Genomic DNA, 115343 nt, shown 5'->3' with positions numbered 1-115343 from the left:
TAACCGATCTTAACCAATGGACGGTACTGTACGTTCTCGCCAGCAGAGAACAAGTGTTGGTAACCCGCTGCAACCCATAAATGATCGGTAATGTTAAATGACTGCTCACCACCCACAGTGATTGCTGGTGTTGTGTTACCCGCGCCACCGTTTTCTGTTTCCAGTTTACCCAGCTGAATACCATCAAACTCGGTGTAAACCGTAAAGCCACCAAATTGGTTATCAAAAGTATGACCAGCTTCCAGTGTAGACGTAACGTCCGAACCATGGATTCGACCATCATCGTGGAATTGAACGTTACCTGTTACGTAAGAAGAACCAGCAAAAGCGCTAGAAGCGAAAGCGAGAGAAAGAGCACTCAGTGCAAAAATGTTTTTCATAATTACTGCCTTTATTTATTCACGTTATGCGACGGTTTTAAAGGGCTTCTCTTCCCTTTTATCGCAAACTTTGGAATGTGCCTCCTTGGCGATCGCAATATTGCTCCAATTAATTCGCGATGGAAAATAAAACATTTTAAAAAGTGATCTTGTTCAAACCGACGCTCAACAACCCTGATAAAAGTATGGCAAATACAGGCACTTACCGTATTTTTCTATAATGATTCAAAAAATAGAAGTGTGATCATAAACAGGTAATTTATTGACATTTAGCAAATTAAGTCGATCCAGTTCACAATAACCCTGACCATTACAAGCTAAAACTTATTTATCAATGAAAAATAATCAGACATTGGTCACACTTAATTTTCCATGAAAATAAAGAAACCCTCAACATGACATTGAGGGTTTGCTTAAATTTAGCTGAGAAGATTAAGGTTATTTCACGCTAGTTACGCGGCTTGCTCTTTCCCCTGTCGCCGATACAGAGCGGATAAACACTTCTCCTTTCACACTTGGACGAGCATTGTCTGCGTAAGTCAGCCAGTTTTGACCGTCTAATGAGTATTGCAGTTCAACGCCAGGGAACTGAACGTTCATAGCTAGCTTGCCGTTTTCTACTTTCGCACCAGGAATTGGAAGGCGGTAGTCGATACCAGATTTTTCTAGCTTAGCCAGTTCACGTTGGCCAAGCACGTTCGCAAAGCGGTTGTAGTCTTGGTTTAGCGATGCTTTATCAACTAGGTTAGAGTTTTGCGAGTACTCAACACCGACTTTGTAGTCATTCTCCCAAACTGCGCGGTGCCATGCACGCTCAGCGGCTGCGAGTACGCGAGGGAATACCATGTACTCGTATTGCTCATCGTTACGTACTGTCTCAGACCAAAGCTGTGCTGATAGACCGTAGAAAGGTTTCGCTTCGATTTCACCTTTACCAGTAAAGCCGTTGCCATCGCGGTCTACAGAGGTTTCTGCGTTCTGAGGCATGTTCTCTGGTGCAAAGCCAAACATCTTACGCGTATCGGTTGCACGTGTTGCCCAGTAGTAACCACGCTCTTTCGGATCAACTTCGTATGGCATGTCCATGTACACATAGTCAGGGTTAGAAACGATCACGTCGTAACCTTTCTCAGACCACTCGTACACTGATGATGTACCACCCCAGTAAAGAACGTCCCAGAAGTTAACACGCGTATTTTCTGTTGCGAATGCTTTCTCACCTTCGCTGTATTTCAAACCATCTTGCCATGCTTGGAAGTTTGGAATGCCTTTCTCAGCAACTAATTTTGATACTTCTTGCGCAAAATGACTCGGTAGGTGAGCAAAATCGCTCACTGTGCCGTCTGCGATTAACGCCTGACATTGTGGAGATTGCGCAAATGGCTTGTCTTGTTTCGACAGATCAATCGTTCCCTTCCAGCTTACTTTGTCTTCTGCGTTAACGTCTTGGAAACCAGCGCCAAGCTTGATGTTCTTCGCTTCATCGCCACCAAAGTGCCATGTCGTTAGCGGTGCCCCAGCTTCAGCGTGCATTGCTGCCACTTCTGAAATCACTTTATCTACAAAGCGAGTGGAAGATTCCATACACGGGTTGATAAAGCTTTGCTTATCGTAGAACTGAACCGTAGTGACATTAGAAGCATCTTGAGGATCCATCAGGCGGTATTCGTTCGCTTCAGCTTCCTTACCTTCTTCCATCAGGCGGTCGTAACGTGCTTCCATTGATACTACCGCTGCACGCGCGTGTGCTGGCATATCGATTTCGGGAATGACTTCAATGTTACGCGCTTTCGCGTATTTCAAGATTTCCACGTAGTCTGTTTTACTGAAGTAGCCAGAGCCAAAGTTGTCTGTCGTTGGACCGGAACCAAGCTGAGGCAGTACGCAGCTTTTCTCTTGTGTATCGAAACAACGATTAGCGCCAACCTCTGTCAACTCAGGTAGGCCTGGGATTTCTAAACGCCAGCCTTCATCATCGGTTAGGTGAAGGTGAAGTTTGTTCATCTTGTACGCTGCCATTTGGTCTAGCGTTGCAAGAATGGCGTCTTTAGAGTGGAAGTTACGAGCTACATCCACCATCACACCACGGTAATCAAAGCGAGGTGCATCTTGAATAGACAGTTGTGGTAGAGAATCAGCATTTTGGCTATCTACCAGGCCAAAGATAGATTGCACTGCGTAGAAAGCACCTGCTTGGTCAAACGCTTTAATCGCAATACCATCGCCTTTGATGCTCATCTCGTAAGCACCAGATTTTGCCAGTTCACCGGTGAAGTCTGCAGGAACAACAGTGATGCTTACAGGAAGATCACCACGAACGTCCACACCTACCACTTCTGCACGATCTTGAATTGCTGCGTATTGAGTCGCATCGAATGCGTCTTTAGGCAGCGCAATACCCGCCGCGATATCTACTGTACCTTTGCCTGCTTCAACAGACATTGGCGTTGGTAGTAACGTGGTTGATACGTCTTGTTTTGCTAGGTCTTCGTTCTTCTCGAAACGAGACACAGCGTTTGCAAATACGTTGTTGTCATCTGGCGTACGTTTTAGGTTGTTACCTTCAAGGCCAGTCACGAAAGATGCAACGTCTTCTGTGTTAAGAGAAGCGATCATCTTAGGTTCTGCGTTTGGTGCAGCCACGAAAGCGCCTGGCATAAAGTCGGTTTCAAATAACTGCCAGTATTCGCCAATTAGTGGAAGTACCACTTCTTCGCCCGCCGCAAAGCCATCAAACTTATCTGTTGGTTCCAGTTTGTGTAGGTCACCCGTTACACGAGAAATTTTGAACTGATCATTATCTACATCCAAAATCAGACGAATGCTGTGGAAGTAGATAGCCCAATCTTTAGAGTTAACCGCTTCACCTTGGTTAACTAGCGTCATGTTCACCTTGTTACAAGAAGCCCACTCAGCTCCTAAATCCTGACAAGCAAGACCTTCGTTTGCACCGTGGTTAGTCAACACTTGGTATTGAATATCAAGGTTATTAGCCAGTGAATTTACAGCTTGTTGCTCAGAGCTTTGCAGAGCAGAGCAACCTGCTAATGTGGTGATAACAGAAACAGCAATCAGACTAGGTTTAAACATCTTACTTCCCCAAAAAAGTCAGTGGTTCAAAACGACAATGATAAAAATCGCGGCTCCTCAAATGCGAGGGGCCTAACAGTTGCATTCAACATACAACCAGTTATTTCTAAGCGTAAAATAAATAGAAATAGGAAGTGATCTAGTTCAAAAAATGATACTCAGCAAAAACCATAAAAACTTAACTTTCATGAAGTTACAAGCCACGTTAAAATCGAATAACTTGTTTTGACGAGTTTGCTGCGATCTAGGTCACTCATATTCATGAGTTACGACTGATTTTGTAAGATTTGGATCACGCCTAATTATTTTGTGAACCATTAGTAAGCGAATTACCTATTTATCTTTCGTGAAGTGACTCTCATTTATTCGTCGTCAAAACTCGTCAATATTTTTAGAAATGACGATTTTGTCGAATATCCCCACTAGAGAAATTGCACTTAACCTCAAGTATTTTTGCGTATAAAGTTTAAAGGTATCTTACCTGAGGACCATTCTATGTTTCGTCTCTTGACACTCATATCATCCCTACTTGTTGCCTTTGCTCCCTTTTCCTCTTATGCAGAACCGCAACATTGGTTAGCAAAAAAAGGGGAAACCGAGCTGATGATCATTGGCTCTGTGCATGTGGGCGATAAAACGATGTACCCACTCCCTAAAACTATTACTCAGCACTTAAGCCAAAGCGCTGGATTGATTATCGAAGCTGATGTCAGAAACTCTGAAGGCTTGGTTTACCCACAAACAACCATCCTTTCTAAAGATGTTTTAGACAAGGCTCAACGTCGCCACTTAGTCGAGATAGCACAAGATTTAGGGTTGCCTGAAACTCAACTTTTAAATTCTCCACCATGGACGGCTGCATTAACCATCCAACTCGCTTTAGTCAACAAACTGGGGTATGTCTCTGATAAAGGGGTCGACATGCACTTAATAGGACTCGCTGATAAAAAACAAATCCCGGTCATTCCACTGGAGTCCGTGCAATTCCAAATCGATTTAATAGCAGGTCAATCAGAAGGCGGTAAAGAGATGCTCCTCTCGTCAATTGAAGAATATGACGGTGGGGAAGAATTGGTTCAGTGTTTGATAGAAAGCTGGAAGAGCGGTGATGGTAGTATGTTGGTCGAGGCATCATTAACCGATCAAGCAACAGAAGATTTTAATCAGGCTTTCTTATATGAGCGCAATCGAGATTGGGCAAAAAAACTTGATACTGGCAGTGTCCTACCTCAACGTTCGGGTCGCTATACCGTTGTTGTCGGCAGTTTGCATCTAGTTGGTAAAGATAATCTGATTGAGCTGCTTAAAAAAAGGGGCTTTGACATAAAACCACTCGGTAAAACCCGCCAAGCTAGGTGCCATATTTAGAAATTTATTTGAAGGCAGCCAGCCTCATCAATGATGAATAGCAAGGCATCACGCTAACACGATCACTGACAATGGTTTACTCCTCTGCTAAAACGACTCTAACCTATGTGGATACATAATAACTCATATGAAATTTAAAGCTTTATTCCTATGCGTGAGCAGTATGATGCTCACTTCATCGCTTGCTTATGCTAAACCGTCATGTAACGTAGAAAATTTTCAAGCTATTGATATAACCCCGGAAGCAAAAGGCGGGCTATTAAATAAAGAGAGTGGCCAGTTTCTTATTACCGAAAAACCAATGATGCGTTGTGCGAACATCACTTTTTCCACTAACCATACCCGAAATCGCGTCGCACATATGATGAATCAAGGCTTTGAAGCTGTTTACTTTGATGGAAGCTCGAGCAAATCTCACTCTGTCACGTTTGATGAAGACGAACTAAAAGCAGGTTACATCAAAGTTGGTCCAAACCATCCAAAGACCGCTTATGTTTGCTTCACAACTTCTGAAACCCCTATCAGCACTATCTCGTGTGACATCAAGTAATAAATTTACTCGCTCTAAAAAATGAAAAGGCCCTACATCTCTGTAGAGCCTTCCTCTCAATACGTGTCGGTGAAGTGCCATATTCTAACGTCAGGTGAACCCATTTGGCTCGATACTATTGAAGTCTAAAATTACTAGCGCTAAAAACGACGAAAGCCTGCTCATTGAGCAGGCTTTCTAAAAGTGGTCGGTGAAGTAGGGATTCGATTGGACTGGCATTCCATCGGACTGGCGCACCAGACCCCGACCCTCTGGCTCCAAATAAATATCACCAAATACGAAAAAGGCTCTACATTTCTGTAGAGCCTTTTTCTCAATATGGTCGGTGAAGAGGGATTCGAACCCCCGACCCTCTGGTCCCAAACCAGATGCGCTACCAAACTGCGCTATTCACCGAGATGTTTAACTGAGGACTTGTCCCCGTCAACGAATGCGTATATTACGGATTCTGAACTGTGACGCAAGTGCTTTTTACAAAAAAACCTTAGGTCTTAATTCGTTTGATGAATAACTGAACACTAGCACGTAAAATGTGACTGATAACTCACAACAAAATACAGTTTATTAACCTTAGCAACATAATTGATCCAGATCAGTGTGCAACAAGGCACTGCCATTTAGTTTTATGCCTGTCGGGAACATCTTGGAGGAAACGTATGGACTTTTGGCTTGATCTCCTATTTGGTAATGCAGTGGGTCTATCGTCAATGATAGTAATCTTTGGGGCAATTGGTCTGATGTTATTTTACGGCGGTTTCTTCATATACAAGATCATGAACGACAAATCTCCTCACTAGATCTCGCTTAGCTCTAGAAACGCTTTGCACCGGAGTCGGTTACTTGCCTACTCCGGTTTTTTATTTGATCTCAATGCACCACTCATTGATATAATCCTATTATTCCTCCCTGTTCTTAATGAGATTACTACTATGTCTCACGATGACGATTTTGATCTGTTCCAACAGATGATGGGCGATGTAAAGCCGATCACTCAAGACACCGCCGAACACAAAAAAGTACACCAAGTAACCGAAGCACAGCTCGCCAAGAGAGAAGCGGCAATCTGGCTAACAGAAGATGACCCAGAATACCTGTCACTTGATCACGCAGAGATGCTAAAACCAGAGGACTTTGTTGAGTTTAAACGTGATGGCGTACAAGACGGGGTTTACCGCAAGCTTCGTCTTGGCAAATATCCAATCCAAGCACGCCTAGATCTGCATCGTAAAACATTGAAAGAAGCTCGTGATGAAGTCGTAAAGTTTTTAAAACAGTGCCTATCAATGGACATACGAACGGTCGTTATTGTCCACGGCCGAGGAGAACGCTCAAATCCACCAGCACTAATGAAAAGCTTTGTTAGCAGCTGGCTACAACAAATCAGAGAAGTTCAGTGCGTGCATAGTGCGCAACGCTTTCACGGTGGAACCGGAGCCGTTTACGTTCTACTGAGAAAAAGTGCGGAAAAGAAATTAGAAACTCGCGAACGTCACCAAAAACGGTTGGGCTAAATTTCACCCTAATGCTAGAATGCCCGCCCTTATTCTTCCTTCCCTTTCACGGGAAGGAAACTTCATTCGCCGTTGTGAAACGTTAGGAGACAAAAATGTCACAAGACAACGCTAAACGATTAAATAAATTCATCAGTGAAACTGGCTTTTGTTCACGCCGTGAGGCAGACAGACTGATTGAACAAGGTCGTGTCACCATTAATGGAAACAAGCCTGAAATGGGAACAAAAGTACTACCTGGTGATGATGTTTGTGTGGATGGTAAGCCAGTTGCAGCAAAAGAGAAGCCGATTTATATCGCTCTCAATAAACCAACAGGCATCACCTGTACAACAGAACGAGATGTACCCGGGAACATCGTTGATTTTATCGGTCACAAAAAACGTATCTTTCCGATCGGCCGCTTGGATAAACCCTCTGATGGTCTGATTTTTTTGACCAACGATGGCGATATCGTCAACAAAATCCTCCGTGCTGGCAACAGCCACGAAAAAGAGTACGTTGTGCGCGTGGACAAACCGATTACAGGTGAGTTTCTCAAACAGATGTCGAGCGGCGTTAAGATTCTCGATACCGTCACTCTACCTTGTAAGGTAACGAAAGAGACTAAGTTCTCTTTCCGTATTGTGCTCACTCAAGGACTTAACCGCCAAATCCGTCGTATGTGTGAAGCACTAGGTTACGAAGTCTTTAAGCTTCGTCGTGTTCGAATCATGAATATCTCTCTTGACGGTATTCCGAACGGAAAATGGCGTTACTTAACTGACGATGAAGTCGCTGAGATTCTTGCTATGTGCGATGGTTCGGTGGGTACAGAAGAGGCATCTCGTGTTGACTCAAAAGGCCGCAATATTCGTAAAGCGACCGACGCGAAGTTATATGACAGCCGTGAAGAAAACCAAGACTCGGTATCTCGACGAAATCAAAAGCCACGTACCTACCGCGGAAATAACGCAGACGATTTTCGTCATGCTCCAAACTCGAAAAAAGGTCAACAAAAGCGTCGTCAGCGTGACGATGAAGGCGGACGTCCAGCTAAAGAACATTACAAAGCGAAACCACAAGGTGAACGTAGCAGACCGCAAGGCGAGCATGGAAAATCACACCGTAAACCAGATGCATCGAGCAATACGCACTCAGCAAACAAGCCTCAATCACCGAGTAAGCCTAAGCAGCATTACATGAACCCAAATGCCGCGAAGCCAAGCAAACCAGCTAAACGCACCGGTGGTACATTGAGTCTGAAGAAGTAAGTAACGCTTCTCTGACAGGCAAGATCAAAAAAGGACGCTCATGAGCGTCCTTTTTATTTGTCATGAGTTTACAAACAAAGAGGTGCAAACTGACCACGAGTTAATCCAAGCAAATCTTTCGGGGCTAACTCGATTTCTAAACCACGTTTACCTGCACTCACACAGATGGTGTCTTGCTCTGCTGCGCTTTCGTGCAAAAAAGTAGGTAAGGCTTTTTTCTGCCCCAGTGGGCTAATCCCACCAACAACATAACCTGTGGTCTTTTGCGCGATTTCCGGATCAGCCATATCGGCCTTTTTGCCCTTCGCTGCTTTCGCTGCGAGTTTTAGGTTCAGCTTTTGATCAACAGGGATAATCGCAACCGCAAGGTTCTTTGGCTCGCCGTTCAAGCAGAACAGCAAGGTTTTAAATACTGTTTTCGGATCCTGCCCCAGTACTTCAGCAGCCTCCAAGCCATAGCTATCGGCTCTAGGGTCGTGCTCATACTGATGAATCGTGTGTGGAATTTTTTTCTTTTTCGCAAGATTAATGGCCGGAGTCATCAAGATTCTCCTCATAAAAACAAAAAGCGCAGATTGAATTGGATCTGCGCTTTTAGTTAATGATATCAGCGAGTTTGAGTCAATCGCTTTTTCTCTGTTGGGTTACTGATCAATCGCCGTATCAACTAAATACGTGATTTCACCTGAAGGGGCATACTCATTAACATCAATAGGGCTGTGTGTTTCTAAATAATCCTTCAAAACCTCAGCATCGGTAAAACCTGTATTTACATACCCTGGATGATCGTCGATTTTAGGGTAACCATCACCACCAGCGGCATTATAGCTTGGTACGGTAAAGCGGTAATTATCATCTAAGCGAAGTTGCTTATTACCAATGAACACATTGGTTACCTCACCATTATTGATACTCATCGCAATACCCGCAAACTGCGCGTAAGCTCCAGAGTCGACAGGCTTAGTTGCAACAACATTTAGGTAATCCAATACTTCTTTGCCCGTCATATCAACGTAAGAGACCATATTGCCGAATGGCTGAACAGTCAGCACATCTTTGTAGGTAATGTCACCTGCTGCAATCGAATCGCGAACGCCGCCAGAATTCATTACGGCAAAATCTGCTTTTGCCCGTTCCATATGAGCCGTTGCAATTAATCGACCTAAGTTTGTTTGCTGGTAACGAACCACACTGCGGTCACCCTCAAGCTTACCGTTAGATTCTGCAATCTTCACGTTTAGCTTGCCCTGACCTTTTTCTTGATAAGGACGAAGAAACTCAAGCATCATTTCGTCTTGTTTAATCTCTTCTTGGATAGAGACTCGTTGCGACAGACCATCAACTTTAACTTTCTTTTTCAAGTTTACAGGGATCAGATCGTAGCTCACCATCGAGAGTTCGCCATTACGAAACTCGTAATCGGCGCGTCCCACATATTTCCCCCACTCATGTGCCTGAACAATAAAGGTACCATTTTGTTTATCGGGCTGACATTCATCACCTGGTTTAAAGTTCTTTTTGATAACGTTTGGCCCTTCCATGCACACAGGTTCTTGTGAGTGTCCTCCAACGATCATGTCGAGATCGCCGTCATTCAAATAACGAGCTAACGCCACATCGCCAGGAGCATTGATGCCTCTATTACCATTTTCATAGTGTCCCATATGCGTGACAGCAAAAATCAGATCTGGATACTCTGTCTCTTTCAGTTCTGCAATCAGCTTCTTGGCTTCTTCTTTTGGGTCACGGAAGTCAATTTGTTCAATGAATTCAGGGTTGCCAAGTTTCGCTGTGTCTTCGGTTGTAAGACCAATGACCGCAATTTTAATGCCCTGCTTTTTAAACATCGCGTATGGTTGGAATAAACGCTTGCCAGTACTTTTATCGTAAATGTTGGCAGACAACATCGGAAAGTTTGCCCACTCTTGCTGCTTGAATAGCACGTCCAATGGATTATCAAACTCATGATTACCCAGAGCCATCGCATCGTAACCAATTTTGCTCATGCCTTTAAAATCTGGCTCGGCATCTTGTAAATCAGACTCAGGTACTCCAGTGTTGATGTCACCACCAGAAAGCAGTAACACACAGCCCCCCTCTGCTTGTATTTCTTCACGCAAATCATCTATTAACGTTTTACGTGCCGCCATACCGTACTCGCCGTATCGATTTTGCCAAAAACGACCGTGATGATCGTTAGTGTGTAGCACGGTCAATTTATAGGTTGTATCTGCATTCCATTCTGGTGCAGGTTGCGTAGCACACCCAGCTAACGAGGCCAAAATAGCGGCACTCAACGCAGTTTTAATAATCAGACGCTGCTTCATTTATTTACCTTTTTTCTTATTGGGAGTCACTGATGCACATTCCCAGCGGCCTAGAGCCTTTACAGCAAGAAGCTGAGAATGATGCGCCATCTGATAAAAAAATAGCCAACACGAGGTTGGCTATTGCATTTGATCACCAGCCATCTGGCGTTTACTTGATATCGATATCTGCAAAGCTCTTGATCAGATCATCAAGAGATTTCATTTGCGCTAGGAACGGTTCTAACTTGTCTAGCGGCAGTGCAGATGGGCCATCACAGCGTGCTTGGTCTGGGTTTGGATGCGCCTCGATAAATAGACCTGCGATGCCTGTTGCTAGACCCGCTTTCGCAAGTTCAACTGTCTGCTCACGACGACCGCCAGACGCCGCACCTGACGGGTCACGCATCTGTAGTGAGTGCGTCACGTCAAAGATGATTGGGCTGCCTTTCGACGCATTTTTCATCACACCAAAGCCAAGCATGTCTACGACTAGGTTATCGTAACCGTGGCAAGAGCCGCGCTCACATAGGATGATCTTGTCGTTACCGCATTCCGCGAACTTCTCAACGATGTTACCCACTTGACCTGGGCTCATAAATTGAGGTTTCTTCACGTTGATAACCGCACCTGTTTTTGCCATTGCTTCAACAAGGTCAGTTTGACGAGCTAGGAATGCAGGAAGCTGAATAACGTCTACCACGTCAGCGACAGGTTGAGCTTGCGCTTCAATGTGAACGTCAGTGATGATCTTCACACCAAATGTGTCTTTTAGCTCTTGGAAGATTTTCATACCTTCTTCAAGGCCTGGGCCACGGTATGAATGAACAGAACTGCGGTTTGCTTTGTCAAACGACGCCTTAAATACGTAAGGAATGCCAAGTTTTTCCGTTACTTTTACGTAGTGCTCACAGATCTGCATCGCAAGATCACGAGACTCAAGAACGTTCATGCCTGCAAATAGGGTGAATGGCTTGTCGTTAGCAACCTGAATGTCGCCGATATTAACGATTTTCTGTTCCATTTTGATTCTCTTTTTCTGTCCACGATACGCCACAGTTCGGCACATCGATAAAATTAGTGAAGTGTGACGTGCGTTTCACTCATCACATTAACTTGTGATTTTAGTAGCTCAGAAGCCGGATCGTCAGGGCATTGGTCAATAAAGTACTGAAAATCTGACACCGCTACTTGAGGGCACTCTAGCTGTTGGAAAATAAAACCACGGTCACGAATCTCGTATGGGTCATCTGGCACAAAGGTTAACGCAAGGTTCGTACAACGCAACGCCAGCGTGTAGTGCTCTTCACGTAACATCGCGCTTTTGATCAACGCTAACCAGCGACCAATAATGGTTGGATTGTCAGCTTCTTCAAAGTGTTCTGGCTTTAACTGAGCCAACGGTCCTTCTTGCCCAATAAGCCAAGCTTGGAGAATTCTTTCCCCCACATACTCACCATTAAATGGGTTAATGTAGTCTGGCTTTTTATGCATCCAATCGACTTTTAGCAGAAACTGAGTAGGGAAAGTGACTCCCTTCAACGGGAAACCCAGCTTTTTGCCTAGATATAATAAAATCGAACCTAAACTAACCGGAATACCTTTTCGGCGCTCCAACACTTTATCGATAAAGCTGTTGTCCGAAATAAAGTATTCCTGCTCGTCGCCTTTGAATCCCCACTCATGGAAAAACAGTCGTAGGAATGCATCAAATCGCTGCTCTTCATCCGTTTCATGAACAAGCGTGGCTTCCGCATCTTTGTAAAGACGCTCTAACTCTTGTTTCGCCCAATGTACTTTGGTTTCAGGGTTAATCGCTTTGTTTAGCTCAAGCGCACCTTCCACCAACGGTATATTGTCAAAATCTTCGTCAAAAAACTCTAACATGACGTCTTATCCAAATAACGTAGGGCTCTTAGACACAGCAATGTTTGCAGCCATGACCAACCAACCTAATGCGCCGAAAAAGCCAAATATCTTCAGTAGGTTGTTTTTCGCAAGCTTCAACGAGAAGAAACCGAGTGCAATGTACGCCAGTACGCAGGTGATTTTGTTTGTTAACCACGGTGCGGCATCAGTAAACGGGATGAAACCAGTAATGAAAATAAGCGCGATACCTGACACTAGCAATGCAGTATCAACGATGTGAGGAAACACTTTCAAAAAGCGATTATTTCGCTTCGGTGAGTTCATCATCATTAACACGAATCGGATCGATAATAGTGTCGCGCTGAGCGCAATCGTCACTAAGTGTATGTGTTTTAGAGCTACGTACATTCTTCTTCTCTTTTTAGTTAGTGTTTGCTGACTTCCATGATTAACTGGCCAGGCAACCAAGTGTTACTCGATCGTTACCGCCGTAATCTTTTTCCGTAGCGACCTGTTGGTAACCAAAACCACGCATTATCTCACGCACCGCCTCACCTTGATCATAACCATGTTCGAATGCCAGCCAACCGCCTACTTCAAGATACTGACGAGCAAGATCCGAGATATGGCGGATATCGGCTAAACCATTCTCCTTAGCAACTAATGCAGATTTTGGCTCAAAGCGCACATCACCTTGGGATAAATGTGGATCTTTTTCATCAATATACGGCGGATTGGAGACAATTAAAGCAAACTTCGTACCCTCTGCAATAGGCTCGAACCAACTGCCTTGAGCAAAGGTCACATTTTTGATGTTTAGCTGCTCAGCATTGTACTCTGCAAGTGCTTTCGCTTCTTGCTTGAGATCTACGCCCATCACTTGACGTTTTGGCATTTCAGATGCGAGTGCGATAGCAATTGCCCCCGTCCCCGTTCCAAGATCTAAAATAGGTCCTGTTTGCTCATAGGTCTTATCGAGTGCAACTTCGACCAAACGTTCTGTATCCGGTCTTGGGATCAAGGTAGAGGGAGAAACTTTGAACGGTAGAGACCAAAACTCTCGCTCACCAATAATATAAGCGACGGGTTCACCAGCTAAACGTCGTTCAAGTAGAGCGTCGAATTTTGCTTGTTGCTCTGCTTCTAATGCTTTTTCTGGCCAGGTCAGTAGATAAGTTCGTGGTTTGCCAAGGACATGGCAGAGGAGTACAGCTGCATCGAGAGAAGGCGACTCTTTGCCGCCTTCTGCCAGTTTCACCGTCGCACTTTTCAGTGCTTGCTCAATTGATTGAACTTGGCTCATCGATTAGCCGTTCTCTGCGAGCGCCGCAAGTTGGTCTGCTTGGTGCTCTTGAATCACAGGATCAATCAAGCTCTGCAGGTCACCTTCCATCACTTCGTTCAAACGATAGATGGTTAGGTTGATGCGGTGATCAGACACACGACCTTGTGGGTAGTTGTAGGTACGAATACGGTCACTACGGTCACCAGAACCTAAAAGGTTACGACGTGTATCAGACACTTCTGCAGCACGACGCTCTTCTTCCGCTTGAACGATACGAGCAGCAAGAACCGCCATCGCTTTCGCTTTATTCTTGTGCTGTGAACGCTCGTCCTGACACTCTACTACCGTACCCGTTGGTAAGTGGGTAATACGGATTGCAGAATCCGTGGTGTTAACGTGCTGACCACCCGCGCCAGACGCACGGAACGTATCGATTTTCAGGTCTGCTGCTTTGATTTCTGGCAGATCCGCCTCTGGGATTTCCGCCATCACCGCTACGGTACATGCAGAAGTATGCACACGGCCTTGGGATTCAGTTGCAGGAACACGCTGTACACGGTGACCGCCAGACTCAAACTTCAGTACGCCGTACGCACCGTCGCCGCTCACTTTTGCGATCATCTCTTTGTAACCACCGTGTTCAGCTTCGTTTGAAGACATCACTTCGATGCGCCAGCCACGCTTTTCTGCGTACTTGCTGTACATACGGAATAAGTCACCCGCGAAAATACCCGCTTCGTCGCCACCCGCACCTGCGCGAATTTCTAGGAAACAGTTACGATCATCGTTCGGATCTTTTGGCAGAAGAAGAATCTGTAGCTCATCAGTAAGACGCTCAATCGTCGCTTTCGCTTCTTTGATTTCTTCTTGCGCCATTTCACGCATTTCTTCGTCGTCTTCGTTTGCCATCTCTTCAGCGGCGACAAGATCTTCTTGCGCTTGTTGATAAGCTTGGAAGCACTTTGTTACTTCTTCTAGCTGAGAGTACTCTCTTGATAGAGCACGGAATTTGTCCTGATCTCCAATAACATCAGGATCACCAAGAAGATGTTGAACTTCTTCGTAACGTTCTACTAGCGTTTCTAGCTTAGTCAGAATAGAGGCTTTCATAGTGTCGTTTTCTTAATAAAAAGCGTGAGTTATAGATCATCCAAGCCGAGTGTCTGGCGGATAATCGTTAATTTTGCTGGTTCGCCTTGCTCTGCCGCACTTTGCAATGCGCGAGTTGGAGCGTGAATCAGTTTGTTGGTGAGTTTATTACTCAGCTCGCGCAGCACTTTCTCTGGATCTGCGCCCGCCGCTAAAGATTGCAAACTTTTGCTCAGTAACTCTTCACGAATTTCGTTGGCTGATTTGCGATAGTCGCGAATACTATCGACGGCTTGCAGTGAACGCAACCATGTCATAAACGCAGCGCTTTCTTCACTGACAATCGCTTCGGCTTGAATCGCTTCGACTTTACGCTGCTCAATGTTGCTGTCGATGATAGATTGCAAGTCATCAACCGAATACAAATATGCGTCGTTCAATTCACCGACTTCCGACTCGACATCTCGCGGCACCGCAATATCGACTAACAAGATAGGTTGATGTCGGCGCTGCTTCAGAGCCGTTTCGACCATACCTTTGCCAATAATAGGCAATGGGCTCGCCGTTGAGCTAATCACGATATCCGCTTTCGCCAAATGTTCAGGAATTTCGTTCAAACTGATCACTTCTGCGCCAAATTGATCCGCTAAGCCTTGCGCACGCTCTTTAGTGCGGTTCGCGACAATCATTTTTGTGCAGCCGTTGGATGCTAAATGCTTCGCGACCAGTTCAATCGTCTCTCCCGCACCAACCAAAAGCACGGTTGAATCAGATAACGACTCAAAAATATGTTTTGCCAATGTACATGCGGCATAAGCCACGGACACAGCATTACCGCCGATATCTGTTTCTGTTCTCACACGCTTGGCGACTGAGAACGTCTTTTGAAACAGTTTATCAATTGAAGCATCGACAGCTTGATGATCTCGCGAGTCAGAAAATGCTTGTTTTACCTGCCCCAAAATTTGAGGCTCACCCAACACCAGAGAATCTAGCCCGCATGATACGCGCATCAAATGCTTAATTGCGGCTTGTTCTTCATGCACATACAAACTCGGCATTAAATCTTCGCGGCTCACTTGATGAAACTGAGCAAGCCAATCGATTAACTTATTTCGCGCTCCTTGCTTAACATCGCAGTACAACTCAGTTCGGTTACAGGTTGAAACAATCACACTGCCGTTAACCGCTTCGTGCTCTCTAAGTTGCTCGAGTGCAGGGCCGAGTTTATCCGGACCAAACGCCACCTTCTCTCGCAAGTCGACAGACGCTGTATTGTGATTGATTCCAATAGCAAGCAAGGACATCTAACGTGGTATCTCTGGGATAGGTTATAAAATAGGTCCAGAATTTTACTGTAAGCACGCATTTATTGAAAGGGTAAGCCGGATTTGTTTTCCTAACTGCGACTTTTCAATGCTATAGTTGTGAGCGATTCCCGACGAAACTGATTAATAAGCCATCAAACATGACGTTACGCTCCTTTATTCTTTTTTTCTTGTCGAGCTTACTGCTCGCTGGTTGTTCCTCCGTTCCTGAAAGTGTTACCAGCGTTGAATGGCAAGCTCATGAGCAACGACTCGAGACCATCCAAGATTTTCAAGCAACGGGAAAACTTGGTTATATTGGCCCAGACCAAAGACAAAATTTAAATTTCTACTGGAAACATTCTTCAGCACTCAGTCAACTACGTTTAACAACGATTCTTGGTCAAACGGCATTAAAGCTCACCATCACACCACAAGGTGCCACAGTAGAAACTTACGATGACCAGGTCCTTTCCTCTCGCAGTGCAAACCAGCTAATTTACCGTCTTACGGGGTTAATGATGCCCGTTGAACACATGCCTGACTGGCTATTAGGCCTACCGACCGATGCCGACAAATTCCAATTGTCCCCAACCAATACACTGCAAGCGTTAAACAAACAAATTGGTTTAAATGATTGGAGTATTGTTTATCAACGGTATGGCGACGTTCAATGGCATGAGCAGTCTCTACCACTGCCAAATAAGCTGAAACTCACCACTGCTGACGTCAAAATAAATCTAGTGATCACAAAATGGAACATCACCCAATGATCGAACTTTCAACCCGCTGGCCATCACCAGCGAAATTGAATCTCTTTCTATACATCAACGGTCGCACAGAAAACGGCTACCACGAGTTACAAACCTTATTCCAATTCGTCGATCACGGCGATGAGCTCACCATTCAAGCAAACCATTCTGGTGATATTACGATTTCTCCAGATATAGAAGGTGTGCCTCTTCAAGACAATTTAATTTGGAAAGCAGCAACCGCACTTCAAGCATACTCAGAGTGCCCTTTTGGCGCACATATTGAGCTACAGAAAGTGCTACCTATGGGTGGGGGCATTGGTGGGGGCTCATCGAACGCGGCTACAGCATTAGTGGCACTGAACTACTTATGGCAACTGAATCTAACTGACGATGAACTGGCTGAAATTGGTTTAAAACTGGGCGCAGACGTGCCCGTGTTTGTGCGCGGATTTGCAGCTTTTGCTGAAGGTGTTGGCGAGAAACTCTCCCCCGCTTATCCCGAAGAAAAGTGGTATTTAGTCGTCAGACCGAATGTTTCTATCGCAACCGTCGACGTTTTTTGTCATCCAGATCTAACGCGAAACACCCCAAAACGAGATCTAGAAACACTTTTAAATACACCAAGCGTAAACGATTGCGAAAAAATTGTACGAATGCTCTACCCAGAGGTTGATAAGCAACTTTCTTGGCTGCTACAATACGCGCCGTCAAGATTGACGGGGACAGGATCTTGCGTTTTTGCTGAATTTTCGAGCAAATCTGAAGCAGAAACTATCCTTGCACAACTCTCTGATAAAGTCTCGGCATTTGTCGCTCAAGGGCGCAATATTTCGCCATTAAAAGAGACTTTGGCTGAATACCAATCAGCCTCACACCGACCTATTTAAACTGGACGCAAACCCGAGGTTTCCACCGTGCCTGATATGAAGCTATTTGCTGGTAACGCAACACCTGAACTAGCCCAACGTATTGCTGATCGTCTTTACATCTCTCTTGGTGATGCATCTGTTTCTCGCTTTTCTGATGGCGAAGTTGCAGTTCAAATCAATGAGAATGTTCGTGGTAGCGATGTTTTCATCATTCAATCCACTTGTGCACCGACTAACGACAACCTAATGGAATTGGTTGTTATGATTGATGCAATGCGCCGTGCTTCAGCAGGCCGTATCACTGCAGTTATCCCTTACTTCGGCTACGCTCGCCAAGACCGTCGTGTACGTTCTGCGCGTGTGCCAATTACTGCAAAAGTTGTTGCTGATTTCCTATCTAACGTTGGCGTAGACCGCGTTCTAACTATCGACCTACATGCTGAGCAAATTCAAGGCTTCTTCGATGTACCTGTAGACAACATCTTCGGCACGCCAGTGCTACTTGAAGATATGCAGGCTCGCGGTCTAGATAACCCTGTTGTGGTATCTCCTGACCTAGGTGGCGTTGTTCGTGCTCGCGCAACAGCAAAAGCACTAGGCGACATCGACATCGCAATCGTAGATAAGCGTCGTCCACGTGCAAACGTTTCTGAAGTAATGAACCTAATCGGTGATGTTGAAGGTCGTGATTGTGTGATCGTTGATGACATGATCGACACAGGTGGCACACTATGTAAAGCAGCTGAAGCACTAAAAGAGCGCGGTGCTAAGCGTGTATTCGCTTACGCTACTCACGCTGTATTCTCAGGCAACGCTGCGGACAACATCAAGAACTCAGTTCTTGACCAAGTTATCGTAACTGACTCTATCTCTCTATCTAAAGAGATGGCTGCAACAGGCAAAGTGACAACACTAAGCCTATCTCGCATGCTAGCTGAAGCGATTCGTCGTATCAGTAACGAAGAGTCAATCTCTGCAATGTTCAACTAATCCGAACATTTCAGTTACACTGATTTCAAAAGCACCCCTCTTTGGGGTGTTTTTTATTTGTACTGATAACCAGAAAATCCCTTGGTCGCCCACTGCGAGAATTCTGTGCTATCATACTGCGCTTTTTGAGATTCCAGAGAGATCCTAACCTTGAGTCAACAAATCAAACTTCTTGTTGGTCTTGCTAATCCAGGACCAGAATACGCCAGAACTCGTCACAATGCGGGCGCTTGGGTTGTAGAAGAATTAGCACGCGTTCACAACGTTACACTGAAGAACGAGCCAAAGTTTTTTGGTCTAACAGGACGCATTATGGTCAATGGCCAGGATCTCCGTTTGCTTATCCCAACCACCTTCATGAATCTATCAGGTAAATCGATCGCAGCGCTTGCGAAATTTTATCAAATTAAACCTGAAGAGATCATGGTTGCTCATGACGAGCTAGACTTACCGCCAGGTGTCGCTAAGTTTAAAAAAGGTGGGGGTCACGGTGGACACAACGGTCTGCGTGACACCATTAGCAAACTGGGCAATAACAAAGATTTTTATCGTCTTCGCATTGGCATTGGTCATCCGGGACACAAAGATAAAGTGGCGGGTTTTGTATTAGGTAAAGCGCCAGCTAAAGAGCAAGAGCTTTTAGATGCAGCAGCTGATGAGGCTGTTCGTTGTCTAGATATCCTGATTAAGGATGGCCTATCTAAAGCACAAAATCGCCTCCACACGTTCAAAGCTGAATAAGGTTACTATCATGGGTTTTAAATGTGGCATCGTTGGTCTACCTAACGTAGGTAAATCAACTCTGTTCAACGCACTAACTAAAGCGGGTATCGAAGCAGCAAACTTCCCGTTCTGTACCATTGAACCAAACACTGGTGTGGTTCCTGTGCCAGATCTACGTCTAGACGCACTAGCTAAGATCGTTAACCCACAGAGAGTTCTTCCAACGACGATGGAGTTCGTGGACATCGCTGGTCTTGTTGCTGGTGCATCACGTGGTGAAGGTTTAGGTAACAAATTCCTAGCTAATATCCGTGAAACAGACGCGATTGGCCACGTTGTACGTTGTTTTGAAAACGAAAACATTGTTCATGTTTCAGGTAAAGTTTCACCTATCGAAGATATCGAAGTGATCAACCTTGAACTTGCAATGGCTGACCTTGATTCTTGTGAGCGCGCGATTCAACGTAACGCGAAGAAGGCAAAAGGCGGCGATAAAGACGCAAAATTTGAACTAACAGTACTAGAAAAACTGTTACCAGTACTAACTGAAGGCGGCATGGCACGCACAGTTGAGCTATCTAAAGAAGAGTTAGCAGCAATCGGCTACCTAAACTTCCTTACACTGAAGCCAACTATGTACATTGCAAACGTAAACGAAGATGGTTTCGAAAATAACCCATATCTAGATGCGGTTCGCGAGTTCGCAGAAAAAGAAAACAACGTCGTTGTACCTGTATGTGCAGCTATCGAATCTGAACTATCTGAACTAGAAGATGAAGATCGCGAAGAATTCCTAGCGGATATGGGGATCGAAGAACCGGGACTGAACCGTGTAATTCGCTCTGGTTACGAGCTACTAACTCTACACACCTACTTCACGGCAGGTGTTAAAGAAGTACGTGCGTGGACAATCCCTGTTGGTGCAACTGCGCCTCAGGCGGCAGGTAAGATCCACACTGACTTCGAGAAAGGCTTTATTCGTGCAGAAGTAGTCGGTTACGACGATTTCATCCAATTCAATGGTGAAAATGGCGCAAAAGACGCAGGTAAATGGCGTCTAGAAGGTAAAGACTACATCGTAAAAGATGGTGATGTTGTACACTTCCGCTTCAATGTTTAATTAAATGAATGAATTTTAAACACTTCATTTACACTAAAAGCCAGCTGCTCAGCTGGCTTTTTTAATACCTTAAGTAAATGAGCAAAAATAAATTACCTAACTGCGAGCTAATTTATTTCCAGTTTTAGATCATAAACACGCCTCTTTGTTTAAAAAGGAAGCGAACGAGGTTTTTTCCGAAATTTATTAAAAAAAACTGTTGACGGATCTCACTCAACTTCGCATAATGCGCGCCGTTCCCAACGACAAGGCAACAAAGCGTTGAGAGCAAAAAATATGGTTTTGGCTACGTAGCTCAGCTGGTTAGAGCACATCACTCATAATGATGGGGTCACAGGTTCGAATCCCGTCGTAGCCACCATTCCTAAGTGTTCTTTTTATCAGAGCAATTAGGAATAGATGCGGAAGTGGCGGAATTGGTAGACGCACCAGATTTAGGTTCTGGCGCCGCAAGGTGTGAGAGTTCAAGTCTCTCCTTCCGCACCATATTTTAAATAGTCATTGTGACTATTACCTGCAGGTCTATCGCCAAGCGGTAAGGCAGCGGCTTTTGATGCCGCCATTCCCTGGTTCGAATCCAGGTAGACCTGCCATTATTCAAGTGAGATTCCTTTATAAAAGGGGTTGTCACTGAGAGCGTGAAGGTTTATATTGTCTCGCTCCAAAAGATGGCTACGTAGCTCAGCTGGTTAGAGCACATCACTCATAATGATGGGGTCACAGGTTCGAATCCCGTCGTAGCCACCATGAACAACGTTATTTAGGTTTTTACCAATTACCTTGATAACTACAGAATAAGTTGCGGAAGTGGCGGAATTGGTAGACGCACCAGATTTAGGTTCTGGCGCCGCAAGGTGTGAGAGTTCAAGTCTCTCCTTCCGCACCATTATTGAAGTCTCTTTTATTAGAGCAATGTAGGGCTATCGCCAAGCGGTAAGGCAGCGGCTTTTGATGCCGCCATTCCCTGGTTCGAATCCAGGTAGCCCTGCCACATACAATGATATTAAGATTTTACCAATTATCTTGATATCTACAGATCAAGTTGCGGAAGTGGCGGAATTGGTAGACGCACCAGATTTAGGTTCTGGCGCCGCAAGGTGTGAGAGTTCAAGTCTCTCCTTCCGCACCATTATTGAAGTCTCTTGTATTAGAGCAATGTAGGGCTATCGCCAAGCGGTAAGGCAGCGGCTTTTGATGCCGCCATTCCCTGGTTCGAATCCAGGTAGCCCTGCCATTATTTTCCTTGAAATAGAGGAACGATATTGAGATTTTACCAATTATCTTGATATCTACAGTATAAGTTGCGGAAGTGGCGGAATTGGTAGACGCACCAGATTTAGGTTCTGGCGCCGCAAGGTGTGAGAGTTCAAGTCTCTCCTTCCGCACCATTATTAAAGCCTCTTTTATTAGAGCAATGTAGGGCTATCGCCAAGCGGTAAGGCAGCGGCTTTTGATGCCGCCATTCCCTGGTTCGAATCCAGGTAGCCCTGCCATATACAACGATATTGAGATTTTACCAATTATCTTGATATCTACAGATCAAGTTGCGGAAGTGGCGGAATTGGTAGACGCACCAGATTTAGGTTCTGGCGCCGCAAGGTGTGAGAGTTCAAGTCTCTCCTTCCGCACCATTCTTGATCAAAAGTTTAAAATGGCTACGTAGCTCAGCTGGTTAGAGCACATCACTCATAATGATGGGGTCACAGGTTCGAATCCCGTCGTAGCCACCATAAACAACGTTATTTAGGTTTTTACCAATTACCTTGATAACTACAGAATAAGTTGCGGAAGTGGCGGAATTGGTAGACGCACCAGATTTAGGTTCTGGCGCCGCAAGGTGTGAGAGTTCAAGTCTCTCCTTCCGCACCATTATTAAAGCCTCTTTTATTAGAGCAAAGTAGGGCTATCGCCAAGCGGTAAGGCAGCGGCTTTTGATGCCGCCATTCCCTGGTTCGAATCCAGGTAGCCCTGCCATATACAACGATATTGAGATTTTACCAATTATCTTGATATCTACAGATCAAGTTGCGGAAGTGGCGGAATTGGTAGACGCACCAGATTTAGGTTCTGGCGCCGCAAGGTGTGAGAGTTCAAGTCTCTCCTTCCGCACCATTCTTGATCAAAAGTTTAAAATGGCTACGTAGCTCAGCTGGTTAGAGCACATCACTCATAATGATGGGGTCACAGGTTCGAATCCCGTCGTAGCCACCATTGATTGGATTGTTAGCATAAGCTATCAGTCACGTAGATTTAAGATGCGGAAGTGGCGGAATTGGTAGACGCACCAGATTTAGGTTCTGGCGCCGCAAGGTGTGAGAGTTCAAGTCTCTCCTTCCGCACCATCTTAAATTAATCTACACTATCAGAATACGCGGAAGTGGCGGAATTGGTAGACGCACCAGATTTAGGTTCTGGCGCCGTAAGGTGTGAGAGTTCAAGTCTCTCCTTCCGCACCATTCTTTCTCTCGGTAAGAGAGGTTAAGTAGTCTTTGACTATTTACGCTGTAGGGCTATCGCCAAGCGGTAAGGCAGCGGCTTTTGATGCCGCCATTCCCTGGTTCGAATCCAGGTAGCCCTGCCATATACAACGATATTGAGATTTTACCAATTATCTTGGTATCTACAGATCAAGTTGCGGAAGTGGCGGAATTGGTAGACGCACCAGATTTAGGTTCTGGCGCCGCAAGGTGTGAGAGTTCAAGTCTCTCCTTCCGCACCATTATCGGAAAACCCAGCATGATTTTGCTGGGTTTTTTCTTTTTTTGGTTCTGGACTCGGGAAATCATTAGATTTGCCGAATTAAAAAAGCGAGCTCATGGCTCGCTTTTTTTCTATCTGTGGATTGAGTAACTTACTACATACCTAACGCATATTTCAGTACTTGAGCCTTGATCGGTCCTGAGTTTTCAGCAAACTTCAATGCAGCATTACGTACAAACTTCAATGGCCCAAGATCGTTGCTAAAACCTTTATAGAAAAAGTCCATGCCTGTCTGCATGAGTAAGTTGTCAGGTCGACGTGCACGTTCGTATTTCGCGAGTAAGGCATCTTCCAGCTGTTCTTTGTGTTCTGTTACCGAAAGGAGAACGTCTACATCTTTGAAGCCTAAGTTTACCCCTTGCCCTGCAAGCGGATTGATCGTATGAGCAGAGTCACCCACTAATACGCAATTTTTGCTTGAGTAGCCTTGCGCATGACGACGAGTGAGTGGGAATGAGCCAAACTGTAAAACTTCAATATCGCCCAATTCAGCAGGGAAATGACGTAAGATTTCTTCCCTTAGTTGAGGTTTACCCATCGCACACAGTTGTTTAATGCGTTTTGGCGAGTCATACCAAACCAACGAACCTTGGCCTACTTCTTGACCGTCTTCATTAGTCAAAGAGCACAAAGGTAAAAATGAACGCGGGCCTGAAGGAGTAAATTGTTGCCAAGTGATATCTTGCTGTGGCAATTCTGTTTTCACGTTAATCAACATGCAGTGTTGTCGGTAATCCCACGCAGTCACACCAATTCCAGCCAATTGACGAACTTTAGAGTTTGCACCATCAGCACCAATTACCCAGTTAGCTTCAAACTGCACCCCACTTTCTAGTGTCACAAGGTTTACATCTGCAAACTCAATGTCTTTTAATCGCTCGGGACACATCACGGTTAGATTGTCATACTGAGAGAAGACTTGCCAAAGACCTAATTGGATTAGGCGGTTTTCAACGATATAACCTAGCTGCTCCAATGACAGTTCATCAGAGTGAAAACGAGTACGGCACTCCGGGTGCTCCCAAGTTTCTAAACGCCGATAAGGGCAAACTCGCATACTTTTAATTTCTGACCATGCGCCGAGTGAATCAAGTAACTCCACCGACTGGTGCGAAATCGCAGATACGCGAATATCCATCACCTGAGCGGCATCAAAAGCTTTGGGTTTTGCACCTTCAACCAAGACAACGCTTCTGCCCTGCTTGGCAAATCCAACAGCGACGGCTGCCCCAACCATACCGCCACCGATCACGGCGATGTCATACTTGTTCATTTTTCACTCTTCATCGTGCTGATTAATTGGCGTTTTTTATTGTACTTTCCATGGCTATTTTTACAAAATTGTTTAACAAAAAACCTTGTTCTGCATAGGGCGAAAAACTAGATTTCATCAGGCTTTGCAGAGAATTAGCCAGATCACTAGTCAGGTGCTTTTTAAAGCAGTACAATACGCCGCTTACCGCCGTGATGGCGGCTATAATTTGAGCAATAGCTCTCCAATTTAAGTACAACTGAACGAGCGAAAGTGAGATGAGTAAGAAACTGCTAATTAAAACCTGGGGCTGCCAGATGAACGAATACGATTCATCAAAAATGGCCGACCTGCTTAATGCTGCAAACGGCTACGAGCTGACGGAAGAGCCAGAGGAAGCAGACGTACTTCTACTTAACACCTGTTCGATCCGTGAAAAAGCGCAAGAGAAAGTTTTCCACCAGCTTGGCCGCTGGAAAACACTAAAAGATAAAAAACCTGGCGTAGTTATCGGTGTAGGTGGTTGTGTAGCAACGCAAGAAGGTGACCATATTCGTGAACGTGCACCATACGTCGACGTTATTTTTGGCCCACAAACTCTGCACCGCCTACCTGAGATGATCAAACAATCTCAGTCGGATGACGCACCAGTTATGGACATTTCGTTCCCAGAGATCGAAAAGTTCGACCGCCTACCAGAGCCTCGTGCAGAAGGCGCGACAGCATTCGTTTCTATTATGGAAGGCTGCTCGAAGTACTGTACTTACTGTGTCGTACCGTACACTCGTGGTGAAGAAGTAAGCCGTCCAATGGATGACGTGCTGTTCGAAATCGCACAGCTTGCTGAACAAGGCGTACGTGAAGTAAACCTACTGGGTCAAAACGTAAACGCGTACCGCGGTCCAACACACGACGGTGAAATCTGTTCATTTGCAGAACTGCTTCGTTTGGTTGCGTCTATCGATGGTATCGACCGTATTCGTTTCACAACGAGCCACCCGCTAGAATTCACTGACGACATCATCGCGGTTTACGAAGATACGCCTGAGCTTGTGAGCTTCCTGCACTTACCTGTGCAAAGTGGTAGTGACCGTATCCTAACTATGATGAAACGCCCTCACACCGCTATCGAGTACAAGTCGATCATCCGTAAACTACGTAAAGCTCGTCCTGATATTCAAATCAGTTCAGACTTTATTGTTGGTTTCCCTGGTGAGACAGACAAAGACTTCCAAGACACAATGAAGCTAATCAAAGATGTAGACTTTGACATGAGCTTCAGCTTCATCTTCTCTCCACGTCCAGGTACGCCAGCAGCGGATTACCCTTGTGATGTATCAGAACAAGTGAAGAAAGAGCGCCTTTACGAACTACAGCAAACTATCAATGCTCAAGCGATGCGTTACTCTCGCTTAATGCTTGGCACAGAACAACGTGTTCTAGTTGAAGGTCCTTCGAAGAAAAACCTAATGGAACTGCGCGCTCGTACAGAAAACAACCGTGTAGTAAACTTTGAAGGTAGTGCAGACCTAATTGGTCAGTTCGTTGATGTGAAGATCGTAGACGTATTTGCGAACTCACTGCGTGGTGAGCTAGTACGTACTGAAAAAGACATGGATCTTCGTAGTGTGATTTCCCCAACGCAGATGATGGCGAAAACACGTCGCGAAGATGAGCTGGGTGTAGCTACTTTTACGCCATAAGCTCGTATAAATAGCCATGGAGAGCCTGGTCGTTATCAGGCTCTCATTAAGTGGCAAAAAATGAGAGGCAACATTGAGTAATAAAATCGTAACTCTAGAAATTAACCTAGAACCTTCCGACAACCGCCGACTTGCTAGCCTGTGCGGTCCATTCGATGACAACATCAAGCATTTAGAACGTCGTCTAGGCGTTGAAATTAACCACCGTAGTGACCATTTTACAATTGTCGGTAAACCTCATACCGCATCAGCTGCGCTGGATATCCTGAAAACTCTGTATGTTGATACCGCACCTGTACGAGGTGAGATCCCAGACATTGAGCCTGAACAGATCCATTTAGCGATTAAAGAGTCTGGTGTTCTTGAGCAGAATACTGAGTCTAATATAGAGCATGGTAAAGAAGTCTTCGTCAAAACCAAGAAAGGCGTGATCAAACCACGTACGCCAAACCAAGCTCAGTACTTGGTTAATATGGTCACGCATGATATTTCTTTTGGTATTGGCCCGGCTGGTACAGGTAAAACTTATCTTGCTGTTGCAGCAGCAGTTGACGCACTAGAGCGCCAAGAGATCCGTCGTATTCTATTGACGCGCCCTGCGGTTGAAGCCGGTGAGAAACTGGGCTTCCTACCTGGTGACTTAAGCCAGAAAGTCGACCCATACCTACGTCCGCTATACGATGCCCTATTTGAAATGTTGGGCTTTGAGCGCGTAGAGAAGCTGATTGAACGTAACGTGATTGAGGTAGCCCCTCTTGCTTACATGCGTGGTCGTACTCTAAACGACGCTTTCATCATTCTTGATGAGAGTCAGAACACCACGGTTGAGCAGATGAAGATGTTCCTAACGCGTATTGGTTTTAACTCTCGCGCAGTTATCACTGGTGACGTCACGCAAATCGACTTACCTCGTGGTGCAAAATCAGGTCTTCGTCATGCTATTGAAGTATTAAGCGAAGTCGACGACATCAGCTTTAACTTCTTCTTAGCAGACGACGTTGTACGTCACCCAGTGGTTGCTCGTATCGTTAACGCGTATGAGAAGTGGGAAGCACAAGACCAGAAAGAGCGTAAAGAGTTCGAGAAGCGTCGTCGTGAAGAACGCGATGCGAAGTTACTAGAAGCAGCAAAAGCTGAACTGAATGCACAAGTTGCTTCCACTAAGGAATAATCATGGCGATTGAACTTGATCTGCAACTGGCAGTCGAAAATGAAGAAGGGCTGCCTTCGCAGCAAGATTTCCAATTGTGGCTAAATAAGACGATTCCTCTCTTCCAACCACAAGCCGAAGTCACCATTCGCATTGTTGATGAACAAGAAAGTCACACGCTTAACCATGAGTATCGTGGTAAAGATAAACCGACCAATGTGTTGTCTTTTCCATTTGAAGCCCCTCCAGGTATGGAGATAGATTTACTTGGCGACTTAATTATTTGCCGCCAAGTCGTTGAAAAAGAGGCAATTGAACAGAACAAGCCTCTGTTAGCACATTGGGCGCATATGGTTGTACATGGCAGCTTGCATCTGCTAGGTTATGATCATATCGAGGATGACGAAGCCGAAGAGATGGAGTCCCTCGAAACCGAAATCATGCAAGGTATGGGCTATGAAGACCCTTACATTGCTGAAAAAGAGTAGCCATTGGCTATTCAGCAGGGAAAGGCGAACCACCAAAATGATTCTCGTGTTCGCCTCTCTATGTGTGCTATCACACTTCTGATAGCGTTACTTAATTGAGAAACAATGAACGAAGATAATTCTCCCTCTTCTAACGAAGATAAGAAAGAAAAGGCAGAAGGTCCGAGTAGAAAGTCCTTCTTTGAACGTCTAGGTCAATTATTTCAGGGCGAACCAAAAGATCGCCAAGAGCTTGTGGATGTTATCCGTGACTCTGAAGTCAATGACCTGATTGACCATGACACCCGCGATATGCTTGAAGGTGTTATGGAAATCTCCGAAATGCGCGTGCGTGACATTATGATCCCGCGTTCGCAAATGGTTACGGTTGAGCGTACTCACGACCTTGATACCTTGGTTGCCTTGATTACCGATGCTCAACACTCTCGCTACCCTGTGATCAGCGAAGATAAAGACCATGTGGAAGGCATTCTTCTTGCGAAGGACTTACTTAAATACTTAGGCTCAGGCAGTAATCCATTTGATATCGAAGAAGTTATTCGACCAGCCGTTGTGGTACCGGAAAGTAAACGCGTTGATCGACTGCTGAAAGAGTTCCGTGAAGAACGTTATCATATGGCCATTGTTGTCGATGAATTCGGTGGTGTTTCTGGTCTTGTGACCATTGAAGATATCCTTGAAGAAATCGTCGGGGATATCGAAGATGAATTCGATGAAAGCGAAGAGACAGACATTCGTAAGCTTAGCAAGCATACGTTTGCTGTCAGAGCGCTGACAACCATCGAAGAGTTTAATGAGACATTTGGAACTAACTTCAGCGATGAGGAAGTAGATACCGTTGGTGGCATGGTCATGACTGCCTTTGGTCACTTACCTTCTCGTGGTGAACTGGTTGAAATTGAAGGTTACAACTTCAAAGTCACCGCTGCCGATAACCGTCGTGTCATTCAACTCCAAGTGACGATCCCAGACGAAGAAACCCTGGTTGAAGCCACTCAAGAGTAACGCGATACCCATTGGGAATCTCAGAAAATTATAATGATGAATGAACTCTTTCATCGCCTCAAGCGGCCCTTAGTGGCCGCTTTTGTTGGCGCCTCTACTACGCTCGCTTTTGCACCTTACCAGTTGTGGCCTGTTGCCATTCTTAGCCCAGCTATTCTACTGATTCTTCTTGCTAACCAAACTCCGAAACGTGCACTGTGGATTGGCTATGCTTGGGGGTTGGGTCAATTTGCAACTGGCGTTAGCTGGGTTTACGTCAGTATCTCCGGCTTTGGTGGCATGCCACTGATTGCCAATTTATTTTTAATGGGCTTGCTTGTCGCCTACTTGGCTGTTTATTCAGGCTTATTTGCTTGGCTTAACAACAAGCTATTTCCTCAATTCACACTCACAAAAGCGCTTCTCGCTGCGCCCGCTTTATGGCTAATCAGTGATTGGTTGCGTGGTTGGGTGATGACCGGCTTCCCGTGGCTATGGCTAGGCTACAGCCAGATTGATGCTCCACTAGCAAGCTTTGCGCCTATCGGTGGCGTGGAACTGCTCACTCTGTTTATCCTTATTAGTGCGGGGGCATTAGCCTATGCTTGGGTTCATAAACAGTGGCTGATGGTGATTATTCCTGCGGTACTACTCAGCACAGGCTTTGGGATTCGTAACTACGATTGGGTAACACCTCGGCCAGAAGACACGACTAAGCTCGCGCTGATTCAAGGTAACGTTGACCAAAACCTTAAGTGGCTGCCAAGCCAACGTTGGCCAACCATCATGAAATACGCCGATCTCACTCGTGAAAACTGGGACGCTGATATTATCGTCTGGCCAGAAGCTGCAATTCCTGCTTTTGAAATTGAAGTGCCTTCATTTTTGAGCAATATCGACAGTGCAGCAAAAATGAATAACAGCGCAATCATCACTGGTGTCGTCAACCAAGCTGAAGATCGACAGTTCTACAACAGTATCCTGTCCCTTGGCATCACACCATACGGTGACTACAGTTTCGACTTGAGCGAACGCTACCATAAGCATCACCTATTACCGTTTGGTGAGTTTGTACCATTTGAAGATATTTTGCGCCCATTAGCGCCATTCTTTAACTTACCGATGTCGTCGTTTAGCCGTGGGGCTTTTGTGCAGCCCAACATCATTGCGAATGGCATGCACATGGCACCAGCGCTTTGCTATGAGATCATCTTTAATGAGCAAGTGCGTCAAAATGTGACTGACGAAACAGACTTCATTCTAACGCTATCGAACGACGCATGGTTTGGTCACTCTATCGGCCCTCTTCAGCATATGGAGATCGCCCGTATGCGTGCCTTAGAATTAGGTAAACCGCTCATCCGCTCGACTAACAACGGATTAACAGCGGTAACCGATCACAAGGGTAAAATCGTTGAGCAAGTACCGCAGTTTGAAACTGCAGTACTGCGCGCAGAGCTCACCCCAACCGATGGGAAAACGCCATATCGAATCGTTGGTACTTGGCCATTGTATATTTGGGTTGGATTAAGTTTAGCGCTGGCTTTCGGTTTAAGAAGAAAACAGAGTTATACCAATCACAGTAAATAAGTGATCAGAAATTGCGTAGGAAAAATGCTTGAGAACAAGGCAAAAATTTTCGATAAGTAGTTATTCTACAATCAAAATTTTTAACGCAGTTATCGAGTATTTTAACAAGCTAGAATGACCAGTTATTTACTACGATTGGTATTAAGAGCAGCTTGAAAGTAGAAAAGACAAAAAAGAGGCGACCAAGCCTCTTTTTTATTCATTGCATTATACAGTCGTTACGCGCCATTTATGGCTTTAATGACTGGCGAGTAAAGCCTTTGTGACCACATTTAATACACGGAATGATTACAGTTGGGTGGTTATACGTTGTCTTGTGACCACACTCATCACAGACCAAAGTACCTAAGCCTATCACCTCTCCTGCTTCATATAGCCCTTGATGCTCTAAGTCATCGAACAACTCAACCCACTCAACTTTAGTTCGGTCTGTAATCTCTAACAACCCTTGCCATATCGAGTCCGCAATCGTTAAGTAAAACGGGCCGCTTTTGCTATCCTCGTAACTCTCTGAAAACTCTTTTAAGTCTGCTTTAAGGTATGCTTTGATTAAAGCTAATTCATCTTTGGTCAAGTCATTAGCAGCATCCACCACTTTGCCCGACGTCTCAATCGCTTTGTTAACTTCTTCCGGACTGTGCTTCAAGGTTTCAATCACATCCTCGAGCATTTCCTCATAACCTGTTTTACGTTTAGGCATAACTGACCTCCATCTTTCTCCTACCTGCGTCACTTAAGGGCGCATGGGTACAGATTGGCTATTGTTGTGATCCCTAGCTTTAGGTATTCTATGACGATCTATTTAAGTCTGTTCTAACCGAACTCACAAATTCCAAGATAACGGATACCATCGATGCAAGAACAATACAACCCACAAGATATTGAACAAAAAGTTCAAAAGCACTGGGATGACAACAAAACCTTTGTTGTAAGTGAAGACCCAAATAAAGAAAAATTCTACTGTCTATCCATGTTCCCATACCCAAGTGGTCGACTGCACATGGGTCACGTGCGCAACTACACTATCGGTGATGTAGTATCTCGTTTCCAACGCCTACAAGGCAAAAACGTGATGCAACCAATCGGTTGGGACGCATTCGGTCTACCAGCAGAAAACGCAGCAGTAAAAAACAAAACTGCGCCAGCACCTTGGACTTACGAAAACATCGAATACATGAAGAACCAACTTAAGCTTCTAGGCTTTGGTTACGATTGGAACCGTGAATTCGCAACTTGTACACCGGAGTACTACCGCTGGGAGCAAGAGTTCTTCACTAAGCTTTACGAGAAAGGTTTAGTTTACAAGAAGACTTCTTCTGTTAACTGGTGTCCTAACGACCAAACTGTTCTTGCAAACGAGCAGGTTGAAGACGGTTGTTGCTGGCGTTGTGATACGCCTGTAGAGCAAAAAGAAATCCCTCAATGGTTCATCAAAATCACTGAGTACGCTCAAGAGCTACTAGACGACCTAGACAAGCTTGAAGGCTGGCCTGAAATGGTGAAAACCATGCAGCGCAACTGGATTGGCCGCTCTGAAGGCGTTGAGCTGAAGTTTGAAGTTAAGGGTCAACAAGACCTAGAAGTTTACACAACACGTCCAGATACGCTAATGGGTGTGACTTACGTGGGCATCGCAGCCGGCCACCCTCTTGCAGCTCTTGCTGCAGAGAACAACCCAGAGCTTGCAGCGTTTATCGACGAATGTAAGAACAACAAGGTTGCAGAAGCTGAGCTAGCGACAATGGAGAAGAAAGGTATGGCTACTGGCCTTACTGCTATTCATCCATTGAACGGACGTGAAGTACCAGTATACGTAGCAAACTTCGTATTGATGGACTACGGTACAGGCGCGGTAATGGCAGTACCTGCACACGACCAACGTGACTACGAGTTCGCAACGAAGTACGGTCTAGACATCGTGCCAGTTATCAAGCCTGCTGATGGCAGCGAGCTAGACATCTCTGAAGCGGCATACACAGAGAAAGGTGTACTGTTCGATTCAGGTGAATTCGACGGCCTAGAATTCCAAGCGGCGTTCGATGCAATTGCAGCGAAACTAGAAGCAGAAGGCAAAGGCACTAAGACTGTAAACTTCCGTCTACGCGACTGGGGTGTATCTCGTCAACGTTACTGGGGCGCACCAATCCCAATGGTAACGACTGAAGACGGTGAAGTTCACCCAGTACCTGCTGACCAACTACCAGTGATTCTTCCAGAAGACGTGGTAATGGACGGCGTAACCAGCCCAATCAAAGCAGATAAAGAATGGGCGAAGACCACATTCAACGGCGAACCGGCTCTACGTGAGACAGATACGTTCGATACGTTCATGGAATCTTCTTGGTACTACGCGCGTTACTGTTCACCGCAAGCAGACGACATCCTAGATCCAGAAAAAGCAAACTACTGGCTACCAGTAGACCAGTACATCGGCGGTATCGAGCACGCTTGTATGCACCTACTGTACTCACGCTTCTTCCACAAGTTGCTACGTGACGCGGGCTACGTAACGTCTGACGAACCGTTCAAGCAGCTACTGTGTCAAGGCATGGTACTGGCAGACGCGTTCTACTTCGAGAACGAGAAAGGCGGTAAAGAATGGGTTGCTCCAACAGACGTAGCTGTTGAACGTGATGGTAAAGGCCGCATTACTTCTGCTAAAGACACTGAAGGTCGCGATGTAACGCACTCAGGCATGATCAAGATGTCTAAGTCTAAGAACAATGGTATCGACCCTCAAGAAATGGTAGACAAGTACGGCGCTGACACAGTACGTCTATTCATGATGTTCGCGTCTCCAGCGGACATGACACTTGAATGGCAAGAGTCTGGCGTAGAAGGTGCGAACCGCTTCCTAAAACGTGTTTGGAAACTAGTGAAAGAGCACACAGCGAAAGGCGCAGCAGAAGCAGTAGATACCGCAGCACTTTCTGGTGATCAAAAAGCACTTCGCCGTGACGTTCACAAAACTATCGCGAAAGTGACGGACGATATCGCTCGTCGTCAAACATTCAACACCGCGATCGCAGCGATCATGGAGCTGATGAACAAACTAGCGAAAGCGCCTCAAGAATCTGCGCAAGATCGTGCAATCCTTGACGAAGCACTGAAAGCTATCGTTGTCATGCTTTACCCTATCACTCCTCATATCTCATACGAGCTATGGGCAGCACTAGGTGAAACAGACATTGATAACGCGGCATGGCCGACGTTTGACGAAAAAGCGCTAGTTGAAGACGAAAAAACTATCGTTGTTCAAGTTAACGGTAAGCTACGTGCGAAGCTAACAGTTCCAGCGGATATCTCTAAAGACGACATCGAACAACTTGGTCTAAACGACGAAAACGTGGTTAAGTTCACTGATGGCCTGACTATTCGTAAAGTCATTTACGTTCCAGGTAAACTGCTGAACATCGTTGCAAACTAATCACAGCTTGCAATTTGTCTCTGTTTAGCGAACTTATTTGTTAACCAAGAGTCATTAAACAGGGTAGTTTTCTACCCTGTTTATTTACCTCAAACCATTCACATGAGTGGTTTAAGGTAAATAACCCCTTCAATTTAGGATGAATACAATCAATGCGCTTTTTCTCTTTGATTAAACTACCAGTGGTATTGGTATTAGCGGGGCTTCTTTCTGCCTGTGGTTTTCACCTTCGCGGCGAGTATTCCGTACCGGAAGAGCTGCACACCATGTCTTTCTCCAGCTACGATGAATACAGTGAATTAACTCGCTATGTACGCTCTCAACTCGAACTGAACAAAGTTGAACTTGTTCAACCATCATCGACTGTACCCAACCTTCATTTGACGGAAGCGACAATCGATGAGCGTACACTATCACTTTATCAAAATAGCCGTGCAGCAGAAAAAGAGCTGACATACGTAGTAAAATACCGTGTGACGATTCCTGGCTATGGTTCTAAAAACTTTACGACAACAGTAAACCGCAACTACCTAGACAACCCGTTAACGGCACTTGCAAAATCTGTTGAACGTGACGTAATTGAAGACGAGATGCGCTTGCAAGCTGCAAAACAGATGATGCGCCAGTTGGGCCGTATTCGTGCCGAATATGAAGCAGGACAAATCTCTGAGCCAGCGAACACAAACTCTTAATCACTATGCGAATTTATGCCGATAAATTAACGGATCATTTAACTAAACACGTTAAACAAGTTTACCTAATCTTTGGTAATGAGCCGTTACTGATTCAAGAGAGCCGCCAAGCAATCCAAAAGGCAGCGTTTCAACAAGGTTTTGAGGAAAAACACCGTTTTGCGGTAGACGCAAGCATCGACTGGAATCAAGTTTACGATTGCTTCCAAGCGATGAGCCTGTTCTCAAACCGTCAATTGATCGAGCTTGAAATTCCAGAGAGTGGCGTGACAACCGCCGTCAGCAAAGAGCTGCAAACACTGTGTGATATGCTGCATGATGACATCATGCTCGTCATTGTTGGTAGCAAACTGACCAAAGCCCAAGAAAATGCGAAATGGTTCAAAGCATTAAGCTCAAAAGGCGACTGGGTAAGCTGTTTGTCGCCAGATCTACAACGCTTACCTATGTTCATTCAGGCACGTTGCCGCGCGTTGGGCCTAAAACCCGATCAACAATCACTGCAAATGTTGGCTCAATGGCATGAAGGCAACCTGTTTGCATTGTCACAAAGCTTAGAGAAATTGGCCCTACTCTACCCGGATGGTGAGCTGACCATCATACGTTTAGAGGAAGCCCTAAGTCGCCATAATCACTTTACTACGTTTAACTGGATAGACGCCTTACTGGCAGGTAAAGCAAACCGTGCACAACGTATTCTTCGCCAACTTGAGGCGGAAGGGGTCGAGACCGTGATCTTGATTCGAAGTGTACAAAAAGAGTTGAGCCAACTTTTAAATATGCATCAAGACTTAACTCAAATGGGAATGAACCAGGTATTTGAGAAATATCGAGTTTGGCAAAACAAGCGTCCACTCTATAACGCAGCACTGACCCGCTTGTCGGCGAGTCGTATTTGTGCATTGCTCTCCTTGTTGGCTCAAGCAGAGATAAAAGCCAAAACTCAATATGACGAGTCTGTATGGCCAACTATTCATCAGTTGAGCTTAGAAACCTGCTCTCCTGATATTAAGCTGGCAATTTAAAAATCAAAGCGTGATATAGTGCGCGACCTGTTTTGCAAGCAAGAATGTAAAACACTGTAGAGATAAGAGACAAACCGAGGAAAACCGAGTGCTTCGCGAAGAACTGAAAGACTTTTTAGCTGACAAAGCCGACGACATGAAAGCGGAAGACATTATCGTCCTAAACGTGGAAGATAAATCAAGCGTGACAGATTACATGATCATCTGTACTGGCACATCCAAACGCCACGTTTCATCCATCGCTGACCACGTTGCAACAGAAGTGAAAAAAGCCGGTCTTGAGCCACTAGGAATGGAAGGTGAAAACGAAGGTGAATGGGTAGTCCTAGATATGGGCGACGCCATGCTTCACGTGATGCAAGAAGAGCACCGCGAACTCTACCAGCTAGAAAAACTCTGGGGTTAATCTTTTGAAAATTCAACTAATTGCTGTTGGCACAAAAATGCCAAAATGGGTTGAGGAAGGCTTTCAAGAATATCGTCGCCGTTTCCCACATGATATGCCATTGGAGTTGATTGAAATCTCTGCTGGCAAACGTGGAAAAAATGCCGATATCGCTCGTATCCTGCAAAAAGAAGGGGAAGCGATGCTCGCTGCGGTACCAAAAGGCAACCGTATCGTCACGTTAGATATCCCAGGTAAAAAATGGGACACTCCTCAACTCGCTGAGCAGTTAGAAGCTTGGAAATTAGATGGCCGTGATGTATCAATCTTAATCGGCGGTCCTGAAGGACTCGCTCCTGCATGCAAAGCTGCAGCAGACCAAAGCTGGTCATTGTCTGCCTTAACGCTACCCCACCCTTTAGTGCGTATCGTCATGGCAGAAAGCTTGTACCGAGCGTGGAGCATCACCGCGAACCATCCTTACCACCGCGAATAATTGTTGTTTAACTTTAGAGCCAAGCGTTAATGATTCGTAAGCGCCGCAGTCAAATCCGAGATTATCAAGCCGAAGCGCGTCTGTTTGCCAGCCGCGCTATTGTCGCTTTTATCGGCATTGTTCTCTTGATGGGAGCTCTGGTCGCCAATATGTACAACATTCAGGTGAACCAGTTTCAAGATTATCAAACCCGCTCGAACGATAACCGTATCAAAGTGGTTCCTATCGCGCCTAACCGAGGTCTGATTTATGACCGAAATGGTGTTTTACTGGCAGAGAACCGTCCCGTCTTTAACTTAGAACTGACTCCAGAAAAAATTAAAGACATTGATGCAACCATCCAAGAACTACAAACCATTCTGGAAATTACCCCAGATCAGATTGAACGTTTCCACCAAGAGCGTAAACGGACTCGTCGATTTAAGTCGGTCCCACTGCTTACCCAACTGAACGAAAAACAAGTAGCGGTATTCTCCGTCAATCAGTACCGCTTTCCTGGTGTAGAAATAAGTGCGACCTTAAAGCGCTACTACCCTTTCAGCGAAGTATTAACCCACGTGATTGGTTACGTTTCTCGAATCAATGATCGCGACATGCAGCGCCTGATCCGAGAAGAAAAAGACGCAAACTATCAAGCCACTCGCGATATTGGTAAGCTGGGTATCGAAAAATACTACGAAGACCTCTTACACGGTACGGCCGGATATCAAGAAGTCGAGGTAAACAGTCGCGGCAGAGTAATTCGTACGTTAAAGTACGTTCCACCTGTACCCGGAAAAGACATCGTTTTAAACCTTGATATCAACTTGCAGCTGTACGTACACCAATTATTGGATGGCCGTCGAGGCAGTGCTGTAGTGATCGATCCTAGAGACAACGGCGTACTGGCTATGGTTTCAAGCCCTAGCTACGACCCTAACTCGTTCGTGCACGGAATCTCAGGGAAAGACTATCGCGCCCTTTTGAACGATAAAAACCGTCCTTTGGTCAACCGTACCACACTTGGCATTTACCCACCTGCGTCTACCATCAAACCATTTATGGCGGTAGCCGCGCTGCAAGAAGGTGTCGTCACACCTAACACCACGCGAAATGATCCTGGTTATTGGCGCATACCAAACTCCAACACTCGCCCATTCCGTGACTGGTTGCGTTGGGGGCACGGACGCGTCGATATCATTAAGTCGATCGAAGAGTCTGTTGATACCTTCTACTATCAAATCGCTTATGACATGGGTATTGACCGCATTTCGAATTGGATGATGATGTTCGGTTTTGGTGATTACACTGGCATCGATATCTACGAAGAAAGTAAGGCGAATATGCCGACTCGTGACTGGAAAATGTCTCGCCATAAAACCCCATGGTATAAAGGTGATACGATCCCTGTGGGTATCGGCCAAGGTTATTGGACAGCAACACCAATGCAAATCGCCAAAGCGACCTCCGTATTAGTAAATGAGGGAGAAGTGATCGCACCTCACTTACTAAAAGCGACGATAGAGAACGGCAACGACTTCGAAGAACAACAAACAACAGAATACGTGACTTACCCGCCAATCAAGAATGTACCGAAAAAGTACTGGGATATGGCGAAAGAAGGTATGCGTCGTGTAAACCATGGCACGCGCGGAACAGCTCGACGCTCATTCTACAAAATGAGTTATCAAACAGCGGGTAAATCAGGTACTGCACAGGTCTTCGGTCTGGGTGAAAACGAAGAGTACAACGCAGATGAGATCGCCGAACACTTACGTGACCATGCGTTATTTACTGGCTTTGCACCATTTGATGATCCAAAAGTGGTCGTCACTGTAGTACTAGAAAACGCCGGCGGTGGTTCTAGCAACGGTGCCCCAGTAGTAAGGAAAATTTTTGACCGAGTCGTTCTAGGCCCAGAAGAAATTGAGCCTGAAAACAATGCGAAGAAAGAGGTAAAACAGTAATGAAGATGGATCCCTCTACAGGTAAAAATCGCGCCCTGTTTGAACGCTTCCATATCGACTTACCACTCCTACTTGGCATATTGGCCCTGATGGGGTTTGGCCTAGTGATCATGTACAGCGCCAGTGGCCAAAGTTTACTGATGATGGATCGCCAAGCTATGCGGATGGTGCTTTCACTCGTTGTGATGATCGTTCTTGCGCAGCTTTCTCCACGAACCTACGAGAGCCTGGCACCTTTGATGTTCGTCGGCGGCGTCATACTGCTCTTTGGCGTGCTGTTTTTCGGTGAAGCCTCGAAAGGCGCACAGCGTTGGCTTAACCTCGGTTTTGTGCGCTTTCAACCTTCCGAGTTATTGAAGCTCGCGGTGCCATTAATGGTGGCACGCTATGTTGGTCGACAGCCCCTTCCGCCAACGCTAAAAACACTCATCGTTGCACTGATTATGGTCTGCTTGCCAACCATCCTCATTGCAAAACAGCCTGACTTAGGGACCTCTATTCTAATCGCCGCTTCCGGTATTTTTGTTATCTTCCTCGCGGGCATTAGTTGGAAAATCATCGCTGGTGCTGCAATTGCACTGGGTGGTTTCATTCCGATTTTGTGGTTTTTCTTGATGCGTGAGTATCAAAAAGTACGAGTTCGTACTCTGTTTAATCCAGAGTCAGATCCGCTTGGTGCGGGCTACCACATTATTCAGAGTAAAATTGCGATTGGCTCCGGTGGTATTTCCGGTAAAGGCTGGTTGCAAGGTACTCAGTCACAACTGGAATTTCTTCCTGAACGACACACTGACTTTATCTTTGCAGTAATTGCTGAAGAATGGGGTATGATTGGCTTCCTTTGCCTTTTAGCCATCTATCTATTTATTATTGGACGAGGTTTATACCTCGCCAGCCAAGCGCAAACCGCATTTGGACGAATGATGGCAGGCAGTATTGTACTCAGCTTCTTCGTGTATATTTTTGTAAATATTGGCATGGTAAGTGGCATCCTACCTGTAGTAGGTGTACCGTTGCCACTCATTAGTTATGGCGGCACATCAATGGTAACCTTGATGGCTGGCTTTGGTATTCTGATGTCAATTCATACGCACCGAAAAGCATTCTCTAAGGCGACCTAGACATGCAAAAACGCGCTTTATATTCCTTGGTTTTCTCTGCTCTTATTTTGGCAGGCTGTTCATCAACTAGCCAAAAAGAACAAGAAGGCCGTTACGAACTCGAATCCGATGTTGCACCGGATACACCGCTTTCAGTCGAACACATCGAGGATGCGCACCCTAAATATGAACCTTACAGCTTAGGTGGCAACAAGGATTACCACTTGCGCGGAAAAGACTACAAGATAGTTCGCGATGCCAAAGGCTTTAAAGAAAAAGGCCGCGCATCTTGGTATGGGAAGAAGTTCCAAGGTCATTTGACTTCTAATGGCGAAATCTATGACATGTACTCAATGACGGCTGCGCATAAAACGCTACCGTTACCAAGTTACGTAAAAGTCACCAACACTGACAACGGCAAAACTGCCGTAGTACGAGTTAATGACCGAGGTCCGTTTCACGATGGCCGTATTATCGATTTAAGCTATGCCGCAGCACATAAGTTAGATGTGATAAAAACAGGTACAGCGAACGTGGAAATTGAAGTAATCAGTATCAATCAGCCCACGGATAAAAAATCATTAGAAGCGCACCCTAAGTACGTTATTCAGGTGGCATCATCAAAAAATGAAGAACGCGCACGAACTTTAGGGACAGAGCTTGGTCAAAAACTGGATACAGAAACTTTCCTAGAAAATGCGAAAGAGTCTTATCGCTTGTTGTTAGGGCCATTTACTGACTATTCCCTGACGCAAGCCACTCTAGATAAAGTAAAGTTGCTCGGCTATTCGTCTGCATTTATTAAAAAACACAACACTGCCAAATGACCTAGTGTCATGAATTTCTCCTCGATCCCCTCTTACATAGCTGGGGATTCTGATAAGATGTCCGCAGTTAACCCAAAAATTTGAATTACCATGAATAAAAATAAGTTTGTGAAATCTATTCTCGTTTCTTCGGTTGCCCTTTCTGCAACTTTCGCTCAATCTGCTCTTGCATCACCTATCGTTGTTCCAGATGCCCCTCAAATCGCGGCGAAGGGCTACGTACTGATGGATTACCATTCAGGTAAAGTACTGGCAGAGAAAGAGATGAACACAAAATTGTCTCCAGCTAGTCTGACTAAGATGATGACCAGCTACGTAATCGGCCAAGAACTAGCGCGTGGTAATATCTCAGAAGATGACGATGTCACCATCAGTAAAAATGCATGGGCGAAAAACTTCCCTGAATCATCAAAAATGTTCATTGAAGTAGGCACAACTGTAAAAGTACGTGACCTAAACCGCGGTATCATTGTCCAGTCTGGTAACGATGCCTGTGTAGCGATGGCTGAACACATTGCAGGCTCAGAAGATGCGTTTGTTGACCTAATGAACGCTTGGGCCAACACACTAGGTATGACGAACTCGCACTTTGCCAACGTTCATGGTCTAGATAACGCCGAGCTGTACTCGACACCATACGACATGGCATTGCTAGGTAAAGCCCTGATCCGTGACGTACCAAATGAGTACCGCGTGTACTCAGAGAAGAAATTCACTTACAACGGCATCACCCAATACAACCGTAACGGTCTACTTTGGGATAAGAGCATGAACGTTGACGGCATCAAAACGGGTCACACAAGCAATGCGGGTTACAGCCTAGTAAGTTCAGCAACTGAAGGCCAAATGCGTTTGGTTGCGGTCGTTATGGGCACGAAAGATGCCAATGCTCGTAAGTCAGAAAGCAAAAAGCTACTAAGCTACGGCTTCCGTTTCTTCGAAACAGTAGCACCGCACAAAGCAGGTGAAACGTTCGTTGAAGAAAAAGTGTGGATGGGTAACAAAGACACTGTAGCGTTGGGCCTTGACCAAGATACTTACGTAACACTACCACGTGGTGAAGCGAAAAACCTAAAAGCCAGCTTCGTCCTTGAAAAAGAGCTAGAAGCCCCAATTAATAAAGGTGATGTAGTTGGTAAGCTATACTATCAGATCGATGGTGAAGATATTGCCGAATACCCACTAATGGCACTAGAAACCGTAGAGCAAGGTAGTCTATTTAGCCGCATGTGGGATTACATCGTATTGTTATTCAAGAGCTTCTTCTAAGAAGAACGTTAGAGTAGCAAACTTATTCGCAAAGCCGCCTGAAAGGGCGGCTTTTTAAGTTTGAGATCCTCGTCTTGAGTTCCCCCTAATTTGACTGTACTATTTCGCACCGCAACGAATATCTACTGGAGTTATCGATATGCTAACCATCAACTCTGATGCAAAATTAAAAGACCTGCTTGAGTTCCCTTGTTCATTTACTTACAAGGTAATGGGTCATGCAAAGCCTGAACTTCCAGAGCTTGTTCTTGAAGTTATTCAGCGCCATGCTCCAGGTGACTACAGCCCGACCGTTAAACCAAGTGCTAAGGGCAACTACCACTCGGTATCAATCAACATCACTGCGACGTCTATCGAGCAAGTTGAGACGCTATACAAAGAGTTAGGTGAAATTGACATCGTGCGCATGGTTCTATAATTTTTTGATAGATTAAATTTTTTTTGATAGATTAAATTTTTTTTGATAGATTAAATTTTTTTTGAAAGCAGCTTCGGCTGCTTTCTTTTTATTTATCAACCAGATAACAAAACTTTACATCGCTTTCAGTTAAAAATCTGTTACTCAGCGGTAGAGCATCAGGGTTATCCGGTTTATAATCCAAAAACTTTATATATTAGCAACAGGAATTCCCATGCAACACCAACTTGTTGTAAAACGACTTGGCCGCCAAGACTATGAGCCTGTATGGAAGGCGATGCATGAGTTCACCGACCAACGCACAGAAGAAACCCCTGATGAAGTCTGGTTGGTAGAACATAACCCAGTATTTACGCAAGGTCAGGCAGGTAAAGCTGAGCACCTTATTAACACTGGTGACATTCCTGTTGTACAAAGTGATCGCGGAGGCCAGGTTACGTATCATGGCCCTGGTCAGTTGGTCGCCTATTTCTTGCTCAACTTACGCCGCAAAAAATTAGGTGTACGAGATCTCGTTACCACTATCGAGAACCTCGTGATCAACACGCTAAAAGCATACAATATCGATTCGGCCGCGCGACCTGACGCACCAGGCGTTTACGTTGAGGGTAAAAAAATATGCTCTCTCGGTTTACGCATTCGTAAAGGATGCTCGTTTCATGGCTTAGCCTTGAACGTAAATATGGATTTAACACCGTTTCTGCGTATTAACCCTTGTGGTTATGAAGGTATGGAAATGGTTCAGGTCAGCCAATTTGGCGGCCCAGACAATGTAGAAGCCGTAGAAAAACAATTAATAGAAGAACTCGTTACTTTGCTCGACTATGAGCAAGTAGAATTCAGCACAGAAGCACCTTCTCAAGGTAATAAAGCATGAGCAAACCAATCCAGATGGAAAAAGGCGTTAAATATCGTGACGCCGATAAAATGGCATTGATTCCCGTAAAGAACATGCCTACAGAGCAGAAAGAAGTGCTACGTAAGCCTGATTGGATGAAGATCAAGCTACCAGCCGACAGCCAACGAATTCAAGACATCAAGGCGGCGATGCGCAAGAATAAACTTCACTCCGTATGTGAAGAAGCATCTTGCCCTAACCTAGCGGAATGTTTTAACCACGGTACAGCTACCTTCATGATCCTAGGTGCTATTTGTACTCGTCGTTGTCCTTTCTGTGACGTTGCTCATGGCCGCCCATTACCACCGGAAGCAGAAGAGCCTCAAAAACTGGCGAAAACCATCGCCGATATGAAGCTGAAATACGTAGTAATCACCTCTGTAGACCGTGACGATCTGCGTGATGGTGGTGCACAGCACTTTGCCGACTGTAACCGCGAGATCCGTGCGTTGAACCCGCATATTAAGATTGAAACTCTGGTTCCTGACTTCCGTGGTCGTATGGACGTAGCGCTTGATCTAATGAAAGATAACCCGCCAGATGTCTTCAACCACAACCTAGAAACAGCGCCACGTCTTTACCGTAAAGCTCGCCCAGGTGCAAACTACAAGTGGTCGCTGGAGCTTCTTAAGAAGTTCAAAGAGCAGCATCCAGATGTACCGACCAAATCTGGTTTGATGATGGGTCTTGGTGAAACCAAAGAAGAAATCATCGAAGTACTGAAAGATCTACGCGCACACGGCGTAACGATGCTGACTCTAGGTCAGTACTTAGCGCCAAGCCGTCACCACTTGCCAGTAGAGCGTTACGTTCCGCCATCAGAGTTTGACGAGCTAAAAGAAGTTGCACTAGAGCTTGGCTTCACGCATGCAGCGTGTGGCCCATTTGTTCGCTCTTCATACCACGCCGATATGCAGGCTCAAGGTATCGAGATTAAATAAGCACTCGCTTATTTTGAAGAGAAGGTTGGCTCAGTGCCAACCTTTTTTGTATCTGTCAAATGATGATAAAAAGCCATTCTACCTCCGTCATTCTGAACAGCGAGGAACGAGCGTGATTGAGAATCAGTTTCCAACGTACTGATGATTTTTTGGGAAACGCTGAGTAAAAGAGTGTGCCTCAACAAGATTCCTGCTCTCGCCTAGGCTCGTCGGAATGACGCGGTTTGGATATATTGAAAGGGACAGTGTTGGTAGCCATCTCCTTATCACACACTCTTCGCTATATCTCATTCCAAACGCCAGACAAACAAAAAGGCCCTCAATTGAGGACCTTTAGTATATCAATGTTCAAAATAGATGAGTCGAGTTCTAGGAGAACACACGGAGTTTGCGCGAGCAAGTGAGTATGTTCGACACCGAAATTGACTCATTCTATGAAGAATAGTTAGGCGTAAACCGGTAGACGCTTACAAATTTCGAGCACTTTCTGTTTAGTCGCTTCGATAACTTCTTCGTTGCCGATGTTATCTAGAACGTCACACATCCAGTTTGCTAGCTCTTTTGCGTCTTCTTCAGTGAAGCCACGACGAGTGATCGCTGGCGTACCTACACGAATACCAGACGTTACGAATGGGCTGCGTGGGTCATTTGGTACCGAGTTTTTGTTCACTGTGATGTTTGCTGCACCTAGTGCCGCGTCTGCATCTTTACCAGTGATGTCTTTGTCGATCAGGTCCACAAGGAACAAGTGGTTTTCTGTGCCGTTAGATACGATTTTGTAGCCACGCTCTTGGAATTGACCAACCATTGCTTTTGCGTTTTTCACTACGCGAGCTTGGTAAGCTTTGAACTCTGGCTCCATCGCTTCTTTGAACGCTACTGCTTTACCAGCGATAACGTGCATTAGAGGGCCACCTTGACCACCAGGGAACACTGCTGAGTTCAATTTCTTGTACATATCTTCGCCAGCATTTGACAAGATAAGACCACCGCGAGGACCTGCTAGTGTTTTGTGCGTCGTTGTTGTTACCACGTGAGCGTGTGGAACAGGTGTTGGGTATTCGCCTGCTGCGATAAGACCCGCTACGTGCGCCATATCAACGAAAAGGTAAGCATCTACTTTGTCAGCGATTTCACGCATGCGCTTCCAATCAACGATTTGCGAGTAAGCAGAGAAACCACCGATGATCATCTTAGGCTTGTGCTCAAGCGCTAGCTGTTCCATCTCGTCATAGTTGATTTGACCCGCTTCATCGATACCGTAAGGGATAACGTTGTAGTGCTTACCAGAGAAGTTAACTGGAGAACCGTGAGTCAGGTGACCACCGTGCGCTAGGCTCATGCCTAGAACTGTATCGCCTGGGTTAAGAAGCGCCATGTAAACCGCGCTGTTTGCTTGAGAACCTGAGTGAGGCTGTACGTTCGCGTATTCACAACCGAACAGTTTACATGCACGGTCGATAGCAAGTTGTTCCGCTTTATCTACGTACTCACAACCGCCGTAGTAACGCTTGCCTGGGTAGCCTTCAGCGTATTTGTTCGTTAGCTGAGAACCTTGCGCCTCCATTACACGTGGGCTTGTGTAGTTTTCAGAAGCGATAAGTTCAATGTGTTCTTCCTGGCGAAGAGTTTCTTCCTGGATAGCTGCGAACAGTTCCGCATCGTAATCTGCGATGTTCATATCACGCTTAAGCATCTGTATCTCCTGACTCAGATTAGTACTGAAAGTTGCAAAAAAACTGTTGAATGACCCTACGCAAACGTTTTCGTCACCCTAATGGCGCGCATTCTACATAATTTGATCTGGGTCATAAAGAGAAATTTATAATTTTTCTCATGCAGTTTTTTCATGATGGCAAGCAATCTGTATCACGCCCGCATTGCAATTGCATAACGACGATCTATTGCCTGTCAATTTTGTGCTTTACACCCTGTAAAACAGCAATTACATAGGTTTACCGTAAATTTTACCCTCTAGCTACCGAAAAGATCATCTTTTTACTACTATGCACGCCTTATTTATCACTAATGACTGCAACATTGATGGAAAAACACTCATTAAAAGAAGACTGGATAGCGATTCTCACGGGTACCTTTTTGGTAGCTCAAGGCGTTTTCTTTCTCCAATCCGCAAACCTCCTAACAGGGGGTACGACAGGATTGGCTCTGCTTATTAGCCAATTTACACCTTTTACGTTTGGTGTGCTGTACTTTTTAGCAAACAGTCCCTTTTACTTGCTAGCATGGAAACGCTTCGGCCGTCATTTCGCCATTAATAGTGCCATTTCTGGCGCTTTGGTTTCTATCTTTGCCGATCATCTTTATTTGCTAATCTCGCTCGAATCGGTAAATGAAGTTTATTGTGCCGTCGCAGGTGGGCTTTTAATGGGACTCGGTATGCTGATCTTGTTCCGACATCGCTCCAGCTTAGGTGGCTTTAACGTGCTGTGTTTATTTATTCAGGACAAATTTGGCATTTCAGTTGGCAAAAGCCAAATGGCAATCGATGCGTGCATCCTGTTTGCGTCATTCTTCTTTGTCACTCCAGAAGTAATTGGTCTTTCGATTTTGGGCGCGTTTGCACTGAATGTCGTGTTAGCGATGAACCACAAGCCTCATCGCTACTCCGTGACCTACGGCTCATAAACTTTTGATGATAATTGGAGCGCAATTTATAAGATTTCGCGCTCCAATCGCTATATAATATTTCGCCATTTCCAAATAACGCGGTGCGGTATGCGCGATTTTTTGCAACAAGCCAAACAAACTCACAGTTGTATTACGATTGGCGAGTTGGTCTATAATCCGAAGACACAAACTCTTCATCAAGACACTGTCGCGATTGATCTCGAACCTCGTACCATTGAGTTATTAGAGCTGCTGCTAACCAGCGTGGGACATCCGCTTTCTGCCGATACCATTATCAAAACTATTTGGCAGAGCAAATTCATCTCTAAGAATGTACTCACTAACCGCATTAGCACCTTACGTGCGCTGCTACAACAGCATCTCCCCGAGTACGATGCGACTAAGCTCTTGGTCACTTATCCTCGCAAAGGTTACTTTCTAAACCCAGCGAATATCCGTTTAGTGCCACCAGCGAAAAACCATCGACGCGTTATCACAGCTCAAGTTACGAACCGTAAGAACATCAAGCTGATTTTTGCTTATAGCTTATGTGCCGTACTTACGGTTTGTAGCGTGACGCTCGCAAGCTTGTTATGGCAACGCCAAGAGATTTCAACGCAACAAACACGTCATCAGTTACTTATCCCCAAAGTCGAACTGCTGCTCAACCGTGTCGATGCGATTGGCTCCCAAGCAAGAAAGTATCGCATACTGGTCAAAGCCATCTTGCTGCAACAACAGGTCGAATATCCATACACCGACATCGCCAACCAAGACGCTCCCAGTTACTTTCTTGATCCTATCGGTCATACGCCGTATTTCCCTGGCGCGCGAAACATGCAGACCAGTGATTACGAACTCAACATAGAGTTAAAAGACGGCGCAGAGCAAGGCACCTTGAAAGCTCAGATGAACCTTATTTATCCTGCGACAGGGAAACTGGCGTTTCGCAACGAATACACACTGCGCTTATCCGACCTACAATCGGATATCTTCCAAATTCACTCAGATGTCGCGCAGTACTTCAACTTGCCTGCACCTTCAGCCAGTACATGGCAACTGTCAGACGTTCACCAAAAAATGCTGTTTGAGAATGTCTTTTCTAACCAGCCTCTCCAACAAGCTGATGAGTTTGCAGCTATCACAACCGCAAGGCATCTCGCTTTGTACGAGCAAGAACCTCAAAAGCTGGAGGCGTTTTTGACGCAAGTGCAGTCGTCGTTCGATGTTTTGCCAGATGAGCTAAGCCTCTGGTTAGGCGTATTGCATTTCAAACTAGGTAACCTAGACCGAGCAAAAGTTCTGCTGACCACTCCAGATGGCGACTCACGTATTCAAAACGCGCTGATTTATACGTTTGTGTCTCACATCGCTTATAAACAAAACAAACTCGAACAGTTCCGTCTCAACTACATGGAATCACTGGTGGCACTGCTGCGCGTTTTGCCTTCCGAGACATTGTTTGAACGTCTTTCTCAATCTGAATCGAAAGAGACTTGCCTTCAACCATGGAAAACGTTGCATGTCAGTTTGACCGATCAAGAAATTATCAGCCGATGGAAAGCGCTCATCAACGAGTATTGCACCAACGTAGCTAACGAAATAAGACCAAATAAAACAAAGACCTAAATATAAAATTAAGCTTTCGTTAAGCCCTATTAGCTTTTGTTTTTTGCCCTTTTTAGCTCATTAAACTTAGCATGCTCGCATTCAAGCAACGGCCCAACATGAAGCGGCCTAATCAATCAGGAATGTAAACCATGCTAAACAAAATGACGCTTATCGCAGCAGCAACTCTGGCTCTTTACGGCTGTGGCGGTGGTTCATCTTCTGGCAGTGCTAATCCAAACAAAGTGCCTCAAGAAAGTTTCGACATCGCGATTCAAAACTCAATCTTCGCTCCCACGCCAAGCACACAACTAAACTACGCGTTTAGCCTGGATGGCCAACCTGAAGGCGAGATGAAACTGAGTTTCCAAGCGATGGATAACGAGCAATTGTTGGCAGCATTGGCACAAATCCCAAACAGCGAAGCAATGGTCCAGTTGGTTAATGACTTGGTGAACTACGGCGCCAAACAGTTCTACTATTCTGACGAACAGTACAACGACGATGAAGAGGGCAATACGCTTTATTTTGCAGGCTCTGATGGCGCACTTCATGAAGTCACCGACGCTTATTCCATTAACCAGCAGTTTGTTGCCATGCTGATGCACAGCAGCCCTATTTTCCGTCTCAACGGTGACGACGTAAAAGAGAAAAGCCCGAACATTGATATCGGTGAAGAGACCATATCTCTGCAAACCACTCTAACAGGCTACGCAGTTCACAACCTACTAGACAGTTTTGAAGATCATGAGTGGGTGCAAAACCTGCCAATGACAGCATCTTGCCAAGTGGTTTGGCAGCAGCAAATCCGAGAGACTGGCGTACGTAAAACGTTCTCAATTTCAAGCAAGAAAATTGAAGCGGCGTACCTGACGGAAGAGAATACTTACAACCTAAACTGCGATGATATGGACTCAATGGAGTTCGCCACTTCGGCAGAACGTTGGTTTAACCCGAGCTTAGGTCTGATTGAGCAAATCGAACTGCTAAAAGTACAACAAGTACAAGTCAATGAAGAGAAAGTGCTGCTAACAGCAATTGAAACAAAATAAGCCTGTACTCCACAAGTATCTCGCATCTCAATAAAAAAGGCTTTGGGGAGCACACCAAAGCCTTTATCTCGAACATCAATCTTAGGGGGTGACACCCGAGTTTATTCTTCTATCAATAAAATACGAGTTTCGTAAGGTCGTAATACTTGATGGTTTGACGCGACTGCACTCGCTGAGTTTTGATAGTTGGATAGCAAGTTTTTCGCTTTACTCATATCAAAACGCTCTGGCAGAACGCATTCCACCTCTTCAGCGTAGTAGTTGTTGATACACAGCAGCGTTTGTTTGTCGTTCTGGCGAGCGTAAGCAAAAATGCGTTGATGATCTGGCAATAAATCTTCATAACGGCCATCGGTGATCGCCGAAACCTGTTTACGTAGCTCAATTAAACGTTTGTAGAAATAGAACACCGAGTTTAAATCAGCAACCGCAGCTTCTGCGTTGATTTCAGAGTAGTTCTGCGCCACTTCAAGCCACGGTGTGCCTTCGGTAAAACCGGCGTGCTTTTGGCTGTTCCATTGCATTGGCGTACGTGAGTTATCACGCGACTTCTGCGCCAAAATCGCCATCATCTCCTCGTGTGATACACCATCGCGGTTAACCATGATGTCGTACATGTTGGTGCTTTCTACGTCGCGGTACTGGCTGATCTCAGTGTAACCTGGGTTGGTCATGCCAATCTCTTCCCCTTGGTAAACATAAGGTGTGCCTTGCATCATGTGTACAGACGCCGCCAGCATCTTGGCAGATTCGACGCGGTATTGTTTATCATCGCCTAAGCGGCTTACCACACGAGGTTGATCGTGGTTACACCAGAACAGCGCGCCCCACCCTTTGCCATTTAAGCCCGTTTGCCAATGGTTGAAGATCTGCTTTAACTGAATGAAATCAAATGGCGCTTTGGTCCATTTTTCACCATTCGGATAATCGACTTTCAGATGATGAAAGTTGAACACCATGGATAGCTCTTTGCCGTCTAGCGAAGAGTATTGCTGGCAGTGCTCTAGCGTGGTGGAAGACATTTCACCCACCGTCACGCTGCCGTACTTTTGGAACACGGCTTCGCTGATTTCTTGCAGATATTCGTGCACGCGAGGACCATCAGTATAGAAACGACGGCCATCGCCAATATCATCGCTTGGGAAATCTTGTTGTTTAGAAATCAGGTTGATGACATCAAGACGGAAACCATCCACGCCTTTGTCTGCCCAGAAGCTGATGACTTCTTTGACTTCTTCGCGCACCACTGGGTTTTCCCAGTTCAAATCCGCCTGCTCTTTAGCAAAAAGGTGCAAGTAGTACTGCCCTGTCGCTTCATCCAATTCCCAAGCATTGCCTCCAAACTTCGATTGCCAGTTGTTGGGCTCTACGCCATCAACCGGATCTTTCCAGATGTAGTAATCACGGTATGGGCTGTTTTTGTCCCCTAACGCGGATTGGAACCAATGATGCTCAGTCGAAGTATGGTTGACCACGATGTCCATGATGATTCGAATGCCCAGCTGATGAGCCTCTGCCAACAGGGTATCGAAATCTTGCATCGTGCCGAACTCGGGGTTGATCGAGTAGTAATCGGAGATGTCATAACCGTTATCAACCATTGGAGACTGATACACTGGCGTCAGCCAAATCGCATCCACACCGAGATGTTTTAGATAATCCAGTTTAGAAATGATCCCTTTAATATCGCCCGTGCCTTTACTGCCGCTGTCACAAAAGCTTTTTGGGTAAATTTGATAGATGGTTGCGGTTTTCCACCAGCTCTCATCATGCTTGGTCATAGCCATTTCTAACACTCACTTACCAGTAATCGGAAACTTAAAATTTGAAAAGAAAAACAGGAGGAGGCAGCCAAGTCACTGCCTCAAATTGAATTACGCGTTTGCCGCTTCAAGCTCACCTTTGGCTTGTGCACGCTTATAAAGAAGTAACGTTAATGCAGCGGGTACCACCATCGCGACCAACATCGCCAAAGCAAAGATGCCCCAGAACTGCGGCTGGATAGATAAGATGCCCGGCAAGCCGCCCACACCGATACCGTTCGCCATGACGCCCGCACTACCACAGATAGCAGCAGCACATGCACTACCGATCATCGCACTCAACATTGGGAACTTGTATTTCAAGTTGATGCCGTACATCGCCGGCTCTGTTACGCCAAGGTAGGCAGAAATCGCTGCTGGCACTGAGATTTCACGCTCATCCTGCTTTTTACTGATGATAATGATGCCAACCACTGCCGATGCTTGAGCAATGTTCGATAGTGCAATCAAAGGCCAAATCGGCGTGCCACCCAATTCTTGCATCAACTGCAAGTCAACGGCGTTGGTTGTGTGGTGGATACCTGTTATCACAAGTGGCGCGTATAAGAAGCCGAAGATGGTTGAACCAATCATCGCGAAGTCACCCGTCATGGCTGCTTTTGCTGCGAAAGCAACGCCGTCACCCAACATACGACCGAATGGGCCAATGATAGAGTGCGCAAGAATCACAGACACAATGATAGAAACAAACGGTACTACTACTAGGTAAAGGTAAGACGGAATGATGCGTTTTAAGCGTGTTTCGATAAACGCTAGTGCGATACCTGCTAACATCGCGGGAATCACCTGCGCTTGGTAACCGACTTTCTCAATCGCAAACAACCCAAAGTCCCACACTTCAGGTACTTGCTTACCAATCAGGTAGGCGTTCATTAACTGCGGCGAAACCAAAGTTACACCAAGCGTGATACCCAGAATCGGTGTACCACCGAGCTTTTTCACGGTCGACCAACACACACCAACGGGTAGGAAGAAGAAAATCGCTTCACCAATTAACCATAGGAATGAGTGAACAGTCGCCCAAAACTGACTGATTTCCGTTAGGGTTTGACCATCAAACATTTTGATGTCGCCAATCACATTACGGAAACCAAGAATCAAACCACCAGTAATGATCGCAGGCAACAGTGGTACAAAGATTTCTGCAAGGTGGGAAATACCACGCTCAACGATATTCATGTTTTGGCGAGCAGCATTCTTGGATTCGTCTTTGCTCGCTTCACTTTTACCGCTAAGCTCGATCAGTACTTTGTAAACCTCATCAACTTCAGTGCCGATGACGACTTGGAATTGACCTGCGTTGGTAAAGCAGCCCTTCACCATCGGTAATGCTTCTAACTGTTTCGTGTCTGCTTTGTCCGTATCGTTTAGAACAAAACGCAAGCGAGTTAAACAATGGCTTACACTGGCAATATTGTCCGGCCCCCCGACCAGCTCAATAAGACGCTCCACGTCTTTACGCGCAATCTTACTCATAACTTTGTCCACCCTGTATTGGATACATTCGATTCATCATTTTATTTTTATAAATGGGAACATTCCCATTTCTTAATTTTAATATTGCCATTCAAAGACAAAAAACAAAATGGGAACAGTCCCATTAATTGAGAATGATCACAGTATAATTTTAGAGCAAACCGTTGTAGTGTGGATTAGCGGCAAATAGGTTGTTGAGTGAAGTGAACGACTTCTTCATCGCCATTCAATTGATTAATCAGCATTTTAGCGGACTTTTCACCCGCAAGGGTATAACCAGGATCGACACTAAATACTTTAGGGAAAAGGAAAGACAGCAACTCGTTACCACCCACGCCTGTCACGACCACGTCTTCACGACCTAACTCTTGAAGACGCTTGATTACGCCCAATGCAATGGTATCGCTGGCACACACAATGGCTTGCGTGTCTGCATTGAGAACGTGGTCCACCAGCTGATAAGCACTTTCATGGCTAAGCTTACCGGTTTGGAAGCAAGGCGTAAGTTGCTTGCGCTGACACCAAGCTTTGTAAGCATTTAAACGAGCCAAGCCTGTGGTTTTATCTTCGGGATCAACACCAATATAAGCAATGCGAGATAAAGATTGCTGCTCAAGGTGAGACAAAGCCATGTCTATCACGCCTTGGTTATCATAATTGATGGAAGAGACGTTATCGGTATCCATCGCAATCACCACAATGCGATTGCCCCACTCAGCTAAGGCTTGCTCATCGCATCCAGTAAAGCCAAATACAATCACGCCATCCACATTGCGACGCTTAAGCACACTCAAGTGCTCATTGGTTTTGTCTCGGTCAAACTGACTCTCCATGATCACCGCATCATAACCAGCGGAATACAATGCATTGAGCATTGTACCAACGGCGCGATTTTCTGATGGTGAGTCCAGACGGGAGATGATAACACCAATGACTTTTTGGCTACCGCCACGCATTGATTGCGCAGATTTGGACGGTACATAACCAGATTCACGAATGATTTGCTCTACTTTCTCTCGCGTTTGAGGTTTCACTTTTGGATCGTTGGTAAGCACACGGCTTACTGTTGATTTGCCAACGCCTGCCAATTTCGCGATATCAAGAATGGTGAGTTTTTTGCTCATAAGTGATCAAAATAGAGTGGATGAATGCTTAGGTGACTGAACTTTAACAGTAATAAGAGAAAAGGGAAGCAAACGCTTCCCTTAAATATGCGAATTGTGCAGATTATTTCTTTAGATATGCAGGCACGTCAGCAACACTATCAAGCACAACCGTTGCTAATGCTTCGCCTTGCTCAGTAACAGGCTTACCTGTGCGCACCAAAATCTTGGTACCAACGCCCGCGGCTTCTGCTGCCATCATGTCTTCGGCTTTATCACCAATCATCACAGATTTTTCCATGTCGATTTTCAAGAAGTCGCGAGCAGAGATAAACATACCAGGTTTAGGCTTGCGGCAATCACAATCCTGCTTGTAATCGCCAATGCCATGTTCAGGGTGATGTGGACAGTAGTAGATACCATCAAACTCAACACCATGATCAACAAAGTTCCAGTCCATCCATTGAGTCAGAGACAAGAAACGGTCTTCACTGAATTTACCACGTGCGATGCCCGATTGATTCGTCACTAGCACTAAGAGGTAACCTTGATCTTTCAGCGCTTTCGTCGCTTCAAATACACCATCAATGTACTCAAAATCATGTTCGTCATGAACGTAGCCGTGGTCAACGTTTATCACGCCATCACGATCGATAAAAACAGCAGGTTTTGCCAAAACATATTTCTCTATTAACTCGGTTTAATCAGATTATTACATACCTTATAAACTTCAACACTATCTAATTCGTTCTAGGCCTCGACAAAACAGTTGATTTGTTGGGCAAGAATCGGTAATTCTGAGTGGGCTCTCCACTTATCTTCTCCTCGTAACTTACTCCTCATTCTCTTCAAAACAGAACATCCATACATTTAGACGTCTAGACGTAAAAATATCTATTGACTTCATTCTGGTTAACCCATAGCATCAACTGAGAAGTGAGATAAAGCTCAACATTAAGTTCTGTCAAAGGCCGTTTTTGACAGCGAAGTTCCCCGTATCTTTGGGCAGGTTGAAACATGATAGAAATAAAAAACGTCAATAAAGTGTTCTACCAAGGCAGTAAGGAAATCCTTGCCCTGAAAGACATTAACCTACACATCGCCAAGGGCACCATCTTCGGTGTTATCGGTTCATCTGGTGCTGGTAAAAGTACGCTGATCCGCTGCGTAAACATGTTAGAAGCACCAACATCTGGCTCCATCATCGTTGATGGCATTGATTTAACAAAACTCAGCAAAAAGCAGTTGGTCGAAACGCGCCGTAACATCGGCATGATCTTCCAGCATTTTAATCTGCTCTCGTCTCGTACTGTGTTTGATAACGTGGCGCTACCACTGGAACTGGCAGGCAAAGACAAATCGCAAATCACAACAAAAGTCACTGAGTTACTAAAACTTGTTGGCTTAGCCGACAAACACGAGAGCTACCCATCGAACTTAAGTGGCGGCCAAAAACAACGTGTGGCGATTGCTCGCGCATTGGCATCCGATCCAAGCGTACTACTGTGTGACGAAGCCACTAGCGCACTGGATCCTGCAACGACTCAATCTATCCTTGAGCTATTGAAAGAGATCAACCGCAAACTCAACATCACGATTCTACTGATTACCCACGAAATGGAAGTGGTAAAAAGCATCTGTCACGAAGTGGCGATCATCGGTGGTGGTGAGTTGGTGGAGAAAGGCACCGTTGGCGATATTTTCGCGCACCCTAAAACGGAGCTGGCGCACCAATTCATTCGCTCAACGCTGGATCTATCCATTCCTGAAGATTACCAAGCACGTCTGCAAGCAGAGCGTGTTGATGGCAGCTACCCGTTGGTTCGCTTAGAGTTTACTGGCGCAACCGTCGATGCACCGTTAATGTCGCAAATTTCTCGTAAATACAATATTGATGTGAGTATTTTGAGCTCCGATCTTGATTACGCTGGCGGCGTGAAATTCGGCATGATGGTCGCAGAGCTATTTGGTAACGAAGAAGATGATAACGCAGCATTGGAATACCTGCGTAAGCACAACGTAAAAGTAGAGGTACTTGGTTATGTCCTTTAACACAATTTCTGAATGGCTGAGTTTAAACAGCAAACTACTTTTAGGTGCAACGTGGGAAACGCTTTACATGGTTGCGGTTGCCGGATTAGTCGGCTTTGCCGTGGGTATTCCATTAGGCGTAATCCTCCATATTACTAAGAAAGGCGGCCTACTTGAAAACACCAAACTAAATAGCAGCTTAGGCGCTGTCGTTAACATTGGTCGTTCTGTGCCATTCCTCGTCCTGATGGTTGCGATTATTCCAGTGACAAAAATGCTAGTTGGAACCTTTATCGGTACAACCGCAGCAATCGTCCCACTGACTATTGGTGCCATTCCGTTTGTTGCCCGTCTTATTGAAGGTGCTTTGTTAGAGGTACCAACAGGCTTGGTGGAAGCGGCACAATCAATGGGGGCGACACCAACACAGATCATCACAAAAGTTCTACTACCTGAAGCAATGCCGACTATTGTTAACTCAGTAACGATCACCTTAGTCACTCTCGTTAGCTACTCGGCCATGGCGGGTACGGTAGGCGGCGGCGGCCTCGGCGACGTAGCCATCCGTTACGGTTTCCACCGCTACGATGTAACTATCATGGCTGTGACTGTCGTGATGCTGATTGTTCTAGTACAGATTATTCAGTCTATCGGTGACGCAGTGGTGCGCCGTGTAGACCACAGATAAGCATTGAAAATACAAATTATAAGGAGATAAAGATGAAATTTAGCCTTAAAGGTCTTTTGACTGTAGCAACGGCCGCTTCTGCTCTTGTTCTAGCGGGTTGTGGCGACAAAGAAGTAGACGTAAATAAAGTAAAAGTTGGCGTTATTGCTGGTGCTGAAGCACAAGTTGCCGAAGTTGCAGCTAAAGTAGCAAAAGAAAAGTACAACCTAGACGTTGAATTAGTAACATTTACCGATTACGTAACCCCAAACGCCGCTCTGGATGATGGTTCAGTAGACGCGAATGCGTTCCAACATAAACCATACCTAGACCAACAAGTGAAAGACCGCGGCTACAAACTGGCTATCGCGGGTAACTCATTCGTTTACCCTATTGCTGGTTACTCTAAGCAAGTGAAGTCAATCGATGAAATCCAAGATGGCGCACGCATCGCAGTTCCAAACGATCCAACGAACCTAGGTCGCTCACTACTGCTTCTTGAGCAACAAGGTTTGATTACGCTGCGTGATGGCGTTGGTCTACTCGCTACAGTACGTGACATCGTAGGCAACCCTAAAAATATCGAAATCATTGAGTTAGAAGCGCCACAACTTCCACGTTCATTGGATGACGTAACGCTATCTATCATCAACACCACTTACGCAAGCTCTATCGACCTATCGCCAGAGCGTGACGGTGTGTTTGTTGAAGATAAAGACTCACCATACGTAAACCTAATTGTCGCTCGCGAAGAAAATGTTAATGCGCAAAACGTACAAAACTTCGTAAAAGCTTACCAAACGGAAGAAGTTTACGAAGCGGCAAAAGAGCTGTTCAAAGGCGGTGTTGTGAAAGGTTGGTAATCCCACTTTTCTAAACCGTACTGAAAATATAGTCTGAACATAAAAGGGCTGATGTGAAAACATCAGCCCTTTTATTTCTCTATCTAACCATTTAAGTAACCTCAATTAGTAATTAGTTACTTAAGGTGGTCCCAAGAGATATTCGACACAATTCGGCAGTCATCACACTTAAAGTGAAATATGTCATGTAGTGGCTCATCGAGTAGCCACTCTCCACCGCATTTGGGGCACTTGCGCGCTTTCTCGCTCTCCAGCGACTGACCGCCCACGCGATACTGGTAATAGTAAGTTGGAACCTTGGTGATGTATTCGATACGCCCACGTAAGTCCCAACCTCGGCGAAACAGCACACTGTCCACATCGCAAATCTCGTGCAGCGCCGCATGCTCTGCACGGCACCCGCCAGCCATTTGGATTTCATCGCACGCTTGCCATTCTGTCTGCCATTTGATGACGGCTTTATGGTCACCATTTAGCGTCGGCTCATTGCGGTACAAAGGAATCGGCAACAACGTTTCCCCACTGCGCAATGGCGAACACGTATGAACATAAGTCGTGTACAACACTTGCCAGCTGGGGATCTCTTCTTCGGCCGCTTGTTCTGAATTTAAATCACGGCCAAGCATACGCATTTTCGGTGCAAGCAAAGACGCGTCTGACAAACGGTTCATGCACACTTTGACAAAATCTGAGTGATAACGTGGATGCAAACTGTCTTGCTCTGGGCAAACGACACGAACATAAAACTCGCCATCTCCCATCACTATCGGGAATTCTCGGCCTAGTACTTGGCCGTTATAACGCAACGCATCCATCAAGCCATTAATGGCTTTGTCTACCGCGCTGACGGTGGTGTTATCAAAACACTCAAACTGCAACTCAACAACGTACATATTTAGACAGCGGCCTCTAACTTGCTCAAGAACTCAGCCAATGAATCCGCCAGCACATCGCGTTTAGACGTACCTAAACGCTCTAAAATCACATTACCAGTGAGGTTACAAATCGAGATCACATCCATTTCCTCATCTGTCGCTGCAATAAATACTGTTGGTTTAAGTTTCAAGCGGCGCTGCGTCACCAAATGACCAAGAATATTTTCTTGTAGGCGCACGAAATCGTCATCGCTCCACACTTGCAGCAGCGCCAACGAATTACCTTGCCAAGTTGCCTCCATATCGGCGCAGTATTGAGAACCATAAAAGGCTTTTACATCATCTTGCAGTGACAACTCAATCGCATTTTCCACATTAGTGAAATCGGCCATCTCATTACGCGCGACCGCTTTCCAAAGCACCTTTCCATCACGCTTCTCTTCGACACAAGGAGAAACAAGATCTGCAAGCTCTTCACTGCTTGGCAACTCATTATATTTAGCTTGCCAAGCTTGTTGGTAGCGCAGGCTGAACTCTTGTAGCGCCTGAGTAACGTTTTGGGTCATGAAGGTCTCCTCATTCCTTATTTATCAGATAGCCGTGTTTGCCGGATGGCAATTGACCAGCGGATTCAGTAAAATTCTCGCCATTCTAATCGAAAACGACCACAAAGTATGAGCAAATATTCTGACGCTAAAGAGCTTGCTGGCCTAACACTAGGTAAAAAGACCGAGTATGCGAACCAATACGACCCAAGCTTGCTGCAACCAGTTCCTCGTAGCCTAAACCGAGATGACCTTCAGTTAGGCGACAGCCTTCCTTTTATGGGCCACGACATTTGGACGCTGTACGAGCTCTCTTGGTTAAATAGTAAAGGCTTACCACAAGTGGCCGTTGGCGAAGTATACATTCCAGCCACCAGTGCAAACTTGATTGAGTCGAAGTCTTTCAAACTGTACTTAAACAGCTACAACCAAACCCGCTTTGCAAGCTGGGAAGAAGTTGAAGAGCGTTTAACGCAAGACCTATCTGAATGTGCCGGTGAAAAGGTGTTGGTCGAGGTGAACCCGGTTACTCACTACACCAATCAGCCTATTGTGACAATGGAAGGCGAATGCATTGATGACCAAGACATTGACATCACCAGTTACGATTTTGATGCCGATTTGCTTGAAGGCGCAGCAGGTGAAGAGCAAGTGGAAGAAATCCTACATAGCCACCTATTGAAGTCAAACTGTTTGATCACCAATCAACCCGACTGGGGCAGTGTAGAAATTCGCTACCAAGGTGCGAAAATAGATCGCGAGAAACTGCTGCGTTACTTGGTATCTTTCCGCGAGCACAACGAATTTCACGAACAATGTGTTGAGCGTATTTTTACTGATCTAATGAAATACTGCCAACCAAGCAAACTGACCGTATTCGCCCGCTACACGCGCCGTGGTGGCTTGGACATCAACCCGTACCGCTCAACGGAACAAGACAAGCCAGATCACAACCACCGCATGGCTCGTCAGTAATCGCGTTAGTGACAGAAATAAGTTCGGTAATCTAAAGGGTTACCGGACGTTTTTATTATCCAAGCATGTTACTATATCAAATGGCTTCAACCTGCATTTACGGGGCTTGTTGAGGTCTTTTACCGTTATCCGCCATATCTAAAAACAGTTCGAGGGAACGAAAGGATGTTTTGGGACAGTTCGCGTCTATTCAAGTTGATTGGCTTTCTTTGCTTGCTGTTTGTACAGCCGCTTCACGCGACCATTTTATCGTCCGCGTTACTCAACGAAGCACAACAATTGGCGGAAATAGAGCCATCACAAGCAAAACAAGCGGCAACCAACTACTTGTCACAACGTGAGCTAACGGAACGCAAAGAGAGTGACAGCCCTTCTGCTATGTCTCGTGACGAGACCGATCGTAGCGTTCGCACACCAAGCAGCACCATCGAAGCACACAAGATTATCGCTCAGGCAGACTACGCCATGGGTAACGTTCGTTCGGCTATCGAACACCTAAACAAAGCCGAGCGCTTAGCGCAAGAATATCAATTGCCGTACATGGACTTAGATCTCCAGCTGATGCGCAACCAAATGATTTGGATGTACGACAAAAACTATTCAAAAGCGGAAGACACGCTTAACCAAATTGAGCAGCAACTCGATGAAGCTGATGCGGTATTGCAACGTACCGACAGCGTTCGCTATCGATTAGTGATGCAAAGAGCGCTCCTCGCTTCACATAGTGGCGATCTGATTAAAGCGGAAAGTTTGTATTCTCAAGCCAAAACTATGCTTGAAGACAGCCGATCTGACTTAGCCTTGATCGACTATTACACAGCCGTCGGCGAGTTTTATCTGAATAGCAAGAAATACAATTTGGCTTTGTCGGAACTGCTTTATGGTTATTGGCAATCTATTGAGAGTGACAGTGGCGCAAGGTTAGCAAAAGTTAATCGCCTGTTGGCAAGACTCTTCCAAGAGCGTCGAGTTTACGACAAAGCGATCGAATACTTATCTCAAGCCGCAGACTTCTATGACTCCTACCCTAGCTCTCCCATCCTAGCGGATGTCCTTGAGCAAATGGGTGACATTTATTTTTACCAAGGCAAGTTTAACCTTGCCTTAGTGCACTACTTCAACGTGCTGGACCATGAAAGCACCAGTAAGAACATTAATCGGATCATTAAGATTCGCTTAAGCTTAGCGGCTACCTATCTGCAACTCTACAACTACGCGCTAGCTGAACAATACCTAGACCGTTCTAAAGAGCTTTTAGAATACACTGACATTCCTAAGCTTGAAGCAAAGGCAGCGTTGCTTCAGTCAGGCCTGGCTTATCATCAAAACGACAGTAAAAACGTCATTACCAATGCAAAGCTGGCGTTAGCACTTGCTGAAAAGTCACCTGAAAATAACAACTTCATTAAGCAGCAGTCTTACCGCTTACTCGGGCTTGGTTACGAGCAGGCAGGCGAATACCAACTTTCTCTGCAGGCTTATAAGAAATACACCAACCTTGTGCGTTTAGAGCAAAAACAGCTCAACCAAATCAGTGAGGATGCATTCCGCCAACAAAAAGAGTTTGCTGAACAAACCATCCACTATATCGGCCAATCGGAACGCCTTGAGCAAGTGGAAAGGGAACACCGCAAATTCCAGAAAATCTCATTCGCATTGTTTATTACTGTGTTGGTGATGTTTTTGTTCATTATGCGCCGCGGCGTGATCATGCAACGCCAAGCAAGTGAAATCGAAAAACTGCGTAATGATCTCTTCACTCACTCTCGTTCCCGTTTACGTAACTTGCGTATGCTGAACGTGAAGCTGTCTCGCTCATTGAAAAAGTCGAGCGAAACTTTCGAGCAATGGCAAATGGGCGAATTGATCCACGAGCCACTTAACGATCGCCTGCGCTTTGTCATGATCGACTTGCCATTCCTACGAAGCATGTACGTCCATAACGGCTATAAGGATGGTCTAGAACTAGAACGTGCATTTGGCGACTTCCTTGCGGAAAAGATAGAAAAACCGTCGCGTCTTTACCATTTCTCAGATGCAAACCTACTCTATATCGAGCCGAACGCTGACCGTGATGCTTCTGCCGAAGTCATGTTCGAGAAATTCCAGACTTGGGTGGATGAGTTCGCTCAGCAGCACAACGTCAACCGCATTATTCGCATGGGTATCAGCGATTATCCGTTCTTACCACGAGCCTACACTGCAATTAACGACGAGGAATTACTCGATCTGTTGCTGCTTGCGACTCACATTGCGCGAGAAGTCAGCTTGAAGGATAAGCAAAGCCACTGGGTTTTCTTGAAAGCCATCGATAACGCACCCGCCGCGAGCTTTGCAACGGGTAACATAAGAACCGCCTGTCAGCATGCCATTAGCCAAGGCCTGATTAAGATCCATTCGTCCTACAAGAATGAGGACGACATCAAGAAAATATTAAAAAATGGATAATTAAACGCCTGTTAGACATAATAACTAATGACGCTATAACGTTTTTTGTTATTATCGGATAATTGTCAGTAGTACATGGACTTAACCGTAGTCACTTCATGGGAATCTTGGAATCCGATATTCAGTCGCAGCTTCATCAGCTGAGTTGTCAACTTGACCAACTCAGACTGACACATCGTGATACTTCACTCAAATTCAAACGTGAACAACAAGTTCTTAAACGCGTTGTGGCATCATTGTCTTCAGCTTGCCAGGGTTCGAATACCCAGGTATCCAATTACCTGTTTGAAATCCAACAAGAGCTGCAACATCAAAAAGATATCAGTACTCTTATCCCACGTTTAGCGGTATTAGAAAGAATGCTCAAACAGCAGTCGAAGACGATGGACAAACAGAACGGCTACCTAGACGAACAAATCAAACACAGTGGTGAAACACTCCAACGTGTCACAGGTTTACCTGCGCAGTTAAAACGTGAACTACGGAACTTAATGAGTTTCTCAGAAGCTCATGCCAGCAATAAAGCCGATCAAGCCACTAAGCTACTGAGCATTTACGAACGCGCTCTGAAAATCATCACTTCCAACTCGCGTTTGCATCTCAGTGAGTTTGAGAATAATCCTGATAAGTCTCAACTTGAGTGCTTAGCCAGCGATCTACAACATACCATCACCGAGCTGGATTTTGAGGGAGAAACGGGAGATAGGTTGCTCGATATTCGGGCTAAGCTGCTTCTTGGCGTGAGTGCAGAATCTCTCATTGAGCTTACGCTCTCAACGCTGAAATTGGTTGTCGAAGCAACCAAGTTTGAGCGCGAAGCGTCTAGCCAATTCCTTGATCAGCTGAACACTTCTCTCGCAAGTAACCTAAAAACCGTTCATCAGAACGTCGACCAACATCATACCTACTTTGAGCACCGTCAAGAGCTCAACACAGAAATGAACAGTCTGGTTGAATTGAGTCAACTATCCCTCGACCAAGCTCAAGATCTAGCGGATGTAAAAAAAGAAATCGCCCCGTTACTTGCGAAAATGGCGTCGCTGACAGAGCGACTTAAAATGACGGAAGAACGAGAACAAGCGCTGCAAGAGCGTTTGAATTACAGTAAGAACCAGCTCGAAGCCGTGTTTGAAACCACCCAAGATCATCGTCGACGCTTAGATGACCAAGCTCAGCGCATGTTGCTCGACCCTCTGACTAAAGTCTATAACCGCACCGCATTTAATGATCGACTAGAGCTAGAGTATCGCCGTTGGATTCGCTCTCAACAGAACCTGCGTGTAGTGTTGTTTGACGTTGATAACTTCAAAGCGGTGAATGACAGCTATGGCTATACGGCTGGTGATAAAGCGTTGAAGATCATCGCTCGCACCATTAATAAACGCGTATCAGAAACTGAGACGGTAGCTCGCTTTGGTGGTGAAGAGTTTATTTTACTCGTTCCAGAACAATCTGAAGAATACACACTGGATCTCATTAAACATATCCAGCGTGATATTAGCCAATTGCCATTTAAGTTCCGTGAGCAAAATATCATGATCACCCTAGCGGCAGTGTCGACCTCTTTTAAAGAGTCCGATACGCCAGAGTATGTACTCGATCGACTCGGCAAGATGCTTGCGGACGCTAAAAAACGTGGAACAAATCAGCTTAACTGGAGCTAGATTTCGTACAAAAAGCGAACAAACAAACCAGAATTGGCGCAATTTACGCTTTATAACCACCCATTTTCAACGAGTTATCACATTTCTTCCCTTTCAGTCTGCTAAGCTGTAAAAACCCAAGTCACTTCAAGATGATGCATTTACAGAACGCGAATGTACCATCTTGAGGTTGCTTGGGAGTCAATAACCATAAAACCAAATCGGCCAACTGCCTTTCATCAAACCATACGTATAACCCAAAAAGGTGAGTTGGTACTTTCCCTCAAAATAATGCAACACAAGGAGGCGTTATGATTACCCATATAAGCCCCGCTGGTAGCATGGACTTGCTATCTCAATTAGAAGTAGAGCGCTTAAAAAACACGGCCTCGAGTGAACTTTATCAACTGTACCGCAACTGCACGTTAGCGGTGTTGAACTCCGGCAGTCATACCGATAACTCGAAAGAGCTGCTCGATAAACACCAGTCGTTTGATGTCAACGTAGTGCGCCGCGAGCGTGGTATTAAGCTTGAGCTGACTAACCCACCTGAGCACGCCTTTGTCGATGGCGAGATAATTAAAGGTATCCAAGAGCATCTGTTCTCCGTGTTACGCGATATCGTTTATGTCAATATGCATTTAGCAGACGCACAACGACTCAACCTGACGAACCCAATTCACATCACTAACCTCGTGTTCGGTATTCTGCGTAATGCCAGAGCACTCACACCAGGTATCGAGCCAAACCTCGTCGTGTGTTGGGGTGGTCACTCTATCAATGGCGTGGAATATCAATACACACGTGAAGTCGGTAACGAGCTTGGCTTGCGTGAACTTAATATCTGCACGGGTTGTGGCCCTGGTGCGATGGAAGGGCCAATGAAAGGTGCCGCTATCGGACATGCGAAGCAGCGTTATACTCAGCAACGTTATCTTGGTTTAACCGAGCCTTCGATTATTGCAGCCGAGCCACCAAACCCAATCGTGAATGAGCTGGTTATCATGCCAGACATCGAAAAGCGTTTGGAAGCCTTTGTACGTATGGCGCATGGCATTGTGATTTTCCCTGGTGGTCCGGGTACTGCAGAAGAGTTGCTGTATATTCTTGGCATTATGATGCATCCAGACAACGCCGATCAGCCAATGCCTATCGTGTTAACTGGACCAAAAGAGAGTGAAGAGTACTTCCGCTCTATCGACGAGTTTGTTCGCGATACACTTGGCGAAGAAGGTCAAAAGCATTACGAGATCGTCATTGACGATCCGGCAGAAGTGGCACGTATCATGAAGCGCTCCATGGACTCTGTACGCCTTCACCGAAAAGAAAAAGGCGATGCTTATAGCTTTAACTGGTCATTAAAAATCGAGCCTAACTTCCAGTTACCATTCGATCCAACTCATGAGTCGATGGAGCAATTGGATTTAAGCTTAGATCAAGAACCTCAAGTCTTAGCGGCCAACCTGCGTCAAGCCTTCTCAGGTATCGTGGCTGGTAACGTCAAAGCCGAAGGCATTCGAGAAATCGAACGTCGAGGCCCTTTCACCATTCACGGTGATCCTGTGCTAATGAAAAAGCTCGATAAGTTACTACAAGACTTTGTCGAACAACACCGAATGAAATTACCTGGCGGTTCAGACTACGAACCGTGTTATCGCATCGCTCACCCAGAAATTGGTGGTCGATAGTCAGGCTAGCATTCGTTACACTAGGGGCATTACGCCCCTTTTTATTGCTAAGTCATTATGTCTATTCATCTTGTTATTATTGATGCCCTAAACCTGATCCGCCGTGTGCACTCTGCACAACCGGATCCAACCGACATAGCAAGAACCATCACCACGACACAAAGAACCCTCACTCGCATTCTGTCAGAAGCCAACCCGACACACATCATCGCGGTTTTCGATCACCATGAACAAGACAGAGGGTGGCGAGCTGAGATTCTTCCAGACTATAAGCAAAATCGAAAACCAATGCCGGAACCACTGATGCAAGGTCTAGATGCGATTCAGCAAGCATGGTGGGAACAAGGTATTGATTCATTGCTTTCTGAAGGCGATGAAGCGGACGACTTGGTTGCTACTCTCGCGACGAAAGTGGCCAGTCATGGTGAAAAAGTCACCATCGTTTCTACGGATAAAGGCTACTGTCAGCTGCTTTCTCCTACCCTACAGATCCGTGATTACTTCCAACATCGTTGGTTAGATGAACCGTTTATCGAAAAAGAGTTCGGCGTAAAACCAAGCCAACTGGCCGATTATTGGGGGTTAACGGGGATCAGCTCTAGCCAAGTGCCGGGGGTTCCGGGCATTGGACCAAAAGCGGCGAAAGAGATTCTTACTCAGTTTGAGAATATTGAAGCAGCCTACGCCAGTGAAGACCTCGCACCGAAATACCGTAAAAAATTAGACGAGCACATTGAGTCTGCACGCCTATGTAAACGCGTCGCGGCTTTAAAGTGCGACATTGAACTCGGCTTTAACTTACAGGACATTCGCTTTACAGGACCAAATAAAGCGGAATAGTGTCTGATGATGGTTTCAAACCATAAAGCTCTCAGACAATAAAAAAGCGCCATTTGAAGGCGCTTTTTTCTATTCTCGGGACTATCCCCAAATGACTCGGAGATAAAATTAGTACGGTGAAATGTTCGATAGACACTGGATATGAATCGTGATTTCTTCACGATCATGATACAAATGCTTAGCTTGTAGTCTGAACTTTACCTTATTATCAATCAGGAACTGCTTCAGGTTTTCAAGGTCTTGCAGCACCTCGTCATAGCGGCCTTTCATTGGCAGCTTAAGGTTAAAGATTGCCTCTTTCGCCCAACCTTTTAACAGCCACTGGCCCATAAGGTGAGCAACACGAGCTGGCTTTTCTACCATGTCACAAACAATCCATGTTACGTTCTTACGGTCTGGTTCGAATTTAAAACCATCCACCATATGATGCTTGATCTGGCCGGTTTCCATCAAGCTGTCTGCCATCATGCCGTTATCGACACAGTGAACGAACATCGAGCGCTTCACCAATTGGTACGTCCAACCGCCTGGACATGCCCCTAAATCGACCCCCCACATTCCTGGAGCTAAACGCTCATCCCACTCTTCACGTGGAATAAAGACGTGAAATGCTTCTTCCAGTTTAAGCGTTGAACGACTTGGGGCGTCTGCTGGGAACTTAAGGCGAGGAATACCCATGAAGAACTGAGAGTTATTGTCTGTGTAAGAATAACCGACATAACAGTGGCCAGGCTCCACAAAACAAATGTGCAGTACTGGCTTCTTCGCGTTGTCTTTGTTCAACATTAGACCTTTACCGCGCAACGCTTGACGCATTGGGACAGTAAATTTACGGCAGAATTTCAGTAGTTCTTTCGCTTCATTCGTATCCGGAGTTTCAATTCTCAAATCCCCACAGCGAGGAAACGCTTCAATGTCTGCTAGCTCATTCAAAATTGGGCTAATGCGGTCATCACTTGGCAGCGATTGAAACTCAGCCGCTACCGCAAACATTTGGCGAGCGAAGATTAACGACTTAAAGTCCAAACCTCTCGCAAGTTTGTCCGCATCTCCATCTTGGTAACACTCGAAGACAATATAACCTGAGTTTCTCTTCACACGAGGGAAGCCATACACTTCCAACTGTGTCGCTTTGTCCTGAATTTCACCAGCACACTCTTTCTCAAAGCCAGAACGGCAATAGAGCATTAGTTGTTTCACTTGGAGACCTCTTTGATATTGAACGCAGCAAAAAAGAACAGACACCAACCAATCATGAACAGCAATCCTCCCATTGGAGTAATCGGCCCAAACCACTTAATGCCTGTCAGCGCCAGTGCGTAAAGACTGCCGCTAAAACAAAAGATGCCGATGATAAAGCAAATCGCTGCAATGAAAAAATATTTTTGTGCTTTTTGTCCCAAATTCAATAGCAATAAAACCGCACAAAACACAATCGCCAACGTGTGAATAAATTGGTACAACACTCCGGTCTCAAATACGCCAAGTAAATACGGAGCTAGCTGAGCTTTTAGCCCATGTGCAGCAAAGGCTCCTAGAGCGACAGAAACCAGCCCAGACAGACCAGAAAATGAGAGTAACCACTTACTTTTCACGGTGCACCTCTTTGATAAACGCCGCTAACTGCTCTACCGCGAGATCGATGTTACCCGCCTCGGTATGGCCTGAGCTCTTGCGCGGTTTAAAGCTGTGGTCACCATCGGGTAAAAAACTCACCTTAACTTGCGATGAAAGGACAAAGTCATCGAACTCCTCACGATTACCAAAGGTGTCTCGCTCCCCTTGTAGAATCAGCGTAGGTTTCTCAATAGTTGCTAAGTGCTCGCCTTTGTATTTCTCTGGCTTTCCCGGTGGGTGAAATGGAAACCCTAAACAGGCAATGCCCGCCACCAGCTCATTTTCAGCCAGTAAACTCGACATGCGACCACCCATTGACTTGCCACCAATGACAATAAGTTGAGAGGTAAAGTGAGCAATCACTTCTTCATAGGCTTCCAGCAGTTTTGGCGCACGATCTGGTGGGCGCTTTTTCCCATCTTCCGCTCGCTTAATCATATACGGGAAGTTAAATCGCACCACGCGAATTCCTTGCTCAACTAATCCTTTGGCAACGGCGGTCATGAAATCATGTTCCATCCCCGCTCCAGCGCCATGGGCAAAGATAAATAGAGGACCGCTTTCAGGTCCCTCAACTATCCATTGGCTCATCTAGTACTTCCTCTTGCTCTTTTCTCGCGGTCGCTAACATCCAGTCTCTAAACGTTGCGATTCGGCCCATATCTGCCTGCTGTTCATGACACACCACGTAGAATGCATTCTTAGAGATCAACACCTCGTCGAATGGCGCGATGAGTCGTCCAGCTTCCATTTCTGGCTTGGCGAGTACGTTGTTACCAAGCGCGACCCCCTGACCATGCGCAGCAGCCTGTAGCACCATCGTCGAGTGACTGAAAATAGGACCGTGGTTTACATTGATACCTTCGATGTTGTAATGACGCGCAAACTGCTTCCAGTCTTTACGCGAAGTATCATGTAACAAAGTGTGTAATTTGAGGTCACTTAGAGATTCTAATGGTTTGTTGCCTAAAAGTAACGAAGGTGAACAAAGTGGGATCAGAAACTCTTGGTACAATTTATCCGCTCGCAAACCCGGCCAATTCCCACGGCCATAATAGATAGCCACATCTACATCATCAGTCAGTGAACCTTCATCCATATCCACAGCTTTAATACGTACATCGATATCTGGCTCTTGAGCATTAAAATCGGCCAAACGAGGCACCAACCATTGGATAGCAAAACTCGGCGGTAGACTGATCGTCAATGCCCCTTTTTCACTACGTTCCAATACCTTATCTGTCGCCTCGGCAATCGAGGTGAAAATATCTTTGATGTCGAGAAAGTAACTTTGTCCTTCTTCTGTCAACAATAGCGAACGATTACGGCGACGAAAGAGCTTCAACGATAAGAACTCTTCGAGTGCTTTAATTTGGTGACTGACCGCGGCTTGAGTAACAAACAACTCTTCTGCCGCTCGCGTAAAACTGAGATGGCGAGCAGCCGCTTCGAAGACTCGAAGCGAATTTAATGGAGGCAATCTGCGAGACATATGGGACCTCAAATAGGATTAGTTTTTTTAATCTGAAACATTATAAAATGTCCGTTGTCGAACAGCCAGATAAATTCTATATTTCACCCCGCAACACGAGCCTGAACGGCTTGATTTCTTTGGAAATCAATTGGCTTCGTTGTTGCGATGTTGTGTTTGCAAACTCGTATTTCGAGTTAGGTAGATTTCTACCATAATGTTTTGTCCACACTCCCTGTGACAAAACATATACTTCCTGTATTTATTTTTGACCTGTCTGTCAAATTTGTTACACCGCCTAAATTAGGCGGTGTTTTTTTATCTATCGAAAATCTCATCCGCATATCTGGCAGCAACATCACTTTATTACTCTTCTTTCGGATTAATTATCGTTATATCAACACAAAGTGTATGGCTTTGCGATAAGCCTCAACATTATGCTAAGTAATGATTAGCTGTAACGCGATCAAAAACAAAAAAGGCGCAAATTGATGTCTCAATTTGCGCCTTTTAACGTCTTTTTATCAGTCAACTATGGGCGGTAAACTTTTACGTTATTGAAGCCTTGCTCTTGCAAGTAAAGTGCTTGCAGACGGCTCATCACCCCACGGTCACAGTACAATAGATATGTCTTAGATTGGTCTAAATCACCAAACTGTGTACCCAACTTGTAGAATGGGATATGTTTCACATCCACACCTTCGATTTCGAGCGGGTTATCGTCTTCCTCTTCAGGACTACGAATATCTAGCACAACCGCGTGCTCTTCTACCGCTTCAACCTGCTCGACTTCTGGTGCTGCTTGCTCAGACTCTTTCGCGATATCACGAATGTCCATCATGCGAGCATCACGAACTACTTGCTCAAGAATGCTAAAGTCAAACTTCTCTTCTTCCGCTTCTAGCTTCGCTTTAATCGCTTTTACTGTCGGCTTCTTAGAAATAACACCACAATACTCTGGCATAGTCTTCGCAAAATCTTCCGTGCCGATTTCGCGTGCTAGGTTAATGATGTCTTCTTTATCCCAGTTGATAAGTGGGCGCAGAATCAACGTGTCCGTTACGTTATCGATATGGCGGAGGTTAGTTAGCGTTTGGCTCGATACTTGACCGAGCGCTTCGCCTGTTACCAATGCTTCGATCTTCATCTTCTGAGCGATCATGCCTGCTGCACGCATGAACATACGCTTCAAGATAACCCCCATTTGGCCGTCATCGACTTTCTCTAGGATTTCCGCAACCACAGGTTCGAAATCAACTGAGATGAAACGTACTTTTGCTGAAGAGCCGTATTTGTTCCATAGGTAGTGAGAAACCTGCTTAACGCCAATTTCGTGCGCTGGACCACCTAGGTTAAAGAAACAGTAATGTACTTTTGAACCACGCTTGATATGAAGGTAGCTAGAAACACCAGAGTCAAAACCACCAGAGATCAAGCTCAACACGTCTTCTTGCGTGCCCAGTGGGAAGCCGCCTAGACCTTTATGACGAGCCAGCACTTGGTTTAGCTTGTCATTCGAGACTTCCACCTTGATCGTCACGTCTGGGTTTTGCAGCTTAACTCTTGCGCTCTCAATCGCTTGGTTTAAACCACCGCCGACATAACGCTCTAGTTCGATAGAGGTAAAGTCGTGCTTACCGCGACGCTTCGCACGTACAACAAAGGTTTTATTTTCGAGTGCAGAGCGATTTAGCTCCAGTACTTGTTCGAAGATATCGTGCAAGTCTTTAAATTCGGTCTGCTTCACTTCCAGTACGTGGTGAATGCCTGGTGTATGAGTCAAAACCTCAAGAACTTCAGCGTGGAATTCGTTACTCTCAGAGGTCACTTCAATGTGATCACGACGGTTGAATACCGCGACAGATTCCGTGCGGCTCTTAATGATGTTACGAATGTTGCACTCTAAAATCTTTGTGAAGCGCTTACGCACAGATTCACTTTTTACAAAAATTTCTGGATGGGGCTTTACAATAAATTTCATAGTCTAATTCGCAGGTTAGTTTCGCAATCAACAAAGAGTGACACTCAACTTCAATGCTTCATACGCAGTAAAACCGCGTTTCAGTCACAAAAAGTAGTCTGAGCTCACTTTTAAGGCGCAAGATTATACACCCAAGCGGATTGGAAAAACAAAAAAAGCGAGCAATCTGCTCGCTTTCTTATCTCTCTACTGACTTGAAACTAAAGTCTAGTTATTGAATTACAGGCACTTCTTCACTGTATAGTGGCTCGCCTTGCATGATGCTGATTTCAACCCGTCGGTTAAGCGCGCGGTTTTCATCAGAATCATTCGGCAACAATGGTTCAGTATCTGCCATGCCTCGCACTCTCAAACGTTGATGAGAGAAGCCTCTCACCTTCTCCATCTCTTGTGCAACCGATACGGCGCGCTGAGAAGAGAGATCCCAGTTAGAACGATAAAGCTCTGAGTCCAACGGTCGGTTGTCCGTATGACCAGATACTCGCACAATGCCTGGCACGTCTTTTACTAACTCTGCAATTTGTCGAACTAAAGGGCGGAATTTAGGCTGCAAGAAGGCCGAACCTTCAGGGAATGCACCTTTTTCACGCATGCGTATGACAATCTGTTGGCCGAGATTTTCAACTTCAATGGCACCTTGTTCAATCTCTCGCTCTAAGGCTTTCTTGATGCTTTCCATCAAGGTTTCCATCTCTTGCGACATCTCTTCAGATTGCTGCTGTTGCATGTCCGCTTCTGCAGATTGATTGTTTTGCGTTGACGTTTCTGGCGATTGACCCCCGGTTAACTTGCCTTCATCACGCTTTGTGCCACCAGCTCGGTCAGACTCCCCTTCATGAAATTCGAGCGTCTGCTGAGTGATGTCCATGGTTTGCTGCATGATGACATCTATCGGCGTTGGTTCCGGTCGGCCCGGTCGAAACTCTTGAGCAATGATGCTAGTACCTTTGGGAATGTCTTTCACTTCAAGTTGATTTTGTACACCGAAGGCAAATTTCATTGATCCCGCAATCTGTTTGAACTTCAGCACGTCCATCTCAGAAAACGAGAGCAGAAGAACAAAGAAACACATCAGTAGCGACATTAAGTCCGCGAATGTCCCCATCCATAACGGGAGACCGGGTGGCGGACAATCGCATTTGTTATCTTCATCATCCATCACTACTCTCCAAGTTACTCGTCAATCTCAAGGGCACGTTTACCTTCGTTGAGGTAGTTCTTCAAGTAACTATCAATAACTCGCGGGTTTTGACCATCTTGAATCGCTAATACACCATCCATGATCAAACGGCGGTTTAGCGTTTCTTGGTCACGGCGCAGAGAAAGCTTATCCGCAATAGGGAAAAACACCATGTTGGACAGGATCGCGCCATACAATGTGGTTAAGAGTGCAACCGCCATTGCTGGTCCAATCGCTTTTGGATCATCCATGTTTGAAAGCATCGCAACAAGACCAACCAAGGTACCAATCATTCCCATCGCAGGAGCAACGTCACCAAAGGCGCGAAATACGCCAGTGCCTTGAGTATGTCGTTCATCCGTAAGCGCGATGTCTTTTTTTAAGGCCGCTCTTACCACGTCGGCATCATGGCCATCAACAAGCAAATCAATGCCTTTTTGCATAAAAGTGTTATTAATCTCCATCTCTTCAAGAGCAAGAAAACCACCTTTACGTGCCGCATCGGCCATTTCCACAATTTTTGCGATCAAGTCTTCCGGTTCATCCGCTTTAAACATGAAGGCTTTGCCTGCGATCTTTGTTGCACCAAAGAACTGTCCCATTGTGAACTTCATCAGTACTACAAATATTGAGCCACCAACGACAATAAGGATCGACGTGACATCGACAAACATGCCGATGCTGCCACCAAGCACCATCGCCATAATGACGAATGCAAAACCACCAATCAAACCTAATAGGGTTGCTAAATCCACAAAGCACTCCTCACGCTATACTCAAATACTGCCATTGGGCGGATTATTACCTGTATCGACAACTCGCGCAGAATTTTTAGAAAAATCTTAGCTAATGGATCACAAATTAGACTTAACAACCTTAACCAAAATATGGGGTTTCAGTGCTTAGGCTCGTTTAACGCTAATTTTGTGACAATTATATAAGGTTAAATTTGACCAAGTTACTAGGCTAAGGTAACTTTCGTGCATCTTCTCCAAGGCTTGATTAAGGCAGAAAAAAGATGGCGGTCAAGAAACCAGAAAACATGACCTTCGAAGCAACCATTGAAGAGCTTGATAGCTTGGTTGATCAATTAGAAAATGGCGATCTTGCCCTAGATGATGCTCTACGTAAGTTTGAACGAGGCATTGCCTTAGCTCGTGCTGGCCAAACTAAACTTAGCGACGCCGAACAGCGCGTAAGTATTCTTCTTAGCGAAGATGATGAAGCACCACTGAGTGACTTCAAACCAGATTCAGAATAACCATCAGTAGTGAGCAATGTGATGCAACAGACATTGACGTCTTTTCAACAAAGAAACAATCAGCAATTGAACTTGTGGCTCGATCAGCTTCCATATCAAGAGCAGCCATTGATTCAAGCAATGAAATACGGCCTTTTGCTAGGTGGAAAACGCGTTCGCCCTTTTCTTGTTTACATCACAGGTCAAATGCTCGGCTGTAAACCAGAAGACTTAGATACTCCTGCCGCTGCTATCGAATGTATACATGCCTACTCACTCATTCATGATGATCTGCCAGCCATGGACGATGATGAACTGCGTCGAGGTCAACCAACTTGTCATATTAAGTTTGATGAAGCAACCGCAATACTGACAGGTGATGCACTACAAACTCTCGCCTTCACCATTATTGCCGATGGTCAATTAAACCCGGTAGCCGAGACTCAACGCATCAACATGATCAAAGCGTTGGCGCATTCTTCTGGCGCCAACGGCATGTGTGTTGGGCAAGCCTTAGATTTAGGCGCGGAAAATCGCCAAGTTTCTCTTGAAGAAATGGAAGAGATACACCGTAAAAAAACCGGAGCTCTGATTGATTGTGCGGTAAAATTGGGTGCATTAGCTGCTGGTGAGAAAGGTATCGAGGTTTTACCTCACTTGGAGCGCTACTCAAAAGCAATTGGTTTGGCGTTTCAGGTTCAAGACGATATTCTTGATATCATCAGTGACACAGAAACACTGGGTAAGCCTCAAGGTTCCGACCAAGGTCTGAATAAGAGCACTTATCCCTCCCTGCTGGGTTTAGAGGGAGCCATAGAGAAAGCTCACACTCTGTTACAGGAAGCACTTCAAGCATTGGAAGCTATCCCATACAATACTCAGTTACTCGAAGAGTTCGCCCGATATGTCATCGAGCGCAAAAATTAACACTATAAGCGCGCATTTATATGACTCTTGATATTTCAAAGTACCCAACACTGGCGTTAGCAAATACACCGGAAGAATTACGTCTCCTTCCGAAAGAAACATTACCAAATCTGTGTGATGAACTGCGAACGTATCTGCTAAATTCAGTGAGCCAATCTAGCGGACACTTAGCGTCTGGCTTAGGCACCGTAGAGCTAACTGTCGCTCTGCATTATGTTTACAACACCCCTATCGACAAATTGATCTGGGATGTTGGTCATCAGGCTTACCCGCACAAAATCCTCACCGGACGTCGCGATAAAATGCCAACAATTCGCCAAAAGGATGGCCTACACCCTTTCCCTTGGCGTGAAGAAAGTGAATATGACACCTTATCTGTCGGCCACTCTTCGACATCGATTAGTGCTGGTCTTGGCATGGCCATCAGCGCACAAAAAGAAGGCAAAGGTCGTAAAATTGTCAGTGTGATTGGCGATGGCGCAATTACAGCCGGCATGGCATTCGAAGCTATGAACCACGCTGGCGACGTTCATCCTGATATGTTGGTGATTTTGAACGACAACGAAATGTCGATTTCAGAAAACGTAGGCGCGCTGAATAACCACCTTGCTAAGGTACTTTCTGGCAGCTTGTACACTTCTATCCGTGAAGGCGGTAAGAAAGTGCTGTCTGGTGTTCCACCTATTAAAGAGTTGGTTCGCCGTACGGAAGAGCACCTCAAAGGCATGGTAGTGCCTGGTACTCTGTTCGAAGAGTTCGGCTTTAATTACATTGGCCCGATTGATGGGCATGACGTCAATGAACTCGTCAAAACGCTAAAAAACATGCGTGAGCTCAAAGGTCCTCAGTTCCTACACATCATGACCAAGAAAGGCAAAGGTTATGAGCCTGCCGAGAAAGATCCTATCGGCTACCATGGTGTTCCTAAATTCGATCCAACGCATAACTGTCTACCGAAAAGCAGTGGCGGTAAGCCAACTTACTCAAAGATCTTTGGTGACTTTTTATGTGACATGGCGGCCCAAGATCCTAAGCTAATGGCAATTACGCCAGCAATGCGCGAAGGCTCTGGTATGGTACGTTTCTCAAAAGAATATCCAGACCAATACTTTGACGTGGCGATTGCTGAGCAGCACGCTGTGACACTTGCAACAGGCATGGCAATTGCGGGCGATCATCCAATCGTTGCTATCTATTCGACTTTCTTGCAACGTGGTTATGACCAACTGATCCACGATATCGCGATCATGGATTTACCAGTAATGTTCGCTATCGACCGTGCAGGTCTCGTTGGTGCAGACGGCCAAACTCACCAAGGCGCATTCGATCTAAGCTTTATGCGCTGTATTCCGAACATGGTGATCATGGCGCCAAGTGACGAAAACGAATGTCGACAAATGCTTTACACTGGCCATAAACATACTGGCCCTAGTGCGGTTCGATACCCTCGCGGTAGCGGGATGGGCGTAGAAATCGAAACTGAGTTTACGGCTTTAGAAATCGGTAAAGGACGCATGGTTCGCCAAGGTGAAAAAGTTGCTATTCTGAACTTTGGTACTTTCTTGGGTAACGCGCTAGAAGCGGCAGAATACCTTAACGCCACTGTTGCTGATATGCGCTTTGTGAAGCCGCTCGATGAAGCATTAATTCGTCAATTAGCCGCAGATCATGACGTGCTCGTGACGTTAGAAGAAAATGTTATCGCGGGTGGTGCTGGTGCTGGTGTTGTTGAGTTCATGATGAAAGATAAAATCATTAAACCTGTGTTGAACCTAGGTTTACCAGATGAGTTTATTCATCAAGGAACACAAGATGAACTGCATGAAGAGCTTGGTCTCGATGCAAAAGGGATTGAAAAATCCATCTTGGATTATTTAGCAAAATAGCATGTAAAAAGGGATGCTCATGGCATCCCTTTTTTATGTCCAACGTTTAATTCATCCAGCCTGCGTATTTTGCGACTAGAAACAGGGCAACACCAGCCATAATTCCCGCCACGATATCATCAACCATAATACCCAGCCCACCGTGAACTCGCTTATCTAGCCACCCAATTGGCCACGGTTTTACCATGTCGAAAAAACGGAACAGGATGAAGCCAGTGAGCAACCACTTCCACTCGGTCAACGGAATATTTAACGCAGGGACGATACCCATCGTAATCCAAAAACCCGCAAATTCATCCCATACGATTGAACCATGATCATGTACTTTCATGTCTGCAGACGTCACTTGGCAGATTTGAATGCCGATCACACACGAAATCAGAACAACAATGACATACGCCGTAAATGGCAATTGCGCCAACAACAAAAAGAAGGGCACGGCCGCCAGTGTCCCCATTGTTCCTGGAATAAACGGGGATAATCCACTGCCAAAACCCGTCGCCAATAGATGCCACGGGTTCTTTAATGAAATCAGAGAAAGAGGGTTGGTCATATCCTTAAACCTATACTGCTAGTTTGGTTTCAATCGTCATGCCTGTGAGTGGCTCAATAGTAACAGGCTCTTGGCTAGAGCTTAGCTCAGATCATTTAAAGTGGTCGAAGCCACTTAAGTCCCAATCAAGTGGTTGATTGTTATCATGCAGCTCGAAGGTTCCATTTGGTCGGATTTGACCAATACATGTGACCTTACAGCCAGTATGAGATAAAGCGCTTTGTAACGAGCCTCGATTTTGCTCCGGCACGGTAAAACACAACTCGTATTCTTCGCCACTTGCTAAAGCATACTGCTGCGCGCTGATCTTATCATCTAAAAACTGGACTAATTCTGAAGAGATCGGTAGCTGAGAGACATCAATACTCACCCCAACCTGAGATCGCTGTAAAATGTGCTTAATATCAGAGATTAAGCCATCTGAAATATCTATCGCCGACGAGGCTAAGCCAACAAGAGCTTGTCCAGCAAGCACACGCGGAGAACTAAGGTAATGAGCTCGCTCTAGTGCTTCCGCGCCGACTCTGCTGCGCAGAGAGTCATCTAGAATCACATCCAAGCCAGCTTTTGCATCGCCAAGGTTCCCCGTTACGTACACCCAGTCCCCTGGCTTTGCTCCGGAACGTGTGAGCGCTTTACCTTCAGGAACAAAACCTTGCACCGTCAGAGTCAGACACAATGGCCCTTTTGTGGTGTCACCGCCAATTAGCTGAATACCATAGTAATCAGCCAATTCGAAAAATGCATCACAGAAAGGTGCAAGCCATTCTTCATCTGGCTCGGGCATCGTTAATGCAAAGCTCACCCACGCAGGCGTTGCTCCCATCGCTGCCAAATCACTGATGTTAGAAGCCAATGCTTTGTGCGCCACCCACGCCGGATTTGCGTCGGATAAGAAATGCGTTCCAGCCACCAATGTATCCGTGCTAATCGCAATCTGAACATTAGCCGGCGCTTTGACGAGTGCGCAATCATCACCAGCCGCTAGGTGGACATCTTTACGTTGGTTCTGACGCCCGACGAAGTATTTGTCTATCAGATTAAATTCACCAGACATAATTCACTTACTTTTTGATGTAAAAGCTTTTGATACAAAAAAGGTCAGCATGTGCTGACCTTTTCATTGAAGAAATCGTTATTTCTTACGAATGTGAGGTGCTGCTTTATCAAGTACACCGTTCACAAACTTGTGGCTATCTTCTGCTGCGAAGACTTTTGCAAGTTCAATCGCTTCATTGATAACAACTTTGTAAGGAACATCTTCGCGACGAGTCATCTCGTACATAGCAAGGCGAAGAAGAGCAAGTTCCATCATATCTAAATCCTGCATAGGACGAGAGATGTATGGACGAATTTTGCTATCTAGCTCAGCGTGGCTAAGTACAACACCGCTTAGTAGTTCACGGAAGTAAGCTACGTCTGTTTCTGGAGCAGCAAGCGCTGGCTCAGATGCATGAAGTTCTTCTTCATCGTATTTGTCGCCAGACAAAAACTGTTCTTCAATCTTGGCAACATTCTCTTTAGTAATTTGCCATGAGTAGATCGCCTGTAGAGCGAATTGACGTGCGTTACGACGTGCGGCTGGTTTCACACTGGCCCCCATTAGGAATCAATTTCAGATAGTACATTAATCATTTCAAGTGCGCTTAGTGCAGCCTCTGCACCTTTATTACCAGCCTTGGTTCCTGCGCGTTCAATCGCTTGATCGATCGTATCAACAGTCAAAACACCAAATGCTACTGGAATGCTGAATTCCATAGACACTTGTGCTAGACCTTTGTTCATTTCACTACAAACATAGTCAAAGTGAGGCGTTCCACCGCGAATAACAGACCCTAGAGAAACAATAGCGTCGAATTTGCCAGTTTTAGCAACACGCTGAGCTACTAGAGGTAGTTCTACGGCACCTGGACAACGCACAACCGTGATGTTGTCTTCGCTTACTTGTCCGTGACGCTTTAGTGTATCGATCGCACCAGAAAGTAGGCTTTCGTTAATAAAACTGTTGAAACGAGAAATAACGATAGCAATTTTTGCATTTGGCGCTGGGAAGCCACCCTCGATCACTTTCATAAGCTTTCCTTTAACTCTATTTATAAGTGAAATATGTTCATCAAGTGAGAATCGCCGGATTCTAGCACAAATTTGTGAGCAATATCTAATGGAAATTGGAGGCAAATCACCGGTTCCTAGCCATTGACGAGTTGAGTGCGTAAAAGACTAGGAACTTATTGTTCGGTTGTTACTCGCAGACGTACTCAACCACGTTCAGACCAAAACCACCTAATGCGTGGTACTTTTTGTTGGTCGATGACAGAAGGCGCATATCATGTACACCGAGATCCGCAAGAATCTGTGAGCCCACACCAACACGGCGAGACGTGCCCTGTTTCTTAGCAAGCGTTGGTGCTTCACCTTTGTCTTGCGCTTCAAACATCTTCACACGATGAATAAGTAGATCGGTCGAATCTTCATGGCCAAGAACAACCAGCACACCACCTTCTTCACCAATGCGTTTCATTGCCTTGTCTAATGTCCAACTGCGCTCTGCGTTGCGATCGCTACGTAATAAATCAGTAAAGACATCTTGGAGGTGAACGCGAACCAATGGCGCTTTTTCTTTCAAATCGCCCTTGCACATTGCGTAATGCACTTGGTTATCAATAGTGTCCTTGTACGTGACTAACGTGAACTCGCCAAACTCTGTCGGTAACTTGCACTCTGCCACACGTTCAATCGTTGTCTCAGTGTTATTGCGGTACTCAATTAGGTCGGCAATAGTGCCCAATTTAATACCGTGCTTCTCTGCGAAGATCTCTAGATCAGGGCGACGAGCCATAGTGCCGTCGTCATTTAAGATCTCAACAATAACCGATGCTGGCTCTAAACCAGCAAGGCGAGCCAAATCACAGCCAGCTTCAGTGTGACCTGCGCGAGTCAGTACACCGCCGTCTTGAGCTGCGAGAGGGAAGATGTGACCAGGCTGCACCAAATCCGCAGCTTTGGCGTTTGGCGCGACTGCCGCTTGAACCGTGCGTGCGCGATCCGCTGCTGAAATACCCGTCGTTACCCCTTCTGCCGCCTCAATAGAAACGGTAAAGTTGGTTGTGTATTGCGCATTATTGTCTTGCACCATTGGTGGCAGACCTAGGCTTTCGCAACGATCTTTGGTCATGGTTAAACAAATCAGGCCACGGCCATAGGTTGCCATAAAGTTGATGGCTTCCGGCGTAATATGCTCGGCAGCCATGATCAAGTCACCTTCATTCTCGCGGTCTTCATCATCCATTAGGATGACCATTTTGCCTGCGCGAATATCATCAATAATTTCTTGTGGCGTACTGATTGGCATAGTCTGTTATCCCGTTATTCTAAATTTGTTATTGCGGCAGCAATGAAAAAATCATGTTGCAGTGAATGCTGGTGAGGTCAATAGTTTGAGCTTTGCACCAAGCAAGTCAATGAATCTCGCGGTGTTCTGTGAGTCTGCTCTTTATCGCATGCCTCACGCAGCCACTCCCAAGACTTATGCAAAACCGTTTTGCTGTAAAAAGTCCATCGTGATACGAGACTCGGCCTTATCTTCTTGTTGCCCTTGCAGTAAACGCTCCATATAACGCGCAAGTACATCAACTTCTAAGTTTACTTTGCGCCCCACTTGAAACTGGTCAATCGTAGTTTCTTCACTCGTATGAGGAACGATCGTCAGCTTAAAAGCATTTTTACGTAAGTCGTTGACGGTTAGGCTAATACCATCAACAGTAATCGAGCCTTTCTCTGCAACGTACTTGCTAATTTCCGCTGGCATTGCAACCCAAAACTCTATCGCACGGCCAACTAAATTGCGTTCGACAATTTCACCAACCCCATCGACATGGCCAGAAACGATATGTCCCCCCAATCGCGTTGTTGGTAACATGGCTTTTTCTAGATTCACCTTCTCGCCTACTTGGTATTCAGCAAACCCAGTTTTCTTCAAGGTTTCTAATGACAGATCAGCACTGTAATAGTGGCTTCCGAAGTCAACTACCGTTAAGCAAACACCATTGGTCGCGATGCTATCGCCTAACTTAACGTCTGACATATCAAGCGTACCAGTTTCAACCGTGACGGTGATGTCTTCGCCCTTCGGCGTAATCGCAGCTAACTTGCCAACTGCTTCTACTATTCCTGTAAACATACTATTTCTTATCTAAGTTCATTACGTTTGATGGTGGCGGTGATGCGAATGTCTACCCCGACCATACGAACGTCTGTAATGTTTAAATCAATGACGTCAGCCATAGCGCTTAATCCTAAAGCACCGATAAGCCCCCGACCATCGCTGCCCATGAGTTTTGGCGCAAGGTAAACAATGAGCTCATCTACAAGATTAGCCTTTATCATCGCACTCGCTAGCGTGGCTCCAGCTTCAACCCATAAGTGATTGATGTGGTGCTCATCCGAGATACGTTTTAATGTTGTTGATAAGTCAATTTGGTCAGCGCTGTCCAATAGAGGGATACATTCTCCATCTGGGCTAACAATAACTCGCTCTCCATCGGTGTGGAACAGCTTGAGCGCATCCGTTAAATGGTTCTGACGGTCTAAGATTACACGTACTGGTTGACGAAGTTCTTCTCGTAAATACTGCGCTTGAACACTGGTAGGTAAGTCATCCCAACGCACATTGAGTGACGCATTATCATCAATCACCGTTTTGCTAGTAGAAAGAATGCCACCACTCATTGCTCGATAACGCTGCACGTCTTGGCGGGCCGCTGGGGAGGTGATCCATTGGCTCTGCCCATTACTGAGCGCGCTTTGCCCATCCAAGCTGGCTGCCATTTTTAATTGAACAAACGGCATGCCTGTACGCATGTACTTTATAAAACCAGGGTTAAGGGCAAGGGCATCTTGCTCTAACAAGCCAATTTGTACTTCAACTCCGGCATCACGCAACATCTGGATGCCCCGCCCCGCAACTTTAGGGTTTGGGTCTACCATTGCGCAAACCACACGTGCCACTTTGGCTTTGATTAGCCCTTCAGCACATGGCGGCGTACGGCCGTAATGAGAGCAAGGTTCGAGCGTCACATAAGCGGTTGCACCAACTGCTTTTTCACCCGCCATGCGCATCGCGTGCACTTCGGCATGCGGCTCACCAGCGCGGTGGTGATAGCCCTCACCAACAATTTCTTCATCACGAACGATGACGCACCCCACATTTGGATTTGGGGCTGTGGTATAAATGCCACGTCTCGCTAACTTAATAGCTCGTGACATCATGGCGAAATCTAAATCAGAAAACGCTCTTTCAGGAGTATGTTGAGTCATGAGCTACTCAGTCTTCTAGGCGGGCAATCTCTTCGCCAAACTCGCGAATGTCTTCAAAGCTGCGGTAAACTGAGGCGAAACGGATATAAGCGACCTTGTCGAGTTCTTTGAGTTGGTCCATGACTAAATTACCAATCATTTCACTCGGAACCTCTCGTTCACCCGTCGCACGCAATTGTGATTTGATCATGCTGATCGCTAACTCTATAGAATCAGCACTCACTGGGCGTTTCTCTAATGCGCGCTGAATACCGCCAACCATTTTATCTTCATCAAATGGTTCACGGTTGCCATTCGATTTGATCACTTTAGGCATCACTAACTCTGCGCTTTCAAACGTAGTAAAACGCTCGCTACACGCCAAGCACTGACGGCGACGTCGAACTTGATGGCCATCAGCGACTAAGCGGGAATCAATAACTTTGGTATCGTTCTCGGAACAAAAAGGACAATGCATATCACCTCCATATCTATACCCAAATAACCTCATGAGCAATCACGGCTAACCACGCGTTCATAGTTATGCGGACTCTATTAAAGCTATTTGGGTATAACGCTTTCAAACCGAAATAAAAGCTCATGTAGTGTAGCGGAATTGGTATGTTAGACAAAACAAAAAGGGGCCCAAAGGCCCCTTTTTCACTCAAGATCTCGTTGAATGTGTTAACTGCGTGCTAAGTAATTCGCTTTACCAACCCACTTGTAGCTAGTTAGCTCTTCTAAGCCCATTGGACCACGGGCATGTAGCTTTTGCGTGGATACTGCGACTTCTGCGCCAAGGCCAAATTGCGCACCGTCTGTAAAGCGCGTTGAAGCATTCACATAAACCGCCGCAGAACCGGCAGAATTGATGAACAGTTCTGAGTTTTCCAAACTATTGGTCATGATCGCATCTGAGTGGCTCGCGTTATGAACACGCATATGATCAATTGCATCTTTCACATCAGACACGACTTTTACACCAAGGGTGTAGCTCAACCATTCCGTATCAAAGTCACCTTCAACAGCATCGCGAACTTGTTTCGCTTGATCCATGAGTTCTTTTGCTTTTGGCTCTGCCACGAACGTCACTTTTTCGTCCATACGCTCAACGATCATTGGCAGAAACTGTGCTGCAATTTTTTCATGCACGAGCAGCGTATCTAATGAGTTACACGCAGATGGACGTTGAACTTTAGAGTTCTCAACCACATTCAGGGATTTCTCTAGATCAGCGGATTCGTCGACAAAGATATGGCTGATACCAAAGCCGCCAATAATCACCGGAATCGTGCTGTTTTCTTTACACATTTTGTGTAGGCCAGCACCACCGCGTGGAATGATCATGTCGACGTAATCGTCCAGTTTAAGCAGTTGAGAGACTAGCTCACGATCTGGCTTTTCAATGTACTGAACCGAAGCGGCAGGAAGGTTCGCCTTTGCTAGCGCAGACTGAATAACCTTTACCAATTCCATATTCGAGAAAAATGTCTCTTTGCCGCCACGCAAAATGCTTGCGTTGCCGGTTTTCAAGCACAGCGCCGCAATATCAATGGTCACGTTAGGACGCGCTTCATAAATTACGCCCACAACACCCAGTGGTACGCGGCGGCGAGACAATGACATCCCATTTTCCAGTACCTTACTGTCGATTTCGCTGCCCACAGGATCGTTCAAGCTAATGACGTTGCGAACATCATTCGCAATTGCAGTCAATCGTTCTTCATTCAGCAAAAGGCGATCGAGCAGCGCATCGGTTAAACCCGCTTCACGGCCAAGTTCGATGTCTTTAGCGTTTGCCGCCAAAATAGCAGCGGAGTTTGCTTCTAGCTCATCAGCGATGATCGCTAAAGCTTGGTTCTTTTGCGCAGTTGACGCTGTCGCTAATTCGAAAGCTGCATCTTTAGCAGCTTTACCCATATTCGTTAAATCCACTTTGCTTCCCTCTAATTCTATTCCTGAATGACGACCAAATCATCGCGATGAATCACCTCAGAGCCATAATCATGCCCCAAAATAGAGATGATATCTTTACTGTGCTTACCAGTAATTTTAGTTAGGTCATCACTTGAGTAGGCGCTGATGCCACGAGCCACCAACTTACCGTGAGAATTTGTTACACGCGCCACTTCGCCTCGTGCAAAGTCACCACTTACTTTGATTACCCCTTTAGCCAGTAGGCTACTGCCCTTACCAACCACAGCATTTACCGCACCGTCATCAATAATGATGTCGCCCGATGCCGCAGGTCCCGCCAGAATCCAGCGTTTACGGTTTTCTAAAGCTTCAGCGCAAGGTAGGAAGCGTGTGCCTTGTGGCTCTGCGCTCAAAGAGTCAAAGATAACATTCGGTGCACTACCGGCAGCAATAATAACCTCGATACCAGCGCGGCGAGCGATGTCTGCGGCTTGCAGCTTCGTTGCCATACCGCCAGTACCCAATGTTGTACCACTTCCTCCTGCGATTTTACGCAGCGTATCGTCGATGGTTTTTACTTCCTTGATCAGCTCTGCGTTCGGGTCTTTACGAGGGTCAGCAGTAAACAGACCTTTTTGGTCAGTTAAAAGCAAGAGCTTATCTGCGCCACACAAAATACCCACCAAAGCGGAAAGGTTGTCGTTATCGCCCACTTTAATCTCACTAGTCGCAACGGCATCATTTTCGTTTACGATAGGAATAATATCGTTCGCAACGAGCGCATTGATGGTGTCACGTGCGTTTAAGAATCGCTCGCGATCTTCTAAATCAGCACGAGTTAGTAGCATTTGGCCGATCTTGATACCGTAAATACCAAACAAAGACTCCCATGTTTGAATCAAGCGACTTTGACCCACCGCCGCAAGTAATTGTTTACTCGCCATCTCGTTGGGCAATGCGGGGTAACCAAGATGCTCACGGCCTGCTGCAATAGCACCAGACGAAACCATTACCACTGAATGGCCTTGTTTTTTAAGCTCAGCACACTGGCGCGCTAACTCAACCATGTGAGCACGGTCGAGTGCCAGAGTGCCGCCTGTCAGCACACTTGTACCCAGTTTCACAACGACAGTTTGTGGTTGTGAAACAACTGCATTTTGTTGATTCGTTGTCATGATGTCTTCTGAAGTGAAAAACAAATAAAGAGAGGATGTTTTAACAATCAAAGAGGGAATTAACAAGAGAAAAGGTGCGTTTTCGCACCTTTTTGTTTGGTATTAAATGAAAACAACCAAATTAAGCGAAATCGAAAGACTCCGTGTGATATTCGACTTCTAATTTGAAGTGTTCTTCTAAAGTATCAACCAGCTTTTGATGGAATGTGCTCTGCGTCAGATACACTTCCTCTACCGCTTTTTTAGGCAGGGCTTCAGATACCCATTGCCCTTCTTTGTTGTACTTGCCGATATGATATTTGGCAGTAAAGCCTCCTTCGATGGATTCTAAATCCATCCACCAGCCCCAAAATTCTCGCTTCTCAGGCGATTTTTTGTCGTCTACACAAACAGATAGACAATCAAAATAATAGCGCCCTTCTTGCGATTGTGGTTCGCGCAGGTAAGGCCCTATCGCCTTCAACTTTGACATCAAGCGAAAGTGAGTCGGGCCCTGAGTCGTCTCTGACATATGAATCTCCGTTTTCATAGTTAAAAGTAAACACCCAAGAATGATTATTATTTTTAATTATCATGAGCTTATTTTTTGCTCAGATATATCACTCTTAACTAATTTAGGAGAATTGTCACCCTAATAATTCATCTTCTAGCCACTTTATGGCTAAATCGAGGGATTGCTCATATCCTTTTGTAATCGTTTTGGAACTGATTTTTTTCGCTCTGCCATACTGGCTAAACAGCGCAACGAGTTGGTTATCACTGTGTGGAGACACCGGATCGCCTTCAAGGCTCAAAGCTAAAATAGGTACTTTGGTTTTTCTACTGCTCAAGAAGCCCTGAACCTTCAATGACCAGGCCATCATCTGGCCCGCCATGCTATTAATATCAACCGCGCTTTTCCCTAAGCGAGAAGCCAACAGATCCAGATACATCTTCGGCATTTTTTGCAGCTTCTCAGGGGAAGTAAAAATATCATGTACGGGTGCGCCAAGGGCTACACAAGCTTTGATCTTCTCTTGCTCAACAAAAGAGAGTCGGATCATGGCATTACCACCAAAACGAAATCCAACTAACCCCACTTTGTGATGATCCACCCAAGGCAATGAATACAGCTCATTTAGTACCGCTTGGTGCAGACAGCTTGAGTTCTCAGTCAAAGGCCAGTGAGAACTGTGCCCTACCGAAGGCATGTCAACCGTCAACATCGCAATATCTCGTGGTGCAAGATGATTGCGGAACAAACGCCACATGTCGGTTTGTAACGTATCGAGACCAGCGCTCACCATCACCACAGGCAGTTGTTTGTCGGTTCTTGGCAAATGAAGGTTCGCGATGATTTTGCGATTTTGGTAAGGCACTTCAATTTGCTTGATGGTGTACTTGGTCTTCTCTGCGCCGTCAGAGTACGCTTTGTTTGCCAGCACTTGAGCCTGCAAGGCCAAATTATCATTCTTCAGATGTGGGTAGCCTGCGATACTAAAACATAGAGATGCAGTGAAGAGTTCATCGGCGGCCTCCTCACCTTGCATTTCATTTGAACGCTTCTGATGCTCCATGCCGAGCTTAATCCACTCAAATGTCCAGTTGCCGTTGTGGTATCCCATTACGGTGTCTAACCAATCATCATTGGTTCGAGAGTGGGAAGAAGAAGCAATTTTAGAAAGCACACCTTCCATCTCTATCGGAGACAACCCTTGCCAAGCCCATTGCAAGCGGCGCAAATGACGATACCAAGCACGATCTCCCTGCGCTTCTCGCTCATCAAGTATTTTTTGACTGGTCGGCATGTACTGGGTAAGCGCAGAGGTTTCTTTTGCTTGCTTATGTTTCACGAACAAAGTTTCGGAAAGATTTTTACTGACGTCTTCAGACATAGGAAGAACCTTAGGCTATTAGCATGAGTTGTTATGATAATAAAAAAAATGCCCCTATACAGGGGCATTTCTCAATATTCTTTAATAGCATTTATTTTTGCTTGCGGTTTACAGGCTCAGCGTACTGGATTGACATATCCCAAGGTTGTTCAATCCAAGTGTCTTGCGCGATATCTACCACATAATCATCTAGCAACGCTTTGCCTGAAGGTTTTGCACACACAGCGATCATCTTCGCTTTTGGATACATCTCACGTAGTTTGCGCGCCGTATCACCACTGTCTACTAGGTCTTCAACGATTAGGTAACCTTCACCATCGCCTTCAGGTGCTTTTAGTACCGTCATATCGCGCTGATGATCATGGTCGTAGCTTGAAATACAGATTGTATCAACGTAACGAATACCCAGTTCACGAGCCAAGATAGCGCCAGGAACCAAACCACCGCGGCTTACGGCCCAAATCCCTTTCCATTGCTCAGCTGGCATTTGTTTTTCAGCCAGTTCACGGCAGTAAGTCTGCATTGCATCCCAAGTGATAATGAATTTTTTACTCATTGTAATAACCTAATAATTTGAAAATATGCATCCTCAAAATCTAGCGAACTCACTCAAAAGCGGAATGCTCACTGACCTCTCCAAAACGTATGGAGATGAGGATTTCAAGCTGCGCAAACGATTATTCTACCGAAACACACCGTTAATACCAACGGTGATATCAAAATTCTCTGCCTATTCCGCAGAAAAACCGTCTTAAGTGAACAACGTGAAAAAAAGAAAAAGCCAGCGTGAACAAATCCACACTGGCTTTTTGCTCGAGAAATTAACCGACGAGGTATTTGACGATGAAGATGGCAGACATCACCCACACACTCATCGACACTTCACGGCCCTTGCCGCTGAATAATTTGATCGCCGAGTACGCGATAAAGCCTAACGTAATACCCTCTGCAATCGAGAACGTTAATGGCATCACCAAACAAGTCACAACAACTGGTGATGCTTCCGTTAGGTCACGCCAATCAATGCTTACTAGCCCAGACAACATCAAAATCGCGACATAGAACAGAGCGCCCGATGTTGCGTAAGCTGGGATCATTCCTGCTAGTGGTGAGAACAATAGAGCAAGTAGGAAGAGTACACCAACAACCACTGCTGTTAGACCAGTACGACCACCAGCCGCCACACCAGAAACACTCTCAATGTAAGATGTGGTGTTTGAGGTACCAAGTAGTGCACCTACTGACGTTGCCGTTGAGTCTGCAAGTAACGCTTTGTTTAAACGCGGGATGTTGCCATTCTCATCCGTGAGGCCTGCTTTTTGAGAAACACCAACTAGCGTACCTGCGGTATCAAACAAATCGACAAATAGGAAAGCGAACACAACGGAAATCATGCCCACTTCAAACAAACCAGAGAAATCCAGTTGCATGAAAGTGGGTGCAATGCTTGGTGGCGTTGACATAATGCCGCTCCACTGCACATCACCAAATAGAAGGCCAAGCGCTGTAACACCAAGAATGGCGATCATCACCGCACCTTTCACACCACGGTGAACAAGCGCGATAGTAAGGAAGAAACCAATCGCAGCCAATACAGATGGCAATGATGTGATCTCTCCCATAGAAACTAATGTCGCAGGGTTATCAACGACGATGCCTGCATTTTTTAATGCGATAAATGCTAAGAAAAGACCGATACCGGCTGAAATACCTGTTCGTAGAGAATGCGGGATCGAGTTAATAATCCACTCACGGATCTTAAATATACTCAAAAGAATAAACAGCAGGCCTGAAACAAACACCGCCGCTAACGCAACTTGCCACGTATAGCCCATTCCCAACACAACAGAGTAAGTGAAAAATGCGTTCAGCCCCATTCCTGGTGCTTGTGCAATTGGGTAGTTGGCAACAAATCCCATGATGAAACAGCCGATAGCGGCCGCAAGACAAGTTGCAACAAAAATGGCACCACGGTCCATACCGGTATCCGACAGGATCGCTGGGTTTACAAAAATAATGTAAGCCATAGTTAGGAAGGTGGTAACACCTGCAATGATCTCAGTGCGCACATTTGTGCCATTGTCACTGAGCTTAAAAAGCCTCTCGAGCATGATCGAATCCTGTAAAGGTAAAAAAGTAAACGGTTGCGTAATCGATTGGCGGGAATTATAAAGTTATCAAATAGCAAATTCTAGATAGAATCTTCACTCTAATGCGATTTTTTTCTTTGGATATGAAACCCATTCGCTAATTCTTAGAAGCAAAACAGAAAATATATTCTTATAAAACAACAATTAATAATTATTGCTCAGAACCCAACAACAGAATAAAAACTGAACAATGTACTAAACTTTCAAATAGAAACTGGGCGTTTTAAGCGTCATATCTAGGTGGATTTGACGGGAAAGTCGATAAAACTGAAGAACGGTGAATAGAATCCAGCCTTGATGGCAGAAAATGTGTCAGAAAGAGAAAGTGGAGATAAAAAAACGCCACCCAATTTGGGTGGCGGTGAATCATGTCAGCACTATCACTGAAAAAAAATTCCAATTTATAGGGGTGAACAAACTGTTCGAGTCACATGCGTTGACTTCACTTAGTAGCCAAAGCTTGTTGGGTATACAAAGTTGCCGGTGTAAACAGACTTGCTATTCCAGAACATTGTACTTGGTAAACCTTTCATAACTATCACCTTTTAAATCAATTAAACATTCGTTGATTTCTCGGTTCCTTGGAGGCGATAAAACGGACTCATCCTTTGAGCATTTCATTCTTCTCTCAGAAGCTGGTTACAAATATACCACCAAGAAATTTAATTACAAGCATTTTAGTGACTGAAATCACAAAAAATATATAAATTGATCTTCATCAAAGTTTAACTGTAATTAAATTACAGTTTTATGAGTTAAAAAATAAAGCCACTTTCAGAAAGTATGATAAAGAACGCATAGTGCCTGTCATTGTGTTCACAAAGTGTGACAGTTCTGAGAGAAATCCTTGTGCACGCGACTACTCGTACTCTTTATCTGGTGGTATGCTAAACGGCAATTTGAAGGCCAAATCGTCTAGCATTTAATGCTATTTCGACAATATTTTTACGGTATATATTTGGCAAAGCACATCAAAAGGAGTCCTCCGTGTCTGAGTTCCATTCTGAGATCAGTACCTTATCACCTGCTCCACTTTGGCAGTTTTTCGATAAGATTTGTTCTATCCCTCACCCATCTAAACATGAAGAAGCATTAGCACAGTACATTATCAACTGGGCAACAGAGCAAGGCTTTGACGTTCGCCGTGATCCAACCGGTAACGTGTTCATCAAAAAGCCCGCGACACCTGGAATGGAAAATAAGAAAGCTGTTGTACTTCAAGCACACATCGACATGGTGCCGCAGAAAAACGAAGACACCGAACACGACTTCACCAAAGATCCAATCCAACCTTACATCGATGGCGAATGGGTAACGGCGAAAGGCACGACGCTTGGTGCAGATAACGGGATTGGTATGGCTTCTTGCCTTGCTGTATTGGCATCTAAAGACATTAAGCACGGCCCAATCGAAGTTCTGCTGACGATTGATGAAGAAGCAGGCATGACTGGCGCATTTGGTCTTGAGGCTGGTTGGTTAGAAGGTGAGATCCTTCTAAACACAGACTCTGAACAAGAAGGCGAAGTCTACATGGGTTGCGCCGGTGGTGTTGATGGCACCATGACTTTCGATATTTCTCGAGAAGCAACACCTGCAGGTTTCGTAACACGCCAACTGACGCTGAAAGGCCTAAAAGGTGGTCACTCAGGTTGTGACATTCACACAGGTCGCGGTAATGCCAACAAATTACTTGGTCGTTTCCTCGCGGGTCATGCGCAAGAGCTTGATTTACGTTTGGTAGAATTCCGTGGTGGTAGCTTACGTAATGCAATCCCTCGCGAAGCGTTTGTCACTGTCGCTCTTCCTGCTGAAAACCAAGACAAACTTTCAGAGTTGTTCGATCACTACACTGATCTGCTTAAAACTGAGCTGGGTAAAATCGAAACAGGTATCGTAACCTTTAATGAATTGCTTGCTAGTGACGCACAAGTATTTTCAATCGCCGATCAGCAACGCTTCATTGCCGCACTTAACGCTTGTCCAAATGGTGTCATGCGCATGAGCGACGAAATTGAAGGTGTGGTCGAAACGTCACTGAACGTTGGCGTGATCACTACTGAAGAAAATAAAGTGACAGTTTTGTGTCTGATTCGCTCTTTGATTGACTCTGGCCGCAGCCAAGTTGAGAGTATGCTACGTTCAATTGCTGAATTAGCAGGCGCACAAATTCAGTTCTCAGGTGCTTACCCTGGCTGGAAGCCAGATGCAGATTCCGAGATCATGGCAATTTTCCGTGATATGTATGAAGGCATTTACGGTCATAAGCCGAACATCATGGTCATCCATGCTGGTCTTGAGTGTGGCCTATTTAAAGAACCATACCCGCACATGGATATGGTTTCTTTCGGTCCAACAATAAAATTCCCTCACTCACCAGATGAGAAAGTGAAGATTGATACTGTTCAGTTGTACTGGGATCAGATGGTAGCGCTTCTAGAGGCAATTCCAGAGAAAGCGTAATTCAATCACGAAATACAACAAAGGGTGCTTTACGTTATATATAGTAACTTAAAGGGTGTATATTGTGTATTAAGGCAGAGAAATCTGCCTTTTTATTGCACAATCTAAATTATAGGAATACAGTAAATTATATGTATACTGTGTATGGAAAAAGCATAATTTGTCATCAGTAAAAGTCAGAGCGACGATTGTAGAAGACAATACGGGCATCAAAAGCCAACTGTCTATCTTGGTAACAGAGCAAGGAGAGTTAAGTACAGTCACAGACTACCTACTCAAGCTAGAAGCGGACGGGGTGAGTAACTCTGTCATGGATGGATTTATTCAAGCTGTATCCTTGTTGCTGGATTATATGGAAGCAAATAGAGGATTGTTTGACGATCCGGAGTTGCTCTTTCAGACCTTTTCTAAGCGGCTATACACAGGAACGATTGGTGAAGATGGACTTGATCCATCAAGTTTGTATTGGGTGCCAAGTTCAACCAGTAACGTGAATAAGCACATTCACCGACTGACGGCATTCACTGATTGGCTGTCAGACAAGCAAGGCTCGGCACCTATGAATCCTTTGCGCGATGCCACACCTCATGAGCAGCGATTAAATTACGCTGCATGGTATAGAAAAAACCAAAATGATTTCCTCGGCCATATCGAAGATAAAACCGTCAATAAAACCATCCGTAAGGCGCGAACCATTAAGGGACGCATACCACTCACCAAAACCGAAGATGATGCTATCGCCTTTCCTGAAAAGCATTGGGAAGACTTTTATATAAATGGCATTGGTGGCGCGAGCGACCCACGAGTGGCTCTCAGGGATAAGTTAATACTCATGCTTATGCACGGTGGCGGGCTACGCGAAAGTGAGGCTTTAACGCTCTGGGTCACAGATGTGTTTGAAGCCCCCTATAAACCGGATAGCGCTATCGTTCGAATTTACGATGAAATCGACGGTAAAGCGCCAAGTGATCTTGAAGTGCGTTCTAAAAATCAGAATAGAGAAACATACTTAAAAGAAAAGTATGCGCGTATCCCTCGAATACGAATGAAAGGTACTGCTCATCTTGGTAGGAAATGGCGTTTGCCTGACCATAAAGATAAGTACATACAGGTTCAATGGTTTCCCACCGACTATGGCAGAGTGTTTATGTCACTGTGGAAAACCTATCAAAAGTACCGTGCTAGCATCGAATGCCATCACCCTTATGCGTTTATTGCGTTTCATCACAGCGCGTTAGGCAATCCTTACACCATAAACGCTTTCCATGATAACTACGCCAACGGCTTGAAGCGCATTGGTTTAGAGCCGAGCAAGGCAGAAGGCTTAGATCCACATGGGCACCGACATAATTACGGCAGACGGTTAGAGCGTTCAGGTCTGAACCCTTTGGTGATTCGCCGCTGTATGCACCACAAGTCTTTGGACTCACAAATCCCCTACACAGGAAAAGGTCAGCAGGAAATCTCTGACGAACTGACCCAAGCGACGTTGCAACTGGCAAACCCTGAATCCAAAGTCAAAGCGCTCGACTGGAAAACTCTGATTGAGAATGGTTTTGATGACGTCGACCCGCAGGGCTACTTCACTGGCAAGCATCCAAAATTGAGAGGTAAATAATGTCGAGTAGAGGCAAAAAACATGACGGACGCGCATCGGATTTAACCTTCTCTTGGATGTTGACCACACTTGGTGCCGAATGGCAACAATGGCAGGAACTGGCGGCTGAGTGGATGGCATCACAAACATCTGGTGTCGATGACAAGCGGAAGGCGTTAAGCCGCTTCTTTGAGTCTTATATTGCTGAATATGCACCCTATGCCATCGGCAATATAGATTTGTTTTTTAAGGGCTACCATGGACATAAGTGCTCTAGCGAAGAGTTGGAAAAACTGGTTAAAAAAACGCAAAACAGCCCCGCTTTCATCTATAAAGGCGTGAACTATCCTTATGAATTCATCGACTTTGTTATTGAAAAAGTGTTCTCCGAAGAAGATGATAATGGCAACCTTACTTTCTTAGTTCAAAACCCGCTCAATAAAATTAAAGTACAATTTAATACTGCGGAAACCGTACGTAACCCTTTGCCGTATCGCTATATTCAGGACTTGCGCCAAATCCTTTGTCCGTTACCTGATAAAACCGAACTTGCGGTCATTGAGAAAAATCTCAAGGACGATGATTCCTTTCTCTCAGCTTATTACTATCGCCATTTTAAGCACTGGACTTGGGCGCAGCATCAGACAGGACATGGTTCTCTAGGCGGTGACTGGTTTGAAGTCGAGCCTGAACTGATTGATAAATCCGACCCTGACTGTGTGTGGCGTAGCAAAGAGGTTTTACGCAAACCCAAGGGAGACAAAGCAGCAGTGCCTACCGTTATTCACCAAATCTGGTCGCCTGTAAAAGCGATGGTGATTTTTATGAAGCTCCATCTCCCTCTACGTACCTATCAGGTACGTATGCTAGACAGTGGAGAGGCCGATACGTGGCGATACGAAAATGGTCAATGGGTAGTGAATACCCAACATGATTTTGTTCTTGGAAGTGAAAAGCGCCCTTTTGGGAAAGGTGTTTTCCGCCGCATACATGACACCATGACAGGGCTGTATTCAACAGGGTTGTATATCAACACCAACAAGACCGCTGACCAGAACAAAGATGAACTGGAACGTGGTTACATCATCCCTTGGCAGAACGAAGAGATGCTGTACTGGCTGGAAAAACTGCGTAACTGGCAAGAAAAATACAACCCGATTGTAAAGCCTACCGACTGCACTGCATTATTGAAAAAGCACACTGTCAATAAAAAATCGGACAAACAACTAGAGAGCATGGGCGAAATTGCTTTTTTGTTTCGTGATGCTTCAGCAAAGGGTGAGGATAAGCACAAACCTATCAGTGCCACCGCAACAGCTCCTTTTTGGTATCAACTTCTCCTTGAGTTAGAAAACCAACTTGCAGAGCAAGGTAATACACTTGAAAATGGCAAACGTTTAAAACTGGTTGTGGATTACCCGGAAGGTAAGAGTAAAGGGGATATGAGTGCCACACTCTTTCCTTTGCACAGTTTGCGTGTCTCACTCATCACGGCTTATACGATGGATTCACAACTGCCATTGCCCGTGATTTCTAAGCTATTGGCAGGGCATACGCGCCTGTTGATGACTATCTACTATAACAAAATCACCCCATCGGTGATGGCAGAAAAAATGGATGAAGCGCATGGAGAGCTAGACGAAAAATCCAAGCAATCGGTACGCAATTTCCTCAAAGATGCCTCGATGGAGCAAATACAATGCAAGATGGTGTATCACAACGATGATAGCATTCAGGCGGCGCTGGTTAACCGTAACCCGATAGGTTGGGAGGAGCGCTCGTGTGGGATGTGTCTGGTTGGTGGCAACACCGTTAAATCAAATGAAGCCAGTACCCTTGGAGGTTGTTGGAACGGTGGCGAGTTGATAAGAGATGCCAAATCTGCCACACATCGCATTTATTCTAGCGTACCTCACGGCCCTGAAAACTGCTCTCGCTGCCGCTGGTTTATTACCGAAGCACGTTACCTTCCTGCACTCAATGCCTGCTTCAATCAACTGAGCTACAAAGCGCATCAGGCCGCGAGCCTATCTGTTGAGATTGAAGGTAAACTGGAAGCTCTCAAAGACGAACAGTTCTTTTGTGAGGAGCAAGGCAAGTTGTTTATCAAGTACGATGAACTGCAAGCCCTACAGCGCCGCTATGAAAAACAGCAAGTCGAAGCTGATGAATACGCCAAAGACTGGATTGCGTGCTTTGAGCTTATCAATAAAGTAATTCGTGTCGAAGAAACCAGAAATGAAGATGACGCCAAAGATAAGCTGATTGCGGTTGGCTCTGAGCAAGATGTAAGTCATGCCCTGAGGTTTATCGAAACCGACTCAGAGTTACTGCACTTATCACTGCTGTGTGATAACGCTGAGTTTTACCCTGACTTACAGGACGAGCTGCGTAAAACCCCCGCGATAGAAAAGCGCTCTCGTCAACTTAGCCGTGTGCTGATGAAAAAAGGCTTTGAGCCGATTTTTATGGAAATGGACGACAAACAGCAACTCATCGCTGCCAATGCCATGTTGCGTCAAATGGCGAAAATTGCTGACCCTGATGACAAACTTGAAGGCTACCGCAAGGTGGCGAACTACATCGAAGCGGGAGAATACCTGAACGATAACAAGCTGTTATCTCAGGGTATTCATGCACTGACTGATAAAACCATTCACCTAGATGGCATCGCACTACCGAACTTATTGGAGGGCTAATGGAACTCGATATTGATGTTATTCTGGCTGACTTAAAAGAAGGCAAGGTGCCTCGCACGCAGCACAACCTCGATAAGCTCAACGACACACTGAAAGCCTATGCGGAATCAGGTCAGCGTGACTTCTCCATCACGCAAATTGGACGGGTGTCAGCCGAAAATGGCGGATTGGCGTATGAGGCTTTGCGTGCCACCCGTAACAAGCACTACCGAACACTCATCGAAGCATGGGCAGCGAAGTGCAATACCAATACCAAAAAACCACTATCCAACACCTCACGCTCTAAATCAATCCCTGCGGATAATAAACTGTTAGAGCGCATCCCAGACCCTGCGGTTCGCGCCTTATTCGGTCAAATCATTGCCGAACGTAACCGCTACCGCAAAGAGGTCAATTTGCTCAAGCAACACGCCAATATTACCATCGACAAACGCCCTGTACGCCAGTTTGATACCACCGCAGAAGTGAGCGTGGAAGTGCTGCCATCTCTATCAGGCGTACTCACCGAATCAGAGAAAAAAGCCTTAGCGTATGCCATTTCTGATGAATGTATGGAAAAAAACGACTGGCAATATACTCAGGCGGGGCAAGTAAAAGACATGGAATACAACAGCGAAGTATTCCCTAGGGGCTTTGTCACAGGGCTGCGCAAGCTACTGGGTGAGGTAGATGACTAATGGCAAGTGGGCAGCCGAAATGAACTCACTTAGTTAGTTCATTTCGGCTTGTATCTCAGGCTCAAGAAGCAAAGTCTCTCGCTGAATTTCACGGTCTTGAAATCGTTGTCCACCCCACTTCGAATTTGGCTTTCGCACTCAAATCCATCAAAAAAACATTGAGTACAAGGGCGTTTTTAGTAGTCTGGTGGCAACAATAAAGTCCGAACATGCAATTACATAACAAGCAATTTAAGCAGCCCCTCAACGTGTGGCATTTTTACTATGCGTTGGTTTTAGTGTTTAAGGTGGTATGTTGCAACTTCGGTATTGCGTTGCTCACACCTTAACAGGGTGTTAGTTTGCATATTTCAGTGTGGTGAGAGAGAAAATATTATGTATGACACAGACCCTCATTATTGTGTTAGCCAAAAGTTTAGCGACATAATTTTAGAAGAGTTCATTGAGCCAAACAGTCGAGACTTATCTAAACATCGCATTTCACAAATAAGTCTAAAAGGGGATAAACGACTTTACAATATCTCTCTATTAACATGCGACGGCTTTACATCTGATGCTGCTTTTGATTTACAGCAGTCACAAGGTGAGCAAGTTGAGTTTAGCCAAACTTTCAACTTTGAGGTGCGAGAAATAATCATTAGCTGTATTGGCCTTGACGAAGAGATATCGATCTCAACTGCTGAGTGTGGGGAAGATTTTATTACTTCACAATTCAGTACAGAGCAGTTTATCTCGTTGTTAAGGTTTGGATTCAATCTAGTATTCTCCAAACTACAAGAAAGTAATTCAGAAGTAATACGGGCCCGCTCAAGTTGGTATGGCGATGAACATCCGTCTTCGCCAGGTGGGTTTGCTTTTTTTATTCCCAGAAAAAAAGAAGAAAATTAAGCGATAAATAAACCCCTTGGGTACAACTGAGAACAAAATAACAAACTTATCAAGAGGGATTCGCAACGCGGCGTTATGTGCTTGGAGGAAATAATATGCAAAAGAAGCAAATTGCAAAATACATATTATTTTTCCTTGGTATTGGAATTGTTATAGCTGTTGGCTTTGATCAGCTGTTCTTTCGAGGAAAGCTTATAGAGACTCATCACGGCGTGGTTCTATCTTCGTGGGATAACACTAATGCTCCTGATAAAAGCCGAAGCATCCACATTTATAGAGCAGCCGTAAAGTTAGAGCATGGGGAGGTTGTTCAGGTTATTTGCAAGTCGATCTGTATTGAGGGCAAGGTGGTTATTGTTGAACAGTACAAGCCATTGTTTGGCAGCTACAGCAGCTATTACAGTTCATTATTGGCTCCGTAAAAATGTAACTACACGCATAACAAACGTCTAAGGCTTCAAGATACTTTTTCTAATCCAAGTCTCGCACATTAGAACCCATACTCTAACGTGCTTTTGTCCAAAGGCTTCTCAGCGGTGATCATCGCTAGCAATGTTTTGGTTAACGTTAATACTCAGAGCAGCTCAATATCCTGAGTTTTGACGTACATAAACTAATGGATAAACCAAAGGCTTATTAGGGGGGGGGGGGGGGCATTGCCCAATTAGTAAAAATTTTATCTTACTAATGTAATGCGAGATATCGTTCGGATATGTGAATGATAACCTCTTAAAACTAAACAAGTTTACGAAATTTCTGTAAGCTAGAAGTTACTTTGTAAACGGGCTTTGTTGCGTAAAAGAATTATTAACTACCGTTCATCTCTATTTATCAAATGTTAGGCTGCTTATCCCTTACCTGACGGTTTAGACAATCAACAGGCCAAGAGGATAGTTCTGTTCGATAGAGCTAAACAGGTCATTCACTATTACGCAACAAAGCCTTGTAGACATACCATGTATCTTAAAGGTTCAGTTTAATAGAATGCGGAATGTATTGTGGATGATAAAGAACTTATAAAGTTAATTAAAAATAAAAGATTTTCAAAGTTGTCATTTTTAGAGGATAAAGATCTACTTAAAGAGAATGAATACTATTATGGCTTTCTTTATTTTACGTTAGATGCTAGAGAGGAGTCTAACGAAGAACTATTAAGTGAAATTGTGCAGATTAAAGGCAGTTTATCGAGCGCCTATGAATATCTTGGAACTGTAGCAAAAAAACTTTTTTATGAATTTGATGAGAGCTATGTATCAGCATCTTTCTTTAGATTGTCCATTATGCACGACAAGGATAACACAAATGCTTGGTGGGAATTATTTTGTGTAGAAAGGAATCCAAGGCATTTACTCGAATCATTAAAGATTGATTATAAGAATAAAAGCTTTGAAGACATCAGTCATAAAATCGGTCGCGCTAGATATATTTTTTCTGACAATGCTGACTTTACAGAAAACGAATGGGAATTGTTTTTTGAAATCCTTATAGATGATAGGCTTAAAAGGGGTGAATCAATTACTAATTTTTTGATTGTTGTTTATTATCACTTAAGTCGTTACGAAGATGGAGTAAAACTGATAAAAGAACTCGATAATGTGGATGTCGATATTATTAAGAAGTATAGAGATTTAGGTAAGATTGATAATGAATTGGCAATATCTAAAGTATACGATTTTGATCTTGATAAATTACTAAAAAAAGATTATGAAAGAATATATGAGGAATACATAAAAAGAAACACAAAAGATAAACGAAGAATAACCAAATTGGGGCTTGTTTCAAAAGCATTTGAAGCAAAAAGATATAATGATGTAATAGCGATATACCAAGAGGAATGGGAGGATGACCAGTTTTCACAACATGAAGTCGGTCTAAGGTTATATTACTTAATTTCTCAGTTATACCTAAATGAACCTCTGGATGAAAAGGTTTATGATTTTGTACTCAAAAAGGCAAGTAACGATATTTTATTCAAGTTTTTCGAATGTAAGAAAATTATTTTTGATTTAAAAGGTAGATTAAAAGTTAATGATAAAATTGATTTTCCGTTAGCAATATGGCGTGACTATCAAAAGGTTGAAAAGATACTTGAAGATCCAGATGTAATTAATCATTACTTGTATGTCGAAATTTATGACGAGTTAACTTCCCTAGAAGAGGAGTGGGATAAAAGTTATTTTAAAAATAAGTTGAATTCTATAAATTCAGAACTCAAAAGCAAAGAATTTTCTTTCGGAAATTTTGAAAGCTTTTGTCATTATGGTATCGAAAATGGTCATTATGTCGAAGTTTTTGATAGAGTGGTCAATTTTCATAATGATAATATACCTACCATCACTACCCAAAATGTGTTGGGCGTTTGTTGTGAAAGAAGAGGAATGTATCAAGAGGCATTTCAATATTACGAGAAAGCAGTAAAAATAATGGAAGCTCATAACGACTTTAGTTATGTCGTTATATCGAACTATTTAAATGCATCAAAACTATCAGGCAATGAGTTGTCAAAAAAAGTTTATTACCATTGGCGTGATATGTTTAACATATCACTTGTTAATTCATTTAAGTGGGATAGATTTCTAACTTCTGGAAAAGGAAGTCTCTATAAGTATTCACCATTCAACTTGAATACGTTAGATTCACTGGTTAACCAGTATTTTTATCTACCTGAGAAAAATCAATTAAATGACCCAATTGAAATGCCAGCCATTTCGAAAATCGGCTCAGAGCATTTAATAGATTCAGATTATAGGGTATGTTCTTTTTCAAAGAATAAAAACTCCATGCTGATGTGGTCTCACTATACTGAAAATCATCAAGGTATCATGGTAGAGTATCAGTTCGGATCAGGTATTCCAAATGCCTGTGGTATTGGTAGCGTAAAGTATACGAATGGCGAAAAACGTAAGATAGAGCAAGATAAGTACATATTTAACCAATATTTACTTACTAAGAATAAGGAATGGTCATACGAGGAAGAAGTAAGGTTAATTTCGTATAAGCTTGATAAAGTCTATTATTCAAGCTACGAGTATCCAAACCCTGATAGAAGTAAGCTCAACGCTAGAATTGCTAGTATTACGTTAGGATGTAATTTCCCGCCTTCAAAATTACAATTAATAACGAATCTAGTAGCAAGTATGAATGAGAAAAGGACAGAATATGAGACCAAAATTAAACTGAAACAAGCTCGGATATCAGAAAATAACATGTTTGGCCTTGAGTACGTTCCAATTGAAATTTAAGTGATACTTTGTAGCATGTAAAGGAAATGGGATCAGGTCTTGTGTTTTCTAGCTAGATTTTGGCTGCCTCATTTAATCCGATTTTTACTTAGTTAGCAAGATCACTAACTCACTTCTATCTAACAACGTGTCAGTAGTTTCGGCTGACACGTCTCTGCCCCAAAACTCACTAGACCAAACACTCTACAAGATCTGTTTCGTTCATTTTATCCTACAAAAAGTTATTCGATAGAATGCAACTCAACACGATTGAGTCTACATTATACTTATTTAGCCTGTCAGATAGCCTATTTGATTGGTTAAATCATCAGATTGTCTTCTTGTGGATGATAAATGCCTGAAAATATTGTTATTATCGTTTTTATTTATCAGTAAAATCGACTTCCATGAGATATGAATCCGCTCCTGTAGCTCCAAAAGAAAGACAAGAAACAACTAGACAGCGAGCAGCTCGCCAACGTAAAGAGCGTCAGGAAGAGTTGAGGTATACCGCGAGCGATGAAAAGCGATGGGCAGAAATTAGAGAGAGGGTTCTTAGAGATAGACAAGAGGCTGGATTAGGTCAAATCTCTCAAGGTTTAAAAACGCCTCAAATCCTAAGCGATTCTATCGGGCTACAGTGTTCACTTGACGATGAAATGGCGAAGAATCATCAGCATGTACTTATTACTGATTTAGAAGATGCGCACAAGATGTTGCATAACGTTTGGCTAGATTCTGGTAAAGACGTTGCAGCTCTTGCAGCGAGTATTAATACAGCAAAATCATGGTTCAACCACACAGAGCCGATGTTTGACGCCGCGTCTATTGCTAAGCAATTCGGGGATATGAACATTAAGGCGGATCTTGTTGAGAGCAGAGGAAGAATCTTTGTCGCATTCAATGGGACAGATCAGAACGGGAAAGTACTCAAACATGCGTTAGTGAATGGCTCTCGTATCAACATGAACGGAAAAAAATACCCGCTTAATTCATTTAAAGCAATGCAAACTGGTTTTAGCCCGAAATCTAGGGTTGCAAACTTTAAAGGTGCAGGAGTTTTAACGTTTGTTGTATCGGCGAGTATTGCTACTAGTGACCTAGTGTTCAAAGATGATTACCACCTAGTGGATTGGTTTGGGAATGTTGGCTCTGACATGTTCAAATTTATGCTCCAAAGCGCAGTTGGTGAAGCCGCATTGTTTGCTGCTGCTGTCTTAGGTCAACCGATAATTATCGGTGCAATTGCTGTAACAGCGACATATCTTCTAATTGAATGGGCTTGGGGCGAATACAAAATTTCTCAAACGATAGTTGAAAGGTTAGAAAGTGCGATATAAAACTAAAATCCGTTTGGCTGGCTTATTTTTTGTTTCACTAATGCTGTTGTGTTGGTTTTATCCTTCTTATGGCGTTTATTTGGATTACCTTGAGCTATTGAATCGAGCCGATACTGTGCAAGTTTCCGTTATTACCTTGTGGGTTCCTGTTGGTGTTTTTGGGGCTTTAGTGTGTGTGCTTTTTATGACACCTAAAGCATTGCTATATGGGAAGAAGATTAATGAACTTTATTCTCAAAGAGCTATGCAGTTAGCTAACAAAATTAGTATTTATTTTGCATTGGCAGGCGTGGCATTTGCTGCTGGCTGGACATATCACTCTATCGACTTGTTAGAAAAATATGGGTACGTATACAGCCGAGATTTAACAAAAATCACTCCAACAGGAGTGCACTTGATGTACGTTAAAGCTCGATGATTGAACTTAACGGCACTTAATCCGAACCCAGCCAATACTTTTCTGGTGCGATGTTGCTCATCGCACTAGCCCTTCACAACAACTTTGCAATACCTGTGATTATTCGTAGCTTTCTAAATTAGAGAAGGCACTGACAAGGCTTTGTCCAGAAACGTGTTTCATCGAGTGAGCAAGAAAAATTATAAATGCCTAGTGAGCAGTGCGAGCGTAAGGAGTGGCTTTATTATTTTACTACCATTCCCCTTAAATACCCTTTTGGCAAGGTGATGGTTTCACGTAGTGAGGCCATCACCTTGCTAAGCCTTCAGGGATAAAAAAGCGTACACACCAATATACATAGTATGTACGCCTTTCATATTGAAAAGAAGCATTGCCAGTAAAGGGCTACCACTCACTCTTTCATAAATAGACATGGTTTTTACTGTATACTTAGCGCTGCACCCTTTTTTGTTTGGCTGGACCAATTTACACGCGATTTTGCGTATAAGCAGCTAGCTCATCCATTGAAGTTTGTGCAACGACCTCGCCATCAATGTAGTAAGTGACAAACTCACCATCGCGCACACCCATGAGTGTCGCCTTCTCGCCGTTATTGTAAGTAATATCCATTTGAACAGTATTCTCATCGATTTGCTGCATTCGACCCTGCTCAATAACACGGTTATTCGCTAACGGTGCAATTGGCGCCGTCGTTAACGATTTATCTAACTGGTGGTTTACATCAATGTAAGTATCCATCTTTGTATCGAAGATATGTGGCTTACCATTTAAAGGGTTCTTACCCGTCCAAAACTCTAGAGAGTTAAATACGATGTAGTCCGCTGCGATTGCGACACCATAAACAGGTGCTAAAAGCATGTTTAGACCACCTCGAGCGTAACGGTTATCTACAGCTTTCAAGTTAAACCCCATGACATAACCTGTCACGGCATTACTGCCAACGCAACCTGAAAGTGAAACTGCTACAGCAGTCAATGCACCAATTTTAGCAATTGCCTTTTTCATCAAAACCTCTAGTTAGAAATGTTAGACCTCAAATTCGGCGCGGATATTATCGGATAAAAAGTAGGGTTAAAAGTCCGTTTTTTTGTCCCTCATTATCAGTATTATTTTTAATACAGTCACATTTTTTAAGCCTATGATTGCTCTTCCTTCTGTACCTCTCGTTATGTATTAAACTGATAGAAAAGATCATATTGAAAACAAAAACTTCACACATGCTGAGGTTTCGCGCATGACGATTAAAGTAATTTGTCGTGTCCTTAATGAGAATGATTAGTGCGATTTTGCAGCAATTGTTACATTGCTGATAACGCATTTGACAGAGATGGTTTATGGCCAGAAGTAAAAAAAGCAAAGTGTTCGAGCTCTTAGGGCATCAAATACAACCAGGACAACGATTAGAGATCGAATTTGAAGCAGCGAAGCTATACACACATTCGCCTTTATCTATTCCCGTGGAAATCATCCATGGGAAACAAGAAGGGCCTGTGTTAATGGTGAATGCTGCTATCCATGGTGATGAGCTTAATGGCGTAGAAATCGTTCGTCAGATCATTAACCAACTGGATCCACAAAAACTGAAAGGCACTGTCATTGCAGTACCTATCGTTAACGTTTTTGGTTTCATCCATAAATCACGGTACTTGCCCGATCGACGAGATCTCAACCGTTGTTTTCCTGGCAGTGAAAAAGGCGCGCTTGCATCTCGAATGGCACACGGGTTCTTTAACAACATTGCCAAGCGTTGTGACTACATCTTGGATCTGCACACCGGAGCCATTCACCGCACGAACCTGCCACAGATTCGCGCAAACTTAAGCAACCCAGAAACTCTGCGTATTGCTCAGGCGTTTGCGACGCCAGTGATTGTTGATTCAGCATTGCGTGATGGCTCTTTACGCAGTGAAGCAGAAAAATGTGATATCCCCGTGCTAACCTACGAGGCTGGCGAAGCATTGCGTTTTGATCCACTTTCGATCAGCGCTGGTGTACTCGGGGTTCGGCGCGTAATGCAAGCCATTGGTATGTTGCGTGCGAGCAGGAAAAAGCTGCCAGAGCCTATCATAGCGAAGTCCACCAGCTGGGTTCGTGCGTCAGGTAACGGTATTTTGCGTACTGTCGTTAATCTGGGAGACAAAGTGGAACAGGGTGAAACGCTCGCCTATATCAGCTCTCCTCTTGGACATGATGAGGTAGAGCTCAAAGCGCCAAAGCGTGGCTTGGTGATCGGTCAACAAACTTTGCCACTGGTTAATGAAGGCGATGCGATCTTCCACCTTGCTTACTTCAACCAAGGTGATGATTCGGTAGAACAAGCCGTTGAAAGTTACATTGAAGGACTGACCGAGTTCGATGTCGAGCCACTGACTACCGGACAGATCCCGTTAGAAACTCAGTAATTCCTACCAAGTACGCACTTGATTAGCTCGAAATGAGCAACAGTGCTCGCACCATTTTGTTTAAAAGCCAATGAGCTCAGCGTCCATGATGCTGGGCTTTTTGTTTTCTGTAAGCTAACGATACTCATCGTAGTTTCCACGAATGGATAAAAAACTTTACAAGCCATCGCAAAAACACATTTGATAATTAATCTCATTATCATTTATTAATCGTAATAATGTTCTTATAGTCCGAGCTTCATAAAAACACTATAAATCATCAATATGAAACGATTAAAAAGTCATCCATTCAAAGTAAATCTCATTTCACTGACTTTGCTCTTCCCTCTTTATTCATATGCCGAGACAACGCCAAATGAAGAGCTCGAAGTCATCGGTGTGCGTTATGCCAAACCCATCACCGTTGCTGAGCCTGCGCAAACCACCATTAATTGGTCAGAGATTGAAGAGCAACAGTACTCCAATTTTGCCTCAATGATCGATGCCGTTCCGGGTGCATCATTAGATGGCGGCGGCCGTTCCGGCGGCGAACGTATTAATATTCGTGGTTTTGATGATCCAAGCGATATCGCCGTATTTGTCGATGGCGCTCCAATTGGCTTTCAACAATACCGCTACGGAACTTTCTTTTTTGATCCGTTCTTGATTGGTGAAGCAGAAATTATCAAGGGCGCGCACGACTATCGAGCACTCAACGGAAAGTTTGGTGGCTCCATTCTCATTAAAACCAAGAGTGTCGATGACCTACTGTACGGCAATAGAAACTTTGGTGCTCGCATCTCAAGTGCATATAACACCAACGGCGATGAGAATGCCTACACGCTAACACTCTATGGTAAAAACGATGCTGGTTTTTATTTTCTAGCGAATGGCTCTGTAAAAGATTCTGATGACATTAAAGTCGGTGGTGGTGAAACGCTGGATTACTCAGGTTACGAGCAAGAAAACATGCTCGTAAAAGTCGGTTATGAAAACAACGATCACGAGTTTGAAATTAGCCACACTCGCTACAAAGATGAAGGTCGTAAACCTTGGGCTAACCGCCGCGGAAAAATGCCTAACATCACTGAGTACAACATCAAGAAATACGGATCATTAGAAAAAGCCAAATACGCATACACCGTCGATAATAAATACACGGATAACACCACGACCATCTCTTACCACTACATGCCGACTAACCCGTATATTGATTTCAATATCAAAATGGCACGTTCTGAAAACGATCGTCACTGGGTTCGCCCTGACGTGGCATTCGAGAAAATGTTCGTTTCTGTTGGCAGTTACGGTCACGAGTCTTGGTTGAGTTACGAGCGTGACTATGTTGATGTGTTTAACCAAGCGCAGTTCGGAGACCACACTCTAGTGACAGGGCTTCAATATCAAAAAACCGATAGAGACTCATTAGTATTCAACGCGTCATACGACAGTAATGAAGCCAAAAACTACGGTTGGTATACCCCTTACTACGAACCATCTGGCACTCAGTCAATTTATGCGGCTTACATTGCTGATCACTATCAAGCAACAGACCGTTTAACCATCACACCTTCTCTGCGTTACGAATACATCAAGAGTGAAGGAAAAGGGAACGCCGCGCCGGATTATAATGATCCAGCCGCCGGACATGACTACGGTGAAACGACGCATAAAGGCTTTAGCCCACGTTTGGATATCGACTTTGATGCGACCAATAATACGCGTTTAAACGCCTCCTACGCCTACGCTTTAAAAGCACCAACCGTTGATAACATCTACTCAGTGCAATATGCGCGAGCTACCGCTACGGCTACTGCTTTGAATCTGGACGTGTCTCGTATCCATGCTTATCAAGCAAGCGTTATCAACTTAACGGAAGGGCTGGTGAACTCTCGCGATAACCTCGCAACAGAGTTAACTTTGTTCTATAACGATGTTAGCGACACAGTTGATATACGAACGGGCGAAAACCTCGACACCAATACTACTGAGTTACAAAGCTGGAATACAAACCTAGATGGCTTTAAAAACTACGGCTTTGAGCTAATTTCACAATACCGGATTGAAGATTTCTACAGTAATTTCTCAGCAAGTTACATTCGCGGCAAAAACAAAGGTAGCCTATCTGACTCGACAGGTTCAGATGATGATCACCCTGATGTGCCACCATTAAACATTAATCTGGGTTTAGGTTACGAATGGATTCCTGGTTTACGTACGGGCTGGGAAGTCCGTTGGTATGATGCGCAAACCAAAACCAAGGCAAGCGGTAACAATTTAAAAGTGAAATCGCCAAGTGAGCAATACACGCTACAAAACGCTTACGTGGTTTGGGAAATACAACAAGTCGAAGGCTTGAGTGTTGGCGCTGTTGTGAAAAACTTAACCGATCGTTACTACGAAGCATACCTATCTAATGGCGTGCCTTCGCCTGGTCGCGAAGTCAAACTACACCTCACTTATCAATACTAACTATACCCAAAAGGTTCAGGGCAGACATTAACTGCCCTGCTATATCGTGTCCAACGGACATAATTGCACACCGTTTTATTTATCAGTACTATCATTTCTTTTTGCTTGCATACACACTATGAACAACTTAAAAACACTGTTTCTTCTTGCTTGCTTCGTTCCAGCAAGTCAAAGCCTGGCACAGACTTCCGAGAGCATTGCTGACTACTTACAAGAGCAGAGTCAGCACCAAGTTATTGAGGATCATTACGCACAACCAACAACAAATAATCTGAATCTAGACGCCAAAGCAAACGCGTTAACTTGGCACGAAGATGGCAAGCCGGATCACTGTCGTTACGCCAAGCAGCCCAAGGACGTCGCAACACATTTCGACTACGGTGAAGCAAACGATCTATCTGACGGATTGCAACACTTTGATTTACCAGAGAGGCACTCGGCAAAGGGCAAGTCAACACATCGCACTTATGCTAATAACCCTCACCTTCTTCCTGGCAATAAACAATTTGCAGCCCCTGAAGACGGTACGTTTAGCCTGTCCGTATCTTCGGATTGTTTTTAAGTCGATACAATAAAAAATGCCCTGAGACAAAGCTCAGGGCATTTTCACTTTTTGTTTGATGGGTGACGTCACCATCTCACCGACTTGAATCTATTCTTCGTCAGCGTCTACTTCAGCGTCACGTGCTTTGCGGGCTTCTTCTTTACGAACTTTTGCCGCTAGTTGTTCTGCTTCACGCTCTTGACGTTGCGCTGCTTTACGCTCGTTACGAACCACTTGGTTTTGGATAAAACCAGCCAGTTCTTGTTCAGCCCAAGCTTGTGCTTTCTCTTCGCTGTCAAAGCCAGTTTCACGCTTTGATACTACAGTCTTACGAGATGTCACTTGGCGAGTGATTTCTGCGCTCCAGCCGTTACGTTTTTCAGTGACGCGGATAGCAAATTTTGGATTCTTAGACATTTCTTTCATTTCCTAAGGGATTTAGGGATCAATCAGGGATTCGGTCAACTTGATAACTCCATCTAAGCTGAGCTGTTTAACACCATCCCTTGGTAAGCGCGGTATTAGAGCATAAAAGTAATCTAAACGCTGCAAGTTTTTTATGCGAGATAATAGATGACAAAAAAGAGACAGAACAAAGCAACGTTTCGCCTAGTCACGAGAAAGAGCGACGAAGAAAAAAGAAAGCGCTGGTCTCTCAACCAACGCTTTACTTAAGCTAGATTAACCTTTGGTTAATTAACCGATATTCTTACGGGCATTTTGGAACATACGCATCCAAGCGCCATTTTCACCCCAACCTTCCGGAGCCCAAGAGTTTGCAACTGTGCGGAATACGCGCTCTGGGTGAGGCATCATGATAGTTACGCGACCGTCTGCTGTTGTTAAACCGGTAATCGCGTTTGGCGAACCGTTCGGGTTGTTCGGGTATTGTTGTGTTGGGTTACCGAGGTTATCCACGTAACGAACCGCAACCGTACCTGATGCCTCGATCGCTGCTAGGTGCTCTGCATCACGTACTTCTACACGCCCTTCTCCGTGGGAAACCGCGATTGGCATTCGCGAACCAGCCATTCCGTCGAAGAATACAGAATCAGATTTCTGAACTTCAACTAGGCTAAAGCGCGCTTCAAAACGCTCAGATTCGTTACGAACAAAACGTGGCCACAAGTCTGCACCCGGGATCAGCTCTTTCAGGTTAGAAAGCATCTGACAACCGTTACATACACCTAAAGAGAACGTCTCTTTACGGTTAAAGAAGGCTTGGAACTGTTCACGAGCTTGTGCGTTAAACAGGATAGACTTAGCCCAGCCCTCACCCGCACCTAGTACGTCGCCGTAAGAGAAGCCACCACAAGCTACTAGGCCATGGTATTCATCCAGTACCGCTTGACCCGTTAGGATATCGCTCATATGGATGTCGGTTGCTTCAAAACCTGCGCGGTCAAACGCTGCAGCCATTTCAACGTGGGAGTTAACACCCTGCTCACGTAGAATCGCCATCTTAGGTTTAGCACCTTTCGCAATGTACGGTGCTGCAACGTCTTCATTTACGTCGAAGCTGAGCTTAACGTTTAGACCCGGGTCAGAGTTGTCTTTCTTAGCTTCGTGCTCTTGGTCAGCACACGCTGGGTTATCACGTAGACCTTGCATCTTATGCGTTGTTTCAGCCCAGATAACGCGTAGTTCGGTACGTGAACGTTCAAGCACAACTGCATCACCAGAAGAGATAATAAAGTCGTCTGAAGCGTTAACTGAACCAATCACATGTGAACATGCCTCTAAGCCGTTTGCCGCCAGAGTAGATAGAACTGAATCCAGATCATCATTCTTAACTTGAACAACCGCACCTAGCTCTTCGTTAAATAGAACGGCTAGCGCATCATCACCCAGCTCTGCGATGTTCGCTTTTACGCCACAGTGACCCGCGAACGCCATCTCAGCCAGTGTAACAAATAGACCGCCGTCGCCTTTATCGTGGTAAGCCACTAGCTTGTCATCACGTACTAACGCTTGCATTGCATCAAAGAAGCCTTTTAGCTGCTCAGCGTTATCTACGTCAGCAGGTTTGTCACCCAGCTGTTTGTATACTTGTGCCAATGCTGTCGCACCTAAGCGGTTTTTGCCGTTACCCAAGTCAACAAGAACTAGAGAAGTGTCGCCTAATCCTTCCAAGGTATCAGATGTGCGTAGTTGTGGAGTCACGGTCTTACGTACGTCTTCCACACGACCAAATGCCGTGATAACTAGAGACAGTGGAGAAGTGACTTCTTTACTCTCGCCGTTCTCTTCCCACTTGGTTTTCATCGACATGGAGTCTTTACCAACTGGGATCGTCAAACCTAATGCAGGACAGAGCTCTTCACCCACCGCTTTGACTGCTTCATAAAGACCGGCATCTTCACCTGGGTGACCCGCTGGCGACATCCAGTTCGCAGACAGTTTAATGTGTTTGATATCACCGATGTCTGTTGCCGCAATGTTCGTTAGTGACTCACCAACCGCTAGGCGAGCCGATGCACCAAAGTCTAGTAATGCCACTGGCGTGCGCTCACCCATCGACATTGCTTCGCCGTGGTAAGTGTCATAGCTTGCCGCTGTTACTGCACAGTTTGCTACTGGTACCTGCCAAGGGCCAACCATTTGATCACGAGCAACCAGACCCGTTACTGTTCGGTCACCGATAGTAATTAGGAATGTTTTTTCTGCAACCGCTGGAAGACGAAGTACGCGATCCACCGCTTCATTAAGCTCAATACCATCACGAACAATGGCAGGGCTTTCCACTTTTAGTGTGGTTGCGTCACGGTGCATCTTCGGTGGCTTACCAAGCAGGATATCCATTGGCATATCGATTGGTGTATTGTCGAAGTGAGAATCTTCTAGCGTTAGATGACGCTCTTCTGTCGCCACACCCACCACTGCATATGGTGCACGTTCACGCTTACAGATTGCGTCGAATGCTTCCATGTTTTCTGGCGCTACCGCAAGAACGTAACGTTCCTGTGATTCATTACACCAGATTTCCAGTGGGCTCATGCCCGGCTCATCGTTTGGTACATCGCGTAATTGGAACTTACCACCACGCTCACCGTCGTCGACAAGTTCAGGCAATGCGTTAGAGATACCGCCCGCACCCACATCGTGGATAAATGCAATTGGATTGTCGTCGCCTAGCTGCCAACAACGGTCGATCACTTCCTGACAGCGACGCTCCATCTCTGGGTTTTCACGCTGTACTGAAGCAAAGTCCAGATCTTCTGCTGACTGACCAGACGCCATCGAAGACGCCGCACCACCACCAAGACCGATGTTCATTGCAGGACCACCAAGTACGATTAAGCTCGCACCCACTGGAATTTCTTTCTTCTGCACGTGTTCGTCACGAATGTTACCCATACCACCAGCAATCATGATTGGTTTGTGGTAACCACGGATTTCTTCACCCGCGTGAGAGGTCACTTTTTCTTCGTAAGTACGGAAGTAACCCAATAGATTTGGACGACCAAATTCATTGTTGAATGCCGCGCCGCCTAGAGGACCTTCAAGCATGATGTCTAGCGCGTTAACAATACGACCTGGCTTGCCAAAGTCGGTTTCCCATGGCTGTTCAAAACCAGGAATACGTAAGTTAGAGGTTGTAAAACCAACTAGACCCGCTTTTGGCTTACCACCGATACCCGTCGCGCCTTCGTCACGGATCTCACCGCCTGAACCAGTCGATGCGCCCGGCCATGGAGAGATTGCCGTTGGGTGGTTGTGCGTCTCTACCTTCATTAAGATGTGCGCATCTTCATGGTGGTAAGTGTATTGACGAGATTTAGGGTCTGGGAAGAAACGACCCGCTTTAGACCCCGTCATAACGGCCGCGTTGTCTTTGTATGCAGACAGCACATAGTCAGGTGTCGTTTCAAAAGTGTTTTTGATCATTTTGAACAGAGACTTAGGTTGATCTACTCCGTCGATAGTCCAATCTGCGTTAAAAATTTTGTGGCGACAGTGCTCTGAGTTCGCCTGAGCAAACATCATCAATTCAATGTCGTTTGGGTTACGCCCAAGCTTAGTAAAGTTCTCTACTAAGTAATCAATTTCATCTTCTGCGAGTGCCAAGCCAAGGGAAACGTTTGCTTCTTCAAGCGCAAGACGACCGCCCGCTAAGATATCAACATGCGCCACTGGCTTAGGCTCTGCGACTGTAAACAGCGCTGACGCAGCTTCAAATTCTGTAAATACCGTTTCCATCATGCGGTCATGAATTAACGCTTTGACAGCGCCAACTTGAGCTTCTGATAGAACAACTGAAGATTCGACATAATAAGCCGTACCGCGCTCTAGACGTTTCACTTTATCCAAGCCACAGTTAACAGCGATATCGGTAGATTTAGAAGACCAAGGCGAGATAGTGCCTGGACGAGGCGTAACAAGAAGTAGAAGACCTTCTGGCTCATGCTCTTCGATGGTTGGGCCGTAAGTTAGTAACTTTTCAAGTTTTTCTAACTCTTGGTCATCAAGGTCAGACTTTAGATCGGCAAAGTGCATAAACTCGGCATAAATGCCAGTTACAGGCAGATCTTGTTCACGACAAAGTTCCAGTAGTTTATTAACACGAAACTCAGAAAGAGCTGGGGAGCCACGCAAAATTCTCATGTGCTTAGGTCTCTTATGCAATTGATTAAGGTGATATTGGAATAAATTCAGACACTTAAAATAAGCCCTGTCGAACCTATGCCGATTCCACCTCGTCATTGCGAGCGCATTATATAGCAATTGTTTTTGTGATGTAACATCAAAAGCAACCGTTTGCGTCATTTTTTTTGTCAAATTTGAATTACGACTAAAATGTCGATAAAACACACAATGTCACGCTATAAGTGTGTGATTCACTTTGCCCCATGAGCTCGCTTTGATATAAAGGCAAATAGAAATTTCCTAAGATGTACCTATTAATGCAAATAAGCCAGCTCAACCGACTCAAGCGCAGCGCTCTAATTTTTGTTTCTGTGCTACTACTCTCTGCCTGCCAGATTGAGTCGGAACCCAAAAGTGAATTCGAAAAGATTCAGGAACGTGGCGTGCTTCGTGTTGGCACGCTAAACAATCAGCTTTCCTATTATATTGGTCCCGATGGTCCCGCTGGGTTGGATTACGAATTGGCGCGTCAGTTTGCGGAGCAGCTCGGCGTCAAGCTCGAGATTAAACCTGCCTTTCGCCAAGCCGAGCTTTTTCCTGCTCTTAAGAAAGGAGATATTGATCTCATCGCTACGGGCTTAAATCAAACGTCACAAGCGGTAAAACGCTTTAGACCGGGCCCTGCTTATTATTATGTAAGCCAACAAGTTGTGTATAAAAAGGGGCAACTTCGACCACGTGATATCGAACAGCTGATTGAATACCAAGCATCGAAAGACAGCGAATCAGACGAAGATACAAATGCTGGCGCGCAAACATTAAAGATCGTCGAACAATCGCAATATGTTCCGACCCTAACCGCATTAAAGAAGCAATACCCAGAGCTGCAGTTTGAAATTGTTGGCGATGCTGACACGAAAGACTTACTTAAATATGTATCCACTGGTGAGTTGCGTTTTACTGTGACTGACTCTGTGGAGCTTTCCCTAGCTCAGCGCCTTTACCCCGATCTTGCGCTCGCGTTTGAACTTACAGAAGATCAACCAGTATCGTGGTTTACTCGACGCTCTGAAGACGAAAGTTTGTATGCGATGCTGATAGAGTTTTTCGGTAACATTAAACAATCAGGAGAACTGTCCACTCTCGAAGAGAAGTACATTGGTCATATTGAAGCATTTGACTACGTTGATACTCGCGCATTCATTCGAGCTCTGGATGACAAATTGCCTAAGTGGGCACCTTTATTCCAAAAATACAGCGAAGAGTTCGACTGGCGATTAATTGCAGCATTGGCGTATCAAGAATCACACTGGAAGCCAGCGGCAAAATCGCCAACAGGTGTTAGAGGGATGATGATGCTTACTCTGCCAACAGCGAAAAGCGTCGGGGTAACAAACCGTTTAGACCCTGAGCAATCTGTTCGTGGTGGTGTCGAGTACTTACGTCGCATTGTAGGTCGCGTGCCTGATAGCATCAACGAGCATGAAAAAATATGGTTTGCCCTGGCTTCATACAACATTGGCTACGGCCACATGATGGACGCACGGCGACTTACTAAAGCGCAAGGTGGCGATCCAAACGCTTGGGCAGATGTAAAAGACAGATTGCCTTTACTGCGTCAGAAGCGTTACTACAGTCAAACTCGCTATGGGTACGCCAGAGGTGATGAAGCGCGTAATTACGTAGAAAATATTCGACGTTATTATCAATCCATCATTGGTCATGTCAGCCAAAGACCAGCGATTGATGAGAATAGCGATGACTTGCAAGTTATCCCGCCGCTCAACCCTGACATTTTGATATCAGGAGCAGTAGAGACCGTTGTAGAGCAAATATCTGGCGCTTCTGACGTCACGGTTGAAGAAGACACCGAACAAGAAAGCCTTGAAGAATAGACCCGCTGTAAACTAGAAAATGACGAGCTCATGAGCTCGTCATTTTTGTTGAGTCCTAGCGAAAACTTATCTAGAATCCAAGACTCTGAGTGACACCAACCACACTCAACCATTCCTTTGGTTGGTCGCCTTTTTTCACCGTTAGTTAAACTGATTGCTTTGTAACAGATTGCTTCGTAACCACATGGTTTAGCTCACTTGATGAAGCGGCGCTTTCGGCTACGCTCTGCCGAAATAACGTCACTCATATTATTAAGCACCGTATTGAAATTGTTTGCTGGCTCTGTGCAATGCAGAAGTCAAATGAAGAACGTTTAAACCATACAATGTTTAGTGCGATTATCGAGCCTATTGCCAAGCATCGATGAGCCGCGCTTTACTGGTATAAGTCTTGTCTGCAGGAGGTTTTGAATATGAGAAGACGTAGAGTGCAGTCAAAGCGTTTAAATAACACAGTAGCTGCTATCCGACGTAAACGTAAACTGACATGTATGAAAAAGAAAGTAAGTTCACGTAATCGTGTTTTTGTACATTTAGTCAATCACTAGTGCGTCCAAGCAAACATCTACCACGTTGTAGGTGTTTGCTAGCCCTCACTACTCCCACTACCTTGTTCGCTCTCTCCATTTTCTAATGCTTTTTGTGCTTGTTTCTTTGCTTTAATTTCCTTTCGGCGACGCTTAAAAAACGCTTGTAGCTGAGTGCGGCACTCATCTTCTAGCAGCCCCTTTTCAACTAAGGCGTAATGGTAAGCAGCTTGGCTTTCAAACAAATTAAGCACTGTTCCTGCTGCTCCCGCTTTTAAATCTGGCGCTCC

Annotated in this window: 98 protein-coding genes and 21 tRNA genes (2 of these 119 running past the window's edge); 74 read left to right on the top strand and 45 right to left on the bottom strand. The window is 45.0% G+C overall.

The features are described 5' to 3' along the window. Positions 1-380 carry the 5' portion of an oligogalacturonate-specific porin KdgM family protein gene (locus D8S93_RS07610; RefSeq protein WP_005382004.1) on the bottom strand. 313 nt of this gene lie to the left of the window's left edge, so the window shows 380 of its 693 coding nt (coding positions 1-380); it begins with the start codon at positions 378-380; its stop codon lies beyond the left edge, outside the window. Between the two features lie 438 nt (positions 381-818). Further along, entirely contained in the window at positions 819-3470 is a 2652-nt protein-coding gene (locus D8S93_RS07605) for a beta-N-acetylhexosaminidase (protein WP_152812663.1), read from the bottom strand. A gap of 495 nt (positions 3471-3965) precedes the next feature. Here D8S93_RS07605 and D8S93_RS07600 point away from each other — a divergent pair, with 495 nt between their 5' ends. After that, positions 3966-4838 (top strand): TraB/GumN family protein, encoded by an 873-nt coding sequence (locus tag D8S93_RS07600; protein WP_006743037.1) that lies wholly within the window; start codon positions 3966-3968, stop codon positions 4836-4838. A gap of 127 nt (positions 4839-4965) precedes the next feature. Then, positions 4966-5388 carry a hypothetical protein gene (locus D8S93_RS07595; RefSeq protein ID WP_152812661.1) on the top strand — a complete coding sequence of 141 codons (423 nt, stop codon included), beginning with the start codon at positions 4966-4968 and terminating at the stop codon, positions 5386-5388. A gap of 319 nt (positions 5389-5707) precedes the next feature. Here the strand turns inward: D8S93_RS07595 and D8S93_RS07590 are convergent. Next, positions 5708-5784: transfer RNA gene (locus D8S93_RS07590), tRNA-Pro, on the bottom strand. Positions 5785-6044: 260 nt separating this feature from the next. Between D8S93_RS07590 and D8S93_RS07585 the strand changes: the two genes are divergently transcribed. The 3 genes from D8S93_RS07585 to rluF all read left to right on the top strand — a co-directional run bounded on the left by D8S93_RS07585 (position 6045) and on the right by rluF (position 8152). After that, positions 6045-6185, top strand: a complete 141-nt coding sequence (locus tag D8S93_RS07585) for a DUF3149 domain-containing protein (RefSeq protein WP_005382236.1) — start codon at positions 6045-6047, stop codon at positions 6183-6185. A 132-nt stretch (positions 6186-6317) separates the two neighbouring features. Beyond that, entirely contained in the window at positions 6318-6899 is a 582-nt protein-coding gene (smrA, locus tag D8S93_RS07580; protein ID WP_005393162.1) for a DNA endonuclease SmrA, read from the top strand. 95 nt (positions 6900-6994) lie between these two features. After that, positions 6995-8152: a 23S rRNA pseudouridine(2604) synthase RluF gene (rluF, locus tag D8S93_RS07575; protein ID WP_006743334.1), complete on the top strand. Its 1158-nt coding sequence runs from the start codon at positions 6995-6997 to the stop codon at positions 8150-8152. Between the two features lie 68 nt (positions 8153-8220). Here the strand turns inward: rluF and ybaK are convergent, their stop codons facing one another. The 8 genes from ybaK to hemA form a co-directional block, all read right to left on the bottom strand. Further along, complete coding sequence (gene ybaK, locus D8S93_RS07570; RefSeq protein ID WP_085342950.1) at positions 8221-8694, bottom strand: Cys-tRNA(Pro) deacylase; 474 nt, start codon at positions 8692-8694, stop codon at positions 8221-8223. A 102-nt stretch (positions 8695-8796) separates the two neighbouring features. Beyond that, positions 8797-10479: a bifunctional UDP-sugar hydrolase/5'-nucleotidase UshA gene (gene ushA / locus D8S93_RS07565; protein WP_152812659.1), complete on the bottom strand. Its 1683-nt coding sequence runs from the start codon at positions 10477-10479 to the stop codon at positions 8797-8799. A 151-nt stretch (positions 10480-10630) separates the two neighbouring features. Further along, positions 10631-11482 (bottom strand): 3-deoxy-8-phosphooctulonate synthase, encoded by an 852-nt coding sequence (gene kdsA / locus D8S93_RS07560; protein WP_152812657.1) that lies wholly within the window; start codon positions 11480-11482, stop codon positions 10631-10633. A 53-nt stretch (positions 11483-11535) separates the two neighbouring features. Beyond that, the gene (locus D8S93_RS07555; RefSeq protein ID WP_005384098.1) at positions 11536-12345 is read right to left on the bottom strand and encodes a SirB1 family protein; all 810 of its coding nucleotides are present in this window, start codon (positions 12343-12345) and stop codon (positions 11536-11538) included. A 6-nt stretch (positions 12346-12351) separates the two neighbouring features. After that, a complete protein-coding gene (locus tag D8S93_RS07550) occupies positions 12352-12735 on the bottom strand; it encodes a SirB2 family protein (RefSeq protein ID WP_005382225.1) in 384 nt (127 codons plus the stop codon). 40 nt (positions 12736-12775) lie between these two features. After that, entirely contained in the window at positions 12776-13630 is an 855-nt protein-coding gene (prmC, locus tag D8S93_RS07545; RefSeq protein ID WP_152812655.1) for a peptide chain release factor N(5)-glutamine methyltransferase, read from the bottom strand. A gap of 3 nt (positions 13631-13633) precedes the next feature. After that, entirely contained in the window at positions 13634-14722 is a 1089-nt protein-coding gene (gene prfA, locus D8S93_RS07540) for a peptide chain release factor 1 (protein ID WP_006743330.1), read from the bottom strand. A 29-nt stretch (positions 14723-14751) separates the two neighbouring features. After that, on the bottom strand, positions 14752-16008 hold the full coding sequence (gene hemA, locus D8S93_RS07535; RefSeq protein WP_005384104.1) for a glutamyl-tRNA reductase: 1257 nt from the start codon (positions 16006-16008) through the stop codon (positions 14752-14754). A gap of 161 nt (positions 16009-16169) precedes the next feature. Here hemA and lolB point away from each other — a divergent pair, with 161 nt between their 5' ends. The 25 genes from lolB (at position 16170) to D8S93_RS07405 (ending at position 23184) form a co-directional block, all read left to right on the top strand. Further along, positions 16170-16781: a lipoprotein insertase outer membrane protein LolB gene (gene lolB, locus D8S93_RS07530; protein WP_152812653.1), complete on the top strand. Its 612-nt coding sequence runs from the start codon at positions 16170-16172 to the stop codon at positions 16779-16781. Then, complete coding sequence (ispE, locus tag D8S93_RS07525; protein ID WP_046874292.1) at positions 16778-17650, top strand: 4-(cytidine 5'-diphospho)-2-C-methyl-D-erythritol kinase; 873 nt, start codon at positions 16778-16780, stop codon at positions 17648-17650. Before lolB ends, ispE begins: the two co-directional genes overlap by 4 nt. A gap of 27 nt (positions 17651-17677) precedes the next feature. Then, positions 17678-18622, top strand: a complete 945-nt coding sequence (locus D8S93_RS07520; RefSeq protein WP_005393176.1) for a ribose-phosphate pyrophosphokinase — start codon at positions 17678-17680, stop codon at positions 18620-18622. A 150-nt stretch (positions 18623-18772) separates the two neighbouring features. Then, complete coding sequence (pth, locus tag D8S93_RS07515) at positions 18773-19363, top strand: aminoacyl-tRNA hydrolase (RefSeq protein WP_005384112.1); 591 nt, start codon at positions 18773-18775, stop codon at positions 19361-19363. 10 nt (positions 19364-19373) lie between these two features. Then, positions 19374-20465 carry a redox-regulated ATPase YchF gene (ychF, locus tag D8S93_RS07510; RefSeq protein ID WP_005393178.1) on the top strand — a complete coding sequence of 364 codons (1092 nt, stop codon included), beginning with the start codon at positions 19374-19376 and terminating at the stop codon, positions 20463-20465. 284 nt (positions 20466-20749) lie between these two features. Then, positions 20750-20826: transfer RNA gene (locus D8S93_RS07500), tRNA-Met, on the top strand. 40 nt (positions 20827-20866) lie between these two features. Next, positions 20867-20951: transfer RNA gene (locus D8S93_RS07495), tRNA-Leu, on the top strand. A gap of 32 nt (positions 20952-20983) precedes the next feature. Beyond that, positions 20984-21058, top strand: a tRNA-Gln gene (locus tag D8S93_RS07490). 77 nt (positions 21059-21135) lie between these two features. Further along, positions 21136-21212, top strand: a tRNA-Met gene (locus tag D8S93_RS07485). Between the two features lie 54 nt (positions 21213-21266). Then, positions 21267-21351, top strand: a tRNA-Leu gene (locus D8S93_RS07480). Between the two features lie 30 nt (positions 21352-21381). Beyond that, positions 21382-21456 (top strand) — tRNA-Gln (locus D8S93_RS07475). Between the two features lie 53 nt (positions 21457-21509). Next, positions 21510-21594: transfer RNA gene (locus D8S93_RS07470), tRNA-Leu, on the top strand. Between the two features lie 30 nt (positions 21595-21624). Next, positions 21625-21699, top strand: a tRNA-Gln gene (locus D8S93_RS07465). A 69-nt stretch (positions 21700-21768) separates the two neighbouring features. Further along, a tRNA-Leu gene (locus D8S93_RS07460) sits at positions 21769-21853 on the top strand. Between the two features lie 30 nt (positions 21854-21883). Next, positions 21884-21958, top strand: a tRNA-Gln gene (locus D8S93_RS07455). Between the two features lie 53 nt (positions 21959-22011). Further along, positions 22012-22096: transfer RNA gene (locus D8S93_RS07450), tRNA-Leu, on the top strand. 22 nt (positions 22097-22118) lie between these two features. Beyond that, a tRNA-Met gene (locus tag D8S93_RS07445) sits at positions 22119-22195 on the top strand. Between the two features lie 54 nt (positions 22196-22249). Continuing rightward, positions 22250-22334, top strand: a tRNA-Leu gene (locus D8S93_RS07440). 30 nt (positions 22335-22364) lie between these two features. After that, positions 22365-22439, top strand: a tRNA-Gln gene (locus tag D8S93_RS07435). Between the two features lie 53 nt (positions 22440-22492). Then, a tRNA-Leu gene (locus D8S93_RS07430) sits at positions 22493-22577 on the top strand. A gap of 22 nt (positions 22578-22599) precedes the next feature. Beyond that, positions 22600-22676, top strand: a tRNA-Met gene (locus D8S93_RS07425). A 46-nt stretch (positions 22677-22722) separates the two neighbouring features. Continuing rightward, positions 22723-22807 (top strand) — tRNA-Leu (locus D8S93_RS07420). Between the two features lie 29 nt (positions 22808-22836). Continuing rightward, positions 22837-22921, top strand: a tRNA-Leu gene (locus D8S93_RS07415). Positions 22922-22971: 50 nt separating this feature from the next. After that, positions 22972-23046, top strand: a tRNA-Gln gene (locus D8S93_RS07410). A 53-nt stretch (positions 23047-23099) separates the two neighbouring features. Beyond that, positions 23100-23184 (top strand) — tRNA-Leu (locus D8S93_RS07405). 135 nt (positions 23185-23319) lie between these two features. On the opposite strand, the gene D8S93_RS07400 is transcribed toward D8S93_RS07405, so the two are convergent. Continuing rightward, positions 23320-24498 carry a 2-octaprenyl-3-methyl-6-methoxy-1,4-benzoquinol hydroxylase gene (locus D8S93_RS07400; RefSeq protein ID WP_152812651.1) on the bottom strand — a complete coding sequence of 393 codons (1179 nt, stop codon included), beginning with the start codon at positions 24496-24498 and terminating at the stop codon, positions 23320-23322. 257 nt (positions 24499-24755) lie between these two features. Here D8S93_RS07400 and miaB point away from each other — a divergent pair, with 257 nt between their 5' ends. The 5 genes from miaB to lnt all read left to right on the top strand — a co-directional run bounded on the left by miaB (position 24756) and on the right by lnt (position 30392). Beyond that, entirely contained in the window at positions 24756-26180 is a 1425-nt protein-coding gene (gene miaB, locus D8S93_RS07390) for a tRNA (N6-isopentenyl adenosine(37)-C2)-methylthiotransferase MiaB (protein WP_005391310.1), read from the top strand. A 73-nt stretch (positions 26181-26253) separates the two neighbouring features. After that, entirely contained in the window at positions 26254-27351 is a 1098-nt protein-coding gene (locus D8S93_RS07385) for a PhoH family protein (RefSeq protein ID WP_005373033.1), read from the top strand. Positions 27352-27353: 2 nt separating this feature from the next. Then, the gene (gene ybeY / locus D8S93_RS07380) at positions 27354-27818 is read left to right on the top strand and encodes an rRNA maturation RNase YbeY (RefSeq protein ID WP_104974404.1); all 465 of its coding nucleotides are present in this window, start codon (positions 27354-27356) and stop codon (positions 27816-27818) included. 105 nt (positions 27819-27923) lie between these two features. After that, entirely contained in the window at positions 27924-28823 is a 900-nt protein-coding gene (corC, locus tag D8S93_RS07375; protein ID WP_005384118.1) for a CNNM family magnesium/cobalt transport protein CorC, read from the top strand. A 33-nt stretch (positions 28824-28856) separates the two neighbouring features. Beyond that, positions 28857-30392 (top strand): apolipoprotein N-acyltransferase, encoded by a 1536-nt coding sequence (lnt, locus tag D8S93_RS07370; RefSeq protein ID WP_152812649.1) that lies wholly within the window; start codon positions 28857-28859, stop codon positions 30390-30392. A gap of 229 nt (positions 30393-30621) precedes the next feature. Here the strand turns inward: lnt and D8S93_RS07365 are convergent, their stop codons facing one another. Further along, positions 30622-31092 carry a zinc ribbon-containing protein gene (locus D8S93_RS07365; RefSeq protein ID WP_005373024.1) on the bottom strand — a complete coding sequence of 157 codons (471 nt, stop codon included), beginning with the start codon at positions 31090-31092 and terminating at the stop codon, positions 30622-30624. Positions 31093-31245: 153 nt separating this feature from the next. On the opposite strand from D8S93_RS07365, the gene leuS reads away from it, so the two are divergent. The 12 genes from leuS to lipA all read left to right on the top strand — a co-directional run bounded on the left by leuS (position 31246) and on the right by lipA (position 43816). Next, a complete protein-coding gene (leuS, locus tag D8S93_RS07360) occupies positions 31246-33819 on the top strand; it encodes a leucine--tRNA ligase (RefSeq protein WP_005391313.1) in 2574 nt (857 codons plus the stop codon). Between the two features lie 152 nt (positions 33820-33971). Then, entirely contained in the window at positions 33972-34511 is a 540-nt protein-coding gene (lptE, locus tag D8S93_RS07355; RefSeq protein WP_005373019.1) for an LPS assembly lipoprotein LptE, read from the top strand. Between the two features lie 5 nt (positions 34512-34516). Continuing rightward, the gene (gene holA / locus D8S93_RS07350; protein WP_124008591.1) at positions 34517-35536 is read left to right on the top strand and encodes a DNA polymerase III subunit delta; all 1020 of its coding nucleotides are present in this window, start codon (positions 34517-34519) and stop codon (positions 35534-35536) included. 88 nt (positions 35537-35624) lie between these two features. Beyond that, entirely contained in the window at positions 35625-35942 is a 318-nt protein-coding gene (gene rsfS, locus D8S93_RS07345) for a ribosome silencing factor (RefSeq protein ID WP_005373015.1), read from the top strand. A 4-nt stretch (positions 35943-35946) separates the two neighbouring features. Further along, positions 35947-36417: a 23S rRNA (pseudouridine(1915)-N(3))-methyltransferase RlmH gene (gene rlmH / locus D8S93_RS07340; RefSeq protein WP_017821762.1), complete on the top strand. Its 471-nt coding sequence runs from the start codon at positions 35947-35949 to the stop codon at positions 36415-36417. A 29-nt stretch (positions 36418-36446) separates the two neighbouring features. Further along, positions 36447-38363: a penicillin-binding protein 2 gene (gene mrdA / locus D8S93_RS07335; RefSeq protein WP_005391316.1), complete on the top strand. Its 1917-nt coding sequence runs from the start codon at positions 36447-36449 to the stop codon at positions 38361-38363. After that, positions 38363-39484 (top strand): rod shape-determining protein RodA, encoded by a 1122-nt coding sequence (gene rodA, locus D8S93_RS07330; RefSeq protein WP_005391317.1) that lies wholly within the window; start codon positions 38363-38365, stop codon positions 39482-39484. Before mrdA ends, rodA begins: the two co-directional genes overlap by 1 nt. Positions 39485-39486: 2 nt before the next feature. Next, complete coding sequence (locus D8S93_RS07325) at positions 39487-40290, top strand: septal ring lytic transglycosylase RlpA family protein (RefSeq protein WP_152812647.1); 804 nt, start codon at positions 39487-39489, stop codon at positions 40288-40290. A 90-nt stretch (positions 40291-40380) separates the two neighbouring features. After that, entirely contained in the window at positions 40381-41559 is a 1179-nt protein-coding gene (locus D8S93_RS07320) for a serine hydrolase (RefSeq protein WP_012842069.1), read from the top strand. A gap of 139 nt (positions 41560-41698) precedes the next feature. Continuing rightward, entirely contained in the window at positions 41699-41977 is a 279-nt protein-coding gene (gene ybeD, locus D8S93_RS07315) for a DUF493 family protein YbeD (RefSeq protein WP_005384135.1), read from the top strand. Positions 41978-42191: 214 nt separating this feature from the next. Beyond that, positions 42192-42854: a lipoyl(octanoyl) transferase LipB gene (lipB, locus tag D8S93_RS07310; protein WP_152812645.1), complete on the top strand. Its 663-nt coding sequence runs from the start codon at positions 42192-42194 to the stop codon at positions 42852-42854. After that, entirely contained in the window at positions 42851-43816 is a 966-nt protein-coding gene (gene lipA / locus D8S93_RS07305; protein ID WP_005391329.1) for a lipoyl synthase, read from the top strand. The genes lipB and lipA overlap by 4 nt, the downstream gene beginning before the upstream one ends. A gap of 445 nt (positions 43817-44261) precedes the next feature. Here the strand turns inward: lipA and glyA are convergent, their stop codons facing one another. Next, positions 44262-45512, bottom strand: a complete 1251-nt coding sequence (gene glyA, locus D8S93_RS07300) for a serine hydroxymethyltransferase (protein ID WP_005391333.1) — start codon at positions 45510-45512, stop codon at positions 44262-44264. A gap of 347 nt (positions 45513-45859) precedes the next feature. On the opposite strand from glyA, the gene D8S93_RS07295 reads away from it, so the two are divergent. From D8S93_RS07295 to D8S93_RS07285, 3 genes are all read left to right on the top strand, one after another. Further along, the gene (locus D8S93_RS07295; protein ID WP_031780204.1) at positions 45860-46462 is read left to right on the top strand and encodes a YitT family protein; all 603 of its coding nucleotides are present in this window, start codon (positions 45860-45862) and stop codon (positions 46460-46462) included. 90 nt (positions 46463-46552) lie between these two features. Beyond that, positions 46553-48073 carry a winged helix-turn-helix domain-containing protein gene (locus D8S93_RS07290; RefSeq protein WP_152812643.1) on the top strand — a complete coding sequence of 507 codons (1521 nt, stop codon included), beginning with the start codon at positions 46553-46555 and terminating at the stop codon, positions 48071-48073. A 131-nt stretch (positions 48074-48204) separates the two neighbouring features. Then, a complete protein-coding gene (locus D8S93_RS07285) occupies positions 48205-49104 on the top strand; it encodes a hypothetical protein (RefSeq protein ID WP_152812641.1) in 900 nt (299 codons plus the stop codon). A gap of 101 nt (positions 49105-49205) precedes the next feature. Here the strand turns inward: D8S93_RS07285 and treC are convergent, their stop codons facing one another. The 4 genes from treC to gmhB form a co-directional block, all read right to left on the bottom strand. Continuing rightward, a complete protein-coding gene (gene treC / locus D8S93_RS07280) occupies positions 49206-50891 on the bottom strand; it encodes an alpha,alpha-phosphotrehalase (RefSeq protein ID WP_152812639.1) in 1686 nt (561 codons plus the stop codon). An 87-nt stretch (positions 50892-50978) separates the two neighbouring features. Further along, a complete protein-coding gene (gene treB / locus D8S93_RS07275; RefSeq protein WP_005391342.1) occupies positions 50979-52403 on the bottom strand; it encodes a PTS trehalose transporter subunit IIBC in 1425 nt (474 codons plus the stop codon). Positions 52404-52579: 176 nt separating this feature from the next. Beyond that, on the bottom strand, positions 52580-53527 hold the full coding sequence (gene treR / locus D8S93_RS07270; protein ID WP_047010145.1) for a trehalose operon repressor TreR: 948 nt from the start codon (positions 53525-53527) through the stop codon (positions 52580-52582). A 103-nt stretch (positions 53528-53630) separates the two neighbouring features. Continuing rightward, on the bottom strand, positions 53631-54182 hold the full coding sequence (gene gmhB / locus D8S93_RS07265) for a D-glycero-beta-D-manno-heptose 1,7-bisphosphate 7-phosphatase (protein ID WP_048626100.1): 552 nt from the start codon (positions 54180-54182) through the stop codon (positions 53631-53633). A 341-nt stretch (positions 54183-54523) separates the two neighbouring features. Here gmhB and metN point away from each other — a divergent pair, with 341 nt between their 5' ends. The 3 genes from metN to D8S93_RS07250 are packed head-to-tail and all read left to right on the top strand — an operon-like array spanning position 54524 to position 57067. After that, positions 54524-55558, top strand: a complete 1035-nt coding sequence (gene metN / locus D8S93_RS07260; protein WP_005391353.1) for a methionine ABC transporter ATP-binding protein MetN — start codon at positions 54524-54526, stop codon at positions 55556-55558. Continuing rightward, a complete protein-coding gene (locus D8S93_RS07255) occupies positions 55548-56225 on the top strand; it encodes a methionine ABC transporter permease (protein WP_005391355.1) in 678 nt (225 codons plus the stop codon). The genes metN and D8S93_RS07255 overlap by 11 nt, the downstream gene beginning before the upstream one ends. A gap of 32 nt (positions 56226-56257) precedes the next feature. Further along, entirely contained in the window at positions 56258-57067 is an 810-nt protein-coding gene (locus D8S93_RS07250; protein WP_005391357.1) for a MetQ/NlpA family lipoprotein, read from the top strand. Positions 57068-57183: 116 nt separating this feature from the next. Here the strand turns inward: D8S93_RS07250 and D8S93_RS07245 are convergent, their stop codons facing one another. Together D8S93_RS07245 and syd are read right to left on the bottom strand one after the other, a co-directional pair. Beyond that, positions 57184-57960 (bottom strand): Zn-ribbon-containing protein, encoded by a 777-nt coding sequence (locus D8S93_RS07245; RefSeq protein WP_005391359.1) that lies wholly within the window; start codon positions 57958-57960, stop codon positions 57184-57186. 2 nt (positions 57961-57962) lie between these two features. Further along, the gene (gene syd / locus D8S93_RS07240; RefSeq protein WP_152812637.1) at positions 57963-58508 is read right to left on the bottom strand and encodes a SecY-interacting protein; all 546 of its coding nucleotides are present in this window, start codon (positions 58506-58508) and stop codon (positions 57963-57965) included. Positions 58509-58616: 108 nt separating this feature from the next. On the opposite strand from syd, the gene queF reads away from it, so the two are divergent. The 5 genes from queF (at position 58617) to xni (ending at position 66081) form a co-directional block, all read left to right on the top strand. Beyond that, complete coding sequence (queF, locus tag D8S93_RS07235) at positions 58617-59462, top strand: NADPH-dependent 7-cyano-7-deazaguanine reductase QueF (RefSeq protein ID WP_005391365.1); 846 nt, start codon at positions 58617-58619, stop codon at positions 59460-59462. Positions 59463-59627: 165 nt separating this feature from the next. Then, the gene (locus D8S93_RS07230; protein ID WP_152812635.1) at positions 59628-61910 is read left to right on the top strand and encodes a tetratricopeptide repeat protein; all 2283 of its coding nucleotides are present in this window, start codon (positions 59628-59630) and stop codon (positions 61908-61910) included. A 98-nt stretch (positions 61911-62008) separates the two neighbouring features. Further along, complete coding sequence (locus tag D8S93_RS07225; RefSeq protein WP_053808743.1) at positions 62009-63574, top strand: sensor domain-containing diguanylate cyclase; 1566 nt, start codon at positions 62009-62011, stop codon at positions 63572-63574. A 290-nt stretch (positions 63575-63864) separates the two neighbouring features. After that, positions 63865-65241 (top strand): nucleotide 5'-monophosphate nucleosidase PpnN, encoded by a 1377-nt coding sequence (gene ppnN / locus D8S93_RS07220; RefSeq protein ID WP_005391372.1) that lies wholly within the window; start codon positions 63865-63867, stop codon positions 65239-65241. 57 nt (positions 65242-65298) lie between these two features. Further along, positions 65299-66081 (top strand): flap endonuclease Xni, encoded by a 783-nt coding sequence (xni, locus tag D8S93_RS07215; protein ID WP_005391374.1) that lies wholly within the window; start codon positions 65299-65301, stop codon positions 66079-66081. Between the two features lie 108 nt (positions 66082-66189). Here xni and rlmM read toward each other — a convergent pair whose 3' ends face one another. The 7 genes from rlmM to pomA form a co-directional block, all read right to left on the bottom strand. Continuing rightward, positions 66190-67281 carry a 23S rRNA (cytidine(2498)-2'-O)-methyltransferase RlmM gene (gene rlmM, locus D8S93_RS07210; RefSeq protein ID WP_319802971.1) on the bottom strand — a complete coding sequence of 364 codons (1092 nt, stop codon included), beginning with the start codon at positions 67279-67281 and terminating at the stop codon, positions 66190-66192. Beyond that, positions 67278-67676: a DUF423 domain-containing protein gene (locus D8S93_RS07205; RefSeq protein ID WP_005391376.1), complete on the bottom strand. Its 399-nt coding sequence runs from the start codon at positions 67674-67676 to the stop codon at positions 67278-67280. Before D8S93_RS07205 ends, rlmM begins: the two co-directional genes overlap by 4 nt. Continuing rightward, positions 67666-68289 carry an alpha/beta family hydrolase gene (locus tag D8S93_RS07200; RefSeq protein WP_152812633.1) on the bottom strand — a complete coding sequence of 208 codons (624 nt, stop codon included), beginning with the start codon at positions 68287-68289 and terminating at the stop codon, positions 67666-67668. Before D8S93_RS07200 ends, D8S93_RS07205 begins: the two co-directional genes overlap by 11 nt. Further along, entirely contained in the window at positions 68270-69190 is a 921-nt protein-coding gene (locus D8S93_RS07195; RefSeq protein ID WP_005391378.1) for a transcriptional regulator GcvA, read from the bottom strand. The genes D8S93_RS07200 and D8S93_RS07195 overlap by 20 nt, the downstream gene beginning before the upstream one ends. 511 nt (positions 69191-69701) lie before the next feature. After that, complete coding sequence (gene thiI, locus D8S93_RS07185; RefSeq protein WP_031780206.1) at positions 69702-71150, bottom strand: tRNA uracil 4-sulfurtransferase ThiI; 1449 nt, start codon at positions 71148-71150, stop codon at positions 69702-69704. A gap of 211 nt (positions 71151-71361) precedes the next feature. Beyond that, entirely contained in the window at positions 71362-72309 is a 948-nt protein-coding gene (locus D8S93_RS07180; RefSeq protein WP_006741833.1) for a flagellar motor protein MotB, read from the bottom strand. A gap of 14 nt (positions 72310-72323) precedes the next feature. Continuing rightward, complete coding sequence (gene pomA / locus D8S93_RS07175; protein ID WP_005381564.1) at positions 72324-73085, bottom strand: flagellar motor protein PomA; 762 nt, start codon at positions 73083-73085, stop codon at positions 72324-72326. A 263-nt stretch (positions 73086-73348) separates the two neighbouring features. Here pomA and xseB point away from each other — a divergent pair, with 263 nt between their 5' ends. Genes xseB through dxs form a run of 3 tightly spaced genes read left to right on the top strand, consistent with a single transcriptional unit; the run spans position 73349 to position 76383 of the window. Further along, entirely contained in the window at positions 73349-73591 is a 243-nt protein-coding gene (gene xseB, locus D8S93_RS07170; protein ID WP_005381566.1) for an exodeoxyribonuclease VII small subunit, read from the top strand. A 21-nt stretch (positions 73592-73612) separates the two neighbouring features. After that, the gene (ispA, locus tag D8S93_RS07165; RefSeq protein WP_104969130.1) at positions 73613-74497 is read left to right on the top strand and encodes a (2E,6E)-farnesyl diphosphate synthase; all 885 of its coding nucleotides are present in this window, start codon (positions 73613-73615) and stop codon (positions 74495-74497) included. Between the two features lie 20 nt (positions 74498-74517). Next, entirely contained in the window at positions 74518-76383 is a 1866-nt protein-coding gene (gene dxs, locus D8S93_RS07160; RefSeq protein WP_047010153.1) for a 1-deoxy-D-xylulose-5-phosphate synthase, read from the top strand. 46 nt (positions 76384-76429) lie between these two features. Here dxs and pgpA read toward each other — a convergent pair whose 3' ends face one another. The 14 genes from pgpA to D8S93_RS07090 form a co-directional block, all read right to left on the bottom strand. Then, complete coding sequence (pgpA, locus tag D8S93_RS07155; RefSeq protein WP_046874310.1) at positions 76430-76936, bottom strand: phosphatidylglycerophosphatase A; 507 nt, start codon at positions 76934-76936, stop codon at positions 76430-76432. Between the two features lie 91 nt (positions 76937-77027). Next, positions 77028-77993, bottom strand: a complete 966-nt coding sequence (gene thiL, locus D8S93_RS07150; protein ID WP_152812631.1) for a thiamine-phosphate kinase — start codon at positions 77991-77993, stop codon at positions 77028-77030. A 78-nt stretch (positions 77994-78071) separates the two neighbouring features. Continuing rightward, the gene (gene nusB, locus D8S93_RS07145) at positions 78072-78539 is read right to left on the bottom strand and encodes a transcription antitermination factor NusB (protein ID WP_005381571.1); all 468 of its coding nucleotides are present in this window, start codon (positions 78537-78539) and stop codon (positions 78072-78074) included. Next, positions 78539-79009, bottom strand: a complete 471-nt coding sequence (gene ribE / locus D8S93_RS07140) for a 6,7-dimethyl-8-ribityllumazine synthase (RefSeq protein WP_005381572.1) — start codon at positions 79007-79009, stop codon at positions 78539-78541. Before ribE ends, nusB begins: the two co-directional genes overlap by 1 nt. A gap of 169 nt (positions 79010-79178) precedes the next feature. Further along, a complete protein-coding gene (gene ribBA / locus D8S93_RS07135) occupies positions 79179-80288 on the bottom strand; it encodes a bifunctional 3,4-dihydroxy-2-butanone-4-phosphate synthase/GTP cyclohydrolase II (RefSeq protein WP_114323819.1) in 1110 nt (369 codons plus the stop codon). 174 nt (positions 80289-80462) lie between these two features. After that, positions 80463-81116: a riboflavin synthase gene (locus D8S93_RS07130; protein WP_005391403.1), complete on the bottom strand. Its 654-nt coding sequence runs from the start codon at positions 81114-81116 to the stop codon at positions 80463-80465. Positions 81117-81124: 8 nt separating this feature from the next. After that, positions 81125-82252 (bottom strand): bifunctional diaminohydroxyphosphoribosylaminopyrimidine deaminase/5-amino-6-(5-phosphoribosylamino)uracil reductase RibD, encoded by a 1128-nt coding sequence (gene ribD / locus D8S93_RS07125; protein WP_152812629.1) that lies wholly within the window; start codon positions 82250-82252, stop codon positions 81125-81127. 7 nt (positions 82253-82259) lie between these two features. Further along, complete coding sequence (gene nrdR, locus D8S93_RS07120; RefSeq protein WP_005381578.1) at positions 82260-82709, bottom strand: transcriptional regulator NrdR; 450 nt, start codon at positions 82707-82709, stop codon at positions 82260-82262. A gap of 206 nt (positions 82710-82915) precedes the next feature. Beyond that, the gene (locus D8S93_RS07115; protein ID WP_319802970.1) at positions 82916-84166 is read right to left on the bottom strand and encodes a glutamate-5-semialdehyde dehydrogenase; all 1251 of its coding nucleotides are present in this window, start codon (positions 84164-84166) and stop codon (positions 82916-82918) included. A 17-nt stretch (positions 84167-84183) separates the two neighbouring features. Beyond that, complete coding sequence (proB, locus tag D8S93_RS07110; protein ID WP_005391413.1) at positions 84184-85323, bottom strand: glutamate 5-kinase; 1140 nt, start codon at positions 85321-85323, stop codon at positions 84184-84186. A 121-nt stretch (positions 85324-85444) separates the two neighbouring features. Continuing rightward, positions 85445-85834: a sigma factor-binding protein Crl gene (gene crl / locus D8S93_RS07105; RefSeq protein ID WP_005391414.1), complete on the bottom strand. Its 390-nt coding sequence runs from the start codon at positions 85832-85834 to the stop codon at positions 85445-85447. Between the two features lie 115 nt (positions 85835-85949). Next, positions 85950-87197, bottom strand: coding sequence for an esterase FrsA (gene frsA / locus D8S93_RS07100; protein ID WP_005391416.1), 1248 nt, complete (start codon positions 87195-87197; stop codon positions 85950-85952). A 91-nt stretch (positions 87198-87288) separates the two neighbouring features. Further along, positions 87289-87753 carry an oxytetracycline resistance phosphoribosyltransferase domain-containing protein Tet(34) gene (gene tet(34), locus D8S93_RS07095; protein ID WP_005391418.1) on the bottom strand — a complete coding sequence of 155 codons (465 nt, stop codon included), beginning with the start codon at positions 87751-87753 and terminating at the stop codon, positions 87289-87291. Between the two features lie 265 nt (positions 87754-88018). Then, positions 88019-89308: an NCS2 family permease gene (locus tag D8S93_RS07090; RefSeq protein ID WP_047010160.1), complete on the bottom strand. Its 1290-nt coding sequence runs from the start codon at positions 89306-89308 to the stop codon at positions 88019-88021. A gap of 1026 nt (positions 89309-90334) precedes the next feature. Here D8S93_RS07090 and D8S93_RS07085 point away from each other — a divergent pair. The 9 genes from D8S93_RS07085 (at position 90335) to D8S93_RS07040 (ending at position 102647) form a co-directional block, all read left to right on the top strand. Then, positions 90335-91807, top strand: a complete 1473-nt coding sequence (locus D8S93_RS07085; RefSeq protein ID WP_145532397.1) for an aminoacyl-histidine dipeptidase — start codon at positions 90335-90337, stop codon at positions 91805-91807. A gap of 160 nt (positions 91808-91967) precedes the next feature. After that, on the top strand, positions 91968-93425 hold the full coding sequence (gmtY, locus tag D8S93_RS07080; protein ID WP_029865152.1) for a gamma-mobile-trio recombinase GmtY: 1458 nt from the start codon (positions 91968-91970) through the stop codon (positions 93423-93425). Beyond that, positions 93425-96103: an integrase family protein gene (locus D8S93_RS07075; RefSeq protein ID WP_152812627.1), complete on the top strand. Its 2679-nt coding sequence runs from the start codon at positions 93425-93427 to the stop codon at positions 96101-96103. Before gmtY ends, D8S93_RS07075 begins: the two co-directional genes overlap by 1 nt. After that, the gene (gene gmtX, locus D8S93_RS07070; protein WP_025768886.1) at positions 96103-96780 is read left to right on the top strand and encodes a gamma-mobile-trio protein GmtX; all 678 of its coding nucleotides are present in this window, start codon (positions 96103-96105) and stop codon (positions 96778-96780) included. The genes D8S93_RS07075 and gmtX overlap by 1 nt, the downstream gene beginning before the upstream one ends. Positions 96781-97155: 375 nt before the next feature. Further along, the gene (locus tag D8S93_RS07060) at positions 97156-97668 is read left to right on the top strand and encodes a hypothetical protein (protein ID WP_025768885.1); all 513 of its coding nucleotides are present in this window, start codon (positions 97156-97158) and stop codon (positions 97666-97668) included. Positions 97669-97763: 95 nt separating this feature from the next. Then, positions 97764-98090, top strand: coding sequence for a hypothetical protein (locus D8S93_RS07055; RefSeq protein ID WP_152812625.1), 327 nt, complete (start codon positions 97764-97766; stop codon positions 98088-98090). Between the two features lie 576 nt (positions 98091-98666). Continuing rightward, a complete protein-coding gene (locus D8S93_RS25345) occupies positions 98667-100910 on the top strand; it encodes a DUF2971 domain-containing protein (RefSeq protein ID WP_152812623.1) in 2244 nt (747 codons plus the stop codon). A gap of 386 nt (positions 100911-101296) precedes the next feature. Beyond that, on the top strand, positions 101297-102229 hold the full coding sequence (locus D8S93_RS07045; protein WP_152812621.1) for a hypothetical protein: 933 nt from the start codon (positions 101297-101299) through the stop codon (positions 102227-102229). After that, the gene (locus tag D8S93_RS07040; RefSeq protein ID WP_005378559.1) at positions 102219-102647 is read left to right on the top strand and encodes a hypothetical protein; all 429 of its coding nucleotides are present in this window, start codon (positions 102219-102221) and stop codon (positions 102645-102647) included. The genes D8S93_RS07045 and D8S93_RS07040 overlap by 11 nt, the downstream gene beginning before the upstream one ends. A gap of 465 nt (positions 102648-103112) precedes the next feature. On the opposite strand, the gene D8S93_RS07035 is transcribed toward D8S93_RS07040, so the two are convergent. Continuing rightward, positions 103113-103652 (bottom strand): DUF3332 domain-containing protein, encoded by a 540-nt coding sequence (locus D8S93_RS07035; protein ID WP_047010162.1) that lies wholly within the window; start codon positions 103650-103652, stop codon positions 103113-103115. A 329-nt stretch (positions 103653-103981) separates the two neighbouring features. Between D8S93_RS07035 and D8S93_RS07030 the strand changes: the two genes are divergently transcribed. From D8S93_RS07030 to D8S93_RS07020, 3 genes are all read left to right on the top strand, one after another. Further along, the gene (locus D8S93_RS07030) at positions 103982-105049 is read left to right on the top strand and encodes a succinylglutamate desuccinylase/aspartoacylase family protein (RefSeq protein WP_005391426.1); all 1068 of its coding nucleotides are present in this window, start codon (positions 103982-103984) and stop codon (positions 105047-105049) included. A 264-nt stretch (positions 105050-105313) separates the two neighbouring features. Next, positions 105314-107500 (top strand): TonB-dependent receptor domain-containing protein, encoded by a 2187-nt coding sequence (locus D8S93_RS07025; RefSeq protein ID WP_152812619.1) that lies wholly within the window; start codon positions 105314-105316, stop codon positions 107498-107500. Positions 107501-107618: 118 nt separating this feature from the next. Then, positions 107619-108062 carry a hypothetical protein gene (locus D8S93_RS07020; RefSeq protein WP_047010164.1) on the top strand — a complete coding sequence of 148 codons (444 nt, stop codon included), beginning with the start codon at positions 107619-107621 and terminating at the stop codon, positions 108060-108062. 90 nt (positions 108063-108152) lie between these two features. On the opposite strand, the gene D8S93_RS07015 is transcribed toward D8S93_RS07020, so the two are convergent. After that, entirely contained in the window at positions 108153-108461 is a 309-nt protein-coding gene (locus D8S93_RS07015; RefSeq protein ID WP_005391432.1) for a DUF3622 domain-containing protein, read from the bottom strand. A 279-nt stretch (positions 108462-108740) separates the two neighbouring features. Then, on the bottom strand, positions 108741-112649 hold the full coding sequence (gene purL, locus D8S93_RS07010; protein WP_152812617.1) for a phosphoribosylformylglycinamidine synthase: 3909 nt from the start codon (positions 112647-112649) through the stop codon (positions 108741-108743). A 299-nt stretch (positions 112650-112948) separates the two neighbouring features. Between purL and mltF the strand changes: the two genes are divergently transcribed. Next, positions 112949-114526, top strand: coding sequence for a membrane-bound lytic murein transglycosylase MltF (gene mltF / locus D8S93_RS07005; protein WP_193621591.1), 1578 nt, complete (start codon positions 112949-112951; stop codon positions 114524-114526). A 586-nt stretch (positions 114527-115112) separates the two neighbouring features. Here mltF and tadA read toward each other — a convergent pair. Continuing rightward, a protein-coding gene (gene tadA, locus D8S93_RS06995) for a tRNA adenosine(34) deaminase TadA (RefSeq protein WP_413743274.1) crosses the window boundary here: on the bottom strand, positions 115113-115343 show its 3' portion. The gene runs 279 nt beyond the window's last position; only the last 231 of its 510 coding nucleotides appear in the window; its start codon lies beyond the right edge, outside the window — the gene reads right to left on this strand; its stop codon occupies positions 115113-115115.

The organism is Vibrio sp. VGrn 2 (assembly GCF_009361695.1).
GTDB classification, from domain to species: domain Bacteria; phylum Pseudomonadota; class Gammaproteobacteria; order Enterobacterales; family Vibrionaceae; genus Vibrio; species Vibrio diabolicus.
Note: the sequence above shows the minus strand (reverse complement) of the source record. Positions and strands in the feature narration are given on the sequence as shown.

Coding starts and splice junctions, on each gene's coding strand:
- D8S93_RS07020 (WP_047010164.1), top strand. CDS start 107,619: ATGAACAACTTAAAAACACTGTTTCTTCTTGCTTGCTTCGTTCCAGCA.
- lnt (WP_152812649.1), top strand. CDS start 28,857: ATGATGAATGAACTCTTTCATCGCCTCAAGCGGCCCTTAGTGGCCGCT.
- gmtX (WP_025768886.1), top strand. CDS start 96,103: ATGGAACTCGATATTGATGTTATTCTGGCTGACTTAAAAGAAGGCAAG.
- mltF (WP_193621591.1), top strand. CDS start 112,949: ATGCAAATAAGCCAGCTCAACCGACTCAAGCGCAGCGCTCTAATTTTT.
- ybaK (WP_085342950.1), bottom strand. CDS start 8,694: ATGACTCCGGCCATTAATCTTGCGAAAAAGAAAAAAATTCCACACACG.
- D8S93_RS07290 (WP_152812643.1), top strand. CDS start 46,553: ATGCGCGATTTTTTGCAACAAGCCAAACAAACTCACAGTTGTATTACG.
- ybeD (WP_005384135.1), top strand. CDS start 41,699: ATGCTAACCATCAACTCTGATGCAAAATTAAAAGACCTGCTTGAGTTC.
- D8S93_RS07030 (WP_005391426.1), top strand. CDS start 103,982: ATGGCCAGAAGTAAAAAAAGCAAAGTGTTCGAGCTCTTAGGGCATCAA.
- D8S93_RS07055 (WP_152812625.1), top strand. CDS start 97,764: ATGCAAAAGAAGCAAATTGCAAAATACATATTATTTTTCCTTGGTATT.
- D8S93_RS07245 (WP_005391359.1), bottom strand. CDS start 57,960: ATGTACGTTGTTGAGTTGCAGTTTGAGTGTTTTGATAACACCACCGTC.
- ribE (WP_005381572.1), bottom strand. CDS start 79,009: ATGAAAGTGATCGAGGGTGGCTTCCCAGCGCCAAATGCAAAAATTGCT.
- D8S93_RS07060 (WP_025768885.1), top strand. CDS start 97,156: ATGTATGACACAGACCCTCATTATTGTGTTAGCCAAAAGTTTAGCGAC.
- D8S93_RS07230 (WP_152812635.1), top strand. CDS start 59,628: ATGTTTTGGGACAGTTCGCGTCTATTCAAGTTGATTGGCTTTCTTTGC.
- treR (WP_047010145.1), bottom strand. CDS start 53,527: ATGAGCAAAAAACTCACCATTCTTGATATCGCGAAATTGGCAGGCGTT.
- thiL (WP_152812631.1), bottom strand. CDS start 77,993: ATGTCTGGTGAATTTAATCTGATAGACAAATACTTCGTCGGGCGTCAG.
- crl (WP_005391414.1), bottom strand. CDS start 85,834: ATGTCAGAGACGACTCAGGGCCCGACTCACTTTCGCTTGATGTCAAAG.
- D8S93_RS07015 (WP_005391432.1), bottom strand. CDS start 108,461: ATGTCTAAGAATCCAAAATTTGCTATCCGCGTCACTGAAAAACGTAAC.
- D8S93_RS07295 (WP_031780204.1), top strand. CDS start 45,860: ATGGAAAAACACTCATTAAAAGAAGACTGGATAGCGATTCTCACGGGT.
- D8S93_RS07180 (WP_006741833.1), bottom strand. CDS start 72,309: ATGGATGATGAAGATAACAAATGCGATTGTCCGCCACCCGGTCTCCCG.
- lipB (WP_152812645.1), top strand. CDS start 42,192: ATGCAACACCAACTTGTTGTAAAACGACTTGGCCGCCAAGACTATGAG.
- hemA (WP_005384104.1), bottom strand. CDS start 16,008: ATGTCCTTGCTTGCTATTGGAATCAATCACAATACAGCGTCTGTCGAC.
- syd (WP_152812637.1), bottom strand. CDS start 58,508: ATGACCCAAAACGTTACTCAGGCGCTACAAGAGTTCAGCCTGCGCTAC.
- frsA (WP_005391416.1), bottom strand. CDS start 87,197: ATGTCTGAAGACGTCAGTAAAAATCTTTCCGAAACTTTGTTCGTGAAA.
- prfA (WP_006743330.1), bottom strand. CDS start 14,722: ATGAAAGCCTCTATTCTGACTAAGCTAGAAACGCTAGTAGAACGTTAC.
- D8S93_RS07035 (WP_047010162.1), bottom strand. CDS start 103,652: ATGAAAAAGGCAATTGCTAAAATTGGTGCATTGACTGCTGTAGCAGTT.
- smrA (WP_005393162.1), top strand. CDS start 6,318: ATGTCTCACGATGACGATTTTGATCTGTTCCAACAGATGATGGGCGAT.
- proB (WP_005391413.1), bottom strand. CDS start 85,323: ATGACAACGAATCAACAAAATGCAGTTGTTTCACAACCACAAACTGTC.
- D8S93_RS07225 (WP_053808743.1), top strand. CDS start 62,009: ATGGGAATCTTGGAATCCGATATTCAGTCGCAGCTTCATCAGCTGAGT.
- xseB (WP_005381566.1), top strand. CDS start 73,349: ATGGCGGTCAAGAAACCAGAAAACATGACCTTCGAAGCAACCATTGAA.
- D8S93_RS07555 (WP_005384098.1), bottom strand. CDS start 12,345: ATGTTAGAGTTTTTTGACGAAGATTTTGACAATATACCGTTGGTGGAA.
- xni (WP_005391374.1), top strand. CDS start 65,299: ATGTCTATTCATCTTGTTATTATTGATGCCCTAAACCTGATCCGCCGT.
- D8S93_RS07585 (WP_005382236.1), top strand. CDS start 6,045: ATGGACTTTTGGCTTGATCTCCTATTTGGTAATGCAGTGGGTCTATCG.
- lipA (WP_005391329.1), top strand. CDS start 42,851: ATGAGCAAACCAATCCAGATGGAAAAAGGCGTTAAATATCGTGACGCC.
- lolB (WP_152812653.1), top strand. CDS start 16,170: ATGACGTTACGCTCCTTTATTCTTTTTTTCTTGTCGAGCTTACTGCTC.
- treC (WP_152812639.1), bottom strand. CDS start 50,891: ATGGCTATGACCAAGCATGATGAGAGCTGGTGGAAAACCGCAACCATC.
- dxs (WP_047010153.1), top strand. CDS start 74,518: ATGACTCTTGATATTTCAAAGTACCCAACACTGGCGTTAGCAAATACA.
- thiI (WP_031780206.1), bottom strand. CDS start 71,150: ATGAAATTTATTGTAAAGCCCCATCCAGAAATTTTTGTAAAAAGTGAA.
- treB (WP_005391342.1), bottom strand. CDS start 52,403: ATGAGTAAGATTGCGCGTAAAGACGTGGAGCGTCTTATTGAGCTGGTC.
- ybeY (WP_104974404.1), top strand. CDS start 27,354: ATGGCGATTGAACTTGATCTGCAACTGGCAGTCGAAAATGAAGAAGGG.
- D8S93_RS07200 (WP_152812633.1), bottom strand. CDS start 68,289: ATGAGCCAATGGATAGTTGAGGGACCTGAAAGCGGTCCTCTATTTATC.
- nrdR (WP_005381578.1), bottom strand. CDS start 82,709: ATGCATTGTCCTTTTTGTTCCGAGAACGATACCAAAGTTATTGATTCC.
- D8S93_RS07045 (WP_152812621.1), top strand. CDS start 101,297: ATGAGATATGAATCCGCTCCTGTAGCTCCAAAAGAAAGACAAGAAACA.
- ribBA (WP_114323819.1), bottom strand. CDS start 80,288: ATGCCAATCAGTACGCCACAAGAAATTATTGATGATATTCGCGCAGGC.
- nusB (WP_005381571.1), bottom strand. CDS start 78,539: ATGGGGGCCAGTGTGAAACCAGCCGCACGTCGTAACGCACGTCAATTC.
- ispA (WP_104969130.1), top strand. CDS start 73,613: ATGCAACAGACATTGACGTCTTTTCAACAAAGAAACAATCAGCAATTG.
- D8S93_RS07075 (WP_152812627.1), top strand. CDS start 93,425: ATGTCGAGTAGAGGCAAAAAACATGACGGACGCGCATCGGATTTAACC.
- D8S93_RS07285 (WP_152812641.1), top strand. CDS start 48,205: ATGCTAAACAAAATGACGCTTATCGCAGCAGCAACTCTGGCTCTTTAC.
- mrdA (WP_005391316.1), top strand. CDS start 36,447: ATGATTCGTAAGCGCCGCAGTCAAATCCGAGATTATCAAGCCGAAGCG.
- D8S93_RS07600 (WP_006743037.1), top strand. CDS start 3,966: ATGTTTCGTCTCTTGACACTCATATCATCCCTACTTGTTGCCTTTGCT.
- D8S93_RS07400 (WP_152812651.1), bottom strand. CDS start 24,498: ATGAACAAGTATGACATCGCCGTGATCGGTGGCGGTATGGTTGGGGCA.
- miaB (WP_005391310.1), top strand. CDS start 24,756: ATGAGTAAGAAACTGCTAATTAAAACCTGGGGCTGCCAGATGAACGAA.
- ushA (WP_152812659.1), bottom strand. CDS start 10,479: ATGAAGCAGCGTCTGATTATTAAAACTGCGTTGAGTGCCGCTATTTTG.
- D8S93_RS07365 (WP_005373024.1), bottom strand. CDS start 31,092: ATGCCTAAACGTAAAACAGGTTATGAGGAAATGCTCGAGGATGTGATT.
- prmC (WP_152812655.1), bottom strand. CDS start 13,630: ATGAGCCAAGTTCAATCAATTGAGCAAGCACTGAAAAGTGCGACGGTG.
- D8S93_RS07595 (WP_152812661.1), top strand. CDS start 4,966: ATGAAATTTAAAGCTTTATTCCTATGCGTGAGCAGTATGATGCTCACT.
- lptE (WP_005373019.1), top strand. CDS start 33,972: ATGCGCTTTTTCTCTTTGATTAAACTACCAGTGGTATTGGTATTAGCG.
- D8S93_RS07325 (WP_152812647.1), top strand. CDS start 39,487: ATGCAAAAACGCGCTTTATATTCCTTGGTTTTCTCTGCTCTTATTTTG.
- purL (WP_152812617.1), bottom strand. CDS start 112,649: ATGAGAATTTTGCGTGGCTCCCCAGCTCTTTCTGAGTTTCGTGTTAAT.
- ychF (WP_005393178.1), top strand. CDS start 19,374: ATGGGTTTTAAATGTGGCATCGTTGGTCTACCTAACGTAGGTAAATCA.
- D8S93_RS07250 (WP_005391357.1), top strand. CDS start 56,258: ATGAAATTTAGCCTTAAAGGTCTTTTGACTGTAGCAACGGCCGCTTCT.
- D8S93_RS07605 (WP_152812663.1), bottom strand. CDS start 3,470: ATGTTTAAACCTAGTCTGATTGCTGTTTCTGTTATCACCACATTAGCA.
- D8S93_RS07550 (WP_005382225.1), bottom strand. CDS start 12,735: ATGTACGTAGCTCTAAAACACATACACTTAGTGACGATTGCGCTCAGC.
- leuS (WP_005391313.1), top strand. CDS start 31,246: ATGCAAGAACAATACAACCCACAAGATATTGAACAAAAAGTTCAAAAG.
- D8S93_RS07025 (WP_152812619.1), top strand. CDS start 105,314: ATGAAACGATTAAAAAGTCATCCATTCAAAGTAAATCTCATTTCACTG.
- corC (WP_005384118.1), top strand. CDS start 27,924: ATGAACGAAGATAATTCTCCCTCTTCTAACGAAGATAAGAAAGAAAAG.
- holA (WP_124008591.1), top strand. CDS start 34,517: ATGCGAATTTATGCCGATAAATTAACGGATCATTTAACTAAACACGTT.
- kdsA (WP_152812657.1), bottom strand. CDS start 11,482: ATGGAACAGAAAATCGTTAATATCGGCGACATTCAGGTTGCTAACGAC.
- D8S93_RS07255 (WP_005391355.1), top strand. CDS start 55,548: ATGTCCTTTAACACAATTTCTGAATGGCTGAGTTTAAACAGCAAACTA.
- rluF (WP_006743334.1), top strand. CDS start 6,995: ATGTCACAAGACAACGCTAAACGATTAAATAAATTCATCAGTGAAACT.
- D8S93_RS07320 (WP_012842069.1), top strand. CDS start 40,381: ATGAATAAAAATAAGTTTGTGAAATCTATTCTCGTTTCTTCGGTTGCC.
- ribD (WP_152812629.1), bottom strand. CDS start 82,252: ATGACTCAACATACTCCTGAAAGAGCGTTTTCTGATTTAGATTTCGCC.
- ppnN (WP_005391372.1), top strand. CDS start 63,865: ATGATTACCCATATAAGCCCCGCTGGTAGCATGGACTTGCTATCTCAA.
- glyA (WP_005391333.1), bottom strand. CDS start 45,512: ATGCTTAAGCGTGATATGAACATCGCAGATTACGATGCGGAACTGTTC.
- D8S93_RS07130 (WP_005391403.1), bottom strand. CDS start 81,116: ATGTTTACAGGAATAGTAGAAGCAGTTGGCAAGTTAGCTGCGATTACG.
- rodA (WP_005391317.1), top strand. CDS start 38,363: ATGAAGATGGATCCCTCTACAGGTAAAAATCGCGCCCTGTTTGAACGC.
- queF (WP_005391365.1), top strand. CDS start 58,617: ATGAGCAAATATTCTGACGCTAAAGAGCTTGCTGGCCTAACACTAGGT.
- ispE (WP_046874292.1), top strand. CDS start 16,778: ATGATCGAACTTTCAACCCGCTGGCCATCACCAGCGAAATTGAATCTC.
- metN (WP_005391353.1), top strand. CDS start 54,524: ATGATAGAAATAAAAAACGTCAATAAAGTGTTCTACCAAGGCAGTAAG.
- D8S93_RS07090 (WP_047010160.1), bottom strand. CDS start 89,308: ATGCTCGAGAGGCTTTTTAAGCTCAGTGACAATGGCACAAATGTGCGC.
- D8S93_RS07195 (WP_005391378.1), bottom strand. CDS start 69,190: ATGTCTCGCAGATTGCCTCCATTAAATTCGCTTCGAGTCTTCGAAGCG.
- pgpA (WP_046874310.1), bottom strand. CDS start 76,936: ATGACCAACCCTCTTTCTCTGATTTCATTAAAGAACCCGTGGCATCTA.